This is a genomic window from Aeromonas sp. 2MA4, from assembly GCF_029237305.1.
Lineage (GTDB): Bacteria > Pseudomonadota > Gammaproteobacteria > Enterobacterales > Aeromonadaceae > Aeromonas > Aeromonas salmonicida.
The window spans coordinates 55,625-150,364 of record NZ_JAACFY010000011.1; the positions used below are offsets into that span (position 1 = coordinate 55,625).

Sequence of the window (94,740 nt, forward strand, 5' to 3'; positions counted from 1 at the left end):
GATAGGAGTTGCCACCGATGGCCACCCCGTTGTGGCAGGCAGTGCAGCCCTTCTCCTTGAACAGCTGATAACCCTTCAACTGCTGCGCCGTCAGCGCCTTGCCGTCTCCCTTCAACCAGCGATCGAACGGCGCGTTGGGGGTGACCAGGGTCTCTTCGAAGGCGGCGATGGCGTCTGTCACCTCATCGATGCCAAAGTCCGCCTTGCCGTAGACGGCGCTGAAACGGCTGCGATATTCGGGCAGGGTATGCAGGGTATCCACCGCCAGCTTGTGGGTGAAGGCCATCTCCAGCGGATTTTCGATGGGGCCTGCCGCCTGCGCTTTCAGATCCTTGGCGCGGCCATCCCAGAACTGCACGAAGTTGAGGCTGGAGTTGAGCACTGTGGGGGAGTTGATCGGTCCCTCCTTCCACTTGTGGCCGAGGGAGCTGACCTGATTGTCCACCCCGCCGGTCGCCAGGTTATGGCAGGAGTTGCAAGAGATGGCGCCGGATTTGGAGAGCCTCGGCTCGAAGAACAACATCTTGCCCAACTCGACTTTCTCTGGCGATCCCACCTTGGCTGCCTCGACGGGTTGGATCGGTTCGGCTGCCCACCCCATCCCCGGCAGGCCCAACGCCAGCAACAAATAATATTTATTCATTTTTCTCTCTCCCTTGTGGCTGTGCATAACAGCAACCTCAGCCTGACCGGGAACGCTTGTATGTTATTTGCTCAAGATCAAATGAGATCAACAAAAACCACAATAAAAACAATGAATTATTATATTTCTGACAGACTGGTGGCGGGGACTTGCGAGGCAAAAAAGAGCTGAATTTCGATGGGTAAATTATGAACAAATCCATCTTCAACAACAGCCGATTAATTAGATTGCTATCATTGAATAAAGCGATTATTCAATATGCAGTTGCAGCCACCTGTTAATTAGATCCATTTTATATGCATCATCAATATGATCTGTCATACGGCTGTTAATAATAAAAATACTGTCTAACATTCTGTATCCCGCATTTTAGATAATGCCATCCACTGTTCCTTCACTTATTAAGGAAGCGGATGGCTGTGCTTTTCAATCAAGATAAGGATGTATGATGAGAAAGTCTCTGTTGGCCTGCTCTTTGTTGCTATGCCCCGCCGTCTTCGCTGCCACCCCGCACTGGGAGTACAACGGTGAAGCAGGGCCGGCACAATGGGCCAAACTGACGCCGGAATTTGGCCAGTGTGCAGGCAGCAACCAGTCGCCGATAGACCTCGACGGTCTGGTAGACGCCAAGCTGGTTCCACTGCAGTTCCACTATCTGGCGGGCGGTAAAACCCTGGTCAACAATGGCCATACAGTACAAGTCGGCTATGCCCCGGGCAGTACCTTGATGCTCGATGGCATGCGCTTCGAGCTCAAGCAGTTCCACTTCCATGCTCCCAGTGAAAACCTCATCAAGGGCAAATCCTATCCGCTGGAAGGGCACCTGGTGCACACCAATGCCAAGGGCGAGATCGCCGTGCTGGCCGTGATGTTCGAAGCGGGCAAGGCCAATCCGGCGCTGACCCGGGCCTGGGATCAGTTGCCAGCGAAAACGGGCGAGATCCACACCCTCAAGGCACCGCTTTCGGCCGAGCAGTTGCTGCCAGCCAATCGCGACTACTACCGCTTCAGCGGTTCGCTGACCACACCGCCCTGCTCGGAAGGGGTGCGCTGGCTGGTAATGAAGCAGCCGGTGCAGGTGAGTCAGGCCCAGATCGATGCCTTCAAGGCGGTGATGCACCACCCCAACAACAGACCCGTGCAGCCGCTGCATGGTCGGCTGGTATTGCAATAATCCACCCGGGCGATCACAGAGCCGAAATAGAAAAGAGGGCCAAGGGGCCCTCTTTTTCGTCTGCAGCTAGTGATTACAAACTGGCGGCGATACGCGCCCCCAGGGCGGCGTTGTTCAGCACCAGCTGGATATTGGCCGCCAGCGAGTTGCCGCCGGTCAGCTCACACACCCGCGCCAGCAGGAAGGGGGTGGATGCCTTGCCCTTGACTCCCTGCTCGTCCGCCTCTTGCAACGCCTGTTTGATCGCGGCGTCTATGTCGGCCTTGGGCATGGCAAACTGGGTCGGGATCGGGTTGGTGACCACGGCACCACCGGCCAGCCCCAGCTCCCACTTCAGACGCAGCGCCTCGGCAATGGCCGCCGGTGTGTCGAGGCGGTAATCCACCTTGAAGCCGCTCTCGCGGGTGTAGAAGGCGGGCAGCTCCTCGGTCTGATAACCGATGACCGGCACACCCTGAGTCTCCAGGTACTCCAGGGTCAGGCCGATGTCGAGGATCGACTTGGCACCAGCACACACCACGGCGACCGGGGTCTGGGCAAACTCCTGCAGATCCGCCGAGATGTCGAAGGTTTCCTGGGCACCGCGGTGCACGCCGCCGATACCGCCGGTGGCAAACACCCGGATACCCGCCATGGCAGCGATGATCATGGTAGAGGCGACCGTGGTCGCGCCCAGCCCCTTGTTCGCCAGCACGAAGGGGATATCCCGTCGGCTGCACTTGGTGGCGTCGTGACCGGCCCGGCCCAGCGCCTCCAGCGCCCCTGCATCCAGACCCACCTTGAGGCGGCCATCCAGAATGGCGATGGTGGCCGGCACGGCGCCGTTGTCGCGCACCACTTGCTCTACCTGGCGCGCCGTCTCCACGTTCTGCGGATAGGGCATGCCGTGGGAGATGATGGTGGACTCCAGGGCAACGACAGGCTTGCCGGCGGCCAGGGCAGCGGCGACTTCAGGTTGGATATCGAGGTAAGCGTTCAACATGGGTACTCCTCCAGCATGCGTTCAACGGCGGCCTTGGATAGGCCGGAAAAGACGGTATCGGAACAATTGACGGTGAGGGCGGCGCAGCCGAGGGCGAAGCGGGTGGTGTCGGTCATGTCGCTCTCCTGCAACCAGGCGTGGGCCAGCCCTGCCATGAAGGCATCGCCACCGCCGGTCACGTTGACGACAGGGCTGCCGAGCACGGGCAGATGGCCCTGGCACTCCCCATCGCTATAGAAAATCCCCTGATCGCCGAGGCTCAGGAACAGCCGCTGCACCCCGGCGCGGTGGAACCAGGCTGCCGCCATGGGCCAGGTATCGGGCCCGGCTATGGTGAAGCCGCACAGCTGCTCGGCCTCGCTGCGGTTGGGCTTGAGGGTGTGGATCCGGTGCAGCCAGGGGCGGATCTTCTCCACCTTGGCCACAGAGACGGTGTCGACGAAGATGATATGCTCACCCTGGCGCTCGAACAGCCAGTCCAGGGTGTGGGTGGCGAGGTTGGTGTCGAGCACCCAGAGCCGCGCCGCGCCAAGGAAACCGGTGAGCGGGGTAAGCCGGGCCGGTGTGAGCTGGTCGATGATCGCCATGTCGTTGACGGCGCAGCTCATCTCGCCGCTGCCATCGTGCAGGCTGAGGTAACAGGAGGTAGCCTGCCCCTCCAGCACCAGCACCTGGCGCACGTCGACCCCGGCGCGCTGGCTCACTTCCAGCAGATGATGACCGTACTGGTCGTTGCCCACCGCGGTCAGCAGCCGGGTGTCAGTGCCAAGCCGTGCCAGGTTCTCGGCTATGTTGCGCCCCACACCGCCGGCGGAGGTGCGCACCTTGCCGGGGTTGGAATCGCCGATGCGCAGGTTGTCATGACTGCAGCCGCAGATATCCATATTGGCGCCGCCGATCACCACGGCGTAGGGGCCTTCCCGCAGCACATAGCCCCGCCCCTGCACATAGCCCTGCCGCATCAAGCTAGAGATATGGCTCGCCAGCGCCGAGCGGCTGATGCCGAGGCGATCCGCCAGCTCCTGCTGGGCAATCATGGGATCCTGGCGCAGCAGGGCGAGGATCTCTTGTTCACGCTCAGTCATAGACAAACATCCAGTTGCAAACGTTTGTCTATTATTTATGAAAAACGTTTTCCCGCCATCTTCTCGTGCAAGAAATGTCGGGTCAGCCACAAAAAATCACCGGGCAAGCCCGGTGATCCTTCATGGGATATGTGCAGCCCGCTCAGCCCAGTTGCACCCAGACCTCGCCGCCATCCAGCCGCACCGGCCAGCAGGCGACGCTCAGGGATGGATCATCCAGACAGCGGCCATCCATCAGGGCATACCGCTGCTTGTAGAGGGGGGAGGCGACCACGGGCTCGCCCCCGGCGTCTCCCACCAGGCCGCACCCCAGCACGGCCACACCGGCCAGGGGATCCAGATCATCAAGCGCATAGACCCGCTCACCGAGCCGAAACAGCGCCAGGGAGCGACCATCCAGCCAGGCGCTGCGCCCCGCCTGCTCCGGCAGAACCGAGATCGCACATACCCGCCGCCACTCACCATGCTCACTCTGCAATAGCGTGTCACTGACGCCCTGCATCTCTGCTCCTTGTCGCCGTTCACCCAGCGTCTCCTGCCCTGCATTCTCGTTGGCATCGCTCATATCACCTCCTTGATGCTGATGGCTGGTTTGCAATCCACTGGCCCCGTTCATATCACCTCCTTGATATTGATCGCCGGCACCCATTGGCCCCGCTCCTCCCGTCTGGGGGGCGTACTCCCCTCCGGCTGGTTGACGAAGGCCTCGAACAACTTCAGCTTGTCCGGATCCGCCAGTGTGCTCTTCCACTCGCACTGCCAGCTGCCGACTATGCCGTCCATCATGGCCTCCAGCTCGGCGCCGATGCCGAGCCGGTCGTCCATGATCACCGACTTGAGGTAGTCGAGCCCCCCCTCCATGCTCTCCATCCAGACCGAGGTGCGCTGCAGCCTGTCCCCGGTGCGCACGTAGAACATCAGCAGCCTGTCTATGTAGCGGATCAGGGTCTGCTCATCGAGGTCGGTGGCAAACAGGTCGGCGTGGCGCGGCCGCATACCGCCGTTGCCGCACACATAGAGGTTCCAGCCCCGCTCGGTGGCGATGACGCCTATGTCCTTGCTCTGGGCCTCGGCGCACTCCCGGGTGCAGCCGGAGACTGCGAACTTCAACTTGTGGGGCGCCCGCAGCCCCTTGTAGCGGTTTTCCAGGGTCTGAGTCAGGGTCATGGAGTCCTGTACCCCGTAGCGACACCAGGTGGAACCGATGCAAGACTTCACGGTGCGCACCGACTTGCCATAGGCCTGGCCTGTCTCAAAGCCCGCCGCCACCAGCTCGCCCCAGATGGCGGGCAGCTGATCGCGCCGGGCGCCGAACAAGTCGATGCGCTGGCCGCCGGTGATCTTGGTGTAGAGCCCGTACTTGCGTGCCACCTCCCCTATGGTAATGAGGCCATCCGGGGTGATCTCACCGCCGGGGATGCGCGGCACCACAGAGTAGGTACCGTCCTTTTGCAGGTTGGCGAGGAAGGCATCGTTGGTATCCTGCAGGCCACGGTGGGGCTTCTCCAGCACATGCTCGTTCCAGAGCGACGCCAGTATGGAGGCGACCGTCGGCTTGCAGATGTCGCAGCCAAGGCCCTTGCCGTGCTTGTCTCGCAGCGCCTCGAAGCTCTTGATCTCGCCGACCCGGGCCAGGTGATAGAGCTCCTGGCGGCTGTGGGCGAAGTGCTCGCACAGCCCCTTGTCCGCCTCGACCCCGATTTCGCTCAGCGTCTGCTCCACCACCTGCTTGAGCAGGTTGCCGCAGCCGCCGCAGCCGGTGCCCGCTTTGGTGCAGCTCTTGACCACCGCCAGCTCGTGGTTGCCTGCCTTGACGGCGGCCACCACGGCCCCCTTGCTGACGTTGTGGCAGGAGCAGAGGATGGCGCTGTCCGGCAACACCAGGGGCGCGGGGGCAGCGCCCGTCTCCCCCACCAGCAGGGAGAGGGGCGGCTGGGGCAGCGCCACTCCGTTCTGGTAGTACTGCAGCAGCCGCTCATAATCGCTGCCATCCCCCACCAGGATGGCGCCGAGCAGGCGGCTCCCTTCGCCGTCGGTCACCAGCTTCTTGTAGATGCCGTTGACCCTGTCCAGCAACAGCAGTTCCTGAGCCCCGGTTGTGCTGGCGTGGGCGTCGCCGATGGAGCCCACATCCACCCCCATCAGCTTGAGCTTGGTGGACATGTCGGCCCCGGCGAAACGGGTCTCGCCGCCGCACAGGCTGGCCACGGCGGCGCGGGCCATCTGGTAGCCGGGGGCCACCAGACCGAAGATGCGCCCCTGCCAGAGCGCGCATTCACCGATGGCGAGGATGGCGGGGTCCGAGCTGTGGCAACCTTCGTCGATGCAGATGCCGCCGCGCTCGCCAACGCTCAGCCCGGATTGACGGGCCAAACCGTCGGCGGGGCGGATACCCGCCGAGAACAGGATCACGTCCGCCTCCAGATGGCTGCCATCCTTGAACTTCAGCCGGTGACGGGCCTGTTCCCCATCCTCGATGCACTCTGTGGCCTTCTCCACCAGCACCTCGACCCCGAGCGCCCGGATCTTGTCCCGCAGCACGGCGCCGCCGTTGTCATCGAGCTGCACCGGCATCAGCCGCGGGGCAAACTCCACCACCTGGGTCTTGAGGCCGAGCAGGCGCAGGGCGTTGGCCGCTTCCAGCCCCAGCAGACCGCCGCCGATCACCACGCCGCTGCGGGCCTGGGCGCAGGCATCGCGGATGGCGGCGAGATCCCCCAGGGTGCGATAGACGAAGCAACCCGCCCGCTGGAATCCGGAAATGGGCGGCACGAAGGGCACTGAGCCGGTCGCCAGCACCAGCCGGTCGTAAAGGAATTGCTCACCGTTGGCGAGCGTCAAGGTGCGAACGGCTCTGTCCAACGCCTCCACTTCAGCCCCCAGCCACAGCTCGATGCCCTGCGCCTCATACCAGGCGGGATCCGCCAGTTGCAGCGCCTCGGGCGCCTTGCCGCCGAACACCTCGGACAGATGCACCCTGTCGTAGGCAGAGTCCGGCTCGGCCCCGAATACTGTCACCTCGAACCGGTTAAGGCCGCCAGCCGCCACCAGCTGCTCGATAAAGTGGTGGCCCACCATGCCGTTGCCGATCACCAGCAGACGTTGTTTCTCACCTCTCTCGGGCGATTCGACCAAGTGGTGGTCCATCTCATCATCCATACCGTTGCCCACCACCAGCAGTTTCTCTTTGTTAGCCATATCTCTCTTCCTTGAATCCGATAGTGCTCAGGCGCGCAGCTTGCTGCGCACCAGGTCGGCCGCCTTGAGCGGGGTCACCTTGCGCTGCTTCTCATAGAGGAAGCGCAGCACCTGCTGGCGCAGCTTGTGATAGTGACCATCGTCCGCCAGGGCGACCCTGTCTCTGGGCCTTGGCAAGTCCACGGTCAGGATCTCTCCGACCGTGGCGGCGGGGCCGTTGGTCATCATGACGATGCGATCGGAGAGCAGCACAGCCTCGTCCACGTCGTGGGTGATCATGATGACGGTATTGCCAAGCTCGGCCTGAATGGCCATCAGCGCATCCTGCAGATGGGCCCGGGTCAGGGCATCCAGGGCGCCGAACGGCTCGTCCATCAGCAGTACCTTGGGGGAGAGCGACAGGGCGCGGGCGATGCCGACCCGCTGCTTCATGCCGCCCGACAGCTCGTGGGGCATCTTCTGGCTGGCGTGATCCATCTGCACCAGGGAGAGGTAGTAATCGACCCGCTCCGCCACCGCTCGCCGGTTCGGCTCAACCTGCCCCACCGCCAGTGCCACGTTCTGCTGGACGCTGAGCCAGGGCAGCAGGGCGTGGTTCTGGAACACCATGGCCCGCTCGGGCCCTGGCCCCGCCACCTCGCGGCCATCGAGGATGATGCCGCCAAGGGTCGGCTCCAGCAGCCCGGCCACCAGGTTGAGCACAGTGCTCTTGCCGCAACCGGAGTGGCCTATGAGGGAGACGAACTCCCCCTTCTCGATGCGCAGGTTGACCCGGCTGAGGGCCTCGAAGCTGCCCTGCTCCGTCTCGAACGAGATGCCGACGTCGCTTATCTCCAGATAACTCTTCATTGGCTCTTCTCCTGCCTGAATAGAAATGTGATTAACGCAGCACCTGGCGCTTGTCCCAGGAGAGCCACTGCTGCAGGGCCAGCATGCCCCTGTCCAGGCCGCAGCCGATGAGGCCTATGGTGACCACGGCCACCATGATACGGGCCAGGGAGGCCGAGCCACCGCTCTGGAACTCGTCCCACACGAACTTGCCGAGCCCGGGGTTCTGGGCCAGCATCTCGGCCGCGATCAGCACCATCCAGGCCACCCCGAGGGACAATCGCAGCCCGGTGAAGATCATGGGCAGGGCCGAGGGCAACACTATGCGGCGCACATGGGTCAGGAAAGAGAGCCGCAACACCCGGCTGACGTTGTGCAGATCCCTGTCCAGCCCCGCCACCCCGACCGCCGTGTTGATCAGGGTCGGCCAGAGGGAGCAGAGGGTCACCGTCAGCGCCGAGGTGACGAAAGACTTGGCGAGCCAGGGCACAGAACTGGTGTAGAGCGCGCTCACCACCAGGGTGATAAGCGGCAACCAGGCCAGGGGCGACACCGGCTTGAGCAGCTGGATCACCGGATTGGCGGCGCGGTAGAGTCCCTGATTCATGCCGAGCAGCACGCCGCACGGGATGGCGATCAGGCTGGCCAGCCCGAAGCCGCACAGCACAGTGAGCAGGCTGGTGGCAATCTGATCGAAGAAGGTGGGGCGCCCGGTATAGGGGCGCAGCCTCACCTCGGCCGCCGGATCCGCCGCCAGCCGCTCGGCATTGCGCAGCTGCTGGCGCTCGAGGAAGGCGCTTGCCTTCTCCCGCTCCTGCACATGCTCCTGCCCCAGCGACCAGAGCTGGCTGGCGGTCGCAAGCGGCCCCGGCAGGGTGCCCAGACTGGTCTGTACCTGACTCGCCCCCCACTGCCAGAGGCCGAGGAACAGCAGCACGCCGAGCAGAGGCTGCACCATGGCTTTCCAGTTGATGGTTTTCCAATTGATGAGTGGCCACTTGTGTCGTTTCATCGGGAACTCCTTGTTCATTGCACCCGCTCATCGCCCTTGAGGCCGATGGCAAACTGTTGCAGATAGGCGTTGGGGTGGCGGCCGTCGTAGATGAGGCCATCGATGAAACCATCCTGCGGGCCGCGATAGCCCTGCTCGCTGGCAAAATCGGGGAAGTCCTGCGCCTTGAACTTGCCCTCGGCGATCAGCGCCTCAGCCGCCAGGCGGTAGACCTCGGGTTGATAGACGGCCTTGGCGACCTGCTCGAACCAGGCATCCGGCCTGGCCGTCGGGATCTGGCCCCAGCGCCGCATCTGGGTCAGATACCAGATGGCATCCGAGTAGTAGGGATAGGTGGCGTGGTGGCGGAAGAAGACGTTGAAATCCGGCAGGCTGCGCTTGTCCCCTTTCCCGTACTCGAAGGTGCCCACCATGGAGTTGGCGATCACCTCCTCGTCGGCCCCCACGTACTCGGGCCGCGCCAGCAGCTTGGCCGCCTCGCGCCGGTTGCCGTTCTGCTCGGCATCAAGCCACCAGGCCGCCCGCAGCAGCGCCTTCACCAACCGTATGTGGGTATTGGGATGGCGCTCGGCCCACTGGCGGGTAACGCCGAACACCTTCTCCGGGTTGTTGCGCCAGATCTCGTAGTCGGTGATGACGGGCACCCCTATGCCCATGGCAACCGCCTGCTGGTTCCAGGGTTCTCCCACGCTGTAGCCCGCTATGGTGCCCGCCTCCAGGGTGGCGGGCATCTGGGGTGGCGGCGTGACCGACAGCAGTACGTCCGCCTGGCGCTGACCCGAGCTGTCGCCGAGGGCGGGGGCATAGAAGCCGGGGTTCAGCCCGCCGGCCGCCAGCCAGTATCTGAGCTCGTAGTTGTGGGGGGAGACGGGGAACACCATTCCCATGTTGAACGACTTGCCCGCCTGCCGGTATTGAGCCACCACGGGTTTGAGCGCAGCGGCGCTCACGGGAGCGGGCACCTGACCCGCCGCCGCCTTGGGCAGGTGAGGTTGCATGGCAGCCCACACAGGGTTGGCGACCGTGATGGCGTTGCCGTTGAGATCCATGGCGAACGCCGTCACCAGCTCGGCCTGAGTGCCTATGCCGACCTGGGCGGCCAGCGGCTGACCCGCCAGCATCTGGGCACCGTCCAGCTCGCCGTCAATCACCCGATCCAGCAGCACCTTCCAGTTCGCCTGGGCCTCCAGAGTGACGTAGAGCCCCTCATCCTCGAAATAACCGCGCTCATAGGCCACCGCCAGCGGTGCCATGTCGGTCAGCTTGATGAAGCCCAGTTTGAGCTCCTCCTGCTCGGGAGCCCCCACTGCCGCCAGCGTCGGCAGTGACAGCAGGGCCAGCAGCAGACCCGCACATCCTTGTCTCTTGTTCATTCGCCTTCCTCGCTCACATCACAGTCATGGGCGGCCACTCCCCTGCGCCGTTGCAGGGTTGCGACCAAAAAAAAGCCTCACCGATCCGGGATCGGTGAGGCCTCTTTGCCCTGTTGCGAGTGACGGGCCCATGGGCACCATCACTCCTTGTATGTTGACTAATTCACTTTCCGTGCCAAATTGGCCAATCCACAGAAACTGGCCCTATCCCGCCTCTTTCCTCCCTGTTTCTCCCCTCGTTTGCCTCAATTAGGCGCAGTTGCACCAAAACGGTTGGCCACAGGGGCGCTCAGGCAGGCAGGGCCAGCAGCAGTTGGCGAGCCAGCTCCCCCAGGCTCAGGTGCCGGTTCATGGCAGTGCTGCGCATCAGGCGGTAGGCCTGCTCCTCGTCCAGCCCCTGATGACGCATCAGTCGCCCCTTGGCCTGCTCGACCAGCCGCCGATCCACCAGCTGTTGGCGCAGTTCACTCTCGGTCTGCGCCAGCGCCTGCACCATGGCCAGCTGGCTGCGGGCCAGCCGCAGCCACTGCTCGACCGGCTCCCGCTCGCCACACGGGTGGGGCACCAGCAGCACCCCCTGCTGCAACAAGGTGACCTGGGGCTCGGGGCCGATCCGTTCGCAAAACAGCAGGCGTGGCAACCCGGGCCAGAGAGAGAGACCGAGTCGCACCTCGGCGCCAAACTGGCGACTGCTGATGAGCAGGGCATCCCCCTGCCCGTTCGGGCTCAGCAGTTGGCGACTGTCCAGGATCTGCGGCTGATGGCCGTAGTGGCTGACCAGCAGGGCCAGACGGTTGGCCTGACCCGGCTCATCGGCGTGGATCATCAGGCGGGAAGGGGGGCCGGCACGGCCCCCTGGGGGAAGAGTAGTCATGGCGCTCCTTGCCAACGGCTGTCGCAGCTTGTCTGTCGCTGCGTGTCCACCACAGATGACGCAACATGAAGGCCAACTATTTGAATCTACCCCCTTTTTATCTATCTGGAGGTAGTGGAGGTAGGTACTCAGGCCACCCGATCCAGCGCCTGGTTCAGCAGGGCGTTCAGCTCGCTGCGCAGGCTCACCACCTCCCCCATGATCATCAGCACGGGACTCTGTCCGGCCAGTGTCACGGCAGCCTCTGCCAGCATGGCCAGCCGGGTCTCATGCACCTGCTGCTGCGGGCTGCAACCGGCCACCACCAGCGCCACCGGCAGATCCGGCGAGGCACCGGCCGCCAGCAATCCCTGCCGGATCCGGGCCGCCCGCTCCAGCCCCATGTAAAACACCAGGGTGTGGCCGGCCCGTGTCAGCCCCTGCCAACCCTGATAGTCGCCCTCCTCCATCAGATGACCCGTCACCAGGGTCAGGGAGCGGGCCAGCCCCCTGTGGGTCAGGGGGATCAGGCAGCTGGCGGCGCAACCCAGCGCCGCCGTGATGCCGGGCACCAGCTCGGCGGCGATACCGTGGCGGGCCAGGTGCAGCGCCTCCTCCCCACCCCGGCCAAACACCAGAGGATCCCCTCCCTTGAGCCGCACCACCCGCTTGCCGGTGCGGGCCAGCGCCAACAGCAGGGCGTTGATCTGATCCTGGCTCGGACTCGGCTCGCCGCAGCGCTTGCCCACATCGAAACGGGCCGCCCCCTTGGGAATGCGGGCCAGGATCTCGCTCCCCACCAGGCGGTCATAGATCACCACCTCCGCCGCCTCCAGCCGTTGCAGGGCGCGCAGGGTCAACAATTCGAGCGGGCCGGGACCGGCCCCTACCAGACTGATTTGGCTCATCTCACACTCCTTGTGTTGCCCAAGCCTCAGGCTGAGGCGATAAAAACATGCGTGATCAACAGCTTGTCGATCTCGGGCAGGCAGGTGCCGCAGTTGCTGCCGCAGCCGAGCAGGGCCTGCAGCCCCGCCAGCTCGCTCACCCCCTGCCGGGTGATGGCGTCGACGATGCGCTGCTCCGACACCCGCAGACAGGAGCAGACCAGTCGACTATCTCCGGCCAGGGCCGCGCTCAGGGTCTGGCTCAGGGCCCCCGCCTGCAAGGGCGTACCGAGCAGGCTGGCCAGCAGATCGACCTTGATGTCAGGGCGCCGCTCCCCCACCAGCAGCAGGCCGTCGATGCGATCCTGCGCCAGCGCAACCGCAAGCCAGCCCTGTTTGAGCGGCAGCCGCAGCCAGCGGCCCGCCGCTCCCAGCCGCTGCCACAGCGCCTGCGGCTCCTCCGACCAGGAGGCCAGCAGGGTGCAGTTGCCTTCGGGCAGGGGGCGCCTGGCCCACCAGTCCACCGCCTCCCCCCAGGGCTGCTGACCCAGCCAGAGCCCTTGCCAGCGGGTCGGCTGCGGCTCGACCATCACCCGCCCCTGCTTGAACATGGGCTGACCCGAGAGGGGATCCACCACGGCGGCGATGAGGCGGTTGACCGCCCCCTGGCTGCACTGGCTGTCGGTCCAGTGCATGGGCAGGAAAGCGTCCCCTTCCCTCAACCCCTCGTCCACCCCGACGAGTAGTCGCGCTTCACCGAGATCATTGCTCAATCGCACCAGATCCCCCTCGGCCAGCCCGAGCGCCAGCAGGCAGGCGGCGCCAACCCGCAGCTTGGGCCAGGGTTCGGCTTCCTGCAGGCGGGGTACGTGGCCGGTGCGAGTCATGGTGTGCCACTGATCCCGCAGCCGGCCCGTGTTAAGTAACAAAGAGCCGAGCAACAACGAGTGGAGCCGCGAGGGGATGGCCCCCGCCGGCGCAGCAACGACGACAGGTTCGGGGGGAAAGTGCTGGGCCAACGGCAGCAGACGGGCCCGCCCATCCGGCGTGGAGAAGACCCCATCCTCGAACAGGCGGGCGCGGCCACTGGGCCAGGCGGCATTGACCGGCCAGCTCAGGGGCTCCAGCGCCTCGAACTCGGCCCGACTGAGGTGGGCCAGCCCCGAGATGTCGAACTGGCGGGCCCCCTCGTTCTCAAACCCCGACAGGGCCGCGTGTTCGCTGAAGATGTCGTGCTCATCCTCATAGGCAAAGCCCTCGCCAAAGCCGAGCCGGCGAGCCAGCTGGGTCAGCGCCCACCAATCGGGCCTGGCCTCCCCCGGCAGAGGCAGGAAGGCGCGCTGGCGGCTGATGGTGCGCTCCGAGTTGGTGACCGTGCCGCTCTTCTCCCCCCAGGCGGCGGCGGGCAGCAGCAGGTGGGCCAGCCGTGCCGTGTCCGTGTCCGCCGTCACCTCGGAGACCACCAGCAGCTCGCAGCGTGCCAATGCGTCACGCACCCGGTTGCCATCGGGCAGGGAGACAGCCGGGTTGGTGCCGAGCACCCAGAGCGCGCGTATCTCCCCTCGCGCCACCGCCTCGAACAAGGCCACTGCCTTGTGACCCGGCCCGCTCACCATGGTCGGGCTCTGCCAGAAGCGCTGCACCCGGTCGCGCTCGACTTCGCCAAAGCCCATGTGGGCCGCCAGCTGGGTTGCCAGCCCGCCCACCTCACGCCCGCCCATGGCATTCGGTTGCCCCGTCATGGAGAAGGGGGCTGCCCCCGGCTTGCCGATGCGCCCGCACAGCAGGTGGGCGTTGATGATGGCATTGGCCTTGTCCACCCCCTGATTGGACTGGTTGATCCCCTGACAAAAGAGGGTGACTGTCCTGGGGGTGCGGGCAAACAGCTGGTAGAAGCCGAGCAGATCCCCTGGCGCCAGATCGCAGCTTCGAGCCACCGCCTCCAGCTGCCAGGCCGGGTTGTCCAGCGCCGCAGCCAGCTCGGCAAAGCCGCTCACATGGCGTGCCACGTAATCCTTGTCCCAGCCATCGTGATCGAGCAGATAGCGACAGAGGCCATTCCACAGTGCCACATCACTGCCGGGCTTGAGGGCCAGATGCAGATCCCCCTGTTCCGCCGTCATGGTACGACGGGGATCCAGCACCACCAGCTTGAGCTCGGGCCGCCGCGCCCGAGCCTGTTGCAGGCGGCGAAACAGCACAGGGTGGGTCCAGGCGGTGTTGGCCCCCGTGATCACCACCAGATCCGCGAGCTCGAGATCCTCGTAGCAGGCGGGCACCAGATCCTCGCCGAAGGCGCGCTGATGAGCCACCACCGCCGATGACATGCAGAGTCGGGAGTTGGTATCCACGTTGGCACTGCCCAGATAGCCCTTCATCAACTTGTTGGCGACGTAGTAATCCTCGGTAGTGAGCTGCCCCGAGAGGTAGATGCCAATGGCCGCAGGCCCGGATTCGGCCAATATGGCGGTAAAACGGCTGGCCAGGGTATCGAGCGCCAGGTCCCAGCCGATGCGCTGCCCCTGCCAGCGCGGATAGAGCAGGCGGTCGGGGAAATCCAGACTCTCCAGCAGACTGGCCCCCTTGACGCAGAGGGCCCCCGCGTTGGCCGGATGCTGTTCATCCCCCTTCAGCTGCCAGCTCGCGCCCTCACGGCTCAGCCGGATGCCGCACCCTACTCCACAATAGGCACAGGTGGTGTTCATTCCCTCGCTCCTTGTCGCCAGGCAGCCCGTTCAGTCGCGGGTCGCCTCCTTGCCGTGGCCCACAAAAAAGGCGTCCGCCCCTGATGGGGACGGACGCCTTTGTCCAGATAAGCCGAAATCATCTTGTCATGACAGATAACTGCAAACCCTGCGCCAAGATGTCAGCCCCAGTGCCACTGCGACCACACAGGCAAGGTTGCGCCGGGACGGTGCAGCTGCCCCCTTGTTGGGCCCCGCCAGACAAGATGCAGGAGCCCTCCTGCTGGCATCGGCACGCATTCCATGGGCAAAGTACGAGCCAGGGGTATAATGCGGCCGCCACAGAGGAGAGAGAGATGAAAGAGTCGGATTACGGCTGTGAGGGACAAACCAATCCACAGTCACCAACAGAGGACGCATCCCCGTATTGCTGCATCGGACTGGTCAATCCCAAGTCACCGGAGAACGTGGGGGCCGTGATGCGTGCCGCCGGTTGCTACGGGGCGGACGAGGTCTACTACACGGGCAACCGCTTCGAGCTGGCACGCCGTTTTGCTACCGATACCAAGCAGATGGTGGACAAGATCCCTTTGCTCGGGGTCGAAGCTCTGCTGGACTTTGTGCCGACCGGCTGCACCCCTGTGCTGGTGGATCTTATCGAGGGGGCCACCTCGTTGCCAGATTATGTCCACCCTGAGCGTGCCTTCTACATCTTCGGCCCCGAGGATGGCACCCTGGATCCCGCCCGCTTCGCGGCGGTGAAGGAGGTGATCTATGTCCCGACCCAGGGCTGCATGAACCTGGCCGCCTCGGTCAATGTGATCCTCTATGACCGGCTGGCCAAGCGCCTGAGGGCCGGGCAAGACGCACCTCAGCCATAACAGGGTTACTTCTGCACCCGCTGCTCCAACTCCTTGATAAAACCGCGATAGTAATCATGGAGCTGGTAGCGGCGATAGATCTCGGTCAGGGTGCCGCTGCGGATCAGGCGCACCATGCCCTGCTCCCAGAGTTGCTGCAGGCGGGCCCCCCGTTCGGTATCGGCAAAGATGGGGTAGGTCGGGATCCAGCGCAGGAAGGTACGATTCATGTTGGCGGGAATGGAGTCGGCTGAATAGAGCACACCGGCGGTCAGGTAGTAGCGGTAGCGCTCCTTGGCCAGCAGTTGCAACGCCATGTCGTGGCTGTCAATCTCGTGCCAGCGCATTGAGACCGGGATGTACTTGTCGAAGGCCCAGCCCCGTAGCCACAGCACCCCCTGCCCTTTCAGACTGTTTTCACCCAGCCACTGGGGTTGCCACTTCTTGAGCATCAGCACAGTCAGATCGTCGGCAGAGGCGGGATAATCCGGCTGGCGTACGCCGTTGACCTCGTCCCGATAGACCCCCATCGCCATGTCGCCCCCCTTCTGCGCCACCACCGCCAGCGCCCGCTTGTAGGGCACTATGTGCGGGACGACCTCATAGCCATGGGGCTGATAGATGGCGCCGACGATATCCAGATAGATGCCCCGCCCATCGGGCTGGCAGAAACCGGGCCAGTCATCGCAATAGACATGTAAAGGGTCGGCCCTGCCAGGCAAGCAGAACAAGAGAAACAGCAACGAAAGCAGCAGACGAACCATGATTCACAATTTCCTCGGTGGCGATGCGCTCATCGGGCGGATCAGCCTGCGCGATGAGTACACCAAAGCCATACCACATGATATGGAGATCTCGAACCGAATCACCTCTTTTTCCCTGTTTTGCGAGCGAGTCGAGGGTTATTGCCCTCTGAATGGGTATTATTGACAATAAGATTCATTAGTAACCTAACCATAGGGGAGCCTTCATATGCCATCCATCAAAACCCTGCTCTGCCCCGTCGATTTTTCCCAGATGTCCCAGTCAGTGCTCGACTATGCGGTGTTCATGGCCCAGAGCCATCAGGCAGAGCTCAAGCTGATCCATGTGGTGGATCAATTGCATGGTTTCGACAGCTACAAAATCCTGCACATGACCGCCATCGAGATCACCCACGAAATGGAACGCCAGGCCAAGACCCAGTTGAAAGAGCTGGTCGCCACCCTGCCCATTCCCGCCAGCTTCGAAGTACGCTTCGGCCGCGCCGCCGACGAAATCGTCATTCAGGCAAAAGAGGACAAGATTGATCTCGTGGTCATGGGCAGCCATGGCCGTTCCGGCCTCAGCCACCTGCTGGTGGGCAGTGTCGCCGAGTCAGTGGTGCGCCACGCCCCCTGCCCTGTGCTGGTTGTCCGCTAACCCTTCCATCGCCAATCAACGAACTAAGGCCAGCACTCTGCTGGCCTTATCTCTTTCAGAAACGCGCTCAACCGTGGGCGTAGATGACGCTGCCACCCTTGATGGTGTCTATGATGGCTCTGGACAGCTCCTTGGGCAGCGCAGGGCAGCCCCAACTGCGACCCAGTTTGTCATATTTGCGCAGATGCTGCGGGCTGGCATAGCTGGCCCCGTGCACCACAATTGCCCGCTTGCGGGCATTGCAGTTCTTGCCCGGGCTCAGGCCATCGAGACGCAGTGAATAGCCGTGCTTTCCCTGATAGGTCTCGGCGGTGCGATAAACACCGAGGGAACTCTGCCTGGAATTCAGCTGATTGGAAAACTGGCGAGCGGCCAGCTCACCTGAATTGCGACCATGGCTGACCCAGGTGTGATAGAGCAACTTGTGGCGTTTCACGTCGATCACGAACAGTCGGCGCTGGGTCGAGGGCTTGGTGTAATCGATGATGGTGAGGATGGGTTTGCGCTTGTGGTGCACGCTCTGGTAACTGTCGATGGCCTTGCGAAACACCTGCTTGTCGAGCTTGCCTGCCAACCCAAGCTGACGATAGAGATCCTGATCCCAACTGGCATGGCTGCTGGCACTGAAACAGATCGCTCCGAACAGGAGCGGCAAGCTCAACCAGAGCACACCAAATCGCTTTATCCAATCAGTTTGCTTCATCCTTGAATCTGCTCCCGTTTTTGTTGGTAGCGCAGTGTGCAAAATATCGCCACAGCCTGCTGGATAGTTATATGCAAGCCCCTGATGGGGCGCAAGAAAAAAGCACAAAAATGCCGACCATGGTCGGCATCATGCAGTGCGTTCTGGCTGTGCTATCAGGCGCGGATCAGATAGTCCGCCAATCCTACCCATTTGTAGCTGGTCAGCTCGGTCAACCCCATGGGGCCGCGGGCATGCAGCATCTGGGTCGACACCGCCACCTCGGCACCCAGGCCAAACTGGCCACCGTCGGTGAAACGGGTGGAGGCATTGACGTAGACAGCAGCCGAACCGGCGCCGTTCACGAAACGCTCCGCATTGGCGAGATCATTGGTGAGGATGGCATCGGAGTGACCGGCATTGTGCTCGCGCATGTGGGCCAGCGCCTCGTTCACGTCCGCCACCAGCTTGATCCCCAGGGTCAACCCCAGCCACTCGGTATCGAAGTCTTCCGGGCCTGCTTCGCACAGGTTGTCGGCACCAGCCAGCAGTGACATGGCGTTGGGAGCGGCCACCAGGGTCACCTGGCGCTCGTTCATCAGGCGGACCAGCTGCGGCAAGAAGCTCGCCGCAATTTTCTCATGCACCAGCAGGGTATCGAGGGCATTGCAGGCCGAGGGGCGCTGCACCTTGGCATTTTCGATGACCGCCAATGAGCGCACCGGATCGGCACTCTCGTCCACGAAGACATGGCTGATGCCAAAACCACCGATGATGACGGGGATGGAGCTGCTCTCCTTGCACATCTTGTGCAACCCGGCGCCGCCACGGGGGATGATCATGTCCACATAGCGATCGAGACGCAGCAGCTCGCCCACCAGCGCCCGATCCGGATTGTCGATGTACTGTACCGCTTCGGCAGGCAAGCCGGAAGCAGCCAGTGCGGCCTGGATCACCCGCACCAGTTCCAGATTGGAGTGGAAGGTCTCGCGACCGCCACGCAGTATGCTGGCATTGCCTGTCTTGAGGCAGAGACTGGCGATATCTATGGTCACATTGGGGCGCGCCTCGTAAATGACGCCGATGACGCCGATGGGAACCCGACGGCGGGAGAGGCGCAGGCCGTTTTCCAGCACCCGGCAATCTATCTCGGCACCGACCGGATCATCCAGGGTGATCACCTTGCGCACATCGGCCACTATCCCGGCAAGGCGTGCCGGGTTGAGCAGCAAGCGATCCAGCATGGCTTCGGAGAGGCCTGCCTCACGGCCTGCCGCAATATCCTTGTCGTTGGCAGCCAGGATCTGGCTGCTGCGTGCTTCCAGCTCGTCGGCAATGGCAGCCAGCGCACGGTTTTTCTGCGCCGTACTGATGGTCGCCAGCTGATAGGCGGCTTCACGGGCCGCCTGCCCCATTTTTTCCAGACTCATAACCTAATCCCTTTGTCTCTCGACTCTGGGTACCACCCTGGAGCAGTACCATATCGTCTCTGCGAATGGACCATTTATCCCGTTCTATCGAACGGCCTTAGAGCAGTACCATATCATCTCTGTGAATGGCCACGGCCCCATAGCCGTAACCCAATACCTGCTCGATGCTGTCCGAATGCACGCCGCGCAGCTTGTTGAGCTCGACGTGATCATAGCGACAGATGCCCCGCGCCAGCTCGACGCCTTTGGGATCGAGAATGCGCACCACGTCGCCCCGGACGAAGTCGCCCTTCACGGAGACTATGCCCTTGGGCAGCAGGCTGGAGCCTTTGTCCTGCATGGCGGCAACAGCGCCTTGATCGACCTGGACTTCACCGTGCGGGGGCGGACCGGCCAAAATCCAGCTCTTGCGTCCTTCCAGCGGGGAAGCGAGCGCCGGGAACAGGGTACCGATACGCTCACCTCTGGCGAGACGACCGATCACCTCAGGCATCTGGCCGGTAGCGATCACCACCTTGACCCCGGCACGGCGCGCCACGTCGGCCGCCTGCAGCTTGGTCGCCATGCCGCCAGTGCCGAGCCCGCCGACACTGCCCCCCGCCAACTTGCGCAGCGTGTCGTCTATGGTCTGCACCTCTTCTATCAATTGTGCATCAGGGTTGCTGCGCGGATCGGCGGTGAACAAACCCGTCTGATCGGTCAGCAGGATCAGCAGATCGGCATCAGCCAGGATGGCGGCACGAGCCGAGAGGTTGTCGTTGTCTCCCACCTTGATCTCGGCGGTTGCCACGGCGTCGTTCTCGTTGATGACGGGAATGATGCGATGATCGAGCAGGGTACGCAGCGTATCGCGAGCGTTGAGGTAACGCTCCCTGTCCTCCAGATCGGCGCGGGTCAGCAACATCTGACCGATATGCAGCCCATAGAGATTGAACAAGTCCTGCCATACCCGGATGAGCTGGGTCTGGCCTACCGCCGCCAGCATCTGTTTGTTGGGCAGAGTCGGCGCCAGCGGAGGGTGGCCCAGATGTTCACGCCCGGCAGCAATGGCCCCCGAGGTGACCACCACGACTCTATGGCCGTGACGATGCAAGGCGGCACACTGTCTGACCAGCTCCACCATGTGGGCACGGTTAAGCTGGGAGGATCCCCCTGTGAGCACGCTGGTGCCCAGTTTGACGACTATGGTTCTGTTTTCCATGGGAGCAAGAAGGCTGAAAAATTAGGAATCCCTTTATACCCACGGCCCTGTTGCCCTGCAAGGCAATTAAGCCCGCGAGCTGTACTCGGATAAAGGAAGGGGCCAGACATGGTTGCCTTGCAACAGGGACTAAAGAGAGAGTGTGTGAGTGGAGGAAAGCAGTGCGGAAAAGATGGCCCTGCGAGTGAATGGACAACTCGCAGGGCACAAGATCATCAGGCGGCGGTGACCGCCAGCTCGTTGGTCACCTGCTCGGCAGGGGCCAGCTGGCACTCCAGCAAGGTGAGCTTGTCACTGATGAGCTTGTAGAAGCGGTTGAGGGTTCGCTCGACTTCTGCCTGGTGCTTCTTGGGCAGCGGTTTGTTGATCCACTCCCCTTCTGCATTGTAGAAACCGACCTGATAGTGATAACTGAAGCTGCGATCCTGCTGTTCCAGCACCAGCCACCAGCCCCAGAACTCCCGCTTGTCCGGTGCCGGCTTGGCACTGACACAGACGGAAAGACAGTCGAAACGGTAACGGCCCTCTTCACACAGGTCCTCACGTAAATAGGGGCCGATCGCGGCAAACTGCCTCAGCAGTCGCTTGTAGGTCACTCTTTCTGACATGTTAACCTCCCTGTTGAACAAGCCACATCACCTGGGTGACGTTATGTTTTTAGCGCTAAATCATGTGCATAGGTGTTTTTTAAGCCAGTCGATCATCTCTTTCAACGCCTCGTCGTACACCTCCAGCAAGGGTTGTTTGTCGAACACCACCGCCTTGCCATTGTGGCTGGCGGCTGCCAACGCCCGTACATCTTGCTCGGGGCAAATAAAATCCTTCTTGTGTCCGATACTTAATATCGGCACGGAAGTGCGAGTCCCCAGTAATCCTTGCGTCTTGAGTGAAAATACCTGGCACTTGGTGCGCAGCAACTCCCACTGAGCCGCATCGGCCCCAAGGCGGTTCGCCAGTCCGTCGCGCATCATGCGCGGGCAGCGGGCAAACATCTCCTGATTGGTGAACACCTGATTGACGCCGGCACCGATGCAGACGACGGTTCTGAGTTTGAAAGGTTCGATGAAGGCCAACCGTGCCGCCACATTGCCCGCCAGACGAAAGCCCACCATGGCGATGCGCTGATGATCGACCCAGGCAACCTCGGAAAGATGGTTCAACACTGCCTGATGCAGGCGACTGGTGTCCTGCACCAGCGGCCAGTGTTCGGCATAGCCGATGCCCGGCATATCCAGCGACAACATGCCGATGCCGTTGGGTTCCAGATACTTGAGGTAAAGGCTGAGGAAATCGACCTGCAAGGAGTCTATGCCACCGCTGACGATGACCAGAGGCACGGGTTTGTCGATGGTCGGCAGATGCAGATAGCCCTGAATGCTCTTGCCACGAAATGGCACCTGTATCTCTTTGAGGGGGACCTTGAACAGACGTCCCGCCTCGCGGTAAGCCATGTTGCAGAGCAGCTGAGCCTGATCGGCCAGCTCGTCATTCTTGAGATGGGGATAGCTGGCGATGGAGTAGTAACGTACCGCCTTGAGCAGATCTTTGAGGGCTGTCGCCGAGTCACCTTGCTCCGCGAGTGCCCGCCCCTGCTTGAAGTAACTGCCAGCCAGCAGACTCCACTCGTAGATCCAGTTTCCGGGCACATATCCCTTGATGGTATCCAGGTAACGCTCGTGGGTGCGCTCACCCTTTCCCATGGCGATGCAGGCCAGGGTCTGTTCCACTTCGACCGGATCCGCCCCCTGCCAGGCCCAGGTGGGTCGGCGCAGCAGACGATACCAGTGTGACGACATGGAGCCGTCGATAAAGGTCTCGTCCAGATTGGCATCTTGCTCTTCCACCGGGCTGCTGTTGGAGATTTCAGACGTCTCCAGCACCTTCTTTACCCGGGTGAAAAGCTTTTCGGTCAGATTAAGGTCATCATTCAAGTCCAAAGCAATTACTCATACTGTCAGGCAGTGGTCCCATCTTAACCACTTTTCACGCCAGGCAGCCAGTTACACCACAAAAAAACAGGGCTCCGGATGGGAGCCCTGTATGGTGATTACTCTTCGTCGCAGATTGGATGGGCGAATTCCAGCGCCATATCCCATGGCTGCTCAATCCAGGTGTCTTGCGGAATGGCGACCTCGAAATCATCCACCAGCGGCTCACCCATCGGTTTGGCGAAGATGGTGATGAACTTGGCTTTGGGATAGAGATCGCGGATTGCCTTGGCTGTGCCGCCGGTATCCACCAGATCGTCCACCACCAACCAGCCTTCACCATCACCTGCGGTGGTGGCAGCCTTCACCACCACCAGATCACGCTGGTTGTTGTGGTCATAGCTGGAGATGCACAGGGTTTCGACATTACGGATGCCAAGTTCGCGAGCCATCAGCGCGGCGGGCACCAGACCACCACGGCTAACCGCTATGATCCCTTTCCACTGGCTGACAGGCAGTTGACGACGGGCCAGACGGCGCGCTTCACGTTGCAGGTTATCCCATGAGACGTAGAATTTTTTTGGCATGTTATCGATCTCGAAGAGTTATATAAAACAATTACTTAAAAAATAATCGCCTCGCGTTCACGCGCGGCTGAGTCAATGCTGGCGCCTCTGTCTCCCGAATTCGGCTTGCACGTTGGCTGCCTCAGGGCTGGAACCTCGGCAGCAAAAACGGATTCAATGAAAGCGGGATGGGCATAGCTGGCGGCCATGTCGTTTGGAGGAAAGACCCCAGACAGGCTGTTGGGCCGGGATGATAGCACCGTTTGCGGATAAATTGACTGGCAAACGTATGCGAAATGCAGGAAAAAACTGCATCATCCCGCTCGCGCTATCCGTCTTTGGCTTGCCACACGCGCTGCATAACCAGACGCTGGCGCCAATTGCAGATAAAAAAATAGCAGGGGGAGGATAGATTCCTCGCTCACCTGCTGCTGCATCTTGCGTGTTGCCCCTGTGGGGCACCCCTGGCTTAGCGGTAAGCGAAGGGATTCGGGTAGCTATAACCCTGGGTATAAAGTGATTGGGCAAACCAATAGGTTGAATTGCTGCCGGACATAGTAAAACTCCTGATTGCTTAACAAGTTACGTACCTTTAATGCGGGCTCAAATCCTTGAACAGATACTCGGTTCCATGGAGGCGCACTTGCTTTGCTTCGGTTCCCTGGAGGCACTCCTCGTCATCCTGACGGGTGGCGAACCACGGTCACTAATTTACCAGCCGGCGCCATAAACACAATGTTTTTGTGATGTGCGTCACATAATTTCTTTTGTGCTGGGTCTGGTCACTCACACATCGGCTGCACGCTGTGAAGCGCCAGATTGTCAGCACAAGTCGCCCGCAATTTGCGCTGTTCGCTCACATTTTTGTGTGATTGACTGTATTATCGTTATCCTCTTCCCCGGCCCGTTGATGGGGCCCAATCATTTTCCTTGCTGGTAAGGAGTCCCGACGTGGCACAGCTTAGTTCTCTCTCTCCCAAACTGATTTGGCATTTCTTCGAGCAGATCTGCTCCATTCCCCACCCTTCCAAGCACGAAGCCCGCTTAAGCGCCTGGATAATGCAGTGGGCCCAAGAGGAAGGTCTGGCAGTCAAGCAAGATGCTGTGGGCAACATCATCATCAAAAAGCCGGCCACCCCCGGGATGGAGAACCGCAAGGGTGTGGTGCTGCAAGCCCATATCGACATGGTGCCCCAGGCCAACGCCGACACCCGGCATGATTTCACCCAAGATCCCATCGATGCCTATATAGACGGTGACTGGGTGACGGCCCGCGGTACCACCCTCGGTGCCGACAACGGCATGGGCATGGCCGGCTGCTTGGCCGTACTGGCCGACAAGGGCCTCAAGCATGGCCCGCTGGAAGTGCTGCTGACCACGGACGAAGAGACCGGCATGACGGGCGCATTCGGACTGGAAGCGGGCTGGCTGGAAGGCGAAATTCTGCTCAACACCGACTCGGAAGAGGATGGTGAGGTCTACATGGGTTGCGCCGGTGGCGTGGATGCCAATATTCGCTTCCCGCTGGAGCTGGTAGCCACTACCGAAGGTGAAGGGTTTGAATTGCAGGTGAAGGGGCTGCGTGGCGGTCATTCCGGCGTTGACATCCACCGCGGTCGTGGCAACGCCAACAAGCTGCTGGTACGCCTGCTCAAGGCTGCCGAGCCACTGGGCGTGCGTCTGGCCGAGATCCATGGCGGCACCCTGCGCAACGCCATTCCGCGTGAAGCCCGTGCCAAGCTGCTGGTGCCCACTGCTCACGTCAATGAATTCAAGGCCCTGGTCGATCGCTACGCCGGTATCTACCAGAGCGAACTGACCGCCACCGAAGCCAACCTGACAGTGCTGCTCACGGCTCAAGACAAGCCGGCCAGACTGATGAGCGAGACCCTGCAGGCCCGTCTGCTGGACGCCCTGATGGCCTGCCCGAACGGCGTTATCCGCATGAGCGATGCCATCCCGGGCGTCACCGAGACCTCCACCAACCTGGGCGTCATCAAGACGCTCGAAGGTGAGATCTATGTGCAGTGCCTGATCCGCTCCCTCATCGACTCCGGTCGCGAGAGCGTCGAGCAGATGACTCGCTCCCTGTTCAATCTGGCCGGTGCCAGCTGCGAATTTACCGGTGCTTATCCTGGCTGGGCGCCGGATGTGGACTCCCCCGTCATGGCACTAGTACGCAACAGCTACCAGACCCTGTTCGGCGAGATGCCCAACGTCATGGTGATCCACGCTGGCCTGGAGTGCGGCCTGTTCAAGAGCGCCTACCCGGACTGGGACATGGTCTCCTTCGGTCCGACCATTCGTGGCGCCCACTCACCGGACGAGAAGGTACATATCCCGGCTGTCGAGCGCTTCTGGCAGCTGCTGGTCCATGTGCTGGAACAGATCCCGGCCAAGTAAACCTGCAAGCTCATCAGCGGGAGTCGGCCTCTGATCTTTCGCAGAATAGGTTGAGCCCGCTGCCCCCTATGAGTTATACCCCGCCCAGTGCGGGGTATTTTTTTGCAACCGTCACCTGCCGTGCCAGCACACTCCCGAGGAGCTGGATCGGAACATCTCCCCCCCCCCTTCTTTGATCCACCCACCCTTCATCTGCTTGAGCATCCCAATACCGCCATCCGGCGATGCATGTCTCTGAAACCGTCTCCATGAACAGAACTGGGTTTGAAAACCTTTTCCATGATTTATGTAACTTTACCACTCAAAAAGTTGATCCATATCACATAAGGCCATAGGATCGAATTGTGACTCAGGTCACAAAAAAACAATTAGATAACAGAGCGATGAGGTGAATATATGTTTGAGAACCTGGCAGTATTGTTCCACCTTAAGGGTGCAACCAGCAAAAAAGGCGCCGTAGAGAAAGACACCTACGCCCCGTCAACCCGTGAGTACTACTTCCGTTACGGTGCCTGATGCATCAGGGAAGTACATTAAAAGTAGTAAAATTACACACATTATAATCCGTACAACAGCCACCCCCTGTCGGGGCCGCTGTCCTGCCCTGGCCAGATGTTCCACGGCCAAACCTGAACTCCAACCATGAAGATGGGGCCCACAGGCCCCATTTTTTTATTGCTTCTCTTCCCTGCCTTCCAGCTGTGACGCCGGCAGCGACATCACACCGCCTTTCCCAACGGCACCGCCTCAGCCACCGGCAAGGGGGTGTGGCAAGCTACCTCATGGGCATCCCCATCACAAATCTGCAGGCTCGGTGCCGTATTGCGGCACAGATCCGTGGCATGGGGGCAGCGTTGATGAAAGTGGCAACCGCTGGGCGGCGATATGGGAGAAGGTACATCGCCGGTCAGCAGGATGCGCTGGTTGCGACGTCGCGGATCCGGTACCGGAATGGCCGAGATCAGCGCCTGGGTATAGGGATGGTGAGGGGACAGGTAGAGGGTTTGCGCATCCGCCAGCTCGACAATCCTTCCTAAATACATGACGGCAATGCGATCCGAGATGTGTTTCACCACCGACAGGTCGTGGGCGATGAAGATGATGGCGAGGTTCATCTCCCGCTGCAGGTTGAGCAACAGATTGACGATTTGGGACTGCACCGACACATCAAGGGCCGATACGGCCTCGTCGCACACCAGCAGCTTGGGCTTGAGGGCGATGGCGCGGGCGATGCCGATGCGCTGACGCTGGCCGCCGGAGAACTCGTGCGGGTAGCGATCCACCGCACTTTTCGGCAAACCGACCTTGTCCAGCAGCGCCAATACCCATTCTCGCCGCTGCTGGCTGTCGCCCTTGCCGTGGATGATGAAGGGCTCTTCCAGGATCTGGCCCACCGTATGGCGGCTATTGAGGGATTCTGCAGGATCCTGAAACACCATCTGCATCTCCTGGCGCAGGGAACGCATCTCTCTGGGCGAGAGCTGGGTGATATCCCGTCCCTCGAAACTGATGGTGCCGGCAGTCGGCTCGAACAGCTTGAGCAGGGAACGACCCAGGGTGGACTTGCCACAACCTGACTCCCCTACCAGCCCAAGCGTCTCCCCCTGTTTCAGATCGAAACTGATGCCATCCACCGCATAAACGGTGTAGTGCTTGCGCAAAAAGCCACCGCCCAGCCGAAAATGCTGTTTCAAATCCCGCACGGATAAAAGCGTGTTCATACGGCCAGCTCCTTCCAATGGTGACAGGCAACCCCATGGCGGGGATTGAGCTGTTCGGTCGCCGGAATGGCGATCACACAGAGCTCGGTGGCGTGTGGGCAGCGATTGGAAAAACGACACCCGGCCGGCATCTCGTGCAGGGCGGGCACCTGACCCTTGATGGTCTTTAGCAGGCTCTTGGGCACATCTTCCAGCCGAGGGATTGAGCTCATCAGACCATGAGTATAGGGATGGCGCGGACTGTCAAACAGCTCAAAGACATCGGCCTGCTCCACCGCCCGGCCGGCGTACATCACCACCACCTCGTCGCACAGCTCCGCCACCACACCAAGGTCGTGAGTGATGAAAATGATGGCCATGCCCGTCTGGGCCTGCAGCTCTTTCATCAGCTCCAGGATCTGGGCCTGGATGGTCACATCCAGCGCCGTGGTTGGCTCGTCACAGATGAGCAGGTCCGGCTCGCAAGAGAGCGCCATGGCAATCATCACCCGCTGACGCATACCACCCGACAGATTGTGGGGGTAGACGGCAAAGCGCTGGGTTGGCTCAGGTATGCCCACCTTTTGCAGCATGGCGATAGCCGCTTCCTTGCGCTGGACCTTGCTGTACTCAGGCCTGTGGAGGCGAAACACTTCCATCAGCTGATCACCGACCGTCTGCACAGGGTTCAGCGCCGTCATCGGCTCCTGAAAGATCATCGAGATGCGGTTGCCGCGCACCTTGTACATCTGATCCGGTGCCAGAGTGAGCAGCTCCTCCCCCTGAAAGCGGATGGAACCGGCTACTACCTGGCCATGGGGTTTGGGCAGCAGCCCCATGATGGCGAGGGAGGTGACACTCTTGCCACAGCCGGACTCGCCGACAATCCCCAGAGTCTGACCTGGGGCCACCTTGAAGCTGACCCCGTCGAGTACTTTTATCTTGCCGTCGTCGACGGCGAACTCCACCTCGAGATCGCTTACCTCAAGAATCGAGGCTTGGGTGTTGGGCATAACTGCAGCTCCCTTCGCAATGGTCTGAATATCAATGACGTGCATAGGTCTTGTCGAGCAGGTTGATGGGCGCCAGCGCCTCTCCTGCCTCCTTGGCTTTCAGGGTCTCTTCCTTCACCTTGGGATCGAGCCAGAGCAGGCCGCCGCTGCTGTGGGGGTAGCCATCCATGGGCCAGTAGAGCAGATCCGGGGTATTTCTGGTGGCAGGCACCTCGGGCAGCATCACATGGCGCCAGCTGCTGGCCCGCACATAGTTGAGCTGCACCCCGGGCACGAAAATGGCGAGATCATAGATGCGCTGCTGGATCTGACGGGAAATCCCGGCCCGCTTGGCCATGTCGAACTCTATGTTGTAAGCGTCGATCAGAGTGTCGAGCTCCTTGTCAGCCACGTTGAACAAGTTGTTGGTCTGGGGCTTGTTGGCGTTGGCCGAATGGAAGGATTCCCAATACTGGGGATAGAGACCACCGCCGCCCCAACCGAGCCAGGCTGCCTCGTGTTTCTTCTCCAGCATCACCTTGAAGCCGGTGGCGCCATCCACCAGATTGAGCTCCAGATCCAGGCCCGCCTTCTTGGCTTCCTCTTTGAGCACAGTCAGTCGCTTGGAATGCTCCTGGGTGGTATAGGTGAGCGCCAGGGTCAGCCGCTCGCCCTTGTCGTTTTGCAAGATGCCGTCCGGCCCCTGCTGGCCATAGCCGCCCTTGGCGAAGTACTCCCGTGCCTTGGTGATATCATAAGCCCGGCTTGGCAGTGACATGTCGGTAAAGTCACCGAAACCCGAGCCGAAAGTGGTCGCCCTGTCATAATCGCCACGCAGTACCGTCTCGATCATCTTGTCGAGGTTCATGGCATGCTGAATGCCAAGGCGCACATTCACGTCCGACAGTTTGGGGTTACTGACATTCAGGTGTACCCCCTGCCCCCCCTGCTTGGTATCGGTCATGGCCATCACCTTTTGCACGTACCCCTTTTTGTACTCTGGGGTGACCGCTTTTTCATGCCACCAGTTGGGCAGGATCATCTCGAAGGTATCGAGCTCCCCCTTCAGAAAGTGGCGAAACGCTATGTTGTGATCCCGGATCACCTGCACCTTGATGGTGTCGATATTGAATCTGTGCTGGTTGAAACGATCGTCTTTGGCCCACCAGTCTTGCTGCTTGCTGAAGGTGATGGACTTGCCCTTCTTGACCTCGCTCATCACATAGGGACCCGTGGTCGGGACCACGGCCCAGTTGTACTGTTTCACCCAGTTGGGCGTGAGCTTGTAGTAATGCTTGGGCTGAGGCCACAGCTCAGTGGTGTTGAGCAGGTCCAGCTTGGCCTTGCGGCTGCCCGCCTTGACCAGAATGGTGTGGGCATCAATTTTGTCTACCGCCACCACTTCCGTGGTGTAGTAGTTGTTGAACCAAGGCCCTTTGATGTGTTTGGAGCGCATCATCTCGTAGCCGAAGGTGTAGTCATCGGCGGTAACCGGCTTGCCATCGGACCACTTGGCACGCGGATCCAGCTTGAAATAGACGGTCTGGCTGTCTGGTGCTATGGCCCAATGAGTCGCCAGCGATGGTATGGGATTGCCGGTATTGGGGTGAAAACTGATGAGTCGCAGCTGGTTATCCAGAATATAGGAGCGGAACGAACCATTGGAGTCCGGCCCCACGGTGCGAAACGTCAGGGGAAAGCTGTCGACAAACATGGTGATGGCACCACCGGGCAGCGCCTTGGGAGACGCGAATGTCGGGTCAGTATCATTGGTCTCCCACTTGAGATCTGCGGGCAGACTGGCGGCCCAACCCCAGGATCCGTTCACCAGTAGAAAAAGAGCACCTATCCATTTGATTTTATTGTTCATGTTTGACTTCCAAGTCTAGCCCCTGCACTGGGGGTCTTGATTGATAACGGGTTTATCCCTTGCTCCCGGGTCCGCCTGTGGTGGCAGCCCGCCCTTCATTAATGACTGTTCGTAGCCAGCGTATACCAACGCGATGTGGCGCCGACTTCGTCACTGATAACGGGTAAATTTGCGCGGGTCGAACGCTTCGCGGATCGCCTCACCGATAAAGGAGACCATGATCAGCACCAGACTTACCGCCGCCACCACTGAGCTCACAATCCAGATGGCATCCAGATTGTTGATGCCCTGGGAGAGCAATTCACCCCAGCTTGGGGTCGGCGGCGCCAGGCCAAAGCCCAGATAATCCAGCGCCGTCAGGGTGGAAATGTTGCCCACCACGGCAAACGGCGCCAGGGTGACGATCATCATCAGGGTATTGGGCAGTATGTGGTTGAAGATGATGCGTTTGGTGGTGGCTCCCTGGGCCCGCGCCGCCATTACATAGTCTCGCGCTCGCTCCTTGTAGGTGAGGGTGCGCATGTACCAGGTGATCCCCATCCAGCCGAACAGCACGTTGATGCCGACAAAGAGGCCGAAGTTGGGCTTGGCCAGCGACACCAGGATCATGATGACGTAGAGAAACGGCACCTGGGACCAGATCTCGATGAAGCGTTGCAGGATGAGATCAAAGCGCCCGCCGAGGAACCCCATCATGCAGCCTATGGTCACCCCTATGGCGTAACTGGCCGCCAGAGCGATAAAGGCAAAGCCGATGGCGATGCGAAAACCGTACACCAGCCGCGCCAGCACATCGCGACCGCTGGTGTCGGTGCCAAGGAAGTGGCGCTCCGCCACACTGGGAGCGTAAGGGGGATAGGCATCCTCCTTGAAATCCTGCTCATAGGGGTTCCAGGGCACCAGCGGCAGCAGTACCCAGTCGCCTTTGCCTTGTGCTGCGAACTTGGCCTTGAGCTGGCGGTAATTGGTCTCGTACTCGTAATCTAGCCCGAACTGCTGGCCCGGGATCACATCACCGTAAGTGGGAAAGTGGAGCTGACCCTGATAGCTCACCATCAGTGCCCGGCTGTTGACCAGCAGCTCCGCCAGCAGGGAGAGCACCACCAGGGCAGTGAAGATGACAAACGAGTAGAAACCGCGCTTGATCGACTTGAAGCGCTTGAGTTTTTTCAGCGTAACCGGGTTGAGATTCATGGTTATTCTCCAAACCGCACGCGGGGGTCAACAAGGGCCACACAGATATCGGAAACGACATGGCGTGATATCAGCATCGGCATGACAAGAGAGTTCTGGTTCATGTTCACTCTCCAAACCGCACGCGGGGGTCAACAAAAGCGACACAGATATCGGAAACGATATTGCCCACCAGCATCAACATGGAGGTGATGGCCAGAATGCCCATGACGGTGGGGTAATCACGCTCGACGATCGCCTCGTAGCCAAGCAGGCCTATGCCGTCGATGTTGAAGATGGTCTCGATGAGGAAGGAGCCGCCGAAGAAAACAGTCAGCACGCTGCCAAGATGACTGGCAATCGGGATCAGACTGTTGCGCATGGCGTGGTCGGTGACCGCCTTGCGAAACGGCAACCCCTTGGCCACGGCGGTACGCACATAATCCGCCGACAGATTCTCCATCAGGCTGTTTTTCATGGTCATGGTCAGGATGGCGAAATCCCCGATGGCGTAGGCGATGAGCGGCAGCAGGGCATGGGCAAAGACGGTGCGGACCTGATCCCAGCTGCTCTCCATGGATTCAAAGTCGTCCCCCGGAAAACCGCCCATGGGCAGCCACTCCAGATGGAAGGCGAACACTGTGATGAGGAAGATCCCCACCACATAGGCAGGCAGCGCATAGGCCATGTAGATGAGCATTGAGCTTAAAGAGTCAAAGCGGCTGTTATGCCTGAGGGCTTTGGCAACCCCGAGCGGTATTGACACCGCATAGCTGAGCAGAAAGGTCGCCAACCCGAAAAAGGCCGTCACGGGAAGCTTGTCCTTTATCAGATCCCATACTGGCTCGTAGTAGCGGGTCGACTCCCCCAGATCCAGCACAGCCAGCTTCTGCAGCCACTCCCAATAAGCGACCAGCATGGGCTTGTCCAGCCCGTAAAATGCCTTCAACTCCTCGATCTGTTCATCGGAGAGCGCCTGAGCCCCCTTGCTGCCACTGGATCGCCCGGTCTCATTCTGTGAGACCTGAGCCTGCAACAGCATGCGTTCGACCGGGCCGCCCGGCACGAAACGGGTGATGGAGAAGACGAGCAGGGTGATACCGAGAAACGTCGGGATGATCAAAAGCATCCGACGTAAGAAATACGACAGCATGGTGAAACCTCGTCCTTGTTGTTCTTGTGTGGCTAGTCAATTCCGATGACCTGCCTGTCCTTCCTGGCATTACTCACTGGATAGTCTGTTTATTGGCAGACAATCCGCTCGGTCACTGTAAAAGCTCTGCAACAAAAATCAAGTACAAGAAAGGGTAAAACCGATGGAAATGGCCACTTGGTGTAAAAGCCGCAAGAAAATGACGTTTTTTATTTTAAAAAGAAAAATCAAAACAAAACGCTGGCTATCAATTAAATTTTAAAAACAATAAACAGTTGTTTAACTGCTATTAAAGAAAAGCCAACCACATGAATTTAAATGGCTTTAGCTTCCAACCCACCGAACTGAAAACGATATCAACACAACACCTCTATATTGTTCTACGGGTAACTACCAATGGTATCTATCGCCACTAAAATAGTGTTTCCTCCTTTTTTTTCTCATTTTCACAAAACAAGATACAAAGAGACATCAGCATTAATAATAAGTTCATCACTTTTTAGTTAGGCGACACAAAAGGCATTTAACAAAATTTTCACATTGCTTTGAATGTTATTCATAGAATTATTCACTGAGAAAACGCCACAAAAATAACACACTCCTCTTATTGCACTCAGCTTGCACTTGGCGCTCTGCTTTTCCCCTGCTCCATTGACGTCACCAGCCAAAGATTGATAAGCCTTACGCATCGCTCCAACGAGGGCGGTATGGAAGCAAACAAAAAACAACCAGGAAGGATATAAGCGATGCTTAGGAAAAGCAGACTCTCTGCTGCCGTAGCGTTTGCCTTGGCGAGCGCGGCAGTTATGACCACCCCTGTCTTGGCCGAAGAAGGCCAAAACGTCGAAAAGCTGCAAAAAATCAAGGTGACCGGTTCACGTATCTCCCGCGTCGATGTGGAAGGTGCCACCCCGGTTGTCTCCGTCAGCAAGGCCCAGATTGAGCAATCTGGTCAGCAGACAGTGGCTGACTACCTGAAACAAGCCTCCTACAACTCCTTCGGTGGTGTATCCCCCTCCTCCGGCAGCTCTTTCCAATCCCAGGCCAGCGTAGGCCTGCGCGGCCTTGGCTCGGAGCGCACCCTGGTACTGTTGAATGGCAAGCGGGTAGCGGGCTCTCCCACCATGGGTGGCACAGCCATCAATCTCAATACCATCCCCATGGCGGCGGTTGAACGGGTGGAAGTGAACCTGGATGGCGGCTCAGCCATCTATGGCTCCGATGCCATCGGCGGTGTCATCAACGTGGTGCTCAAAGAGGGCTATGAGGGCTTGACCTTCCAGGGCCGTATTGGCAGCCCGACTGAAGAAGGGGGGGATGAGAAGAGTGGCTCCATCGTCGCCGGTGTCGCCAGCGAGAAAGGCTCACTGATGGCAGTCTACGAGCACGACAAGAAAGACGTCATTTACAGCCGAGATCGCGACTATCTCGCCAAACAGGGCAACGACTCTCCCAGCGCCTATGGCCGCAACGTGGAAGGGATCACTGGCCTGGATGGCAATGGCGACCCCATCTGGAAATATGGTCCGCTGGCGGGTGCAACCAATGCAAACGGCACCTGCAAGGAGCCCTTCACCAATTTTGAAGGCGGTTGCAACTTCAACTACGGTCAGGTTGCTGCCACTACGGCCTCCCGCAGCCGTGACACCCTCTATTTGAATGGTCGTTATCATATCAACGACAACGTCGACTTCGTGCCCCAGATCATCGGCTCCCGGGTCGAGAGTTTCGGTCGCTTTGCACCCGCGGCAGGGGTGTTCACCATAGATCCTGCCAACCCGAAAAACGCCAAGTTTTTCACCGACAACGGCCTGGATGCCGCAGCCACTCAGGGCCTGGGCGAGGCGGCCTATGCCTACTATCGCTTCAGCAACGTCGGAACCCGTGACAATCTGGTTACAGACACCACTGGCAGCATGAACCTGGGTTTTGAAGGCACCCTAGCCACCGAGAGCGTCGGTGACATGCAGTGGAACGCCGGTTACATGTACTCCAAGACCGACAACAAGGAGAACGGCACCGGTTATGTACTGAAATCCGCCGCCCAGAAGGCGGTCGAAGATGGCAAGTTCGTCGGTGGCGAGTTTGATGCCTCCACCACTGCCTCCATGGCCGCCGACACCAGTCGCCGCGCCACCATGGACTTCTACCAGTGGTATGCCGGTGTCCAGTGGGACATGGGTGAACTGCCGGCCGGACCGGTCAGCTGGTACGCAGGCGCCGAGTACAACGACTGGGTCTACGCCGACAAGTACGATGCCCAGTCCGAAGCTGGCAACATCATAGGCTCAGCGGGCAACTCGTCCGGTGGCTCTCGTGATGTAACGGCTGCTTATATCGAGTCACTGGTACCCATCACGGATGAGATTGAGCTCAACGTCGCCGGCCGTTACGACAAGTACAGCGACTTTGGCAGCGCCTTCTCGCCCAAAACCAGTCTGCGCTACCAGCCGCTGGACAACCTGATGCTGCGCACCTCCTGGTCCCGTTCGTTCCGCGCTCCCAGCTTGAAAGATCTCTATTCTGCCGACTCCGAGTCTGCCGACTGGGCCAAGGATTATGTCTATTGCGCAGCGAACGGCATTTCGGCTGCGGCATGCCCGAATCAGCAATACACTACCATCCGTACTGCCAACGAGAAGTTGAAGGAAGAGACGGCCGATACCTGGAACTTCGGTGTGGCCTACAGCCCGCTGGATGACCTGAATCTGTCACTGGACTACTACACCATCAAGATCACCGATGTCATCCAGCTGAACTCTCTTCAGTCCATCATCTATGACGAGCTGAACAACGGCAGTTCCAGCAACATAGTGCGTAACAGCCAGGGCAAAATCAAACAGGGCACGGCTCCCATGGTCAACCTGGGCGAGCTGAACACCAGCGGCCTGGACTTCAAGGCGGACTACAAGTACGACCTGAACATGGCGACGGTGCGTTATGACTTCGGTGGTACCTATATCCTGGAGTACAAGGAAGGTCTGTATGCCGGTGGCCCTGTCATCGACAAGATCGGGCAAAACGGCAAGCCACAGCTGCGCTTCAACACGGGTGTCGGTGTCAATGTGCCCCAGTGGTGGAACATGGATACCTACCTGAGCGCCAGCTACATCGACTCCCAGAGCCAGGACTACATCGCCGATACCGGTGCTGAAGTGGGTCACATTGCGTCCCAGACTACCTGGAACCTGAACGTCGGCGTGGAAGCCCCCTGGGATGGCAAGATCCAGGTCGGCGTGAAGAACATGTTCAACGCGGCCCCGTCACTGGAAAGCGATGGTTTCACCTATGACGAAGACGTGTACAGCATCGATGGTCGCATCTACTACCTCGACTACACCCAGAAGTTCTGATCAACCCCGTTGATATAAGACCCAAGCCGGCCCGGTCGGGCCGGCTTTGCCCAACGTCCAAGGAAGTTACGGAGATAGGGTAATCCTATGAAGACAAGGACTATTAAAATGAAGAAAGCGCTCCTCGGCAGCCTGGTATCCGCTGCCTTGCTGACCAGCTTCAATCTGAGTGCCGCCTCTGCCGGTCAGGCAGTGGACGCTCAAGCCGCCACCGACAATGCATCCAAAGTTTCCCAGCAGAAGATCGACACCTACGCCGAATCTGCCGAGTCTGCCCTGGCCCAGTACAAGGCAGCCCTGCGCCAGGCGGACAGCCTGCGCGCTTACAACGAACAAGTGGGCAAGATGGTCGATTCCCAGGCCAGCGAGCTGGCCTCGATGCAGCGCCAGATTGCCCAGATCGATCAGACCAGCACCGAAGTGGTGCCCTTGATGCTCAAGATGATCGACTCCCTCGAGCAGTTTGTATCGCTGGATCTGCCGTTCCAGAAGGTCGAGCGGGAGGACCGCGTGGCGGCCCTGACCGACCTGATGAACCGGGCCGATGTCACCATCTCCGAGAAGTACCGCAAGATCCTGGAGGCCTACCAGATAGAGGAGGGCTTCAGCCGCACCATAGAGGCCTACAAGGCCAGTCTGGACAAGGATGGCAGCGAGAAAACCTACGAATTCCTGCGGGTGGGCCGCATCGCCCTGCTCTACCAGTCCCCGGACGGCATGGAAACAGGGGTCTGGAACAAGCAGACCCGCCAGTGGGAAGCCTTGCCACAAGAGTATCGCAGTGCAGTCGAACAGGGCTTGCGTATCGCCAAGAAGCAGGCACCGCCCGCACTGATCAAGATGCCGGTACAAACTGCGGAGAAAGCATCATGAAAGGAATCAAACTCGCCATTGCCTCCCTGATTGCGGGAGCTACCCTGTTCACCCTGCCGGTGACCGCCGCCGAGAAACCGGTGGACCTTAACGCCCTGCTGAACCAGGTCAAGGCCTCCAGCCTGAGCGAATCCCAGCTCAACAAGGAACGGGAAGCCCGCTTCCTGGCCGACAAGAACCAGCAGACTGCGTTGCTGGCCAAGGCCAAGGCCGAGCTCGCCGCCGAAACCGCCAAGGGCGAGCAGCTCAAGGCCACCTTCGATGCCAATGACAAGCAGCTGACCGAACTGACCGACACCCTGCGCCAGCGTTCTGGCAACATGGGTGAGATGTTCGGGGTAGTGCGCCAGTTTGCCGGTGAGTTCAAGGGCATTTTCCATGCATCGCCCATGCGGATCCTGCATCCGGAGCAATCCGAACTGCTGACCAAATTGGCAGAGAGCAAGGAGTTGCCCTCCAGCGAAGAGCTGGAAGCCTTCTGGACCGCGACCCTCAGCCGCATGGTTGATGGTGGCAAGGTGAGCCATATACCGGCAACGGTTGTGTATGGCGAAGGCAACCAGGCAGACAAGACAGTCACCCAGATCGGTGAGTTCAACACAGTTCTGGAAGGCAAGTACCTGAACTTTGTGCCGGAAACCGGCAAGTTCGAGCAGCTCTCCCGTCAACCTGACAGCAAGATCACCTCACCGATCGCTGACTTTGAACAGGGCGGCGATGGCCTAAAACCCATCTATATTGACCCGTCACGGGGTGTGATCCTCTCTCTGCTGGTGCAATCACCGACACTGGGCGAGCGTATCGATCAGGGTGGCGCAGTAGGCTATGTGATCCTGGCGCTGGGTGCCATCGGCGTGCTGCTCGCCCTGTTCTGCGGTGCTCGTCTCTCCCTGATCGGCGGCGCCATGCGCAAGCAGCTCAAGTCCGACAAGGTGATCAAGGGCAACCCGCTGGCTGACATGCTGACGGCCTATGAGACCCACCGCGGTGACAACATAGAGGATCTGGAATCCAAACTGGATGAAATCATACTGCGCAACGTGCCCAAGCTCGAGAAAGGGGTCGGCATCATCAAGCTGATCGCCTCGGTGGCGCCGCTGCTGGGCCTGCTGGGTACAGTGGTCGGCATGATTGCCACCTTCCAGGCCATCACCCTGTTCGGTACCGGCGATCCCAAGCTGATGGCGGGGGGTATTTCAGAGGCGCTGGTCACCACAATGCAAGGTCTGGTCGTCGCCGTGCCCATGCTGTTCCTCTATACCCTGGTACAGACCCAGAGCCGCCGCCTGATCCAGATCCTGGAAGAGCAGAGCGCCGGTTTCGTCGCCCGTTATCAGGAAAGCCTGCACGCCTCCAAAGCCGCAGCGTAAGGAGTCTCCCATGTGGTTCTGGTTGATAGAAGAAGCGGAGTCCATTCGCCGCTTCCTGGGAATGGGAGGAGATGTGCTGGTTGCCATCTTCTTCCTCACTCTGCTGATGTGGGCCCTGCTGCTGGAACGTTGGATCTATTTTCTGACTGTCTACCCGCAGCAGGCGAAAGGGACACACCAAACCTGGCAGGCACGCCAGGATCATCTCTCCTGGTCTGCCAAGCAGATCCGGCGTGAGCTGGTCTCCCGGGTGGCGCTGGCCGTGGACAAGGGGATGCCGGTCATCAAGGTGTTGATCGCACTCTGTCCCCTGATGGGGCTGCTGGGAACCGTGGTCGGCATGGTGCAGGTGTTTGACACCCTGGCCATCACTGGCACCGGCTCCCCCAGAGCGATGGCATCCGGTATCTCCAAGGCAACCATTCCGACCATGGCAGGCATGGTCGCCTCCCTGTCGGGCCTGTTCTTCGCCAGTCGCCTTGAGCACAAGGGCCGACTCGCTGTCGACAAGCTGGAAGACAGTCTGAAACACGGATAAGTCAGGGACAGATAGCTGGCGGGGAGTCTCTCCCCGCCCGATACAAGCAAGGAGTTTTTGCTATGAGAAAGCGTCACAGCGCAAGCAGCGCAGACGAGGCGGCGATCGATATGACCCCCATGCTGGACATAGTGTTCATCATGCTGATCTTCTTCATCGTCACCACCTCGTTCGTCAAGGAAGCCGGGGTTGAGATCAACCGCCCGAGCGCCAATACCGCCGAGACAGTGAAAAAAGGCAACATCATGGTCGCAGTCCGTGAAAACGGTCAGGTCTGGGTCGACAAACGCATGGTCGAAGTGGGTGCAGTTCGCGCCAACATAGAACGACTGAGAGCGGAAAACCCGGAAGGCGCCGTAGTCATTCAAGCCGATGTTGAATCCCGCTCCGGTGTCGTGGTGCAGGTGATGGATCAGATCCGCATGGCGGGAGTACAGAACATCTCCATTGCCGCCAACAAAGACGGCTGATGCCAGGGGTCACCTATGAGATACCTGATATCCTTTGCCGCCGCCTTCCTGGTGGTGTTCGGCCTCTTTTGGGGCATGAACAAGCTGGTCAACCAGGACAGGCGCGAGCTGCAGGAAAAAGAAGACGTCAGCATGGTCGACTTCATCCGCCTCAAGCCGCAGGAGACACTGCAAGAGAAACAACGGGAGCTGCCCAAGCCGCCGCCGCCGAAACGCCCGCCCCCCCCTCCCGAGATGGAAGTGGCCAGTACGGACAGGCCCAAGATGGAAAGCTCGCCCATGGACATGCCCAAACTCGACCTGCCGGTCAACATAGGGGGCGGCAACGCCCTCGGTGCCTACAGCACGGGCGGCGGTGGTGGCGGTATGGGTGGCAACAACGGTGCCATTCCACTGGCGACCTTCGAACCCATGATGCCCCGCAAGGCGGCGCTGGCCGGGCTCGCCTCCGGCAAGGTTCTGGTGGAGTTCACCGTGACCGAACGCGGCACCGTCAGCAATATCCGCATCGTGAAGGAAGAGCCGCGCAGCTATGACCTCGGCAAGGCCGCGCGCAAGACCATCACCAAATGGACCTTCAAGCCGGCCATGGTGGACGGCAAGCCGCAAGCCAGTCGCATGCAGCAAGAAATCGAGTTTGCGACCAACTAAGGAAGGTGGCGATGAAAAAGTTACAGACCCTGATCCTCGCCCCGGTTGCCATGGCGGTGCTGCTCAGCACCGCCAGCTGGGCCGCCGAGCAACCAGCCCTGTCGGATCGCGCCTATCGCGCGGTCAACAAGGCGCAGGAGTTGATCACAGAGAAGAAATACGGCGAGGCCAATGCCAAGCTGCAGGAGGCGCTGTCAGGTGCCGGCGAGCGCGTCTACGACAAGGGGGTGATACTGCAGACCCTCGGCTTCGTGGCCGCACAGCAGGAAAAATACGGTCAGGCGACCAAGTACTTCGCCGAGGCCATCGCCACCGGCGGCCTGCCACAACCCGTGGCACAGCAGGTGCGCTACAACCTGGCACAGCTCTATATGGCGGAGGGGAACTTCAAGGGTTCCATCAGCACCATGAACCAGTGGTTTGCGAGTCTGGGCAAGGATGAGAAACCGACCCCGCACGCCTACATTACCCTGGCCAACGCCCATGTGCAGCTCAAGCAGTATCGAGAGGCCATACCTGCGGTGGATCAGGCCATCAAGCTGTCGGCGGGCAAGGCGCCGGAGTCCTGGTATCTGCTCAAGATGGCGGCGCACTACGAGCTGAAACAGTACAAGCCGGCCACAGAGGTGCTGACCGCTCTGGTGGACAAGTTCCCGGAGAAGAAGAAGTACTGGACCCAGCTCTCCGCCATGCACATGCAGGCGGGCAACGATGCCAAGGCGCTGGCGGCGCTCGAATCGGCCTACAACCTCGGCATGCTGACCGAGTCGGCCGAATTGCAGCGCCTCGCCAACTACCTGGCCTTCGCCGGCATTCCCCACCGCGCGGCACGCGTGATGGAGAAGGCGATAAAGGAGGGGAGCATAGAGAGCAGTGCCGCCAACTACAAGACACTGGCCAACTACTGGCATCAGGCCAAGGAGCTGGATCCGGCCATCGATACCCTGGCCAAATCCTACCAGATGGCCCCCAGTGCCGAACTGCAGCTCAAGATGGCGCGCATGATGATCCAGAGCAAACGCTATCAGGATCTGGTGGCCCTGGCCGCCAAACCGGCAGCCAATGCCAGTGGCGAACAGCGGGCGGATCTCAAGTTCCTGACCGGGGTCGCCTATTTTGAGCAGAAAAAGCCGAAGGAGGCACTGAGTGCCTTCACCCAGGCTGCACAGAATGGCAACGTCAGCGGTCGCGCTGCCCCCTGGATCAGCTTCCTCAAGGAGCAAGAGGGAGAGGCAGTCACGCAGTAAGCGCCAAGCGCACCGGCTCAGGCCATTCACTCCAGGGTCGAGGTCAAGGCTCAATGACGCGAAACGGGTGCGGGCGCCCTCCCCGCCCCCGTTTCATACCACAAGGGGTTCGCCCCACCGCTTGCCTTGGTGGCAATTGGCCGCTCTTCGGAGCGGTCTTTTTTATATCTGCGACCTCCTCTTTATATCTGCCGTCATAAAAAATCCGGAGCCTGGGCTCCGGATTGGGTCATTCATGGATACGGGCATTACCTCAACTGTGAGGGTGTCGGCAGCGCCTCCGTTGCGCCATCAGTAACTGCATACCTGCTTCCAACTGCCATCGGTCGCCTTGGGCTCGCTGCTGGTCCACCAATTCGCCTGCCACACCACCTTGTTATGGGTGATGCGATCGCCACCACCTGCGTGATCCCCTTGCGGCCAGGTCGGGTAGGCCTTGTAGGCCGCCGGATTGACGTTCTGGCTGCTGCAGCTGGTGCCGCCCGGGTTCTCGCCACCACCAGTGCCGAGCTCGGCCTCTGGCAGGGTCGGGAACTCGACCTTGAGACCTATGGTCTGGCTGCCGCTGATGATACGCATGCCGCTCGGCACACCGGCGGCGGGCAGGTAGTAGGTCATGGCGACTTCAACTTCAGCGCCCGGCGCCAGTGTCTGCCAGCTCGGCAGGTTCATGGCGACCTTGTGGAAGTCCTTCTCGTTGGCAATGCCCTCCGAGTTGTCGTTGCCACCGCTCTCGACCACTTTCAGCCCCATACCGCTCTGATCCGTGATGGTATCAGAGGTGGATGTCGGCATCAGAAACTCGATGCGAGCGCCGCCCGGAATGGTCTGGGTCGACTTGTTAACCAGCTTGAGTTTCGGGTTGATCGGGTAGTTGGAGTCTCCTTCCTTGAAGCCGGAGAGGCTGACCTGGATGTCGAGCTGGGCACTCGGCGCGGCCAGATCATTCTGCTTGTTGTTGTACGGAGTTGCCTTGGCAAACTTCTCGTAGGCAAGCGTCGTCAGAGTGCTGCCCATGCCGTACTCGTTCTTGGCCGGATCGAAGGCGTAGTCGCCCGCCATCTCCCAGAACATGACGCCACCCAACCCGCGCTTGATGATGTAGTCCAGCTTGTGACCCATGGACTCTTCATCTTCGGTGGAGAGGAACACCTTCTTCTCCTCGTTCCAGAGCCAAGGCGCATGGGCCTTGTCATCGTAGTAACGCACATACTTGCCCTGCATCACGTGGGCCGGATTGTTGGGGTCCAGACCCCAGGCCGTGCCGTAACTCGGCAGCGTGGTGATGCCCAGGCTGGCCGCATGCTCCAGGTTCTTGGCATGCCACATGGGCACGGCGCCACCGCCGATCTCCTTGCCGTTCTTGTCCAGATCATGCCAGATGTTGTCGATGCCGACCGCACCATTGCCGCACGGAATCGTACTGCCACCGGTGCCCGGCTGACACTCGTTCTGGCTCGGCAGGGCAGCCTTGCCACCCAGACCGTGACTGCCACCGCTCACCCCCTGCCAGCCGCGGGTGTAATAGGGCACACCCACGTTGATCTTGCCGGCCGCCAGCGCACCACGGAAGTAGTGGGCAGACCAGGCGGCGTTGAGGTAACCGATACCGCCAAACTGGGCCTGATTGTATACGCCCCAGTGGGAGAGTTCGGGATCGGCATTGTTGTCGAACAGGGCCGCGTTGTGACCGACAAAGTGGTTCCAGGCACCGTGGAAGTCATAGGTCATCAGGTTGACGTAATCCAGATACTGGGTGACCTGGAAGTTCTCCATGCCGCGCAGCAGGTAGGCTGACGCCGGTGAGGCAATGGTCAGCATGTACTTGCGTCCATCCTCGGTACCGGCATTGTCGAGCCGCGCCCGCAGTGTCTTCATCAGCACCTCGTAGTTGGCAAACAGCTTGGCACGGCACTGGTTGGAGAGCGGGAAGTCGTTGGGGTTGCCTGCATCCTTCATGGAGGTGGGGTACTCGTAGTCCACATCCACCCCATCGAAACCGTACTGGCGGATGAAGCTCACCGCCGAATCGGCAAAGGCGTTGATGCCGGCGGTATTGACCGAGCAGTCGCCCTTGGTGGTGGCGGTGTAGAAGCCGCGGGTATCGGCCCAGCCTCCGACCGAGATAAGGGTCTTCACGTCCGGATACTGCTTCTTGTACTTGGAGATCAGGTTGAAGTGGCCCTGATAGGCGAATTCGGGATCCATCTCGGCGCCCGGCACACCATCCCAGGTCAGCTTGGTGGCCGCATCATCCACCTTGATCTGGTGACTCTGCTCGTCCACAGCCGCGAAGGCGTAGTTGATGTGGGTGAGCTTGTCCCAAGGGATGTCGTTCACCAGGTAGGCGGGCAAGCCATTCTTGCCAGTGCGCCAGGAGGTGAAGTAACCGATCACCCGGCGGGCGTGGTCATCCCCCATGCACTCGTAACCGTCCGGGCGATAGATCTGGCGAATGTCACAAGAGAGGTTGCCACCTGTGGGCGGCAGCGCCGCCTCTTCCACCTGCACATCGACCTGGGCAGACTCGCCCACCAGGTTTTCCTTGTCGGTAGCCACCAGTTTGAGGGCGGCAGCCCCCTTGCTCTGGGGCGTCCAGCTCACCTGCCAGGGGGCGCTGACGTCTTCACCGACTTTCTTGCCATCCACATAGAGCTCGACCCTGGCCACGTCATTGTTGGCATCGGTGACATTGCCACTGACCGCCACGCTGCGCCCCAGGGTTACCTTGGCGCCGCTGACCGGGCTGCTGATGCTCACCCCGGGCGCCTCTGGCGCGACCACGGCGTTGACGCTGAAGCTGGCATCCGCCTCGCTCAGCACAGTGCCATCCTTGTCCAGCCCACGAGATTTGAGTTGATGGGGGCCGACACCGGTAGCGACCCAGCTGGCCGACCAGGGGGCCCCGCTGCTCACCGCCACCTGCTGACCATCGATCAGATACTCGACCTTGACCAGGGCGCTGCTGTTGCCGCTCAGGGTGACCGCCAGGGCCACGGGTACACCTTCGTTGAAAACGCTACCAAGAGCGGGCGAACTGATTGCCAGCCCAAGGCCCGGAGTCGTGCCGCCGTCGTTGAACAGCTTCCAGGCATCAGCCCAGACTGCACCCACACCGGGGGCATAGTGATAGGGGGATGCCCCGCACCAGCCGGAGTAGGGAAATTCTTTGCATTCGTAGAGAGCGCCTGCGTTGCTGACCACATCGCCAGCCTTGTAAGCGGTGCCGGCCTGATAGGCGGGATAAGCGGCTTGTACCCAAGCGGGCATGGCAGCCAGGGCCACCAGCATGGCAAGTCTGCTGGGCCTTAAGGTCTGTTGCATATTGTTATCTTCCTTGTTTTGTCTTGGCATTGGTCACCAGGGCAAAGAACAAGCGCAACCGGCGTGATGGGAGCAGACAACTGGCAATGGACGTGCCACAAACACCACCTTCACCCTGGGAAGCCCCGCTATCTGGATCGACTGATCTGGAGACCGGAGGCATTGCGTCCCGGCATTTCGACCGGTTTGCCCTTTACCTGGGTTCCGTGAGGAACAAGCCGAGTATAGGAATCAACCAGCAGAGTCTCAATCTTCATTCTCGAAGAAAAATATGTGGATGCAAGCCAGATCACACTTTCCCGAGAACAGTGAATTAATTATTTTGTCATTAATTTCATAACGTTAGTCAGGTCAAAAAAACCAGCACTGCCCTCATTTGCATCCCGGTAATGTGCGTTGGCTCACTGGTATGACGTGCCAGAAATGTGACAATGCGCGCCCTTGGTCAAGGTGCCAAGGCTATGGAAACACTGGCAAAAAATAAAAAAGGAATCGTTATGAAAGGAACACGTACCCTGCTGTCGCTGGCCGTGGGGCTTGCGCTCGCGTCCCCGTCCGTCCATGCCGCCAGCTTCAGCTGCACGGCTGACAGTGCCCTCACCCCCATCCCCGTCATTCAGGGCATTGGTGGCAAGAGTCCCCTCATCCCCGATGGCAAGTTCGAAAGCGCCCAGAGCGTCACGGTCAAGGCGGTGGTCACGGCACTTGGTGAGAGTCTCAACAAGGGTTTCTACCTGCAGGATCTGCAAGGGGATGACAATCCCCAGACATCGGATGGCATCTTCGTCTACCTCAACGACAAAAACTTCGCCAGCAAGTACCCGGACATCAAGCCGGGTGCCGAAGTCTGTCTGGAGGCCAAGGTCGAGGAGTACTACAACCACACCCAGCTCAAGCCGGTCGTTGACAGCGGCGCCCCGCGTCTGCAGGTGCTCGCTCAGGGCTCTGTGCCTGCCGCCGTGCCGCTGCGGGTACTGGAAAACGAGACCCTGGCCCGGGCGCTGGAGCGTCACGAAGGGATGCGGGTACGCCTCGATGCCGACAGCGCGCTCAAGGTAAGCCGCAACTTCAGCTATGACTACGCCGCCAAACGCAACAATCTGGTGCTGTCACACCAGGCACCGCTGATGAAGCCGACCCAGCTGCATGCCGCCGACAGTAAAGAAGCCAAGGCGCTGGCCAGGGCCAATGCCCGCAACCGGGTATTCCTCGAGTCTGACTTCAAGGCCGCCGATGGCAAACTGCCCTGGCTGCCAGGCTGGGATCCGGAGCAGGGTTATCTGCGCATCGGCGATGTCCCGGTCAATCTGGATGCGCTGGTGGGCTACAGCTACAACGAATACCGGTTGATAGTGCCGCAGGATCAGGTGATCACCGCCGGCGATCTGCTGCGCACCAGCGATAACGATCGCCAAAGCGCACCGGCCCGTGCCGATGGCACCGACTTGCGTATCGGCAGCTTCAACGTGCTCAACTACTTCACCAGCCACTCCAGCGTGGGGGGGGCCCTCAATGTGCTGTGCAAGGATCAGGCGGATGCGGACAGCGCCAAGGGCTGCAACCGCGGCGCCAAAAACCTGGAGGACTTCCAGAAACAGCGTGCCAAGATAGTCAACGCCATCACTGAGATGGATGCCGATCTGCTCGGCCTGATGGAGATGGAGAACAACGGCTTTGACAGTCACTCCGCCATCAGTGATCTGGTGCAAAGCCTCAACGCCCAACAGAAGGAAGCTGACAAACAGTACGCCTTCGTGGCCCTGCCCAAGGCGCTGCTTGGCGACGAGCGCTTCTTCGGCGGCGACGCCATCATGGTGGCCATGATCTACCGGCCCGTCAAGCTGACGCCGCAGGGGGGTGCCAGCGTCATCACGCTGCCGGTACAGAAATACCAGGACGCGAAAGGAGTCGAGAAACAGGCCTCCCAGCGTGACTCCCTGGTGCAGAGCTTCACCGTCGAGGGCAGCAAGGAGCCGCTGACCCTGGTGGTCAACCACCTCAAATCCAAGGGATCCGGCTGCCTGGAGAACCTGGACGGCAAGGAGCCGGCCGATCTGCAGGGCAAGTGTACCGAGTTCCGGGTCAGTGCCGCCAAGGTGCTGGGCGACGCGGTGAACACGCTGCCGGGTATGGTCATGTTGGTGGGTGACCTCAACTCCTACGCCAGGGAAGATGCGATCCGGGTGCTGACCGACTATGTGCCGACCGAGGGTCAGCGCAAGATAGTCTCGGCCTCCCGGACCTTCCTCGGCGAGCAAGTCTATGAGCAGACCGGCAGCGAAGTGAGCAAGAGCTATGGCCTGATCGACATGAATGTCAGGTTCAACAAGGAGAAGGCTATCTCCTACAGCTACGAGGCCGAACTCGGTACTCTGGACTATGCCCTCGCCAACCCGGCACTGGCCAGCAAGGTAATCGCGGTCGCCGACTGGCACATCAATTCGTTCGAGAGCAACCTGTTCGAATATGGCCGTGGCTTCACCGGTGACATGATCAAGTCCGACAATCCGTTCAGCGCCTCCGATCATGATCCCATCATCGTCAACCTCAAGCTGAAGGAAGAGAGCAACGGCGGTGGTGGTGCCATGAGCGCCCTGTTGCTGGCCCTGCTGCCCCTGGCCTGGCGTCGTCGCCGCAACTGATGCGACTTTGCCATCATGCCAAAGCCCGCTGCGATGCGGGCTTTTTTACGAACAGGAGACGGCCGGACACAACATGAGCCAAAACAAAAAGGCCACCGCGATAACGGTGGCCTTTTGGCTTCTTGTCACAAGAATGTGGTGGAGCTACGCGGGATCGAACCGCGGACCTCTTGCATGCCATGCAAGCGCTCTCCCAGCTGAGCTATAACCCCAAATTTTGTACTCAACAAATGGTTCTGGCGGCCATCTGTCGCAAATGGTGGTGGAGCTACGCGGGATCGAACCGCGGACCTCTTGCATGCCATGCAAGCGCTCTCCCAGCTGAGCTATAACCCCGAATTTCGTACTCAACAAATGGTTCTGGCGGCCATCTGTCGCAAATAGTGGTGGAGCTACGCGGGATCGAACCGCGGACCTCTTGCATGCCATGCAAGCGCTCTCCCAGCTGAGCTATAACCCCACAAAGGTCGGCCTGGGTGATACACACCGCACTGCCCTGGGTAATTCATCTTCAATCAGGAACCTGGTGGAGCTACGCGGGATCGAACCGCGGACCTCTTGCATGCCATGCAAGCGCTCTCCCAGCTGAGCTATAACCCCTTTGATTCCAGATTTTTCGAGGAGAATTTGGTGGAGCTACGCGGGATCGAACCGCGGACCTCTTGCATGCCATGCAAGCGCTCTCCCAGCTGAGCTATAACCCCAACTCACCTCGGCGCTGACGAAGTTATCTCCGGCAACGGAGGCGCATGATAGGCATCACCCGCTTTGCTGTCAACCCAAAAATAACACCGGCTGGAGCGTTTAGTCAAAATTCAAGCAGTTAGCTGTTTTTACCGGCAACCTTGCCGCTATCTCGCTGTTTTATGTCACAAATCTGGTTAACCGCGAAAAACACAGGCTCCCTTGCGGGAGCCCTTTATTGTCAGTGGAAGGCAATTTATCCGGCTGCCACCAGCCGCGGCAGCAGGCGACTTACTCGGCGGCCATGCGCGCTTCGATATACGCCAACGCGCGATCGATGCGAGCCAGCACGCGCTCTTTACCCACCAGCGCCATCACGGCGTCGATACCAGGGGAGATTATCCCAGACCGGTGACGGCAATGTGCGACGGCAAACTTACTCGGCGGCCATGCGCGCTTCGATATACGCCAACGCGCGGTCGATGCGAGCCAGCACACGCTCTTTACCCACCAGCGCCATCACGGCGTCGATACCAGGGGACTGACCCAGACCGGTCACGGCCACGCGCAGCGGCATGCCGACCTTGCCCATGCCCTGACCCAGCTCGGCGGCAGTGGCTTCAATCAGCTCGTGCAGCGCTTCGGTGGTCCAGGTGTCCAGAGCGGTCAGCTTGGCCTTGGCCAGCGCCAGCGGCTCGGCAGCGACGCCACGCAGGTGCTTCTTGGCAGCCGCTTCGTCGATCGCTTCGTACTCTTCAAACAGATAGCGGCTCTGGGCGGCCATCTCCACCAGGGTATTGCAGCGCTCGGCCAGCAGAGTGACAACCTCTGGCAATGATGGGCCCTTGCTGGTGTCAATCTTCTGGTTTGCCATGTGCCAGGCCAGATGCTTGGCCACATAGGCCGGATCCAGGCTGCGCATGTAGTGGTTGTTCAGCCACAGCAGCTTGTCGGTGTTGAAGGCGGAGGCGGATTTGGAGATGGCATCCAGGCTGAACAGCTTGATCATCTCGTCCAGGGTGAAGATCTCCTGATCACCGTGGGACCAGCCCAGACGCACCAGATAGTTCAGCAGCGCTTCCGGCAGGTAGCCGTCATCACGGTACTGCATCACGGAGACGGCGCCGTGGCGCTTGGAGAGCTTGGCACCGTCGTCGCCCAGGATCATGGAGACGTGGGCAAACTCCGGCACGGGCGCGTTCAGCGCCTTGTAGATGTTGATCTGGCGCGGGGTGTTGTTGATGTGGTCTTCGCCACGCACCACGTGGGTGATCTCCATGTCCCAGTCATCGACCACCACGCAGAAGTTGTAGGTCGGCGCGCCATCGGTGCGGCGGATGATGAGATCGTCGAGCTCGGTATTGGCGAACTCGATGCGGCCACGGACGTGGTCATCGAACACCACTGAGCCTTCGGTCGGGTTGCGGAAGCGAATAACGTGCGGCGCATCGGCCGGGTGATCGTGGGCCGCATCACGGCACTTGCCGTCATAGCGGGGCTTCTCGCCGTTGGCCATCTGACCTTCGCGCAGCGCGTCCAGGCGCTCACGGGAGCAGTAGCACTTGTAGGCACGGCCATCGGTCAGCATCTCGTCGATGATGCCGTTGTAGCGGTCGAAACGCTTGGTCTGGTAGTAGGGGCCCTCATCCCAGTTCAGCTCCAGCCATTCCATGCCCTCAATGATGGCGTCGATCGCCTCCTGAGTGGAACGTTCCAGGTCGGTATCCTCAATACGCAGCACGAACTCACCGCCCTGGCTCTTTGCAAACAACCAGGAATAGAGTGCGGTACGGGCACCGCCGACATGCAAAAAGCCGGTCGGGCTGGGAGCAAAACGGGTTTTGACTTTCATCTTTAAGCCTTGTGTAGAGGGCCTTGGGCCAATTCGTTAGAAAAAACCGTCGCATTTTAGCACTCAGAATCCCGGATGGGAAAACCATGAGGCCGTTGCGGGCTAAAGTAGGGGGTTAAATTTGCTGCCCGGCCGCCTGCAGCCTGATATTTGAGGGGGATCGCAAAACCGAAGCGGCATTTCCGATTTGCTATGGGAAGTGTTGGAGAGCTGCCTCCTCCGGCCGATATCCAAACAACTCTCACACTATTTCTCACGACACAAGGAAGAGACGATGCAGTTCCGTTCTATCCAGAATCGAATTCTGGTCATGGCCGGGATCGCCATGACCGCAGCCCTGGTCATACTGATCCTGCTCAACCAGTATTCCGGTCAACAGACCCAACAGCTGACCATCAGCTCCAGTCGCGCCGCCCTGCAGCAAGAAGCCTGGCAAAAGGTGAGTGCCAACGCTCGGGCCGAGGCCGCCACCATCACACAGTTGCTGCAAAAGGGGCTCTCCTATACCCAGCAGATGGCCAGTGCCCTCGCCTTGCAACAAGAGGGCAAGCTACCGCTGGATCGCCAACAGGCCACGGATCTACTCAAGGCGCAGCTCGCGCTCGAACCACAATTGTATGGCGCCTTCGCCGGCTTCGAGCCGAACGGCTTCGACGGCCAGGACGCCACCTTCGCCGGTCAAAGCGCGCTGGGTAGCGACAGCCAGGGCCGCTTCGTGCCCTACTTCTATCGTGACAAGGACCAGATAGGCACAGACCTGCTGCTGTCCATCGAAAAGACCGATCCGGATGAATTCGGCAACCCGGCCAACGACTACTACTCCTGCCCGAAACGGGAAGGGCGTTCCTGCCTCATCGACCCCTTCAAGGTGGACATCAACGGCCAGCAGGTGCTGGTGAGCACCATCACCACCCCCATCATGGTGGCAGGCAAGTTCAAGGGGATCGCCGCGCTGGATCTGGCTGTGGACTCCATCAGCCGTCAGGCCCAGTCCCTCAACAGCAACATCTATGACGGCAAGGGCGAGACCCTGATCGTCAGCGCCGCAGGCGTCATCACAGGCACCAGCGGTGACGCCAGCCTGCTTGGCAGCCGGGCCGACAAGCTGCTTGGCAACCAGTGGCAGCAATATCTGAAACCGGAAGTGCAGCGTCAGGAGCTGGACGAATCATTTCGTATCTCTGTGCCCATCATGGTACCAGGCATGAGCCGCAACTGGGCCATCATAGTCACCCTGCCCTACAAGGTGGTACTGGCGGGCGCCGATCAGCTGGAAAGCCAGCTAAGCGACATGAGTCGGGCTGCCATGACCCAGCAACTGGTGGGTGCCCTTGTCGTACTGGTGCTGGCACTGGCCACCATGCTGATGATAGCGCGCAGTATCACGGGCCCCATCCGCCAGATGGTCAGCCTGGTAGATGACATTGCCGATGGCGAGGGGGACCTCACCAAGCGCCTCACCACCCGCTCCGTCGACGAGCTGGGGGATCTCGCCAAGGGCATCAACCGCTTCATCGACAAGTTGCAGGTGCTGCTGGGGGATGTGCTGAAAACCGCCAGCGAGGTGAACCGCCACGCCGGTGATACCGATCGCATCGCAGGGCAGACCGACACCAACTTGCAGCATCACCAGGCGGAGATGGAGCAGATGCTGACTGCGGTGCAGGAGATGTCCTATGTCAGCCAGGAAGTGGCCACCCACGCCAACAACACCGCCGACTCGGCCAAGCAGGCCCAGGGCGCGGCGGATCAGGGCAAGGTACGCTTCCAGCAGGTGATCCAGTCAATGCACAAGGTGGCGGCCGAAGCAGGCAAAGGCGCCGAAGTGGTCGAGGGGCTGGCTCACGACAGCGAGCAGATCACCAACATACTCACTGTGATCCAGGGCATTGCCGATCAGACCAACCTGCTGGCGCTCAATGCCGCCATAGAGGCTGCACGGGCCGGCGAACAGGGCCGAGGTTTTGCGGTGGTGGCCGACGAGGTGCGCAAACTGGCGGGCAACACCCAGCAGGCGGTGCAGAACACCCAGGAGCTGCTCGAGAAGATCCGTCTCAGCTCGGCCAATGCAGTCAGCGCCATCAATCAGAGCCAGCAGCTGACCCATCAGGCGGTGGGCGAGGCGGATCTGGCGGAAGAGGCGCTCGCCAGCATCTATCAGGCCATCTCTACCATCAACGACATGACCTATCAGATCGCCTCCGCCGCCGAGGAGCAGAGCTCCGTCTCCGAGACGGTGTCCGGCAATCTGTCAAAAACCAACGCACTGGCCAACGACATCGCTCAGGATGCGACCGAAACGGCCAAAGCCAGTCAGGCATTGCGTCAGGCCGCCGAGCGTTTGCAGCAATTACTGGGACAATTTCGTCTCAGCTGACAATTTTCCTCTCTCGGACTCTCCCCCTCGGGGGCGAGTCCGTTTACCATAGGCAACGAATTTGCCTGATGGCAGGCAATGTAGTGAGAGGTAAATGCCGTGCCCACCCCGGACCGTCGCCCACGTGGCCATAACAGACGAGCCCAGCAGCGTCGACAAGACGAATCACAAGGATCCCTGCTCCATCGTATCAATGCCGCTACCCTGCCCTTGCGCCAGCGCATCGGCCAAGGGATGCGTGGCCTTGGCCAACGCGGCCAGGAGGCCAGCGCGGGCAAATTCAAGCTGGCCAACCCGCTGCCCCGCAAACACACCATAGGCCTGCTGGTGCTGGTGCCCATCTGGCTGCTGTTGATGGCCTGGGAGCCTGCGCCTACCATGCCGACAACCGCCCCGTCCGGTTCGCTCGCCGTGCCGCTGGCCGTGCCAGCCGAAGCGCTGACTACTGGCAATGGCACCTCGGCCGCCAAACCGGTCGAAGAGAAAGTAGATGGCAGCTGGCTACAGCACGATGTGCAAGCCGGTGAAACCCTCTACTCCATCTGGCGCAAGTTCGAGCTGCCAGGCGCCGAGCTCAGTCGCCTGATTGCCATCGAAGGGCCGGACCGCCCTTTGACCCGGCTGCAATCGGGCAAGTCGGTGTTCATTCTGGTGGATGACAACCGCCGCATCCAGCGGGTGGAGATCCGCTCCTACGGTCAGGCCATCTATCGGTATGACCGGCAGGGCCAAGGGTTCGCCCTCAAGGAGTGACAAAACGGGAGGCCATGAGCCTCCCGCTTTTTGATCCAGCACCGTGAAATAAGCCGCTGACTTCACAATATTTTTAGCTTGCTCAAAAAATGAAAAGCGCAAAATTGACAAGGATCTGCTCTCACGTACAATCGTTTGTGCTTTAGACAGGGATTGTTCTACATGCTACTGGGACAAATTGACGTGGTCAGTCATGCTTCAACCCCTGATTCCTAGGCAAATGCTGCCCAACAAGGCTTAGTTTCATTTCGTTATAGATAGGACTTACCACATGTCTGACATTCGCACCGGCCAAGTAAAATGGTTTAACGAAACCAAGGGTTTTGGCTTCATCGAGCAATCCCAGGGACCGGACGTTTTCGTTCACTTCTCCTCCATCCAGAGCACAGGTTTCAAGACCCTGGCTGAAGGTCAAAAAGTCCAGTTCACTGTGACTCAGGGCCAAAAAGGTCCTCAGGCTGAGAACGTTACTCTGCTCTAAGCCACGCCAGTGAGCCTGTAGGAGGAGACCTGCTCCTCCTATTTTTTTGCCTGCCGTTTACCACTCCACTATCCTTCATTGCGCGCTTGTGACCAGACCCTCTCCGGGTTGTGACTGCGCTTGCCCGCCATTTCCCTCTTGTCGCCCCTCAACCATCAGGCCATCACGACCACTGGGTATCAGCTCACCCCGGATCAGGGCAGCGCCTTGCTATCAGGCTAAGCGAGCTTGGCAAACAGAGGGGTAAAGCTTAAAAGCAGGAACACAAACGCATCGCAGCGCGATACGAAAGTCATTTTTGAAGGATTAAAAGGAATGCTGGTACTACGAAGAGAAATTGGAGCGGATAACGAGACTCGAACTCGTGACCCCAGCCTTGGCAAGCACGGATCATGCTCTACCAACCGGGCATTGTAATCAATATGTTTATCTATTGGATTTGGGTACTTCGAAGAGAGATATTGGAGCGGGAAACGAGACTCGAACTCGCGACCCCGACCTTGGCAAGGTCGTGCTCTACCAACTGAGCTATTCCCGCAACAGGATGTCACTTGCAAATGTGTTGGAGCGGGAAACGAGACTCGAACTCGCGACCCCGACCTTGGCAAGGTCGTGCTCTACCAACTGAGCTATTCCCGCAACAGGATGTCACATTGCAAATGTTTGGAGCGGGAAACGAGACTCGAACTCGCGACCCCGACCTTGGCAAGGTCGTGCTCTACCAACTGAGCTATTCCCGCAACATAAATGGTCGTTTTGCGCTGGTGAAGATGATTGGAGCGGGAAACGAGACTCGAACTCGCGACCCCGACCTTGGCAAGGTCGTGCTCTACCAACTGAGCTATTCCCGCATCGAGCTGGATTGAACCAGTTTCATCATCACATTTTGGAGCGGGAAACGAGACTCGAACTCGCGACCCCGACCTTGGCAAGGTCGTGCTCTACCAACTGAGCTATTCCCGCAACAGCGTTGTCATTATCTGGTCTGTGAAGATGATTGGAGCGGGAAACGAGACTCGAACTCGCGACCCCGACCTTGGCAAGGTCGTGCTCTACCAACTGAGCTATTCCCGCATCGGGCTGGATTGAACCAGTTTCATCATCACATTTTGGAGCGGGAAACGAGACTCGAACTCGCGACCCCGACCTTGGCAAGGTCGTGCTCTACCAACTGAGCTATTCCCGCACACACCATAAAATGGCATCAAAACAAATCGTGCAGCATTTGGTTGCTTGCGCTACTGCACGGGAGCCGAATTATAAGAGCAGTCTTTCCAATTGCAAGGGCTTTTTCGTCTGGTTGCGCGTGTTCGCTCAAAAGCTGGCCGAACTGTCGATTTTAGCAACCAATCGATGGCAACCCCATGCCAGGCAATCAGATCTTGAAGACGTGACTACGATAGAAGCGCAGCTCGGCGATGGATTCACGAATATCGTCCAGCGCCATGTGGGAGCCACTCTTGGTGAACTGATCCAGCAGCTCTGGCTGCCAGCGACGTACCAGCTCCTTGATGGTGCTGACGTCAACGTTGCGGTAATGGAAGAAGGCTTCCAGCTCGCTCATGTGCTTGACCATGAAGCGGCGATCCTGACCTATGCTGTTGCCGCACAGCGGGCTGGTGCGCTCCGGTACCCACTGGCGAATGAAATCGAGGGTCTCGGCCACGGCCCTGGTTTCGTCGTACTGACTCTCCTTGACCCGGGCTACCAGTCCGCTCCTGGTATGGGTGTTGACGTTCCAGTCGTCCATCTTGGCCAGCTCTTCATCGCTTTGGTGGATGGCGATGACAGGCCCTTCTGCCAGCACGTTCAGATCCTTGTCGGTGACTATGGTGGCGATCTCCAGTACCACGTTCTCTTCGGGGTCCAGACCCGTCATCTCCATGTCGATCCATACTAGGTTCTGCGCGCTGACTGTCATGATTATTCTCTCTATTGGGAGGAATGGCGGAATTTTGCCAATTTGCATGTATCATACTGGCTTTGAATCTGTTCATAAACTGGCGAATCGAGTGGCAAAGAAAGCAAAACTCAATCTGGGTCAACAAAGGCGCGTCCAGGCCAACCGCGAGCGGCGGTTGCAAAAAGATCACACCACTGTCGTGGATGACACCCTGTTTGGCCCGGCCATTGAAGGAGTGGTGATCAGCCGTTTCGGTCAGCATGCTGACGTAGAAGCGACTGACGGCACCATCCACCGCAGCAACCTGCGTCGCAGCAGCATCAGCAGCCTGGTGTGCGGCGACAAAGTGGTCTGGCGGCCCGGCCTCAATACCGCGACAGCGGGCGTCATCGAGGCGGTGCATCCGCGCCACTCAGTGTTGACCCGGCCGGATTTCTACGACGGGGTCAAACCCATCGCCGCCAACATCGACCAGATCATCATCGTCTCGGCGGTGATGCCCGAGTTCTCCACCAACATTGTCGACCGCTATCTGGTCGCCGCCGAGGATGTGGAGATACAGCCACTCATAGTGCTGAACAAAGTCGACATGCTCGATGAGGCTGCCCGCATCCGTGTCGAACGACAACTCGACCCCTATCGCAAGCTGGGCTACCAGGTGATCCTGGTGAGCTGTGAGAGCGGCGAAGGCCTCGACGAGCTCAAGGCCCAGTTCGAAGGCAAGATCAGCATTTTCGTCGGCCAGTCCGGGGTGGGCAAATCATCCCTGACCAACGCCCTGATGCCGGGGCTGGATGTGCTGACCGGCGAGATCTCCGAAAACTCGGGGCTAGGTACGCACACCACTACCACGGCGCGACTCTATCACTTCCCGAGCGGCGGCGATCTCATCGACTCCCCCGGGATCCGCGAGTTCGCACTCTGGCATCTGGAAGCCGATCGCATCACCTGGTGCTTCATCGAGTTTCGTGACTACCTGGGTGGTTGCCGATTCCGCGACTGCACCCACAAGGACGACCCAGGCTGCGCCCTGCGTGCGGCGGTCGACCGTGGTGACATCAGTGCCGATCGCTTCCACAACTATCACCGCATCCTGGAAACCATGCAGGAAGCCCGCCACGGTCGGCAACAAGCCCGGACGTGACCTATTCAACCCTCTTTCCATAAAGACCAGATCAAGATCATGAGCATCACTGACAACCTGAAAATTGCCGGTCAATACTGTTTGCCCAAGCACGCCCTCTCCCGTCTGGTGGGCAAGCTGGCTGCCGCAGAAGCGGGCAACCTCACCACCAGGGTGATAGAGGCCTTTATCAAGCAGTACGGCGTCGACATGAGCGAAGCGCTGCACGAAGATCCGGCCCACTACGCGAGCTTCAACGCCTTCTTCACCCGCGAGCTCAAGCCGGGGATCCGTCCGCTGGTCGAGGATGCCATGACCCTGGCCCTGCCGGTGGACGGCACCGTCAGCCAGCTCGGCCCCATCCATCAGGGCCGCATCATCCAGGCCAAGGGTCACGACTACAGCGCCCGCGAGCTGCTGGGCGGTTATGAGGATCTGGTGGCGCCATTCAAGGGTGGGGACTTTGCCACCATCTATCTGGCCCCCAAGGATTACCACCGCATCCATATGCCGCTGGACGGCGTGCTGGAAAGCATGGTGTTCGTGCCGGGGGATCTCTTCTCCGTCAACCCGCTCACCGCCGAGAATGTGCCCAACCTGTTCGCTCGCAACGAACGTGTGGTCGCCACCTTCCGCACCCCCCATGGCCCCATGGCGCTGGTGCTGGTCGGCGCCACCATAGTCGCCAGTATCGAAACCATCTGGGCCGGCAATATAGCGCCGACCAGGCAGAAAGAAGTGGTGCGTTGGGATTACAGCGGTGATGAGGCCATCACACTGCAAAAAGGGGCCGAGATGGGCCTGTTCAAGCTCGGTAGCACAGTGGTCTGCCTGTTTGGCCCTGGCATGCTGGCCGGTTTTGAGCCCCATCTGGCCAATGGCGTCACCACTCGCATGGGTCAACCCTTTGCCAAGCTGGCGGCCGACGCATGAGCGACCAGCCAGGCTCCTCGCAAGCAAAGAACCCGCTGCACGGGCTGACCCTGGAGGCGATCGTCACCGCCCTGGTCGAGCACTATGGCTGGGCAGAGCTCGGACAGCAGATAAACATCCGCTGCTTCACTGACGACCCCAGTATCAAGTCCAGCCTGAAGTTCTTGCGCAAGACCCCCTGGGCACGGGAGAAGGTCGAAAGCCTTTACCTCTATGTCCAGCGCAAGCAAGCCAAATTGAAGAAGGAAGGGCCAGATGGCGTTTAAGATTACCTACACCTACAAAAAACAGACCAAAGAGCTCGGCTATGCGAACGACAAGTTCCGCAGCATCTACGATGCCATTGCCGCCGCCGAAGGGCTGGATCTCTCCAGCTTCCACGCCATGGAGGCCCAGCTGGCCCAAGTCTGCCGCCGCGACAAGAAGAGCGTGAAGGATTACCAGGAGAACTACTTCAAGGAGCTGGGTTTCTCCAACATCGTCATCGAACGGGACAATCTAGAAGGCAAGCTCGAAGACAAGCAGGAGTAAGCATGCGCACTCTGACTCTGATGGCCGCCTCCCTGCTGCTGGCGGCTTGCAGTACCCCGACCCAGCATATGGTCGGCAATGATCAGGATATCCACGGCTGTCGTGCCAGCGCCGGTTATCAATGGTCAGCGCTGACCAACCAGTGCGTGCGCCTGTTTGAGCAGGCGGTGAGACTGCAATCCCTCAAATCGGATGAGACCGGTAGCGCCTTCGTGCTGTTCAATGCCGACCAGAGCAAGGCCGAACTGACCCTGCCAAACGGTGAGCAGACCTTGCTGACCCGACAAGGGGATGAGGGCAACTGGTCCTGGCAGGGAGGAGCCTACCAGCTCTTCCCCTGGAAAGGCTATGTGCTCAAATCCGGCGAGCAGGCTCTCTTTCACGGTGACAGCGCCCTCTAGTCGCCAGCCAGTCGTGCTGACGCTCCGAACGCCCCTGGCTCCTGCTAGGGGCGTTTTTCTTTATGTCTGGCGGCAACACAGGGGCACCCGGGTGTCAGAACCTGAAATGCGCTGACGGCGGCATATACCCTCTATTCAGGGCACGCTGGCCGCCCAAAAACAAACTCCCCGCTGCAAGCAAGGGGGTGTTTGATGCTGGCCACCATACAAGCAGGCGGCTGACAGAGGCGGATCAGTTGCCCAGAGTGGCAAACAGACTCTGTTCCAGACTCCCCTGGGAGACACAGACAGGCGTGATGGAGGGGGCTGCAACACGCTCACCGGACGACTCAACGAAGTAGAGCTGGGTATTGCCCTTGACGTTGACGGTCGCCACGCTGTTGTTGCCGCTCTGGGTGATGATCAGATTGATCTGCAGATTGGGATTGCCCAGCGCCACTTTGGAGCCCATGGTGCCGCAATCCAGCCACTCCAGACCATCGGCGGCGTTTTCGACGTTGGCCGTCATCAGACCCGAGCCACGCTGGCTGTTCTCGATGTTGAGACCGTGATCGGCAAACCACTTCTCGGCGCGCGCCCACACCAGATCCACCGGGATCTGCATCTCCTGGGTGTTGTTGGTCGCCTTGGCAACCGGCGGGTTATAGCGGTACTGCTCACCACCATTGTTGTCGCTGGCACACCCGACCATCAGCAGGGCCAGGGCGATCCCCAATATCTTTTTCATGCTGCTTCTCTCATCCATATTATTCGGCCATCGGCCAACCGGCGGCTATTATGGCGTTGACGACACAGACTGTCAGCAGAGATCGGCAGAAATGCATCCTCGTTAACCCAAGCTTTACAAAACCCGTCTGCTATCATAGATTTGCTCGAAATTACCCCCGTGAGTGCCTGCGTGAATTCCTTGCTCACCCTGACGCTGTTACAGCAGATCATCGATCAGTTGCCCATGAATATCTTCTGTCGGGATACGGACGGGCGCTACCTGTTTGCCAACCGCACGTTTGTGGAGCAGGCCGGTCTGCAGCAAACAGAAGAGCTCATAGGCAAGACGGACATAGAGATGCCATGGGGCAACATCTTTCGGGAAGAGGATGATCGCCTGCTGGCAGAGGGCAATCCTCTGCTCTATCAGCAGCTGCACTGCAACAGTGGCGACAGCACCCGTTGGATGGAGATCCACAAGATCCCCCTCTATGACGAGCAGGGCAAGCCGGTGGCGCTGTTTGGCATGGTCAACGAGATTGGCCAGCGCAAGGAGCTGGAGCAGACCTTTCGCCAGCAGCAACTGCTGCAGCGCCGGCTGCTTGACGCCATCCCGGATCCCATCCGGCTGGAAGACCATCAGGGACTGCTCATCGACTGCAACCAGGCCTTTCTCGACTTCATGGGCATGGCGGCGAGCGAGGCGCTCGGCCAGCGTGTCGCACACAGACTCTCCACCGAGTTGCCCATGGGGCGGGGCGAATACTGCCTGGTGGATGCCAACGGTCAGGGCCGCCACCTGGAGATAACCCGGGTCGATGTGCCGGACGACGAGGGCAACTCCCTCGGCATCCTGACCTTGAGCCGTGACATCACGGGACTGCGGACCACCCAGGCCCAGTTGCAGCAGGAGCAGCACTACGACAGCCTGACCGGCCTGCTCAAACTCTCCCATTTTCTGCAGACCAGTCGCCACCTCGGGGCCCGCAAGGCCAGCCTGCTGCTGGTCGACCTGCAACACTTTCGCGAGATCAATGACCGCTTCGGCATCCGGGTCGCCGATCGCCTGCTGAGCCAGGTAGCTCGTCGTCTGCAACAGCTGGCACCGCCCCAGTCACTGGTGTGCCGGGTCGCCGCCGACGACTTCGCCATGCTGCTGCCCGAGCTGAGCGAACCGCTGGCAGACTGGAGTCGCCGCCTGCAAAACGAGCTGATGGTGCCCTACCAGATCGAAGAACACAGGATCCAGATCCCTGTGTTCCTCGGCATCGCCCACGGCAGGGCCAACGATGCCGAACGGCTATTGAGCCATGCCGAGGCCGCGCTGGCCCAGGGCAAGCGTCAGCAGCAGCACTGTACCCTGTTCGATCCCGAGCTAGACGCCAAACTCAAACGCCGTCAGCTGATCGCGGCCCAGCTGCCGCTGGCCATCAAGTCGGGGCAGCTCACCGCCGTCTATCAGCCCATCATCAGCACCCGCAACAACCAGTTGCACGGGGCTGAACTGCTCTGCCGCTGGCCCCACCCCGAACTCGGCATGATCTCGCCAGATGAATTCATCCCGCTGGCAGAGGAGCTGGGGCTCATCGGCCAGCTCGGTCAGCGCATGCTGGAACAAGGCTGTGCCCAACTGGCTCGCTGGCAGGGTGCGGCGCCGGATCTGGTGCTCTCAATCAATCTGTCACCGCTGCAATTTCGTGACCCCGACCTCTGCCCGCAGATCTTCGCCTGCATAGAGCGTCACGGGCTCGCCCCCTGGCAACTGGAGCTGGAGATCACCGAAGGGGTGCTGATGGAGAACGCCGACGAGATTGAGAGCAACCTCGCCAATCTGATTGAGGCGGGGTTCCAGCTCGCCATCGATGACTTCGGCACAGGTTACTGCTCGCTCGCCTACCTGCCCAGGCTGCAGGTGGCTACCCTCAAGCTGGACCGCAGCTTCACCCAGGGGCTGGCCACCAACCAGGCCACCACCGCCATAGTGCGCTCCGTCATCGGCTTGGGCCACGAGCTTGGGATCAGGATCACAGCCGAAGGGGTTGAAACCCCCGAGCAGCAAGCCTGGCTGGTACAAGCCGGTTGCGATCGGCTGCAAGGCTACCTGTTCAGCCGCCCGCTGCCACCCGACGAGTTTGCCCGCAACTATCAGTTGCCCGGCAGCTGACCGCAGACAAAACAAAGGCCACTCGAAAGTGGCCTTTTTGTTGTCCGGCATAGCGCCGACACCCGCGGTTGTCCTTACTCCTGGAAGTAAGTGCCCCAGCCGTCGTAATCCACGCCGTACTTTTTGAGGATCGGCAACATTTTCTCGATGTCAGCCACTATGGTCTCTATGTCCAGCTTGCGCTCTATGGTGGCATCGAAACAGAAGATGGGGGCGCCGTCATCCAGCTCCATCTCTTCCGCGTCAGTCACTTCAAAACCGGCCTTGAACAGGTCGACGGCCGCTTTCTCCAGCTGATCGAAATCCTGACAGGCGAAGTGGTGCTCAATGTCATATTCCAGATCAGGGTTGCTGCCATCGGCCAGCAACTCGTTGACGATGGCGGTGGTCTCTGCACGCCACTCTTGCATATCAAGACTCATATTAACCCCAGCTACTACTTTGTTAGTGTCACATGCCGTCGGCAATCGGGTGCCTGCTTCGGCTCACATTCACCCGGCGCGGCATAGTTGCGGCAAAGCATACCCGCAGAGTGCATCCGGCTCAATGCGCAAGCCAAGATAGCGGCTCGCCCGGGGCCACCCCAAATGGGGTGCCATCATAAAAGGTTAATAAAGTGTAATCTGCCGCTTCTCGTGAAATGTCCCATACGGAACTTCACATCTGGACTGACGATACGCACAACCCCATCGAAAAGCACTGTAAAATCAGCACTATCCACCAGTTCTCACTCAGTGACAAGGGTCACTCAAGGGGTGTATCAAGGGACGCGGGCGCAACAGGGCCCGTACGGAAAGAGGAGCCAGCAAGGCTCCCTTTTATCATGTGAAGGAGCACATAGAATGCCTAAAAAAACAATAATGAGCCTGATCATCGGCTCAACCCTTATGATTGGAAACCACGCCATGGCCGCCCCGGTACATGGCCCGTTCGATGCCCCCCTGGCCGACGAGGTGAAGGTGCTGGATATGCTGAAGAAAAGCGGCCGCATCCCCACCCTGGCCTCCCCCGAGATGGAGCAGGCCGCCCTCGCCCGTTTTTATCGCGAGAAGTCGCGAGCCTACCAGGGCCACAGCGGCACCCTGGCGGTGAAAGAGGGCAAGATGCGGGAGACCATCCTCAAGAAGATCCGCCTGAACGGCACCGCACGTCCCGGCGACCGGGTGCCCACCCTGCTGCTCAAGTCCATCGAGAAGGAGCACTACAACGGCAAGATGCGCAAGGACAAGATCCTCGCCATCCTGGTGGACTTTCCCGACTACCCGAAGAACAGCGTCACCCCGGATCTCACCAAGATGTACTACCCGGACTACACACCCGAGCACTACAACGACCTGCTGTTCTCCAGCAAGGGCTACAAGGGCCCGAACGGTGAAACCTTCATCTCCATGCGCCAGTTCTACGAGCAGCAATCCGGCAAGAGCTACAGCGTGCGCGGGCAGGTGGCGGGCTGGTATACCGCCGACAAGAATGCCGCCTACTACGGCGCCAATGCCACCCCCAACACCATTCGGGACCTGGTGAAGGAGGCGTTGATCCAGGTTGCCAATGACCCCTCCATCGATCTGGCCCAGTTTGACCAGGAGGATCGTTACGATCTCAACGGCAACGGCAACCGGAATGAGCCGGACGGTCTCATCGACCACCTGATGATCTTTCACTCCAGCGTGGGGGAAGAGGCGGGTGGTGGCGATCTTGGCGAGGATGCCATCTGGGCCCATCGCTGGAACCTGGGTGCCCCCTTCCCCATCCCCGGCACCAGCAGCCCGAACGGCAACTTCGGCGGCCAGTTTGCCGCCTACGACTACACCATCCAGCCCATCGATGCGGCGGCCGGGGTCTGTGCCCATGAATATGGCCACGATCTGGGACTGCCGGACGAGTACGACACCAAGTACACCGGCAAGGGTGAACCTGTGGCCACCTGGTCCATCATGTCATCCGGCTCCTGGGCCGGGGTGATAGGCGGCACAGAGCCGACCGGTTTCTCCGCCTGGGCCAAGGAGTTCCTGCAGGCCTCCCTCGGTGGCAACTGGTTGCACGGTAGCAATGTGCAGCTAGCCGACCTCAGCCCCCGCGGCAACGTCTACATGCTGGATCAAGCCAACGACAAGGGCCGCAACGACGACGTGGTACGCATCAATCTGCCCGCCAAGCAGATCCCGCTCAATCCGCCTTATGCCGGCCAATACGAATACCACGGTGGCAAGGCCAACAACCTCGACAACCGCATGAACCTGACCCTGGACTTGACCGGCAAGCAGAGCGCCAGTCTGGCGTTCAAGGCCTGGTACCAGATTGAAGAGGGGTTTGACTATGGGCGGGTGCTGGTCAACGGTCAGCCGATCCCCGGCAACCTGACCACCAGCGACGATCCGAACGGGATCGGCTTTGGCGTCGGCATCACGGGCAACTCCAATGGCTGGACCGATGCCGAATTTGACTTGAGCCCCTGGGCCGGTCAGAAGATAACCCTCACCCTGCAATACCTGAGCGATGGCGGCGTGGCCGAGAACGGCCTGTTCGTGGATGAGATCCTGATCCTGGCCGACGGAGATTCGCTGGTGAGCGACGGGGCCGAAGGCAACTCAGCCTTCACCCTGGCCGGGTTTGTGAAGAGCAACGGCAACGAGGCCAAGGATCACTACTATCTGGCCGAGTGGCGCAACCATGCGGGGGTCGACAAAGGGCTGGCCCACATCAATGTGTCTGACCAGCTGATGCGCTACGAGCCGGGCATGTTGCTCTGGTACGTGGACAACAGCCAGGACAACAACTGGGTAGGCGCCCACCCGGGTGAGGGCTTCCTCGGCGTCGTTGATGCGGACCAACGCACTCTGAAGTGGAGTGACGGCGCCGTCGCCGGCACCCGCTACCAGATCCACGATGCCACCTTCAGCCTGGGCTTCCAGCAACCGCTCAACCTCAAGCACCCTAGCGGCTCCCTGCTGCGCGATTTCTGGGTCACCCCGAAGCGGGTGTTCAAGGATTCCCGCAGCTACCAGAGCAAGGAGATCCCGGATGCGGGTCGCCTGCTGCCCGAGTATGGCCTCAAGATCAGCGTCACGGGTCAGGCCCGCGACATGAGCACGGGACGGATCATCGTCAGCCGTCACTGAGTCATCCAGTGCACCCTGGGGGCTCAGGCCCCCTTTTTCATTGCCCACAACGAAAAACAGCACAACAAGGCAGAATTGAGGGTAAAAACCGGTGACAGGAGGGGGAATTGCTCGGTTATCGAGCGAACGGTACCTCAATCTGCCCCCTGTGGTTGACACATCTGCGTATAAAGGGTTTAATGCGCGCCGTTGCCCAGATAGCTCAGTCGGTAGAGCAGGGGATTGAAAATCCCCGTGTCGGCGGTTCGATTCCGTCTCTGGGCACCAATAATTCCTCCTTAGTTCAGTCGGTAGAACGGCGGACTGTTAATCCGTATGTCGCTGGTTCAAGTCCAGCAGGAGGAGCCAAATTTGAAGAGCCCGCTCATAGAGCGGGCTTTTTTTATGCCTTTCAGCTGCCGTTGCAGGCTGCCAATAGCAGGGTAGCCCCACAGGCGGCACTAAACAGCAAGAGCCCTGTTTGCAGCACGCCTTCCGGGTTTACCCCTTTCTCTTTTTTCCGACGTCGTATCCACGATGGCTTCACCGAGTCCACCTCACCCTGTTCCAGCACTGATCCCTGCGCACATCGGCAGGCGAGCCATCTTTGTGTCAGCCTCCCTTTATCGTCAACCTTTGCCTCGATAATAAATTCATCAAAGAGACCCTCCCTGTCCCGCTTCATCAGCATGCTGACGCGCGGATGTGTGCGCGATCCTACGCCTGGCTCACAAGGGGGTGACTGACCGGCAGCTTCGGGCTTGAAGCACGGCGACTCTGCACCCCTGGCTCCCCCTCTTATCCGGCCAGCTCTATCTTGCCGTAGTCGAGGCGATTCTCCTTTGGCGCGCCCTCTATGCTGCTCACCGCCTTCAGCTTGTACCTGATGATGTAGCCGAAACAGGCGAAGAAGAGGCCGATCACCAGAGCACCGACCCACTGGATCTGCAGGAAGTCGAGTTTGAACAGCAGGGTCAAGCCGGCCAGCATCAGCAAGTTGAGTCCGAAGTAACGCCACTGGCCGAGCCGCTGGGTCGTCAACCCCAGGTTGTCGGTATAGAGGCGGATCAGGGAGTCGAGGGAGTTGATCACCATGGTGATCCCCACGGCGACCATGGCCCAGTTGAAGAAGCCGGCGGTCGAGAGTCCCTGCTCGTGGTAGTAGTAGAGCACGGCGAACCAGACGGCGATAGCCAGGGAGGGGAACACCAGCATGGCCCCCAGCAGTTGCCAGGTGCGCAGGCCGCCGACGAAGCGGGCGGTGAACTGACCTATCATGATGCTCCAGGAGAACCACCAATAGAGATAAAAGGCGTGGTAATCATTGAGGGGCAACACGAAGCGCTCCATGTGACCAAAGTATCCTCCCACCAGCGCCAGCGTCGCGGCAAAATCAGCGAGAGATCCCGCCGGCGTGAGAAAGGCGGCGCCCCACATCAGGGCGATCAGGGCGATGAAGCAGGTCGTCGTGCCCAGGCTCAGGATCCTGACGAACTTCAGGCTGGTGCTCGAATAGATGGAGAGCGCAATCACCAGCAGCACTATCAGGTAAAAACTCGCCACCAGGCTCTCGCCATCCCCGATCTGGGGCAGATACCAGGGCAGGTTGCTCAGCAGCAGATAGGCGGTGAAGGCACAGGTGCCTATGATCACCAGGTTGTTGAGGAACTTCACCGGCGCCAGCTCAAAGAACTTCACTCTGGGTTCTATCACGCAGAAATAGAAACAGGTCAGAAAGTAGAAACCCCAGATGAGAAATCCCCAGTAACCGAATTCAATGGCAAGCGGATTGGTGAAGCCATATTCCGGGCTCGCCTGCAGATCGGCATAACCGGCAAACTCGGTGAGCGGGAACATGATGAGCCCCACATCCAGGCCGGAGGTGAACAGGATGGCGACGAAGGTAAAGGTGCGCACCGGCGTGGTACCGATACAACGAATATTGCCCCAGCGATAGAGCACAAAGGCGATGGCGGCAAAGGTAAACAGTATTCCTGCACTGAGCCAGACTGTCATGACTGACCTCCTGTGATATCCCTTTCGTGACTAAACATAAGTGCTCCTTGTCATTGCATTGTGGTGTTCAAGAGGCAGTTCGGCTTCCTGCGGACATGACTCCCCCAACCCCGCAGTGGCGAGGGGAAATGGACACGGGATCAGGGCTTAGCTATCGCCGGTATCAAGTGCGATCGGGCGATAGCTAAGGTCTGACGAACTGCCATCCGGGTAGTGGCATCTCTTTTTATTCAACCAACGGGCTCAAGCCAGGGAACGCACCGGCTCCCGCGGACGCTGCTTCTCCTGCCAGTGGTCGGCCAGCCCCACCTCGACCGGGTGCGCCGTCAGTGGCACCTTGCCCAGGATCAGGTCGGCGGCGCGCTCGGCCACCATCAGGGTGGGGGCATTGAGGTTGCCATTGGGAATGGTCGGGAAGATGGAAGAATCCACCACCCGCAGCCCCTGCAGGCCATGAACCCGGGTCTCGGGATCCACCACCGCCAGGGAGTCCGTCCCCATCTTGCAGGAGCAGGAAGGGTGGTAGGCGCTCTCCACGGCACTGCGCACGAAGGCATCTATCTGCTCATCGCTTTGTACCGACCCCCCTGGCTGTATCTCCTCTCCCCGATAGGCATCCAGGGCCGGTTGACCGATGATCTCCCGGGTCAGTCGCACGCAAGCGCGAAATCCTTCGACATCATCCGGATGGGAGAGATAGTTGAAGCGGATGGCGGGGGCCTGACGGGGATCGGCCGAGCGCACCTTCACCTGGCCGCGACTGCGGGGCTTGTTGTGGCCTATGTGAACCTGGAAGCCATGGCCCGCAAACGCCTCCTTGCCGTCATAACGCATGGCGGCAGGCAGGAAATGGTATTGCAGATCCGGCCAGGGCACCCCCGCCTTGGAGCGGATGAAGCCACAAGACTCGAAGTGATTGGTCGCCCCCAGACCGTCCTTGCGCAACAGCCAGCGGCTGCCGATGAGGAATTTGTCCCACAGACCCAGTTTGCCATTGAGGGTGATGGGTTGCTGACAGCGAAACTGGAAGTAGAACTCCAGATGGTCCTGCAGGTTTTCGCCCACCCCGGGCAGAGGGTGCAGTACCCCTATCCCTGCCGCCCTCAGGGTATCGGGATCGCCGATGCCGGAGAGTTGCAGCAGATGAGGTGAGCCGATAGGGCCTGCACTCAGGATCACCTCCTTGCCGGCCCTTACCTCCTCCATCTTGCCCTTGCGTTCGAAGCGCACCCCGACCGCCTGTTTGCCCTCGAGCAGTACCTTGTGGACCAGGGCACCAGTCAGCACTGTGAGGTTGGCCCGCTCCATGGCGGGTCTGAGATAGGCATTGGCACTGGAGCTGCGAACCCCTTGCTTGACCGTCATGTGCATGGGGCCGAACCCTTCCTGCTGGCGGCCGTTGTAATCCGCCGTCCCGTCGTAGCCCGCTTCCACACCGGCATCGACGAAAGCCTGATAGAGGGGGTTTTGCATCTGGTTGCCGTTGTTGACCCCAAGCGGCCCCTCAGCGCCGCGATACTCATCCCCACCGAAGGCCCACTGCTCGGCCCGCTTGAAGTAGGGCAGGCAATGGGCATAGTCCCAGCCCTGCGCCCCCGCCTGCTGCCACTCGTCAAAGTCACCGGCGTGGCCGCGCACATAGACCATGCCATTGATGGAGGAGGATCCTCCCAGTACCTTGCCCCTTGGGCAGTGCATGCGCCGCCCATCCAGATGGGGCTCGGGCTCGGTCTCGAACTGCCAGGCATACTTTTTGGTGTTCATGGGGATGGAAAGGGCGGTCGGCATCTGGATGAAGATGCTCTTGTCGCTGCCCCCCGTCTCCAGCAGCAGCACCCTGTGCTGACCATCCTCGCTCAGGCGGTTGGCCAGCACGCAACCGGCGCTGCCCGCCCCCACTATGATGTAATCGAATTGCGTCATGGTGCCTCCTTAAAACGGACTCTGGATCGCTTGCATGCCGACATAGACGGACTTGAGCTGGGTGTAGTGTTGCAGGGTTGTCAGGCCGTTCTCCCGCCCTATGCCGGACTGCTTGAAGCCGCCCACCGGCATCTCGGCCGGGGAGGCGCCATAGCTGTTGATCCAGCAGATCCCGGCCTGCAGCTGGTGCACCACCCGGTGAGCGCGACGAATGTCCCGGGTGAAGACCCCGGCCGCCAGCCCCAGGGCAGTGTCATTGGCTCGCCGCACCACCTCCTCTTCCTGCTCGAAACTGAGCACGGACATAACGGGGCCGAAAATCTCTTCCCGGCAGATCCGCATCTCGTCCCGGCATTCGCTGAAGATGGTGGGGGCGACGAAGAAGCCATCCGGCGCCATGGCCGGCCGCAGCGCCTCCCCGCCACAGCGCAGGGTGGCCCCCTCTTCCTGGCCGATGCGGATATAGTCGAGCACCTTGCGCTGATGCTCGCGAGAGATGAGGGCACCGAAGTTGGTGGCGGGATCCATGGGATCGCCGATCCGGATATTGTCCCGGGTTCGGGCCAGCAGCCGCGCCATGAAGGCGGGGTAGATCCCCTGTTGTACATAGACGCGGGTGCCATTGGTGCACACCTCGCCCTGGGTATAGAAGTTCGCCACCATGGCAGCGCTGACCGCCTCCTCCAGATCTGCATCGTCGAAGATGATGAGGGGGGACTTGCCTCCCAGCTCCATGGTCACCCCCTTGAGGGTCTCAGCAGCGGCGCGCATCACCTTCTTGCCGGTGCCCACCTCGCCGGTGAAGGAGATCTTGGCCACCTCGGGCGCCTGACTCAGCCAGGCACCGACCCGGCCATCCCCCTGCACCACATTGAAGACGCCGGCGGGCATGCCGGCCTCGATGAAGATCTCCGCCAGCTTGAGGGCACCGAGGGGCGTCTCTTCCGAGGGTTTGAAGATCATGCTGTTGCCGCAGGCCAGCGCGGGGGCCGCCTTCCAGCAGGCAATTTGCAGCGGGTAGTTCCAGGCGCCGATCCCGGCACAGACGCCGAGGGGTTCGCGGCGGCTGTAGTAAAAATCAGCCCCCAGCTGCTGCTGATTGCCCTCGATGGCGGCAGCCAGGCCGGCGAAGAACTCTATGCTGTCGGCGCCAGTCACCACGTCCACCACAGAGGCTTCCTGCCAGGGCTTGCCGGTGTCGGCTACCTCGATGGCGGCAAGGATATCGTTACGCTCACGCAACAGAGCCACGGCCCGCAACAGGATCCGGCCACGCTCGACCCCACTCATGGCCGACCAGAGCGCAAAACCGTTCTGGGCACTCGCAATGGCCGCAGTTTGCACTGCCTCATCGGCCACCTCGACCTCGTAGATGACGGCCCCGCTAGCCGGATTGATCACCTCGAAGTACTCGCCCGAGGTATTGGCCAGATAACGGCCGTCGACAAAATTCTGATAACGCTTCAAAGACATGAATTCACTCCGCTGGGGTCAGTCGTTGCTGGATAAAGAGTTTGCAAAGCCGCTCAGCGCGGCTGAAATCGGGTTCAGGGCTGGGGCTCAAAGCACTGCGTAGCCAGAAACCATCTATCATGGCGGCGCTCTGTTGTGCGGCAGCCAGTGCCTCTTGCCGGGTCAGGCACAAACCAAAGGAGTAGGCCAGATTGCTCAGCAATCGCCGCTGATTGATCCGCTGCAGGCGGGCCAAGCCCGGTTCATGGCTGGCCTGAGACCAGAAAGCAAGCCAGGTGCGCGCCACGGCCCGGGAACACTGCAAAGGGGTGAAATTGGCCTCCACTACCGCCATCAGTCGTGCTTGTGGCGACATACCGGGTACGAGCCGCTCCCGCAGCGCCTGACCAAGCGCGGCTTGCAGGTCTCGCATGGCCGCTTCAATCAGTCCCTGTTTGCCACCAAAATAGTGGCTGATGATGCCGGAAGACATGCCGGCCAGGGTGCTGATGCGATGGATGGTGGTGTGTTGCAAACCGAACTCGTCCACCGAAGAGATGGTGGCCTGGATCAGTTGCTGACGACGCTTTTCAGAGACTCCGACTATGGGCATGTTTTTGTTAATTGATTGTTCAACCAGCAATAACCATAAAGATTAGAGCAGAAAGGATCAACCACACAAAAATCAGTGAAACAAAAAACAAAATGCAGAGATCAACAAAAAAACAATTAAAAAACAAATAGATAAACAATAATCAAAAGCGTGAATTTAATTTAGATATTAAATCAATTTGTTTCTAAAAGGTTACCGAACAGAGCAAAAAACAACCAAATCCATTTCAATCAGTTGCCCACCCCCAACCATGAAAACGGTCATCTGGAGGTCACAAAAACAGGGTGTGGCGGTGGTTTTTTGTCTATGCCGACACCGAATGTCACCTTGATAGAAGGGGAACGATAGGCATAGAGGATGAAGATTTCATGAGCAAGAAGACGGGGGGCTGACTGCGGGCACAGGATCGCGAGCAACATGAGGGAAATTACCCGTCTTGCCACCCCTTTCAAAAACCGGCGTGACCGGGCCGGGGGCCATGGTTATGATATGGCTCCCACCAAAAAATCACCTCGTTCAGGGAGAACGTCAGATGAGCAGCCCCTTGCGTTACGTGCTGGACGGCATCCATTGCGAGCCACACTTCTTCACCGTGCCCCTTGATCACCAGCAGCCGGACGATGAGGAGACGCTCATCCTGTTTGGTCGCACCCTCTGCCGCCAGGACAAGCTGCACGAGGAGCTGCCCTGGCTGCTGTTCCTGCAAGGGGGGCCCGGTTTTGGTGCCCCGCGTCCGACCGCCAATAGCGGCTGGCTCAAGCGGGCCCTGCAGGAGTTTCGGGTATTGCTGCTCGATCAGCGTGGCACCGGCCACTCAACCCCCATCAGTGCCGATGCGCTGGCCCAGCGCAGCGCCCAGGAGCAGGCCGACTACCTCAGCCTGTTTCGCGCCGACAGCATAGTGCGGGATGCGGAATATGTTCGCGCCATCCTGAGTCCTGCTCGCCCCTGGAGCCTGCTTGGCCAGAGCTTCGGTGGCTTTTGCAGCCTTACCTATCTCTCCCTGTTCCCGGACAGTCTGCACGAGGTCTACCTCACAGGCGGCGTGGCCCCCATAGGTCGCAGTGCAGATGAGGTCTATCGCGCCACCTATCAGCGGGTGGCGGACAAGAACCGCGCCTTCTTCGCCCGTTTCCCCCATGCCCAGGGCATCGCCAACCGGCTGGCAAACCACCTGCACAGCCACGAGGTGCGCCTGCCCAACGGCCAGCGCCTGACGGTGGAGCAGTTGCAGCAGCAGGGGCTGGATCTCGGCGCCAGCGGTGCCTTCGAGGAGCTCTACTACCTGCTGGAAGATGCCTTCATCGGCGAGCGGCTCAACCCCGCCTTCCTCTATCAGCTGCAAGCCATGCAGCCGTTCAACACCAACCCTGTGTTCGCCATACTGCATGAGTCCATCTACTCCGAAGGGGTCGCCAGCAACTGGGCGGCCGAGCGGGTCAGAGCCGAATATCCGGCCCTGGCCTGGGCACCCGGCAAAGATTTCGCCTTCACCGGCGAGATGATCTTCCCCTGGATGTTCGAGCAGTTCCGTGAGCTGATACCACTCAAGGAAGCGGCCCACCTGCTGGCCAAAAAGGCCGATTGGGGCCACCTCTATGATCCGGCGCAGCTGGCCCGCAACACTGTGCCCGTTGCCTGCGCCGTCTATGCCGAAGACATGTATGTGGAGTTCGACTACAGCCGCGAGACCCTCAAGGGCCTCGGCAACAGCCGCGCCTGGATCACCAATGAATATGAACACAACGGCCTGCGGGTCGATGGCGAGCTGATACTGGACCGCCTCATCCGGCTGAACCGGGAGCGCTGATCCCGGCCGGGCGACGAGCCCGTCGCGATACACATAATATCGAGGGCGACCCATGAGTCGCCCCACCCTTTGGAAGCAGCACAATAATAAGGACACCCATTGGATCACCCGGAAATCTCGGCCGGCTGGCTGAGCCGCCTCTTCTATCACTGGACGGGCCCGCTGCAACGCAAGGGGCTGACCGAACCCCAGGTCGGCCTCGACGATCTCTATCCCCTGCTGCCGGAAGACAGACGGGATGGCAGGGCCGATGCCTTCCTTCAGCTCACCGCCACCCGGCCGGTACGCCCCTGGCCCATCACCGCCTTTATCTGGCGCCATTACAAGGGGCGAATTGGCCTGCTCACCCTGTTGCAGCTGCTCGGCATGCTGGCGACCCTGGCCAGCCCCTGGCTGCTCAACCACAGCATGACCCAGCTCGGTGCGGGCGCCCCCACGGAGCAAAAACTGCTGCTGGCTTTCGCCCTGTTTGCCTCTGTGCTCGCCGCCGGCATGCTGGCGGAGCACTCGTTGCAGCTGGCGCTCAAGATGCACGTCCCCATTCGCCGCCTACTGGCCGAAGCCCTGCTGGCCAAGGTGATGAAGCTGGGGGGAAAGAGCTTCGACGACAGGGCCGGCGGTCGGGTGCAGAACCTCATCAACCGGGATGTGTGGGACATAACCTGGATCCTGGCCGACCCCGCCATGCCGCTCACCATGGCACTGCAACTGCTCGGCACCATAGCCCTGCTGGTATGGCAAGTGGGCAGCGCGGGCCTGGTGGGTTTTGCGGTGCTCACCCTGCTGCTGCTCATCTCCACCCGGGTGGTGCGGCGGATGAACCAGCAGGAGCAACAGCTCAAGCGCCAGCAGGACGAACGCAACGGCATACTGGCGGAATACATCAAGAAGCTGCGGCTGGTGCGCCAGAACGGGCTAGGCGCCTTCTTCACCCGGGCGGCCAACGCCAAGCGCCAGCAGGAGCTGGGGGTACTCGGTCGGGTGCTCAAGCTCGATGCCATCAACGACAGCCTGATGCTGAGCACGCCACTGCTGGTGACCCTGGCCACCTTCACCACCTATCTGGTATCGGGCCAGAGCCTGACCCTGCCCCAGGTGTTCACCACCATAGCCCTGTTCGCCGTGCTGCGGATCCCCATGATGCGGCTGCCCTATCTCATCCGCACCCTGATCAACTTCAACACCGGCTTCAACCGGCTGTGCGAGTTCCTCAACAGCCCGGAGCAGCACAGGGATCTCACCGATGCCAGCCTGCCCGTCGGCAGCCTGCGGGTCGATGCGGTCACTGCCTTGCACCAGCAAAAACCGGTACTGCAAGGGGCCAGCCTCATCATACAGCCGGGGGAACTGGTGGGGATCACGGGCCCCACCGGCGCGGGCAAGAGCTGCCTGCTGCACCTCATCGCCGGCTTCGATGACAGCTTCGAGGGGGAGATCCGCCGTCACGGCCGGGTCGCCCACCTGGGCCACAAGCCCTGGCTGATGAACGACACCATTCGCAACAACATCTTGTTCGGTCAGCCCTGGCACGGTGAACGCTATCGCTGGGTGCTGGGAGCCTGCGCCCTCGGCGCCGACCTCGGCCTGCTCAGCCATGGCGATCAGACCCTGGTGGGGGAGCTGGGTACCCGCCTCTCCGGCGGTCAGCAGCAGCGAGTCGCCCTGGCCCGTGCCCTCTATGCCCAGGCCGATATTCTGCTGCTGGACAACCCCCTCTCGGCACTGGACCCCATCGTCTCGGCCCAGGTGCTGGAGCAGGGGCTCGCCTTCAAGCCGGGCCCGACCCGACTGCTGGTGAGCCATGATCCGGACGTGCTGGCCCACTGCGATCGGGTGATCCGTATCGAGCAGGGCCGACTGGTTGAGCTCGATGCCCGCCAGCTGGCGGATCTCATCCAGCACCCGCTTCCCGCCCCAATGGTGGCACCGCAGGAGGCTGAACAGTTCAGCGAAGAGAAGGTGGTGGAAGGCAAGGTGGACTGGGGCCTGTTCGGCTTCATGTGGCAGCGTCTCGCCGCCCCGGGCGCCATCCTGATCGCCCTGCTGCTCACCCTGGGGCAGGAGGGGCTGCGCATCGCCTCGGATCTCTGGCTCGGCGGCAAGGCCGGCCTCACAGAGGTGAGTTCGCTGCTCGGCATCTATGTGCTGCTGGGGGCAGGATCGCTGGTCTGTATCATGGTGGTGCGGGTCATCAACTACAAGCTGGGGCTCAAGCTGGCCTGGACCCTGTTCGACGGCATGCTGAGCCGCATCAGCCGCGCCCCCATGGCCTTCTTCGACAAGGTGCCGCAGGGGCGCATCCTCAACCGCTTCGACCGGGATCTCGGGGAGGCACAGGAGATACTGCTGTCCATGCTGATGGGGCTGTTCGGCATGCTCATTTCTGTGCTGCTGCAGGTGGTGGTGATCGGCGTCAACATGCCGCTGCTGCTGCTCATCGCTCCCCTGGTGGGCTGGGCCCTCTATGTGCTGCAACGGCGCTACCGGGCGGTGCAGCTCAAGCTGCGGCGTCAGGCATCCGTGCTGCGCTCGCCGCTCTACATCAGCATCAGCGAGACCATTCGCGGTGCCCCCGCCCTGCGTCTGGCCGGAGCCGAGCGCTTCGCGCTGGATCAGGTGCTGCTGCACTATGACAACAACCTGCGCAGCTGGTACACCACCACTTCCATCAACCGCTGGCTCGGCATGCACCAGACCCTGCTCTCCGCCGTGCTGGTAGGCGCCGTGGCGCTGATGGTAGCCTTTGGCAACAGCTCGCTGCTGGGGGCCGTCGCCATCACCTACGCCTTTACCGCCTCGGCCATGCTCAACTCCCTCATTCGCACCTTCGCCGAAGTGGAGCAGGTGATGAATGCGGTGGAGCGGGTGCGCGAATACAGTGAAATCGAGAGTGAGCGCCAGCATGGGGAAGCGCTGGTGACGCCCCATCCCGGGGTGCGCTTCGACAACCTGGGATTGCGCTATCCGGAGGCGAGCCAGTGGGCCCTGCACAAGGTGAATTTCGAGTTGGCCCCCGGCGAGAAGGTGGGGGTCTGCGGTCGTACCGGTGCGGGCAAGAGCTCGCTGCTCGGTGTGCTGCAAGCCATGTATCCGGCCTCACAGGGAGAGATTTACTACGGCGATCAACCGCTGTCCCGGCTTGCACCGGAGGCGGTACGGGATCTCTACGACACCGTCTCCCAGACCCCCCTCACCTTCTTCGGATCCTTGCGCGCCAACCTGGCGCCGCTCACCGAGCAGGATGACGAGGCGCTGGAGCTGGCACTGGCACGGGTCGGTCTGGCCGAGCGCTGCGCTGGCCGGCTGGACGAGGACCTCGACAAGCTGCAACTCTCGGCTGGCGAGACCCAGCTGCTGGTGATCGCCCGCATACTGCTGTCACGTCGCCCACTCATAGTGCTGGACGAGGCCACCTCGGATCTCGATCACGGCGGCATGCGCAAGATGGCGGAGCTGCTCTATCGCTACCGGCCGGAGGCCAGTTATCTGGTCATCGCCCACCATCTGGAGCCGCTGCTGTCGGTGGACAAGGTGGTTGTGATGGAAGCGGGAACCGTGGTGGAACAAGGCTCGCCAGTCAGCCTGCTGGCCAACTCCCACTCCCGCTTCCATCAGCTGTTTGTCGGTCAAGTCAACCGCCAGGTGGCCGAGATCAACTGACACGAGAAACAACAAGGGCTGCCCGCAGGCAGCCCTTGTTGTTTGGTGGAGCCTCAACGCTCCATGATTTGGGTGACATCATCCTGCTTGATCATCACCTCCCGCCCTTCTGCATCGTAATAGCGGTACATGCCGGTGCTCTCATCCAGCTTGGGCTTGCTGTCGGTGGTGATCATCTTCCCATCCTTGGTACTCATGATGTATTGAGAGCTGCACGCCACGAGTCCCAGTGCACACACCAGGATCATCATCAGTTGTTTCATCGCCTGTCTCGTCTCCCTCTTCACCCTCACCACGAGGGTGGTGACTGAAGCCTAGCGCAACCTCACCGCCCCCACAGAGTGGATTGATAGAACGGGATCTGCATCAAAAATCAGTGACTTGGCGTCGACGTTGAACTTGATGCCAGCGGCACATATGAAAAAGGCCGGACATCTGTCCGGCCTCTTGTTACTGTCTGTTCATGACTTGGCGGGCTGACGCTCGCCAGTCACAGTCGGATTCTTGGGATCCGAGCTCCACTCATACCAGCCGCCGTCGTAGACGCTGATCCGCGTCCAGTCCATCAACCAGGCGTAGAAGAAGGCCTCGGAGGCACGCCAGCCGGTACCGCAGTAGAAAGCGGCCTGCTGGGTCGGCTCGATATTCCACTCATCCCACATGGTGAGGATCTCGCGGGCCGGTTTCATGGTGCCGTCCGGGTTGTGGAAGTCGCTCATGCTGTTGGCATCCACGCCACCACGACCCCACTTGGCCCCCGGAATGTCGCCTTTCGGCTTGATGTAGCTGTAACCTGAGGTATTGCCGACAAACTCGTCCCAGGTGCGCACGCTGACCAGGGCACTGTCGGGCTGCTTGAGCAACGCCTTGGCCTGATCGAGTGTGGTGTAGTACTCGGGGTGAGCCGGAATGGCCACACCAAACTCTTTCACCGGCTCGAACTTGTTGGGCAGGCCGGTTTCGGTGCGCAAGTGCTGCACGAACCAGGCATCGAGGCCGCCATCCAGCAGGCGCACATCGGCCACGCCGGCATACATCATCAGGTGCGCCGCGCGGGCGGCCGCCATTGTGTTGCGACCATAGAGGATGACGGTAGTGTCGTGACGGATGCCGTTTTCCAGCAGCAGCGCCTTGAGCGCCTCGTCAGAGACCTTGTTCCACAACGGCTCCTCTTCCAGGCGGTTGGTATCGATATAGCCAGCCCCGGGTATGTGACTGATGAGATAGGCCTTGGGTGAACCCCAATCCACTTCGAACAGCTTCCACTCCCCTTTGGGGGCGGCAACCACGGGTTTGCCTTCCTGCAGGTCCGCCAGCCAGCGCGGATAGACCAGCTGCTGCCAGCGCGCCAGATACTCGCGCGGCGCGGCTTTCCACGCTTGCAGCTCGAACAGCTGCTTGATGCCCTGCTTGCGCAGCAGACGGGCCACCTCGGCCACTTCCCGCGGCTCGCCATAGAGCGCCACCGGACGATCGGCTTTCAAGCCCTTGATCTCCAGCGCCTTGGGCCATTCGTCATCACTGTATTTCCAGTCGGCCGAGAGATTTTCGGCGCCAGCAACGTGGCCACCCTGCTTCTCCCCTTCCATCGGCCAGCCCTGATAGAAGTGGCTGGCACGGGTATCCAGAATCACGGCCTGTTTGGCCTTGGCATCCGCCAGCGAGAGGGGTGGCAGTTCGGCTGCAAAGGCGGGCAGCGCGCACCAGAGCAACAGGGCCGTCAGACCGGTCCGCAACAGACCAATATATGCTTTCATGATGTTTTCTCGATTCATGGTAAACAAGGTTAAAAAATGGAACGGCCCAGACGCTCGGCCAGCAGCTCCAGTGCCGCCGTGCCCGCCAGCGAGTTGCCAGCCTTGTTGAGCTCGGGCGACCAGACACACACACAGAGCTCACCAGGGATCAGCGCCATGATACCCCCTCCGACACCGGATTTGCCCGGCATACCGACCCGATAGGCAAAATCACCGGCCTCGTCGTAGAGACCACAGGTGGCGAGCAGGGCATTGACCTGCTTGGTGGTGCGGGCCGGCAGCAGCGGCTCACCGGCCCCCAGCGGCACGCCGCGGTTGGCCAGATAGATGAATGCCCGCGCCAGATCGACACAGCTCATGCGGATGGCGCAGGCATTGAAGTAGCTTTGCAGCACCTTGTCCACTTCGTTTTCGAAGTTGCCATAAGCCTTCATCAGATAGGCGATGGCGGCGTTGCGGGCGGAGTGCTGATATTCGGAGCGGGCCACCACCTGATCCGCCATGATGGCAGGGTTGCCACTGAGGCGACGCACCAGCTCCAGGGTACGTTGGCGCGGGGCCGTGAGCCGGGTCTCAAGCAGATCGCTCACCACCAGGGCACCTGCGTTGATAAAGGGATTGCGAGGTATGCCCTGCTCGAACTCCAGCTGCACCAGCGAGTTGAACGGCTGGCCGGAGGGCTCCTTGCCCACCCGGGCCCAAATCTCCTCCTCCTGATAGAGGGTGAGCGCCAGCGTCAGGCTTAGGGCCTTGGAGATACTCTGGATGGAGAAGGGCTCGAAGGCGTCACCGGCGGTGAACAGCTCCCCCTCCACGGTACAGACCGCCATGCCGAGCCGATCGGCCGGCACCTGGGCCAGGGCCGGAATATAGTCGGCCACCTTGCCTTGCCCGAGCAGCGGGCGCACCTCAGCCAGAATGCTGGCCAGTAATTCGGATGACAACACCATAAGCGATTCCATAACTAGGGGCTGTGGAGATCCCATCCCCACTGACAAAAATCCCGCCAATGGCGGGATTTGTCTATGTACCCGACACAGGGTACCCGTAACAGGTCGCCCACAACAGGCAAGCGGTTATCAGGCCGGTTCACCGTACCAGAGGTCAAACAGTTCGGTGACCACCACGGCTTCCATCCCCTTGCCTTCCAGCCAGGATTTGAGAACGGCGCGGTCTTCTTCGGTACATTTGCCCAGTTGCTGAGTGCAGATCATCCCTTCCCAGGCCAGGTGGCCTGAACCGGCGAACGCCAGTCTACGGGGTTCAACAACCTCATCGATCATCGCATCGACTACCGCATCGATGGTCTCTTCGGCAGTGCCGACCGGGAAATTGAAACTGATGTCGAATCCCATTTCCTGGAATTCGTCGACTCGCAGTTTCTTACGCAGACGGCGGCTACGATTGGCCATGATAGCTCCTTAGGTTAGTTGACTCGTTAAATTAGTTAACGCGTTTGAAAATCAGATCCCAAACCCCGTGGCCAAGACGATGGCCCCGTTGTTCGAATTTGGTCAGCGGACGCCAGTCGGGACGAGGCACCCAGTTGCCGGTGGTGGAGGTATTCTCGTAACCCTCGGCGACGCTCATCACTTCCAGCATGTGTTCGGCATAGTTTTCCCAATCGGTGGCCATGTGGAACACGCCACCTATGGCCAGCTTCTGGCGGATATCCTGGGCAAATGCCGGCTGCACGATGCGGCGCTTGTGGTGACGGCTCTTGTGCCAGGGGTCCGGGAAGAAGAGTTGCAGGCAGGCCAGCGAACCATTCGGGATCATGTGCTCCAGCACCTCGACCGCATCGTGGCAGATGACCTTGAGATTGGTGACGCCCGCTTCCTGGGCGGTGCCGAGGCAGGCTCCCACACCCGGTGAGTGTACCTCTATGCCGATGAAATTTTTCTCGGGGACATTCTTGGCCATCTCCACCAGGGAGGCGCCCATGCCAAAGCCGATTTCCAGCACCACAGGAGCCTCGCGGCCAAACAGGGCGACCAGATCGAGCGGTGCTGGCGCGAAATCGATACCCATGACCGGCCAGAGTTCTTCCAGGGCCTTCTCCTGCCCTTTGGTCAGGCGGCCTTCGCGACGGACAAAGCTGCGGATCTTGCGCATGAACTTGCCGTCTTCGTTAAATACATCTTGGGTCACAGACATAATCAAATTGCTCGTTATTGCATCGGTCTGGGTCACAGACGACATGAATGGATTACTCGTTATTTCATTGCCCGGGGTCACGGAACACATGGATGAATGGCGCGTTATTTCATCAATCCGCGAAACTGGGTAGCGAATTATCCCAAGATAGGCCCAAGGCGCAAGTGTTTCGCGAAACAAATCCCCCATCGCTGACCAATTCCGCCACCACGATTGACAAATGCCACCCCCTTCACAGAATCTGCGTGGGGTCGGGCGCATGCTTGCCTGCGAAAATAAAACCATACACAACAAAGGATTGCAGTATGAAACACACAGCATTGGCGTTTGCCATCGCAGCCCTGCTGGCCGGGTGCAACACCTCCAGCAATGATTCACAGGCGCCCAGCGCCGCCGAGCAAGCCTATGAGTATCTGGTGCAACTGAGCTCGAGCGCCGAGGGGATAGGGGCCAGACCCACAGGCACGGAGGCCGAGACCCGCGCCGCAGCCTGGATCCAGGATCATCTGACAGGCTGGGGTTACGATGTGCAGAAGCAGCCGTTCACCTACACCAAGAGTGGGGCCAGCAAGGCCTCCCAGAATCTTGTCGCCGAGCTGAAGGGCCAGAGCGACAAGGTGATCCTGATCGGCGCCCACTACGACAGCACGGGTGACAAGCATGGCTCTGAAGGCGCCACCGACAACGGCGCCGGTGTCGCGGCGCTGCTGGCGGTCGCCGAGGCGCTCAAGGGGCAGACCCTGCCCTACACGGTACGCTTCGCCTTCTTCGGCGCGGAAGAGAACGGCCTCAACGGCTCCAAAGCCTATGTCGCCAGCCTCGACAGCGCCGCCATCGCCCAATTGGTGGCCATGGTGAACTACGACACCATAGCCGGCGGCGACATCGTCTATGTTCACTCTGCTCACTCGGATGTGGCCGAATACAACTGTGCCGAGCCAAGCCGCTACAGCTTCGATCCCAAGGTCCGTGACCGTCTGCTGGCCATCTCCAAACAGACTGATACCCCGTTCGCCATCCACCCCAGCTACGCCGGCTATCCGGAAGGGGAGACCGGCAGCTGGTCGGATCATGCACCCTTCGCCTGTCTGGGGGTGCCCATCGCCTACGTGGAGGCCACCAACTTCACCATCAACGGGGCAGATGGCTATGACGGCTACTCCCAGACCACCAATCCGGCGCTGTGGGACTGCTACGACGATGCCACCAAGAGCGCCTGCGATCGGGACAGCGAGACCCAGTGGGGCAAGATCTGGCATACCCAGTACGACCGTCTCGACAAGATGGCCGAGCTGTTCCCGGGCCGGGTGGAGCAGCAGCTCAGCGCCAACACGGATCTGATGATCCGCTTCCTCAAGGAACCGGGCCTGTAACGCCAACAAGCCGTCAATGACGCGCGTTGGCCAGGGACCAATTCAGGGCTTTTTGCGCTCCACGGCCGCCCCCGGCCGATAAAATTCGGGCAGGTGCCAAACCTGCCCTTTTTTATCGATTTTTGTTGCAGCCATTGCCTCATTTTTTAAATCTGATACAAACGGATAACTTGGCGGTCGAATGGAGCGACCGCTCACCATGCCAGAGAGAACCCTATGCAACCGTTTTTTGCCCAGCGCTTCGAGAAGGTAGAGCCTTCATTTATCCGCGAGATCCTCAAGGTCGCAGCCAATCCCGAGATCATCTCCTTTGCCGGTGGCCTGCCCAATCCGCACCTGTTTCCGGTCAAGGCCATCGATCAGGCCTGCCAGGATGTGCTGCGCGAGCAAGGCGCCGCCGCCCTGCAATATGCCGCCACCGAGGGCTTCGCCCCGCTGCGCCAGTACATTGCAGACCGCTATCTGGCGCGCCATGGCATGAGCGTCAACCCGGACAATATCCTCATCACCAGCGGCTCCCAGCAGGCGCTGGATCTGCTGGGCAAGGTGCTGATCGACGAGGGACAGGATCTCATCATTGAAGAGCCTGGCTACCTTGGCGCCATTCAGGCGTTCTCCGTCTATCAACCGGCATTCCAGCCCATTACGCTGGGGGAAGAGGGTCTGGATCTGGTGGCGCTGGATGCGCTGCTGGCCAGCGGCTCCAACGCAAAACTGCTCTACGGCGTGCCCAACTTCCAGAACCCGAGCGGTGTCTCCTACAGCCGCGCCAACCGTGAAGCACTGGCCGAGCGACTGGTCAGCCACGAACTGCTGATGGTGGAAGACGACCCCTATGGCGAGCTGCGCTTCGAAGGGGAGCACCTGCCTCCCATCGCCAAGCTGGCGCCGAACAATACTGTGCTGCTCGGCTCCTTCTCCAAGACGGTGGTGCCCGCCTTCCGTCTGGGCTGGATGCTGGTGCCGGACTGGCTGCGCCAGAAGGTCACCATCGCCAAGCAGGCCACCGACCTGCACAGCAACGCCTTCAGCCAGCAGGTGCTGCACCGCTTCCTGATCGACAACTCGCTGGATGCCCATCTGGAGAAGATCAAGGAGGTCTATGGCCGCCAGCGCGCCGCCATGGAGGCCGCACTGGCTCGTCACTGCCCGCCCGGCGTCAGCTATACCCGACCGGAAGGGGGCATGTTCCTCTGGCTGACTCTGCCTGCCAGTGTCAGTGCCATGGCACTGTTCGACGAGGCCATCAAGGAGAAGGTCGCCTTCGTACCCGGTGCCCCCTTCTATGTGCGCCCCGAGATCAAGAACACCTTGCGGCTGAGCTTCTCCTGTGTGGATGAAGCCACCATAGAGGAAGGGGTCAAACGCTTGACCCGTGCCCTGGCCCGCATGCTCTGACAGCGCTGCCGCCTGAATAAAGAAAAACCAGCGCTCTGTCCAGATCGCTGGTTTTTTATTTCTCACGCAGAAGAAACCGGGCCTGTCAGGCTACCAGCTGCTTGGCAAACTCCTTCATCGGCATGGGCCTGCCATAGAAATAGCCCTGCAGGAAGGTCACCTGACGCGCCCTCAGGTAGGCGGCCTGAACCTCGTTTTCCACCCCTTCGGCAACCAGCATCAGGCCGAGCCGGGTCGCCAGATCGATGACGTTCTCGACGATATGACTGGAGAGCGCATCCGAGCCGATCATGCCGACGAAGCTCTGGTCAATCTTGAGAAAATCCACCTGGAACTGCTGCAAGTAGGTCAGGCTGGAGTGGCCGGTACCAAAATCGTCGATGGCGATGAAGACCCCGAGCTGGTGCAGCTCGGCGAACAAGCGGTCGGTCACCTCATCCGCCACTATCAGCTCCCGCTCGGTCAGCTCCAGCACCAGCTTGATGGGGTTGGCCTTGAACCCATCGATGAAGTCGCGACAATCCTCCACCAGGCTCAGATCCTTGCAGTGGCTGGCACAGATGTTGAAGCCAAAGTGAAATCCCCTCGGCAGGGTATGGGCCTTGCCGGCAAACTGATCCCGCACCTGTGCCATCAGCAGACGGGTCATGGGGACTATGAGGCCGCTGTCTTCCGCCAGCGGAATGAAGCGATCCGGCGAGATCATGCCCTGACGGGGATGCTGCCAGCGCATCAGCACCTCGCAGCCGCACCAGTGTCCATCGTCCCCCGTCACCACGGGTTGCAGATAGGGTATGAATTCCCGCTGGGCCAGCGCCCGTCGCAATTCTTGTGAAGGAGAGGTAGAGCGGCCGGTCAGCCAGAACACGCCAACCCCCACCAATATGCCCAGCAAGGGATAGATGATGAGGCTGGCCCTGGAGTAACTCCAGACATGGCTGCCGTACTCATTGTGGGACAGATCGGTGACCACCCTGAATGGATACTTCGAGGACACCTGTTCCAGATAGCCGCCCGTACGGGATGGCACCTCCTCGCTGACCTGGCCGTTGGCCTGCATGGTGCGGCTGCCGATGACCAGCGCCAGCGGCGAGTTGCGGCTCAGCATGTCGAGAATGTTGTGCAGATAGTAGCCGTCTACCCCGACCAGCACGCTGTTATCGCCCACCGCCTGCCGATAGACGACAAGGGGGCGATCCGGCGTCACAGGGTTGCCTCTCAGCAGGTCGAGCTGACCCTCTGCGTAATCGGCCAGGGAGAAGAGACCGCTGTAGGAACCGTAGAGGGAGGTGCAGTAAATATGCTCCCCCCTGGCCAGGTTGACGGTACGTATGTCCGGCACGGTCGCCACCTGATCCCTCAGCCCCTGCACCACTTCGTCGCAAGGCCGATCCATGCTGCTTCGCACCATGGACGCCGCCTGCTGGGCATTGTCCAGAGTACGGTCAAACATGTGTCGTGCATGCAAGAGACGCTCCTCGGCATCCTGCTTCACCCCCGAAAACGTCTGCCATGAGATGATCAACACCCCCAGCAACACAGACAGCAAGCCTGCCAGCAGGGACACTCCCAGCCTCGTATAGAACTGGCGCAACCTCAAACGACGAAAAGGCATAATCATCCTCACGGCAACGACAAAAAAGCGGGCAAGTCTACTGGTCTCCGCTCACCTAGCAAGCCCTTCTGATACGATTGGCTGCAATCAGGTTTGGCCTGATTGACACCATACGCCATCACCACAGGGCTCGCAGTCACATCTTGCAAGGCATCCGTGCCGGAGCATACCCAATCCCCCCAATCTGGCCCTTGCTCATATCGAGTCAGGTGATGCCTCGGCAACCAGAGCGGGTGTGACGATTATAATCTTTGCAAAAACAGTTGCTTGTTCATGTTGTGCTGGCCCACTAGAGTAGAGCCAACAGAGTCAGGGAGTATGGATATGAAAATATTGATCACGGGAGGAACCGGCTTTATCGGCCGCCGCCTGGTGGCACATCTCAAGGTGCAGCACGAGGTAGTGGTGTTGACCCGTCAGGGGAGCCGCGCCTACGACCTGCTCGGCCATGACATCAAGCTGCTCGACAATCTGGATCGGCTCGACGACCTCAACGACGTGGATGCAGTTATCAATCTGGCGGGGGAGCCTATCGCCGCCGGGCGCTGGAGCGAGCAACGCAAACAGCTGCTGTGTGACAGTCGCTGGCTGCTGACCGAACAGCTGGTCGACCTCGTCAAGCTCTCCAGCACGCCGCCCAAGGTGTTGATCAATGCCTCAGCCATCGGCTGGTATGGGCGGCAGGGGGAGACGCCGCTGGATGAAGAGTGCAAGACTCCCCACGACGAATTTACCCATCAACTCTGTCAGCAATGGGAAACCCTGGCGCAAGAGGCTCGCAGCGCCCACACCCGGGTCTGCATAGTGCGTATCGGCCTGGTGCTCGGCGCCGATGGTGGCGCCCTGCCCAAGATGCTGCCCCCCTATCAGCTCGGTCTCGGCGGCCCCATGGGATCAGGCCAGCAGATCATGAGCTGGATCCACATTCAGGATCTGGTACGCGCCATGCTGTTCCTGCTGGAGCACGACGAGTATGACGGCATCTTCAACGGTACGGCCCCCCACCCCGTCAGCAATCGTGAGTTCAGCCAAACCCTTGCAACGACCCTGCACCGACCGCATCTTTTCTTCGTCCCCGCACTGGCGTTGCGACTGCTGATGGGAGAGGCGGCCGACCTGCTGCTCACCGGCCAGAAAGTGCTGCCAGCCCGCCTGCTAGAAGCCGGTTTTCACTTCACCTTTCCCGAACTGCCCCTGGCACTCACCAACCTGCTGCACCGGCCACGCTGAACCTGTTCCGGCAAGACAATTGCCGAAAATAACAAACCCGGCCATGTGGCCGGGCTTGTTGCATTTGCGCAAAAAGCAAGAGACTAGAGCAGCCCCTGACCAAGCCCGCGCAGACGATCGCTCAGGGTGCCCGCCAGCAATTGACGCTGCATTCCCTGCCCCGCCAACGTCACCAGCAGGGCGCCCAGCAAGGGCAAACCGCCCCAGATGGCCCAGTGGAACTGCCACTGCCCCTCGAACCACCACCATTGCAGGCCAAAGGAGCAGAGTTCGACCACCATGGCGGCGCACAGCCCCGCCAACAGGCCACTGGCAACCAGTTCCCAGCGCAGCATCTTCTTGAGCAGGTCGCTGCTGGCCCCCAGGGTGCGCATCAGCAACAGCTCGCGACGGCGGTGGGCCATGCTGGCCTGGGTCTGGGTCAGCAACACCAGCAGGGCAGCCACCGTCACCAGACCCAGCATCAGACCGAGTGCCCGGCTCACCTGATCAGACACAGCCGTCAGCCGCACTATCAGATCGTCTACATCGATGAGACTCACGGTGGGATGACGACGGATGATCTCCACCTCTGCCGCTCTGCTCTGCTCCGGCAGCCGATAGCTGCCAAGCCAGGTCTGGGAGAAGGAGGCCAGCATGTCAGGGGAGAAGATCATGTAGAAATTGGGCCGCATGTTGTCCCACTTGATGGCCCGCAAACTGGTGACCTGCGCCTTGAAGCTGCGCCCCTCTATGGTGAAGCCCAGGGTATCGCCGAGCGCTATGTCGAGTCGCTTGGCCAGGTCCTGGTCCACCGACACCTGGCCGGGCCCATCCAGCCAGCGCCCATCGGTCAGACGATTGTCTGGCGGCAGACTGGCCGTGGTGGTGAAGTTGAGTTCGCGGTTCACTCCTTCCCGCCCATCCTCGTCGTTGTCTCGCACCGCCTCGCTGGCGATGCTGACCAGCCGGCCCCGAACCATGGGATAAAAATCCGAGGTCAGGGCACCCGCCTGGCGCAACTCGGTGAGAATCCCCTCCCGCTCGTGATCGGCCACGTTGACCAGGAAGCGGTTGGGCGCATCCACCGGCAAGCGGGCGGAAAACTCGTCGAGCAGGTCGACCCGTGCCGCCCACAGCAGACCAAACAGCATGAGCGCCAGCGCAAAGCCAGCCAGCTGGAACAGGCCGCTGCCACGCTCGCGGGAGAGGTGATTGATGGCAAGGCGCAGCGCATGGGGCCCCTTGACCCGACGACCAAGCCGCAGCAGCAGGGAAGCGATCAGCGCCAGCAGCCCCATCAGCAGGCCCATGCCACCGATCAGCCCCAACGCCAGGGTCGCATCCGCGGTAAAGCCCCACACCAGACCAAACAGCCCCAGCAAACCGACCGGCAACGCCAGCCAGGGCGGGATCCCAGCCTCCAGCTCACGACGCAGCACCCGCAGCGGCGGTACCTTCAGCAGGCGCAGGAAGGGCACGAAGGCCAGCAACAGTGTGATGAAGAAGGCGACCGCCAGACCGAGAGCAAAGGGTCGCCAGGACGGCGGTGGCAGATCGGCCGGCAGCAGGTTGCCCAGCAGATGCAGGGTCAGCCACTGCATGGCACTGCCCGCCACCAGACCGAGCAGGGCACCGACCAGGGTCAGTGACAGCAGCAGCGAGCCCATCAGTTGCCAGAGCGTACGACGGGACGCCCCCAGCGTCTTGAGCAGTGCCACCATATTGGTCTGCCGCTCGGCGAAGTGGCGCACCGCTATGCCCATGGCCAGCGCCCCCAACAGCACGCCGGCCAGGGAGGCTAGCCGGAAAAAGCGCTCGGCATTGGCCAGCGAGCGGCCCACCTGGGAACCCTGATCGTCCGGCTTGATCAGTTTTTGTCCCGCTTTCAGTTTGGGTTTGAGCCAGCGCTCATAGCTGGCTACGTCCTCGCGCGCCCCTTTGAACAGGTAACGCCACTGCTGGCGGCTGCCCGGCAGCAGGGCGCCGGTCGCCTCGATATCATCACTGTGGATCAGCGCCCTTGGCGCCAGCAGGAAGGGGCTGAAGCCCTGATCCGGCTCCTGGCCCAGCACACCTGCCACCTTGAGGAGGGTATTGCCTACCTCCAGCTCATCCCCAATTTTTGCCTCCAGCAATTGCATCACCCGGGCCGAGAGCCAGATCTCGCCCGGGGCCGGTGCACGCTGGGGAATCAGCTCCAGCTTGCCATAGAAGGGAAACTCGCTCGGCACGGCGCGAATGGAGGCCAGTTGCAGCGCATCGCCATGGAACAGCATGCTGTTGAAGCTGACCGTCGTCTGCACGGAGAGGCCCGCTTTCTCTGCCTGCTTGAGCCAGTCAGCTGGCGCAGGTGTGGCCGAGCGCAGCGCCCGGTCGGCACCGATAAAGTCACGCCCCGATGCCTTGAGTCCGGCATCCAGTCTGTCCGCCACCAGGGCCACGCTCAGCACGCAGGCCACGCTCAGCGCCAGCGCCAGCACGAACCAGCGCAACTCGCCGTTGAAGCCTTCTCGCCGCAACAGGCGCAATCCCAATCGCCACTGCATCATGCGTCACCACTCCCGTTCAATCGGCCAACCTTGCAGTCATATCCAGGCATTCTCTTATGCACGCTGCACCTCATGTTGTTCGACCTCCAGTCGTCCTGCCGCCATCACCAGTTGCCGCTGGCAACGCTGGGCCAAGTCGTGATCATGGGTGACCACCACCAGGGTGGTGCCATATTCACGATTGAGCTGGAACAAGAGTTCGATCACTGTCTCGCCGGTCTTGCTGTCGAGATTGCCGGTAGGTTCATCCGCCAGCAACAGGCTGGGACGGGTCATGAAGGCGCGCGCTATGGCAACCCGCTGCTGCTCACCGCCGGAGAGGCGCGGTGGCAGATGGTGAAGGCGCTCGCTGAGCCCCACTGCTGCCAGCAGCTCGCGGGCTCTGGGCTCGCAGCGGGTCTCGCCACGCAATTCGGCTGGCAACATGACATTCTCAAGCGCACTCAGGGTAGGCAACAGCAGGAAGGACTGGAAGATAAAGCCGACCTGTTCGGCTCGCAGGCGGGCACGGCCCTCCTCGTCCAGTTGCACCAGCGACTGCCCGAGGATCTCGATATCCCCCTCGCTCGGCAGATCCAGTCCGGCCAGCAGCCCCAGCAGGGTAGACTTGCCCGAGCCTGAGGCGCCGACCAGCGCCAGTGTCTCGCCGGTATTGACTTGCAGGTCGATCCCTTCAAGGATGGTGAGGCTTTCCTGGCCCAGGCTAACGGTTTTGCCCAGGCCCTTGACGACAATAATGGGAGTTGAATTCATGACGCGTTTCCTGTTCGCCTTATGTTGCCTGGTTTCATCGGTACAGGCACAAACCCTGATGGTATTGGGTGACAGCCTGAGTGCAGGTTATCAGATGCCGGCGGACCAGAGCTGGCCTGCCCTGCTCAACCAGAAATGGCAGCAGCAAGGGGGCGAGCATCAGCTTATCAATGCCAGCATCAGTGGTGAAACAACACAAGGGGCCCTGGCCCGCCTGCCCGCTCTGCTCAAGGAGCATCAACCGGACTGGGTACTGATTGAGCTGGGTGGCAACGACGGTTTGCGAGGGTTCGCCCCCGCCATCACCCGTGACAATCTGGCCAGGATGGTGGCCTTGACCAAGGAGCTGCAGATCAAGACTGTGCTGACCCAAATTCAGCTGCCCCGCAATTACGGGGCCCGCTACCTGCGCCAGTTCGAGCAGATCTTTCCGGAGCTGGCCGCCGCCAACGCGCTGCCACTGATGCCCTTCTTCATGGATGATATTGCGTTGCGCCCTGAACTCATGATGAACGATGGCATCCACCCCACGGCGGCGGCGCAGCCGTTGATCCGCGACCGTGTGGCCAGCTTTATCGAGCCCCTCTTGACCCAATAATGCCCCCAGTATCCCCCTATACGCACTATCGGGCCCTCTTGGCCCAAAACAAAGATCCCGCCGAAGCGGGATCTTTGTTTTCATGACCATCAGCGTTTCAGTATCTGGCGCAGCCGCTCCTGTGCCACCCCGACCAGCAGGTCCGGCTGGAATTTGGAGATGAAGCGGTCACACCCCACCTTCTTGACCATGGCCTCGTTGAAATTGCCGCTCAGGGAGGTATTGAGCGTGATGAAGAGATCCGACATGCGGGCATCGCTGCGGATCTCGTGGGTCAGCCGATAACCATCCATCTCCGGCATCTCGGCATCCGTGATCATCAGCAGGATTTCGTCGGTCACCTTCTTGCCCGCATCACACCACCCCTTGAGCAGATTGAGCGCCTCCAGGCCATCCTGGCATTCGATTACCTCCAGGCCAAGCTGGGCAAGGGTTTCTCGCACCAGATTGCGGGCCGTGCTGGAGTCATCGACGATGAGCACCTTGCGACCATTCATCTGCGGCAATATGGCCAGGTCCAGCACCTCTTCCGAGATGCGGATGTCGTAGGTGATGATCTCGGCCAGCACCTTCTCCACGTCGATGATCTCGACGATCTGGTCGACGCCATCTTCGGGTATCCGGGTAATGGCCGTCAGATAGTTCGCCCGCCCGGCTGAGCGCGGGGGTGGCAGAATATCCTTCCAGGTCATGTTGACGATGTGGGCTACCTGTCCCACCAGAAAGCCCTGAATGGTGCGGTTGTATTCGGTGATGATGAGGTTGGACTCGCTGTCGATGGGCATGGCGCGCATGCCAATGGCGCTGCGCAGGTTGATCACGGGGATAGAGGTGCCACGGATGTTGGCCACCCCGCTGATGTTGTGGTGCGCCCCCGGCATCTTGTTGAGATGGGGCAGCTTGACCACTTCCCGCACCTTGAAGACGTTGATAGCAAACAGTTGTCGGGATCCCAAACGGAACATCAACAACTCCAGACGGTTCTCCCCTACCAGCTGGGTACGTTGATCCACTGAATCCAATATGCTCGCCATATAAAGCCCTTACGTCCGTTGCCCGAGTCTCGACATAGTATAGAAGGGTCAGAATCCCAACACGACCCGTATTCTTATCCTATGTCGGCTAGATGATGACGGAACTTGATGAAAAAAAGCGAGAATCGGCTCAAAGCCGGTCTCTCCTCACACTTGTCAGCAGCCAAATGGCTGACCCGCAGCCCTTTCGGCCGCGGGTGCGGGCCAGACCTTTGCGATGCGCAGCCAAATCCCCTGCCATCACCGCCAGTGGATGCACTTTCCGTTGGTCAGACATAAAAAAAGCGGCAGATTGCTCTGCCGCTTTTTACAGACTTCAAACCGGATTACTTGTCGATATCCAGCATGTTGTTGCTCAGCATGTAGTCGATCACCTGGGAAGAGGTGGACGCCGCGCTGCCGGTGAGACTGTCGAACGTGTGGTTCATCAGCACTATCTCCTGAGTCACGGACGCCGTACTGCTCTCCTTGACCTGCAAGTGAACTCCTTCGCTGTCCTGGAACACTGAGAGCAGGCCCTTCAGATCGTTCTGGTTGTGAGAACCATCGTGATCCAGCAGGTCGCTCAGATCCAGCTTGTCACCTTCAGCTCTGGAGAAGTCGACCACATAATCCTTGGCGATGGTGCCGCCAGTGGTGTCGCCCTGCAGCCAGATAAAGGTATCGGCCCCGGCATCCCCCTTGAGAATATCGTTGCCCAGGCCACCGACCAGAATGTCATTGCCCAGACCGCCGCTCAGGGTGTCATTGCCGGCACCGCCATACAGGGTGTCGTTGCCGCTGCCGCCGTACAGGGTATCGTTACCGCTCTCGCCATACAGGGTATCGTTGCCACTACCGCCGAACAGGATGTCGTTGCCGGCACCACCGAACAGGAAGTCGTCACCACCCTGACCGAACAGTATGTCGTTGCCTTCTCCGCCGAACAGCACATCGCCCTTGTCGTTGGCGGAGGACTGATCGAACTCGCTGGCATGACTGCTGATGTAGTCATGGACCTGGGCATCCGTCACCGAACCTGCACCCACCTTACCGGCTACATACTGCTTGATGGCCGCATAGCCTTCCCCGTTGATACCGGCGAAGTGAACCGCATCGCCGAACAGGATATCGTCGCCGGCACCGCCATCGATCCGGTCACTTCCCGGCTTGTTGTTGATGGAGGTCCCCAGAATGGCGCCGGCCAGATCGTTGGCGGACACGTTGGACTGCACTACCTGATCGCTGTCAAACAGCTTCAGGGTATCGATGGAGACGCTGCTGCCGATACCGATCGCTTCCAGCGTCACGTTATTGGCCAGCAGAAGCGGCAGCACAGCCAGCGCGTTTTGCAATGCCCAGTAGTTGCTGTCATAGGGGGTGGAGATCTCGAAGGTACCATCCCCCTGTGCCTTCAAGGTCCCGATGGAGGTTGAGCTCCACTTGTTGTTATTGCCCTGCGACCACTTCTGAACATTGCCGCTCGCGTCGATCAGTACCCGGTTGGCGCCGCCGATGTAGGCGTAGAAGGCTTCACCCGGCACATAGTTGTTGACGTTGACAAACGAATCGAGACGCTCGCTGGTCTTCGTATTCACGATCGGGTTGGTATCTTCATAGCCGTAATAGGTGTTTGGTGCCCCATCGGTAATGAAGTACGCCAGGTTCTTCGCATTGGTGTTGTTCTTGGCGGTGTCGCTGTTGAACCAGTTGGAGGTTGTCTTGAGCGCATCCTCGTAGTTGGTCGCCCCACCATTCCAGTAACTGCCGTCCATGCTGTCGAGCACAGCCTGCAACTTGGTCAGGACATTGGGATCCTTCAAGTCTACGCTGATGGACTTGTTGGCCTGACTGTCGAAGTCCACCAGGAAGATGTTGACCTTGCCCGCCCCCTCAGTACCGGCACTGGTCTTGAGGGTTGCAAACACCTGGGCCAGCTGGCTCTTGATGGTGTTCATGGCACTGGTGCCGATACTGCCCGAGCTGTCGACCATAAAGGCGATGTTGTAGTTCTGGCCCGGCAGCACCACGCTGCCGTCGAGATCGCCCACCACTATATTGTGTTCGCTGCCGTAGGTGCGGTTTTGATCACCCGGCTCCCCTTCGGTGGAGAGGAAGTAGCTCATGCGGATCGAATCCTGATCCGATGCGCTACTGGTCTGGTCGGTCACCACCTCCTTGGCGATGGCCTCCACCTTGAGGTCGAACTGACCGGCATTGCTGCCCGGCACCCGCAGGGTCAGATCGGTCAGCTTGACGTCCAGCGCGCCCTGGTTCCAGAGGCCACTGAGGGTCAGCTTGCCATCGGCACCTGCGGTTCCCAGCACTGTGCCACCCTGATACAGGGTCGCACCACTCGGCATGCCGCTCAGCTCCAGACTGTCGAGCTGTTCACTGCCATCCCTGTCGGTAAGGGATGCACTGATCTCGAGGGGGTAGTCCACCACACTGGGCTGTACCGCCGTCAAGGTTCCGTCAGTCTGATTGAACTGGTAGATGCCGTCATCAAACTGAACCAGTTCAATGTCGTACAGCGACTTGCTGATGGTGGTGCCGTTCTCCTTCACCAGGAAGTTGAAGCCGCCATCACTTCTGCGCTCGATGACATAGTTGGCACGCGACCCCATCAGCACGGCAAGGTCTGTACCTGCGCCACCATACAGGGTGTCACCACCCAGTCCGGCAACCAGAATGTCGTTACCTACGCCGCCGTCGAGGGTATCGCCCGAGACAGAGTTGCCACCGACCAGCACGTCATTGCCCAGACCGCCGACGAAATAGTCGCCGCCGCCCTTCACGCTGACGATGTAGTCATTGCCATTGCCGCCCACCACAGAGTCCTGACTGGTAGTGCTGTCGGTCAGGCTGTTGGTGATGCCGAAGCTGCCCTTGTTGAAGTTGCCGCTCTGGAACGCGCCTGTCGAGATGCCGGACGACGGGTACTGGGTATAAAGCGGTATGCCATTGCCGGTCAGGCTGATATCCACCACCGGCTTGTCAGCCACGGCAGCGATGTCGATCACCAGCTTGCTCGTGTTGCTCAGGTTGGCACCGTCGCTGATCTGGTAGCCGAAGCTGGCGTAGTCCCCTTGCTGGTTGCCCATGGACGTGCCGTTGCCATTGGCTGCACTGGTGCTGGACTCGTTGAGTCCTGGCACAAAGCGCAGATGGCCAGTATTGATGTCACCGTAAGAGACGAGGTCACCAACCTTGACGGCAATCCACTGGCCGGCGGCATTGAGATACTCCAGCGTGCCATTTTGCGGCAGCGTGCCGATCACGACGCTCAGATCAGACGCAGCCTGATCATCGCTGGCACCAAACTGGGACCACTTCAGTACCAGTGGCGTATCTTCCGTCCCGACACCGTGCCCACCCGTGGTCACAGGCGCGCGGTCGTTGTCGATGATGGTGCCCGTGCCGTTCTGGCCACCCACTGTCACCGTCAGCGTCTCGGTCGTTTCAACCAGTCGATCGTTCACGGTCGGCAGCGTCACGGTAAAGCCGGACACCCCGGCCGGCACAGTGATCTTGCCTGTGGCGCTGTTGTAGGTCACCCCATTGCTGAATTGTGCAATTCCCCAATCAGAGCTGGATGCCGGATTGGCACCGCTGCCCTGAATGGCGAAGTCATACTGGGTCGCCTCATGGGTCTGGTCAGACAGTGTCACCGTATGAGAGAGATTGCCGCCTTCCTCCGCGTTGCCGCTCGAGACAGATTGTACGACTGGCGTCACCAGTGGTTTGGTTGCAAAAGATCCCAGGCTGGAATCACCATCCGCATCCACTACCTTGATCTGGAAGTCGATATCACCGTCGCCAAGCGGTCTGGACATGTTCTGGTACTGGAAGAACTCCCACTTGCCGGTGGCCGGGGTAAATTCCAGACGGAACACCAGGGAGCCATCGCTGGCTTTACCTATCAAGGTATTGGCCGATTCCATGGAGGTAGTGATCAGCTTGCCGGTTGCCGTGGTCAGGCCGGTTTCGTTGGAGCCGAGCAGCTGCATATGGCCCTTGCCATCAGCCCCCCACTGCGGTGTCACCGTGCCTGAACCGTAAGCGATAGCCTGGGCGGTAGAGGAGCCGATGAACTCTATGCTCTTCACCGTCAGGTCGCTGTTGTCCGAGGTATTGGTGTTGCCGTTATTGGTGGCCTTGATCACCATGGTGTCGAAGCCGCCTTGCTGTACCTGGAAGTTCTCGGCGTAATCGCCACTGGTCGCATTGGAGCTGAAGGTCTGGGTACCGATCAGCACGCCAGCACGGTAGAACTCGACCACGCCACTTTCCAGCTCACCACCGAACATCTGGCTGAACTTGATGTTGGCACCATAGGCAACCGTGCCCGGATCCAGCTTCACAATTAACTCCTCGGAGGCAGAGGTTCCGTTCGCGAAGTGACGGAAGTCTATCTCGTTGGCAATGTTGTGGTACGGCCCGGCCACGCTGGACACCCCCAACCCTGCATTGGAACCATTGACACTGGCATCAATCAGAGTTGAGTTGGTTGCAGAGGTGAACCCCTTGGCTGTGATGGTAAAGCCAGCCAAATCTACCAGGGCCTTGTTGCCACTGAACTTGGTCAGATCAAATACCCCGGTCAACACATCTGGAATATTTGTCTTGGTAACGGAGACGGCAGCAGCATCACCCGCGACTGGCGCGTCATCCTCAACAGTGACATCCAGTTTGCCAGTGGTTGTGCCCTTGCCATCGGAGACCTTGACGTCCAGCTGGAACGACAGGGAATCCTCCTGGCCCTTGACCGGATGGTCGAGCGGCGCCTTGAGGGTCAAATCATAGGCCCAATCACCCTTGCCGCTGGCATTCGGTGCAGTGAGCTTGACCTCGACCACCGCCTTGTAGCCGTCGCTACCCGGGGTACCGGTATAACCGACCAGCGTCTTGCTGCCCGCATCCCAGCTCCACTTGACTTCGGAGCCGCCGGATGTGAGCCCTGCGGGTCCACCCAGTGACACAGTCAGCGTGCTGCTGTCCACATCACCCACTGAAATGGTACCGGACATGCTCTTGGCATCCGTGGTATCCGGGTTGCCGTTGGTGTCGATGATCCCGTTGGGCAAGCCCTCTTCGGAAACAGTTGCGCCATTGGAGATAGACAGGGTTGGCAAGTCATTGGTGCCGTTGATCACCACTGTCACAATGTGCGGGGTGCCATCGACGCTCTGCACGGTGAAGGTCTCAACCTTGGTCTCGTCTTTGCCCAGGTACTGCACTTTGCTGTTGTCGACGTTGTAGGTCCAGGTGCCGTCAGCCGTGATGC

70 protein-coding genes, 14 tRNA genes and 1 riboswitch (1 of these 85 running past the window's edge) are annotated in these 94,740 nt (G+C 60.2%); of the genes, 30 read left to right on the plus strand and 54 right to left on the minus strand.

Features of this window, described 5'->3' with window-relative positions:
- Nucleotides 1-643: the 5' portion of a cytochrome-c peroxidase gene (locus GWQ31_RS12640; protein ID WP_275909500.1), read on the minus strand. It extends 335 nt beyond the left edge of the window; the window shows 643 of its 978 coding nt (coding positions 1-643); its start codon is at nucleotides 641-643; its stop codon lies off the left edge, out of view.
- A gap of 448 nt (nucleotides 644-1,091) precedes the next feature.
- On the opposite strand from GWQ31_RS12640, the gene GWQ31_RS12645 reads away from it, so the two are divergent.
- Nucleotides 1,092-1,817, plus strand: a complete 726-nt coding sequence (locus tag GWQ31_RS12645) for a carbonic anhydrase family protein (RefSeq protein ID WP_058393694.1) — start codon at nucleotides 1,092-1,094, stop codon at nucleotides 1,815-1,817.
- 73 nt (nucleotides 1,818-1,890) lie between these two features.
- Here the strand turns inward: GWQ31_RS12645 and GWQ31_RS12650 are convergent, their stop codons facing one another.
- The 10 genes from GWQ31_RS12650 to GWQ31_RS12695 form a co-directional block, all read right to left on the minus strand.
- Entirely contained in the window at nucleotides 1,891-2,799 is a 909-nt protein-coding gene (locus tag GWQ31_RS12650; protein ID WP_005317829.1) for a pseudouridine-5'-phosphate glycosidase, read from the minus strand.
- On the minus strand, nucleotides 2,793-3,884 hold the full coding sequence (locus GWQ31_RS12655) for a PfkB family carbohydrate kinase (RefSeq protein WP_058393692.1): 1,092 nt from the start codon (nucleotides 3,882-3,884) through the stop codon (nucleotides 2,793-2,795). Before GWQ31_RS12655 ends, GWQ31_RS12650 begins: the two co-directional genes overlap by 7 nt.
- 142 nt (nucleotides 3,885-4,026) lie before the next feature.
- Complete coding sequence (gene nirD, locus GWQ31_RS12660; RefSeq protein ID WP_275909501.1) at nucleotides 4,027-4,449, minus strand: nitrite reductase small subunit NirD; 423 nt, start codon at nucleotides 4,447-4,449, stop codon at nucleotides 4,027-4,029.
- Between the two features lie 47 nt (nucleotides 4,450-4,496).
- A complete protein-coding gene (gene nirB, locus GWQ31_RS12665; protein ID WP_275909502.1) occupies nucleotides 4,497-7,082 on the minus strand; it encodes a nitrite reductase large subunit NirB in 2,586 nt (861 codons plus the stop codon).
- 27 nt (nucleotides 7,083-7,109) lie between these two features.
- Entirely contained in the window at nucleotides 7,110-7,931 is an 822-nt protein-coding gene (locus tag GWQ31_RS12670) for an ABC transporter ATP-binding protein (RefSeq protein ID WP_275909503.1), read from the minus strand.
- A gap of 31 nt (nucleotides 7,932-7,962) precedes the next feature.
- Nucleotides 7,963-8,922, minus strand: coding sequence for an ABC transporter permease (locus GWQ31_RS12675; protein ID WP_275909504.1), 960 nt, complete (start codon nucleotides 8,920-8,922; stop codon nucleotides 7,963-7,965).
- Between the two features lie 14 nt (nucleotides 8,923-8,936).
- Entirely contained in the window at nucleotides 8,937-10,295 is a 1,359-nt protein-coding gene (locus GWQ31_RS12680) for a CmpA/NrtA family ABC transporter substrate-binding protein (RefSeq protein ID WP_275909505.1), read from the minus strand.
- 289 nt (nucleotides 10,296-10,584) lie between these two features.
- On the minus strand, nucleotides 10,585-11,169 hold the full coding sequence (locus GWQ31_RS12685) for an ANTAR domain-containing protein (protein WP_058393688.1): 585 nt from the start codon (nucleotides 11,167-11,169) through the stop codon (nucleotides 10,585-10,587).
- Nucleotides 11,170-11,297: 128 nt separating this feature from the next.
- Nucleotides 11,298-12,056 (minus strand): uroporphyrinogen-III C-methyltransferase, encoded by a 759-nt coding sequence (cobA, locus tag GWQ31_RS12690; protein WP_059111354.1) that lies wholly within the window; start codon nucleotides 12,054-12,056, stop codon nucleotides 11,298-11,300.
- 26 nt (nucleotides 12,057-12,082) lie between these two features.
- Nucleotides 12,083-14,740, minus strand: coding sequence for a nitrate reductase (locus tag GWQ31_RS12695; protein ID WP_096118725.1), 2,658 nt, complete (start codon nucleotides 14,738-14,740; stop codon nucleotides 12,083-12,085).
- 335 nt (nucleotides 14,741-15,075) lie between these two features.
- Between GWQ31_RS12695 and GWQ31_RS12700 the strand changes: the two genes are divergently transcribed.
- The gene (locus GWQ31_RS12700; protein WP_021139783.1) at nucleotides 15,076-15,600 is read left to right on the plus strand and encodes an RNA methyltransferase; all 525 of its coding nucleotides are present in this window, start codon (nucleotides 15,076-15,078) and stop codon (nucleotides 15,598-15,600) included.
- Between the two features lie 5 nt (nucleotides 15,601-15,605).
- On the opposite strand, the gene GWQ31_RS12705 is transcribed toward GWQ31_RS12700, so the two are convergent.
- The gene (locus GWQ31_RS12705) at nucleotides 15,606-16,343 is read right to left on the minus strand and encodes a hypothetical protein (protein WP_275909506.1); all 738 of its coding nucleotides are present in this window, start codon (nucleotides 16,341-16,343) and stop codon (nucleotides 15,606-15,608) included.
- Nucleotides 16,344-16,551: 208 nt separating this feature from the next.
- Between GWQ31_RS12705 and GWQ31_RS12710 the strand changes: the two genes are divergently transcribed.
- Nucleotides 16,552-16,980, plus strand: coding sequence for a universal stress protein (locus GWQ31_RS12710; protein WP_059168160.1), 429 nt, complete (start codon nucleotides 16,552-16,554; stop codon nucleotides 16,978-16,980).
- A gap of 67 nt (nucleotides 16,981-17,047) precedes the next feature.
- On the opposite strand, the gene GWQ31_RS12715 is transcribed toward GWQ31_RS12710, so the two are convergent.
- The 6 genes from GWQ31_RS12715 to gpt all read right to left on the minus strand — a co-directional run bounded on the left by GWQ31_RS12715 (nucleotide 17,048) and on the right by gpt (nucleotide 22,808).
- Complete coding sequence (locus GWQ31_RS12715; protein WP_096118729.1) at nucleotides 17,048-17,683, minus strand: murein L,D-transpeptidase catalytic domain family protein; 636 nt, start codon at nucleotides 17,681-17,683, stop codon at nucleotides 17,048-17,050.
- A 155-nt stretch (nucleotides 17,684-17,838) separates the two neighbouring features.
- Nucleotides 17,839-19,092 (minus strand): glutamate-5-semialdehyde dehydrogenase, encoded by a 1,254-nt coding sequence (locus GWQ31_RS12720; protein WP_275909507.1) that lies wholly within the window; start codon nucleotides 19,090-19,092, stop codon nucleotides 17,839-17,841.
- Nucleotides 19,093-19,189: 97 nt separating this feature from the next.
- On the minus strand, nucleotides 19,190-20,293 hold the full coding sequence (gene proB, locus GWQ31_RS12725) for a glutamate 5-kinase (RefSeq protein WP_011898405.1): 1,104 nt from the start codon (nucleotides 20,291-20,293) through the stop codon (nucleotides 19,190-19,192).
- 215 nt (nucleotides 20,294-20,508) lie between these two features.
- The gene (gene crl, locus GWQ31_RS12730; RefSeq protein ID WP_005317854.1) at nucleotides 20,509-20,901 is read right to left on the minus strand and encodes a sigma factor-binding protein Crl; all 393 of its coding nucleotides are present in this window, start codon (nucleotides 20,899-20,901) and stop codon (nucleotides 20,509-20,511) included.
- Between the two features lie 60 nt (nucleotides 20,902-20,961).
- A complete protein-coding gene (gene frsA, locus GWQ31_RS12735) occupies nucleotides 20,962-22,230 on the minus strand; it encodes an esterase FrsA (RefSeq protein WP_265420860.1) in 1,269 nt (422 codons plus the stop codon).
- Between the two features lie 110 nt (nucleotides 22,231-22,340).
- Nucleotides 22,341-22,808, minus strand: a complete 468-nt coding sequence (gene gpt / locus GWQ31_RS12740) for a xanthine phosphoribosyltransferase (protein ID WP_005317860.1) — start codon at nucleotides 22,806-22,808, stop codon at nucleotides 22,341-22,343.
- A gap of 930 nt (nucleotides 22,809-23,738) precedes the next feature.
- Here gpt and GWQ31_RS12745 point away from each other — a divergent pair.
- Complete coding sequence (locus GWQ31_RS12745) at nucleotides 23,739-25,190, plus strand: aminoacyl-histidine dipeptidase (protein ID WP_275909508.1); 1,452 nt, start codon at nucleotides 23,739-23,741, stop codon at nucleotides 25,188-25,190.
- 719 nt (nucleotides 25,191-25,909) lie between these two features.
- On the opposite strand, the gene GWQ31_RS12750 is transcribed toward GWQ31_RS12745, so the two are convergent.
- From GWQ31_RS12750 to GWQ31_RS12770, 5 genes are all read right to left on the minus strand, one after another.
- The gene (locus GWQ31_RS12750; RefSeq protein WP_275909509.1) at nucleotides 25,910-26,911 is read right to left on the minus strand and encodes a dipeptide ABC transporter ATP-binding protein; all 1,002 of its coding nucleotides are present in this window, start codon (nucleotides 26,909-26,911) and stop codon (nucleotides 25,910-25,912) included.
- Complete coding sequence (locus GWQ31_RS12755) at nucleotides 26,908-27,903, minus strand: ABC transporter ATP-binding protein (RefSeq protein ID WP_275909510.1); 996 nt, start codon at nucleotides 27,901-27,903, stop codon at nucleotides 26,908-26,910. Before GWQ31_RS12755 ends, GWQ31_RS12750 begins: the two co-directional genes overlap by 4 nt.
- 31 nt (nucleotides 27,904-27,934) lie before the next feature.
- Nucleotides 27,935-29,752: an extracellular solute-binding protein gene (locus GWQ31_RS12760; RefSeq protein WP_275909511.1), complete on the minus strand. Its 1,818-nt coding sequence runs from the start codon at nucleotides 29,750-29,752 to the stop codon at nucleotides 27,935-27,937.
- A gap of 150 nt (nucleotides 29,753-29,902) precedes the next feature.
- Entirely contained in the window at nucleotides 29,903-30,946 is a 1,044-nt protein-coding gene (locus GWQ31_RS12765; RefSeq protein ID WP_275909512.1) for an ABC transporter permease subunit, read from the minus strand.
- A 106-nt stretch (nucleotides 30,947-31,052) separates the two neighbouring features.
- Nucleotides 31,053-32,078, minus strand: a complete 1,026-nt coding sequence (locus tag GWQ31_RS12770) for an ABC transporter permease subunit (RefSeq protein WP_021139796.1) — start codon at nucleotides 32,076-32,078, stop codon at nucleotides 31,053-31,055.
- Nucleotides 32,079-32,824: 746 nt separating this feature from the next.
- On the opposite strand from GWQ31_RS12770, the gene GWQ31_RS12775 reads away from it, so the two are divergent.
- From GWQ31_RS12775 to GWQ31_RS12805, 7 genes are all read left to right on the plus strand, one after another.
- A complete protein-coding gene (locus tag GWQ31_RS12775) occupies nucleotides 32,825-35,431 on the plus strand; it encodes a TonB-dependent receptor (protein WP_275909513.1) in 2,607 nt (868 codons plus the stop codon).
- Nucleotides 35,432-35,539: 108 nt separating this feature from the next.
- Nucleotides 35,540-36,304, plus strand: a complete 765-nt coding sequence (locus GWQ31_RS12780) for a DUF3450 domain-containing protein (RefSeq protein ID WP_275909514.1) — start codon at nucleotides 35,540-35,542, stop codon at nucleotides 36,302-36,304.
- A complete protein-coding gene (locus tag GWQ31_RS12785; protein WP_159167081.1) occupies nucleotides 36,301-37,674 on the plus strand; it encodes a MotA/TolQ/ExbB proton channel family protein in 1,374 nt (457 codons plus the stop codon). The genes GWQ31_RS12780 and GWQ31_RS12785 overlap by 4 nt, the downstream gene beginning before the upstream one ends.
- 10 nt (nucleotides 37,675-37,684) lie before the next feature.
- Nucleotides 37,685-38,212 (plus strand): MotA/TolQ/ExbB proton channel family protein, encoded by a 528-nt coding sequence (locus tag GWQ31_RS12790; protein ID WP_021139801.1) that lies wholly within the window; start codon nucleotides 37,685-37,687, stop codon nucleotides 38,210-38,212.
- Between the two features lie 62 nt (nucleotides 38,213-38,274).
- Nucleotides 38,275-38,682, plus strand: a complete 408-nt coding sequence (locus GWQ31_RS12795; protein ID WP_021139802.1) for a biopolymer transporter ExbD — start codon at nucleotides 38,275-38,277, stop codon at nucleotides 38,680-38,682.
- Between the two features lie 15 nt (nucleotides 38,683-38,697).
- Nucleotides 38,698-39,333, plus strand: coding sequence for an energy transducer TonB (locus GWQ31_RS12800; protein WP_021139803.1), 636 nt, complete (start codon nucleotides 38,698-38,700; stop codon nucleotides 39,331-39,333).
- 11 nt (nucleotides 39,334-39,344) lie between these two features.
- Nucleotides 39,345-40,580, plus strand: a complete 1,236-nt coding sequence (locus GWQ31_RS12805) for a tetratricopeptide repeat protein (protein ID WP_275909515.1) — start codon at nucleotides 39,345-39,347, stop codon at nucleotides 40,578-40,580.
- A 291-nt stretch (nucleotides 40,581-40,871) separates the two neighbouring features.
- On the opposite strand, the gene GWQ31_RS12810 is transcribed toward GWQ31_RS12805, so the two are convergent.
- Nucleotides 40,872-43,871, minus strand: coding sequence for a glycosyl hydrolase family 18 protein (locus tag GWQ31_RS12810; RefSeq protein ID WP_275909533.1), 3,000 nt, complete (start codon nucleotides 43,869-43,871; stop codon nucleotides 40,872-40,874).
- Nucleotides 43,872-44,019: 148 nt separating this feature from the next.
- Nucleotides 44,020-44,105, minus strand: a riboswitch (cyclic di-GMP riboswitch).
- 296 nt (nucleotides 44,106-44,401) lie between these two features.
- Here GWQ31_RS12810 and GWQ31_RS12815 point away from each other — a divergent pair.
- Nucleotides 44,402-46,546 (plus strand): ExeM/NucH family extracellular endonuclease, encoded by a 2,145-nt coding sequence (locus GWQ31_RS12815; protein WP_275909516.1) that lies wholly within the window; start codon nucleotides 44,402-44,404, stop codon nucleotides 46,544-46,546.
- A 136-nt stretch (nucleotides 46,547-46,682) separates the two neighbouring features.
- On the opposite strand, the gene GWQ31_RS12820 is transcribed toward GWQ31_RS12815, so the two are convergent.
- The 6 genes from GWQ31_RS12820 to gltX all read right to left on the minus strand — a co-directional run bounded on the left by GWQ31_RS12820 (nucleotide 46,683) and on the right by gltX (nucleotide 49,082).
- A tRNA-Ala gene (locus GWQ31_RS12820) sits at nucleotides 46,683-46,758 on the minus strand.
- A 48-nt stretch (nucleotides 46,759-46,806) separates the two neighbouring features.
- Nucleotides 46,807-46,882: transfer RNA gene (locus GWQ31_RS12825), tRNA-Ala, on the minus strand.
- A gap of 48 nt (nucleotides 46,883-46,930) precedes the next feature.
- A tRNA-Ala gene (locus GWQ31_RS12830) sits at nucleotides 46,931-47,006 on the minus strand.
- A gap of 64 nt (nucleotides 47,007-47,070) precedes the next feature.
- A tRNA-Ala gene (locus GWQ31_RS12835) sits at nucleotides 47,071-47,146 on the minus strand.
- A gap of 28 nt (nucleotides 47,147-47,174) precedes the next feature.
- Nucleotides 47,175-47,250 (minus strand) — tRNA-Ala (locus GWQ31_RS12840).
- Between the two features lie 416 nt (nucleotides 47,251-47,666).
- A complete protein-coding gene (gene gltX, locus GWQ31_RS12845; protein ID WP_275909517.1) occupies nucleotides 47,667-49,082 on the minus strand; it encodes a glutamate--tRNA ligase in 1,416 nt (471 codons plus the stop codon).
- Nucleotides 49,083-49,356: 274 nt separating this feature from the next.
- Here gltX and GWQ31_RS12850 point away from each other — a divergent pair, with 274 nt between their 5' ends.
- The 3 genes from GWQ31_RS12850 to GWQ31_RS12860 all read left to right on the plus strand — a co-directional run bounded on the left by GWQ31_RS12850 (nucleotide 49,357) and on the right by GWQ31_RS12860 (nucleotide 52,693).
- Nucleotides 49,357-51,459 carry a methyl-accepting chemotaxis protein gene (locus GWQ31_RS12850; protein ID WP_058393668.1) on the plus strand — a complete coding sequence of 701 codons (2,103 nt, stop codon included), beginning with the start codon at nucleotides 49,357-49,359 and terminating at the stop codon, nucleotides 51,457-51,459.
- 99 nt (nucleotides 51,460-51,558) lie between these two features.
- Entirely contained in the window at nucleotides 51,559-52,212 is a 654-nt protein-coding gene (locus GWQ31_RS12855; protein WP_275909518.1) for a LysM-like peptidoglycan-binding domain-containing protein, read from the plus strand.
- Between the two features lie 271 nt (nucleotides 52,213-52,483).
- Complete coding sequence (locus tag GWQ31_RS12860; protein WP_005317918.1) at nucleotides 52,484-52,693, plus strand: cold-shock protein; 210 nt, start codon at nucleotides 52,484-52,486, stop codon at nucleotides 52,691-52,693.
- Nucleotides 52,694-53,155: 462 nt separating this feature from the next.
- On the opposite strand, the gene GWQ31_RS12865 is transcribed toward GWQ31_RS12860, so the two are convergent.
- From GWQ31_RS12865 to orn, 8 genes are all read right to left on the minus strand, one after another.
- Nucleotides 53,156-53,231 (minus strand) — tRNA-Gly (locus GWQ31_RS12865).
- A gap of 25 nt (nucleotides 53,232-53,256) precedes the next feature.
- A tRNA-Gly gene (locus GWQ31_RS12870) sits at nucleotides 53,257-53,332 on the minus strand.
- A 25-nt stretch (nucleotides 53,333-53,357) separates the two neighbouring features.
- Nucleotides 53,358-53,433: transfer RNA gene (locus GWQ31_RS12875), tRNA-Gly, on the minus strand.
- A gap of 35 nt (nucleotides 53,434-53,468) precedes the next feature.
- A tRNA-Gly gene (locus tag GWQ31_RS12880) sits at nucleotides 53,469-53,544 on the minus strand.
- A gap of 36 nt (nucleotides 53,545-53,580) precedes the next feature.
- A tRNA-Gly gene (locus tag GWQ31_RS12885) sits at nucleotides 53,581-53,656 on the minus strand.
- A 35-nt stretch (nucleotides 53,657-53,691) separates the two neighbouring features.
- Nucleotides 53,692-53,767: transfer RNA gene (locus GWQ31_RS12890), tRNA-Gly, on the minus strand.
- A 36-nt stretch (nucleotides 53,768-53,803) separates the two neighbouring features.
- Nucleotides 53,804-53,879 (minus strand) — tRNA-Gly (locus tag GWQ31_RS12895).
- 189 nt (nucleotides 53,880-54,068) lie between these two features.
- On the minus strand, nucleotides 54,069-54,614 hold the full coding sequence (orn, locus tag GWQ31_RS12900; protein WP_005317921.1) for an oligoribonuclease: 546 nt from the start codon (nucleotides 54,612-54,614) through the stop codon (nucleotides 54,069-54,071).
- Between the two features lie 91 nt (nucleotides 54,615-54,705).
- Between orn and rsgA the strand changes: the two genes are divergently transcribed.
- From rsgA to GWQ31_RS12925, 5 genes are read left to right on the plus strand one after another with little or no spacing between them, the layout of a single operon-like run.
- Complete coding sequence (rsgA, locus tag GWQ31_RS12905) at nucleotides 54,706-55,740, plus strand: small ribosomal subunit biogenesis GTPase RsgA (RefSeq protein ID WP_021140742.1); 1,035 nt, start codon at nucleotides 54,706-54,708, stop codon at nucleotides 55,738-55,740.
- 39 nt (nucleotides 55,741-55,779) lie between these two features.
- Nucleotides 55,780-56,652 carry an archaetidylserine decarboxylase gene (gene asd / locus GWQ31_RS12910; protein ID WP_275909519.1) on the plus strand — a complete coding sequence of 291 codons (873 nt, stop codon included), beginning with the start codon at nucleotides 55,780-55,782 and terminating at the stop codon, nucleotides 56,650-56,652.
- Nucleotides 56,649-56,918 carry a VF530 family protein gene (locus tag GWQ31_RS12915; RefSeq protein WP_005317929.1) on the plus strand — a complete coding sequence of 90 codons (270 nt, stop codon included), beginning with the start codon at nucleotides 56,649-56,651 and terminating at the stop codon, nucleotides 56,916-56,918. Before asd ends, GWQ31_RS12915 begins: the two co-directional genes overlap by 4 nt.
- Nucleotides 56,908-57,183, plus strand: coding sequence for a DUF2960 domain-containing protein (locus GWQ31_RS12920; protein WP_021140745.1), 276 nt, complete (start codon nucleotides 56,908-56,910; stop codon nucleotides 57,181-57,183). Before GWQ31_RS12915 ends, GWQ31_RS12920 begins: the two co-directional genes overlap by 11 nt.
- Before the next feature lie 2 nt (nucleotides 57,184-57,185).
- Nucleotides 57,186-57,584 (plus strand): hypothetical protein, encoded by a 399-nt coding sequence (locus GWQ31_RS12925; RefSeq protein WP_005317936.1) that lies wholly within the window; start codon nucleotides 57,186-57,188, stop codon nucleotides 57,582-57,584.
- A gap of 232 nt (nucleotides 57,585-57,816) precedes the next feature.
- Here GWQ31_RS12925 and GWQ31_RS12930 read toward each other — a convergent pair whose 3' ends face one another.
- Nucleotides 57,817-58,311, minus strand: coding sequence for a hypothetical protein (locus GWQ31_RS12930; RefSeq protein WP_275909520.1), 495 nt, complete (start codon nucleotides 58,309-58,311; stop codon nucleotides 57,817-57,819).
- 171 nt (nucleotides 58,312-58,482) lie between these two features.
- Between GWQ31_RS12930 and GWQ31_RS12935 the strand changes: the two genes are divergently transcribed.
- A complete protein-coding gene (locus tag GWQ31_RS12935; RefSeq protein WP_099994210.1) occupies nucleotides 58,483-60,456 on the plus strand; it encodes an EAL domain-containing protein in 1,974 nt (657 codons plus the stop codon).
- A gap of 74 nt (nucleotides 60,457-60,530) precedes the next feature.
- On the opposite strand, the gene rraB is transcribed toward GWQ31_RS12935, so the two are convergent.
- Nucleotides 60,531-60,878, minus strand: coding sequence for a ribonuclease E inhibitor RraB (gene rraB / locus GWQ31_RS12940; protein ID WP_011898395.1), 348 nt, complete (start codon nucleotides 60,876-60,878; stop codon nucleotides 60,531-60,533).
- Between the two features lie 420 nt (nucleotides 60,879-61,298).
- Here rraB and GWQ31_RS12945 point away from each other — a divergent pair, with 420 nt between their 5' ends.
- The 3 genes from GWQ31_RS12945 (at nucleotide 61,299) to GWQ31_RS12955 (ending at nucleotide 63,923) form a co-directional block, all read left to right on the plus strand.
- A complete protein-coding gene (locus GWQ31_RS12945) occupies nucleotides 61,299-63,575 on the plus strand; it encodes an immune inhibitor A domain-containing protein (protein ID WP_265420848.1) in 2,277 nt (758 codons plus the stop codon).
- A 191-nt stretch (nucleotides 63,576-63,766) separates the two neighbouring features.
- A tRNA-Phe gene (locus tag GWQ31_RS12950) sits at nucleotides 63,767-63,842 on the plus strand.
- Between the two features lie 5 nt (nucleotides 63,843-63,847).
- A tRNA-Asn gene (locus GWQ31_RS12955) sits at nucleotides 63,848-63,923 on the plus strand.
- 429 nt (nucleotides 63,924-64,352) lie between these two features.
- Here GWQ31_RS12955 and GWQ31_RS12960 read toward each other — a convergent pair.
- From GWQ31_RS12960 to betI, 4 genes are all read right to left on the minus strand, one after another.
- Nucleotides 64,353-65,570, minus strand: a complete 1,218-nt coding sequence (locus tag GWQ31_RS12960; protein ID WP_219597741.1) for a BCCT family transporter — start codon at nucleotides 65,568-65,570, stop codon at nucleotides 64,353-64,355.
- Nucleotides 65,571-65,813: 243 nt separating this feature from the next.
- The gene (betA, locus tag GWQ31_RS12965; protein ID WP_275909521.1) at nucleotides 65,814-67,493 is read right to left on the minus strand and encodes a choline dehydrogenase; all 1,680 of its coding nucleotides are present in this window, start codon (nucleotides 67,491-67,493) and stop codon (nucleotides 65,814-65,816) included.
- 9 nt (nucleotides 67,494-67,502) lie between these two features.
- Entirely contained in the window at nucleotides 67,503-68,966 is a 1,464-nt protein-coding gene (gene betB, locus GWQ31_RS12970) for a betaine-aldehyde dehydrogenase (RefSeq protein ID WP_275909522.1), read from the minus strand.
- 4 nt (nucleotides 68,967-68,970) lie between these two features.
- The gene (gene betI / locus GWQ31_RS12975; protein ID WP_099994215.1) at nucleotides 68,971-69,558 is read right to left on the minus strand and encodes a transcriptional regulator BetI; all 588 of its coding nucleotides are present in this window, start codon (nucleotides 69,556-69,558) and stop codon (nucleotides 68,971-68,973) included.
- Between the two features lie 532 nt (nucleotides 69,559-70,090).
- Here betI and GWQ31_RS12980 point away from each other — a divergent pair.
- Entirely contained in the window at nucleotides 70,091-71,368 is a 1,278-nt protein-coding gene (locus GWQ31_RS12980; RefSeq protein WP_275909523.1) for an alpha/beta hydrolase, read from the plus strand.
- Between the two features lie 99 nt (nucleotides 71,369-71,467).
- Nucleotides 71,468-75,028: an ATP-binding cassette domain-containing protein gene (locus GWQ31_RS12985; protein WP_275909524.1), complete on the plus strand. Its 3,561-nt coding sequence runs from the start codon at nucleotides 71,468-71,470 to the stop codon at nucleotides 75,026-75,028.
- Between the two features lie 53 nt (nucleotides 75,029-75,081).
- Here the strand turns inward: GWQ31_RS12985 and GWQ31_RS12990 are convergent, their stop codons facing one another.
- From GWQ31_RS12990 to trmB, 5 genes are all read right to left on the minus strand, one after another.
- Entirely contained in the window at nucleotides 75,082-75,291 is a 210-nt protein-coding gene (locus GWQ31_RS12990; protein WP_021139660.1) for a YgdI/YgdR family lipoprotein, read from the minus strand.
- Nucleotides 75,292-75,489: 198 nt separating this feature from the next.
- The gene (locus tag GWQ31_RS12995; protein ID WP_275909525.1) at nucleotides 75,490-76,785 is read right to left on the minus strand and encodes a sulfurtransferase; all 1,296 of its coding nucleotides are present in this window, start codon (nucleotides 76,783-76,785) and stop codon (nucleotides 75,490-75,492) included.
- Between the two features lie 29 nt (nucleotides 76,786-76,814).
- On the minus strand, nucleotides 76,815-77,735 hold the full coding sequence (glsB, locus tag GWQ31_RS13000) for a glutaminase B (protein ID WP_005317985.1): 921 nt from the start codon (nucleotides 77,733-77,735) through the stop codon (nucleotides 76,815-76,817).
- Nucleotides 77,736-77,864: 129 nt separating this feature from the next.
- Nucleotides 77,865-78,197: a YggL family protein gene (locus GWQ31_RS13005; protein WP_005317987.1), complete on the minus strand. Its 333-nt coding sequence runs from the start codon at nucleotides 78,195-78,197 to the stop codon at nucleotides 77,865-77,867.
- Between the two features lie 31 nt (nucleotides 78,198-78,228).
- Complete coding sequence (gene trmB, locus GWQ31_RS13010; RefSeq protein WP_271787603.1) at nucleotides 78,229-78,942, minus strand: tRNA (guanosine(46)-N7)-methyltransferase TrmB; 714 nt, start codon at nucleotides 78,940-78,942, stop codon at nucleotides 78,229-78,231.
- Nucleotides 78,943-79,247: 305 nt separating this feature from the next.
- Between trmB and GWQ31_RS13015 the strand changes: the two genes are divergently transcribed.
- Together GWQ31_RS13015 and GWQ31_RS13020 are read left to right on the plus strand one after the other, a co-directional pair.
- Nucleotides 79,248-80,315: a M20/M25/M40 family metallo-hydrolase gene (locus tag GWQ31_RS13015; protein ID WP_125607043.1), complete on the plus strand. Its 1,068-nt coding sequence runs from the start codon at nucleotides 79,248-79,250 to the stop codon at nucleotides 80,313-80,315.
- Between the two features lie 216 nt (nucleotides 80,316-80,531).
- A complete protein-coding gene (locus GWQ31_RS13020; RefSeq protein WP_059113151.1) occupies nucleotides 80,532-81,713 on the plus strand; it encodes a PLP-dependent aminotransferase family protein in 1,182 nt (393 codons plus the stop codon).
- Nucleotides 81,714-81,798: 85 nt separating this feature from the next.
- Here the strand turns inward: GWQ31_RS13020 and GWQ31_RS13025 are convergent, their stop codons facing one another.
- Nucleotides 81,799-83,328 (minus strand): cyclic diguanylate phosphodiesterase, encoded by a 1,530-nt coding sequence (locus GWQ31_RS13025; protein WP_275909526.1) that lies wholly within the window; start codon nucleotides 83,326-83,328, stop codon nucleotides 81,799-81,801.
- A 324-nt stretch (nucleotides 83,329-83,652) separates the two neighbouring features.
- Between GWQ31_RS13025 and GWQ31_RS13030 the strand changes: the two genes are divergently transcribed.
- Nucleotides 83,653-84,558, plus strand: coding sequence for a TIGR01777 family oxidoreductase (locus GWQ31_RS13030; protein ID WP_275909527.1), 906 nt, complete (start codon nucleotides 83,653-83,655; stop codon nucleotides 84,556-84,558).
- A gap of 83 nt (nucleotides 84,559-84,641) precedes the next feature.
- On the opposite strand, the gene GWQ31_RS13035 is transcribed toward GWQ31_RS13030, so the two are convergent.
- Together GWQ31_RS13035 and GWQ31_RS13040 are read right to left on the minus strand one after the other, a co-directional pair.
- The gene (locus GWQ31_RS13035) at nucleotides 84,642-87,089 is read right to left on the minus strand and encodes an FtsX-like permease family protein (RefSeq protein ID WP_275909528.1); all 2,448 of its coding nucleotides are present in this window, start codon (nucleotides 87,087-87,089) and stop codon (nucleotides 84,642-84,644) included.
- Nucleotides 87,090-87,143: 54 nt separating this feature from the next.
- Nucleotides 87,144-87,842: an ABC transporter ATP-binding protein gene (locus GWQ31_RS13040; RefSeq protein ID WP_005318003.1), complete on the minus strand. Its 699-nt coding sequence runs from the start codon at nucleotides 87,840-87,842 to the stop codon at nucleotides 87,144-87,146.
- On the opposite strand from GWQ31_RS13040, the gene GWQ31_RS13045 reads away from it, so the two are divergent.
- Nucleotides 87,841-88,440 (plus strand): arylesterase, encoded by a 600-nt coding sequence (locus tag GWQ31_RS13045; RefSeq protein WP_111588371.1) that lies wholly within the window; start codon nucleotides 87,841-87,843, stop codon nucleotides 88,438-88,440. The two genes, GWQ31_RS13040 and GWQ31_RS13045, sit on opposite strands and share 2 nt — an antisense overlap.
- An 89-nt stretch (nucleotides 88,441-88,529) precedes the next feature.
- On the opposite strand, the gene GWQ31_RS13050 is transcribed toward GWQ31_RS13045, so the two are convergent.
- The gene (locus GWQ31_RS13050) at nucleotides 88,530-89,474 is read right to left on the minus strand and encodes a chemotaxis protein CheV (protein ID WP_111588370.1); all 945 of its coding nucleotides are present in this window, start codon (nucleotides 89,472-89,474) and stop codon (nucleotides 88,530-88,532) included.
- Nucleotides 89,475-89,800: 326 nt separating this feature from the next.
- Nucleotides 89,801-94,740: VCBS domain-containing protein (locus tag GWQ31_RS13055; RefSeq protein WP_275909529.1), on the minus strand; the 4,940-nt coding region annotated here is incomplete at its 5' end.

What these genes read in the sequence shown, in the direction of transcription:
- GWQ31_RS12645 (WP_058393694.1), top strand. Translation starts at nt 1,092, where the DNA reads ATGAGAAAGTCTCTGTTGGCCTGCTCTTTGTTGCTATGCCCCGCCGTC.
- GWQ31_RS12650 (WP_005317829.1), bottom strand. Translation starts at nt 2,799, where the DNA reads ATGTTGAACGCTTACCTCGATATCCAACCTGAAGTCGCCGCTGCCCTG.
- GWQ31_RS12655 (WP_058393692.1), bottom strand. Translation starts at nt 3,884, where the DNA reads ATGACTGAGCGTGAACAAGAGATCCTCGCCCTGCTGCGCCAGGATCCC.
- nirD (WP_275909501.1), bottom strand. Translation starts at nt 4,449, where the DNA reads ATGAGCGATGCCAACGAGAATGCAGGGCAGGAGACGCTGGGTGAACGG.
- nirB (WP_275909502.1), bottom strand. Translation starts at nt 7,082, where the DNA reads ATGGCTAACAAAGAGAAACTGCTGGTGGTGGGCAACGGTATGGATGAT.
- GWQ31_RS12670 (WP_275909503.1), bottom strand. Translation starts at nt 7,931, where the DNA reads ATGAAGAGTTATCTGGAGATAAGCGACGTCGGCATCTCGTTCGAGACG.
- GWQ31_RS12675 (WP_275909504.1), bottom strand. Translation starts at nt 8,922, where the DNA reads ATGAAACGACACAAGTGGCCACTCATCAATTGGAAAACCATCAACTGG.
- GWQ31_RS12680 (WP_275909505.1), bottom strand. Translation starts at nt 10,295, where the DNA reads ATGAACAAGAGACAAGGATGTGCGGGTCTGCTGCTGGCCCTGCTGTCA.
- GWQ31_RS12685 (WP_058393688.1), bottom strand. Translation starts at nt 11,169, where the DNA reads ATGACTACTCTTCCCCCAGGGGGCCGTGCCGGCCCCCCTTCCCGCCTG.
- cobA (WP_059111354.1), bottom strand. Translation starts at nt 12,056, where the DNA reads ATGAGCCAAATCAGTCTGGTAGGGGCCGGTCCCGGCCCGCTCGAATTG.
- GWQ31_RS12695 (WP_096118725.1), bottom strand. Translation starts at nt 14,740, where the DNA reads ATGAACACCACCTGTGCCTATTGTGGAGTAGGGTGCGGCATCCGGCTG.
- GWQ31_RS12700 (WP_021139783.1), top strand. Translation starts at nt 15,076, where the DNA reads ATGAAAGAGTCGGATTACGGCTGTGAGGGACAAACCAATCCACAGTCA.
- GWQ31_RS12705 (WP_275909506.1), bottom strand. Translation starts at nt 16,343, where the DNA reads ATGGTTCGTCTGCTGCTTTCGTTGCTGTTTCTCTTGTTCTGCTTGCCT.
- GWQ31_RS12710 (WP_059168160.1), top strand. Translation starts at nt 16,552, where the DNA reads ATGCCATCCATCAAAACCCTGCTCTGCCCCGTCGATTTTTCCCAGATG.
- GWQ31_RS12715 (WP_096118729.1), bottom strand. Translation starts at nt 17,683, where the DNA reads ATGAAGCAAACTGATTGGATAAAGCGATTTGGTGTGCTCTGGTTGAGC.
- GWQ31_RS12720 (WP_275909507.1), bottom strand. Translation starts at nt 19,092, where the DNA reads ATGAGTCTGGAAAAAATGGGGCAGGCGGCCCGTGAAGCCGCCTATCAG.
- proB (WP_011898405.1), bottom strand. Translation starts at nt 20,293, where the DNA reads ATGGAAAACAGAACCATAGTCGTCAAACTGGGCACCAGCGTGCTCACA.
- crl (WP_005317854.1), bottom strand. Translation starts at nt 20,901, where the DNA reads ATGTCAGAAAGAGTGACCTACAAGCGACTGCTGAGGCAGTTTGCCGCG.
- gpt (WP_005317860.1), bottom strand. Translation starts at nt 22,808, where the DNA reads ATGCCAAAAAAATTCTACGTCTCATGGGATAACCTGCAACGTGAAGCG.
- GWQ31_RS12750 (WP_275909509.1), bottom strand. Translation starts at nt 26,911, where the DNA reads ATGAACACGCTTTTATCCGTGCGGGATTTGAAACAGCATTTTCGGCTG.
- GWQ31_RS12755 (WP_275909510.1), bottom strand. Translation starts at nt 27,903, where the DNA reads ATGCCCAACACCCAAGCCTCGATTCTTGAGGTAAGCGATCTCGAGGTG.
- GWQ31_RS12760 (WP_275909511.1), bottom strand. Translation starts at nt 29,752, where the DNA reads ATGAACAATAAAATCAAATGGATAGGTGCTCTTTTTCTACTGGTGAAC.
- GWQ31_RS12765 (WP_275909512.1), bottom strand. Translation starts at nt 30,946, where the DNA reads ATGAATCTCAACCCGGTTACGCTGAAAAAACTCAAGCGCTTCAAGTCG.
- GWQ31_RS12770 (WP_021139796.1), bottom strand. Translation starts at nt 32,078, where the DNA reads ATGCTGTCGTATTTCTTACGTCGGATGCTTTTGATCATCCCGACGTTT.
- GWQ31_RS12775 (WP_275909513.1), top strand. Translation starts at nt 32,825, where the DNA reads ATGCTTAGGAAAAGCAGACTCTCTGCTGCCGTAGCGTTTGCCTTGGCG.
- GWQ31_RS12780 (WP_275909514.1), top strand. Translation starts at nt 35,540, where the DNA reads ATGAAGAAAGCGCTCCTCGGCAGCCTGGTATCCGCTGCCTTGCTGACC.
- GWQ31_RS12785 (WP_159167081.1), top strand. Translation starts at nt 36,301, where the DNA reads ATGAAAGGAATCAAACTCGCCATTGCCTCCCTGATTGCGGGAGCTACC.
- GWQ31_RS12790 (WP_021139801.1), top strand. Translation starts at nt 37,685, where the DNA reads ATGTGGTTCTGGTTGATAGAAGAAGCGGAGTCCATTCGCCGCTTCCTG.
- GWQ31_RS12795 (WP_021139802.1), top strand. Translation starts at nt 38,275, where the DNA reads ATGAGAAAGCGTCACAGCGCAAGCAGCGCAGACGAGGCGGCGATCGAT.
- GWQ31_RS12800 (WP_021139803.1), top strand. Translation starts at nt 38,698, where the DNA reads ATGAGATACCTGATATCCTTTGCCGCCGCCTTCCTGGTGGTGTTCGGC.
- GWQ31_RS12805 (WP_275909515.1), top strand. Translation starts at nt 39,345, where the DNA reads ATGAAAAAGTTACAGACCCTGATCCTCGCCCCGGTTGCCATGGCGGTG.
- GWQ31_RS12810 (WP_275909533.1), bottom strand. Translation starts at nt 43,871, where the DNA reads ATGCTGGTGGCCCTGGCTGCCATGCCCGCTTGGGTACAAGCCGCTTAT.
- GWQ31_RS12815 (WP_275909516.1), top strand. Translation starts at nt 44,402, where the DNA reads ATGAAAGGAACACGTACCCTGCTGTCGCTGGCCGTGGGGCTTGCGCTC.
- gltX (WP_275909517.1), bottom strand. Translation starts at nt 49,082, where the DNA reads ATGAAAGTCAAAACCCGTTTTGCTCCCAGCCCGACCGGCTTTTTGCAT.
- GWQ31_RS12850 (WP_058393668.1), top strand. Translation starts at nt 49,357, where the DNA reads ATGCAGTTCCGTTCTATCCAGAATCGAATTCTGGTCATGGCCGGGATC.
- GWQ31_RS12860 (WP_005317918.1), top strand. Translation starts at nt 52,484, where the DNA reads ATGTCTGACATTCGCACCGGCCAAGTAAAATGGTTTAACGAAACCAAG.
- orn (WP_005317921.1), bottom strand. Translation starts at nt 54,614, where the DNA reads ATGACAGTCAGCGCGCAGAACCTAGTATGGATCGACATGGAGATGACG.
- asd (WP_275909519.1), top strand. Translation starts at nt 55,780, where the DNA reads ATGAGCATCACTGACAACCTGAAAATTGCCGGTCAATACTGTTTGCCC.
- GWQ31_RS12915 (WP_005317929.1), top strand. Translation starts at nt 56,649, where the DNA reads ATGAGCGACCAGCCAGGCTCCTCGCAAGCAAAGAACCCGCTGCACGGG.
- GWQ31_RS12920 (WP_021140745.1), top strand. Translation starts at nt 56,908, where the DNA reads ATGGCGTTTAAGATTACCTACACCTACAAAAAACAGACCAAAGAGCTC.
- GWQ31_RS12925 (WP_005317936.1), top strand. Translation starts at nt 57,186, where the DNA reads ATGCGCACTCTGACTCTGATGGCCGCCTCCCTGCTGCTGGCGGCTTGC.
- GWQ31_RS12930 (WP_275909520.1), bottom strand. Translation starts at nt 58,311, where the DNA reads ATGAAAAAGATATTGGGGATCGCCCTGGCCCTGCTGATGGTCGGGTGT.
- rraB (WP_011898395.1), bottom strand. Translation starts at nt 60,878, where the DNA reads ATGAGTCTTGATATGCAAGAGTGGCGTGCAGAGACCACCGCCATCGTC.
- GWQ31_RS12945 (WP_265420848.1), top strand. Translation starts at nt 61,299, where the DNA reads ATGCCTAAAAAAACAATAATGAGCCTGATCATCGGCTCAACCCTTATG.
- GWQ31_RS12960 (WP_219597741.1), bottom strand. Translation starts at nt 65,570, where the DNA reads ATGACAGTCTGGCTCAGTGCAGGAATACTGTTTACCTTTGCCGCCATC.
- betA (WP_275909521.1), bottom strand. Translation starts at nt 67,493, where the DNA reads ATGACGCAATTCGATTACATCATAGTGGGGGCGGGCAGCGCCGGTTGC.
- betB (WP_275909522.1), bottom strand. Translation starts at nt 68,966, where the DNA reads ATGTCTTTGAAGCGTTATCAGAATTTTGTCGACGGCCGTTATCTGGCC.
- betI (WP_099994215.1), bottom strand. Translation starts at nt 69,558, where the DNA reads ATGCCCATAGTCGGAGTCTCTGAAAAGCGTCGTCAGCAACTGATCCAG.
- GWQ31_RS12980 (WP_275909523.1), top strand. Translation starts at nt 70,091, where the DNA reads ATGAGCAGCCCCTTGCGTTACGTGCTGGACGGCATCCATTGCGAGCCA.
- GWQ31_RS12990 (WP_021139660.1), bottom strand. Translation starts at nt 75,291, where the DNA reads ATGAAACAACTGATGATGATCCTGGTGTGTGCACTGGGACTCGTGGCG.
- GWQ31_RS12995 (WP_275909525.1), bottom strand. Translation starts at nt 76,785, where the DNA reads ATGAAAGCATATATTGGTCTGTTGCGGACCGGTCTGACGGCCCTGTTG.
- glsB (WP_005317985.1), bottom strand. Translation starts at nt 77,735, where the DNA reads ATGGTGTTGTCATCCGAATTACTGGCCAGCATTCTGGCTGAGGTGCGC.
- GWQ31_RS13005 (WP_005317987.1), bottom strand. Translation starts at nt 78,197, where the DNA reads ATGGCCAATCGTAGCCGCCGTCTGCGTAAGAAACTGCGAGTCGACGAA.
- trmB (WP_271787603.1), bottom strand. Translation starts at nt 78,942, where the DNA reads ATGTCTGTGACCCAAGATGTATTTAACGAAGACGGCAAGTTCATGCGC.
- GWQ31_RS13015 (WP_125607043.1), top strand. Translation starts at nt 79,248, where the DNA reads ATGAAACACACAGCATTGGCGTTTGCCATCGCAGCCCTGCTGGCCGGG.
- GWQ31_RS13020 (WP_059113151.1), top strand. Translation starts at nt 80,532, where the DNA reads ATGCAACCGTTTTTTGCCCAGCGCTTCGAGAAGGTAGAGCCTTCATTT.
- GWQ31_RS13025 (WP_275909526.1), bottom strand. Translation starts at nt 83,328, where the DNA reads ATGCCTTTTCGTCGTTTGAGGTTGCGCCAGTTCTATACGAGGCTGGGA.
- GWQ31_RS13030 (WP_275909527.1), top strand. Translation starts at nt 83,653, where the DNA reads ATGAAAATATTGATCACGGGAGGAACCGGCTTTATCGGCCGCCGCCTG.
- GWQ31_RS13035 (WP_275909528.1), bottom strand. Translation starts at nt 87,089, where the DNA reads ATGATGCAGTGGCGATTGGGATTGCGCCTGTTGCGGCGAGAAGGCTTC.
- GWQ31_RS13045 (WP_111588371.1), top strand. Translation starts at nt 87,841, where the DNA reads ATGACGCGTTTCCTGTTCGCCTTATGTTGCCTGGTTTCATCGGTACAG.
- GWQ31_RS13040 (WP_005318003.1), bottom strand. Translation starts at nt 87,842, where the DNA reads ATGAATTCAACTCCCATTATTGTCGTCAAGGGCCTGGGCAAAACCGTT.
- GWQ31_RS13050 (WP_111588370.1), bottom strand. Translation starts at nt 89,474, where the DNA reads ATGGCGAGCATATTGGATTCAGTGGATCAACGTACCCAGCTGGTAGGG.